Origin of the sequence: Rhizobium hidalgonense (genome assembly GCF_005862185.2) — a bacterium.
Classification (GTDB): domain Bacteria; phylum Pseudomonadota; class Alphaproteobacteria; order Rhizobiales; family Rhizobiaceae; genus Rhizobium; species Rhizobium hidalgonense.
The window spans coordinates 2,921,340-3,034,621 of the sequence record NZ_CP054027.1 but is presented as its reverse complement, the minus strand read 5'-3'; the positions used below and the strand labels follow the sequence as shown (position 1 = coordinate 3,034,621).

Sequence of the window (113,282 nt, the reverse complement as noted above, 5' to 3'; positions counted from 1 at the left end):
GTGAAAACGCCCTACTGGCGGCCGGACGAGGATGGCTGCTGCTGGCTCGGGCGCGGCCTGGTGCAACTCACCCACAAGCGGAACTACGAGGCGATGAGCGTGCTGACCGGCATCGACCTTGTCGCCGCTCCCGACCGGGCCATGGAGATGGATACGGCGGTGACGATCCTGATCGAAGGTATGCTGCAGGGAAGTTTTACTGGCCACAAACTTGCCGATCACCTGAGCGAGACGAACGAGGACTGGGTGAATGCGCGCCGCATCGTCAACGGCACCGACCGGGCGGAAAAGCTCGCAGCCTATGCCGTGGTCTTCGATGCGGCGTTACGTCCCGTCACGGCGTATGGCATGCTCGTGCGGTTGAAGCTATGGGTCTTGCGTGTTATCGCCCGGCTGACCGCTGGAGCGCCGCATCTCCGATAGGACGCGCCAAGGTCGCTCTGGCATCTAGATAAAATCCGACAGGAGATTCCGCGTGATCCGCCATATCGTCTTCTTCACCGTGCAGGAGGAACATCTGCAAGAGGTGAGGGCCGGGCTTTCGATCCTCACCGGCATTCCTTATGCGAGGCTCTTGGAAATCGGCACCAATGTGAAGACCGATCAACTGGGCACCGAGATCGATCTCGTGGTCTACGGCGAATTCGACGACGAGGCGGCCCTTGCCGCCTACAAGGCCCATCCCGATTATCAGCTGTCGATCGAGCGTGTCCGGCCGCTCCGGGAAAAGCGCATCGCCGCCGATTACGACAGCCGCACGGCGGTGACGCGGCCGCTTTGAATTCGCAAACATTCGGCGGCCATGCCAAGCTGACTCAACTTCTGAGCCGCCGGACTCAACTTTCGAAAAAGCGGTGGCAAGCGATTCAAGAGATTCGCCAAAAGCGGTTGCGCGTTGGTTGTGAGTTGGCGGCAACAGCCGCGATGCCTGGACGGAAAGCCGCTCTCGTCCCAATGTCGATGATAATCAAGACATATTAAGAATGGCTGACGTGACGGGCCGGGCTCTCACGATGCGACGGGGCTCGGCTGTGACGCGTGGGCGCCGCGCACCAGCGCCATCAGCATCAGCACGAAGGCCAGTGCCAAAGCCGCAAAAGCGGCGCAGGCGACGAGCGCCGGCCCGGTGCCGGCGCGGTCGAGAATGGCGGTGAAGAGGACCGGGGCGATGGCGTTGGCGAGGTTTTGCGGCAGCGACAGCCGGGCCGATTGCAGGCCGTATTCGGCAGGCGAAAACAGCGCCAGCGGCAGAAGCGCGCGGGCGACGGTCATGACGCCGGCGCCGAAACCGTAAAGCAGGATGAAGGTGACAAGCAGCGGTGCGGATTGACTGGCGACCAGCATGATCAGGAAACTGATCATCATCAGGCCGATGCCCATGGCCGCGCTGAGCATGGAGTTGCCGCGGCGGCCGAGCAGCATGTCGAGGAAACGTGCCGAGATGCCGAGCACGCCGCGCGCCGAGCCAAGCTGCAATGCAAAGGCTGGCGAGGCGCCGGACTGGCGGAAGATTTCGAGCAGCGATGGCGAAATACCGAAGGTGATAAAGGTCGAGATCGTCGTCGCCGCGGCAATCAGCAGGAAGGCTTTGCGCCGCGCCGCCGCGGTGAGCGGCACCGGGGCAATGTCTGCCGCGCCGCCTGCGATCTGCGTGACGATCGGTTTCGGCAAGGCGAAAAGATGCAGCGGCAGGCAGACGAAGAATTGCAGCGCCGCGCAGACGAGAAAGGTCAGGCGCCAGCCGAGCGTCTCGTTGAGCAGGCTGAGGATCGGCCAGAAGATGGCGCTCGAAAGCCCGGTGAACAGCATAAGAATGGCGATGACGCGTTTGCCGTTTTCCCCTTCGCGCTCGACGACGGCGGTATAGGCCGGTGCCGAAAGGCCAAATGCGCCCCCGATGCCGATGACCACCCAGGCGCTGGCATAGAGCACGATGCCGTTTGCGGCGGCAAGCAGGAGCAAGCCAAGCGCAAAGGTCAGCGAGGCGGCCGAAAGCACCCGGGCGGCACCGTAGCGGCCGAGCCAGCGGCCGGTCGCCGGACCAACGATGGCGCTGACCATCATCATGATTGTCAGCCCGGCAAACACCACCTCATTCGCCAAGCCGAGAGCGGGCGCTACGACGCGGCCCATGACGCCGAGCATGTCGAAGGTCGTGCCCCAGCCGATCAGCTGGGTGACGGCAAGCACTGTGACCGTCTGCGCCGAGCGAAAGCGAAAGGAATTTAGCATGGGTGCTGAAATGGCCTGAATGCGGGAGCCACAAGGACATAACAGTTTCAATCGGCCGGTCAAAGCCGCGATCGCAATTCGCCCCCCCGCGGCCTGCATTTTTCCCGCTAAGGGCGAAAAGATAGAGTGGTAATTTCAAGTCGGGCGCAGGAAAGTCGGGCCGATACCGGCAGCTGAAACGTGGCAAACAAAACGGTGCTGCCGATTCGAAGACGACCGTCATGGGGTCGGCTGGATGGGGTCGGCTCGGCCTGCGCCTGCCTTCGTGGGAAGAGGATGAAGAACCTCGTTAATCCAAAGGCGGAACGCCATTTTCCGATGAACGGAAAGGCAACCGAAGCGTGCCGCGGCAGCGGTTTTCAGCCGCTGACGCCGGCTGCCGCCAACAGTCGAGAATGGTTCTAAATGTCCTGCATTACAGTGCATTCATTTGCCATTCAGGTCGTGTGAGTACATATTCGCAGCACGTTGGCATTACCCTTGAAAGCATAGCACATGGCCTTTTCTCTGAGCGTCGCAGCACTGGCCGCCGCACTGGTGGTATCGGCGCCCTCGCCAGACGGCGCGGGCACCCTCGTCCTGCGCGTGGCAGCCGATTGCAGCGCCGCCGCAGCTCAGGTCGTCGAGCAGACAGGCGGCCAGCTCCTATCCGTGCAACCGGTGGGCGATACCTGCATCATCACCGTTCTGGTGTCGGGCAACGGCCAGCGTCCACGCAAAGTAACGGTAAAGGTTCCGATGTAGTCGGAATCGGTCTATTCAGAACATGATCGATTTGAAGCGGACGAAGGCGGACCGATGCGCATCCTGGTAGTCGAAGACGACGTCAATCTAAACCGGCAGCTGGCCGACACGCTGAAGGAGGCGGGTTATGTCGTCGACCAGGCCTTCGACGGCGAGGAGGGTCACTTCCTCGGCGATACCGAACCCTATGACGCCATCATCCTCGATATCGGCCTGCCGGAACTGGATGGGGTGACAGTTCTCGAAAAATGGCGCGGCGCCGGCCGCGGCGTGCCGGTGCTGATCTTGACGGCGCGCGACCGCTGGAGCGACAAGGTCGCCGGCATCGACGCAGGCGCCGACGACTACGTCACCAAGCCTTTCCATGTCGAGGAAGTGCTGGCTCGCATCCGGGCGCTGATCCGGCGTGCGGCGGGACACTCCTCATCCGAGATCATCTGCGGGCCGGTGCGGCTCGATACCAAATCCTCGAAGGCGACGGTCAATGGTACGACGCTGAAGCTGACCTCGCACGAATACCGGCTGCTTGCCTATCTCATGCATCACATGGGCGAGGTCGTCTCGCGCACCGAACTGGTCGAGCACATGTACGACCAGGATTTCGACCGCGATTCCAACACGATCGAGGTCTTTGTCGGCCGCCTGCGCAAGAAAATGGGCGTCGATCTGATCGAAACGGTGCGCGGTCTCGGTTACCGCATCCAAGCGCCGAAACATGCGAATTAAGTCGCTCACCGCACGTGTCTTGCTGCTGACCACGGTCTGGTCGACGGTGGCGCTTGTGGTGATCGGCCTGTTGATTTCCACTCTCTACCGCAAGAGCGCCGAACGTGGTTTTCAGGATCTATTGCGCGCGCAGCTTTATAACGTCATCAACTCGGTGACGATCGGCGATCAGGGGGCGTTGAGCGGAAGCCCGCAGCTCGGCGACCTGCGGTTTGCTCAGCCGAAGACCGGCTGGTATTGGGTGGTAGAACCGCTCGGTACCTATACGACGGCGCCGCTGGTCTCGCCCTCGCTCGGCTCGGCGCTCATTCCGGTTCCCTCCGTCGTCGAAGCGCCCTTCGACAAAAATTACGAACGCTATTACCAAGTGACGGATGCCTCTGGTAACCGCGTCCAGGTAGCCGAGACCGAAGTGGTGCTCGATACCGATGGGCGCGCGGCGCGCGTGCGGGTCACCGGCAATGTCGATGTCGTCGAAGACGACGTGCGCACCTTTTCCCATAGCCTCTATCTGGCGCTCGCCGGTTTCGGCGTCGGCAGTCTGATCGTCAATGCGCTGGCGATTCTGTACGGCCTGAAGCCGCTCGACAAGGCGCGTGCCGCGTTGGAGCGCATCCGCGCCGGCGAGAGCGAGCAATTGAAAGGTGATTTCCCGCGCGAAATCCTGCCGCTCGCCAACGAGGTCAACGCACTGATCGACAGCAACCGCCGCATCGTCGAGCGGGCGCGCATGCAGGTCGGCAATCTCGCCCATTCTCTGAAGACGCCGATTGCCGTTCTGCTCAACGAGGCGCGTGTTCTCGAAAAATCCCATGGCGAACTGGTGCGCAGCCAGGCGGAATCGATGCAGGGGCAGGTGCAATCCTATCTCAACCGAGCGCGCATCGCCGCGCAGCGCGAATCCGTGCTCGCCCGCACCGATGCCGAACCGGCGCTCGAGCGGCTAGTGCGCGTCATGCGCCGGCTGAACGTCGATACCGAATTCGATCTCGTCGTCTCGCCGCCGCATCTGGCCGTCGCCATGGAGCAGCAGGATCTCGAGGAAACCGTCGGCAATCTCCTGGAGAATGCGGCGCGTTTTGCCAAAAGCAAGGTACGGCTTTCGGCCGTCGAGGCCGGCGACGACGTCAAGGGAGCGGAGGCAAGCGCGCGGCGCCACTGGGTGGAGCTTGCCGTCGAGGATGACGGGCCCGGCCTGGAGCCCGATCAGATCCGCGAGGCGCTGAAGCGCGGCCGCCGGCTCGACGAAAGCAAGCCCGGCACCGGCCTCGGCCTCTCGATCGTCACCGAGATTTCCGGTGAGTATCAGGGACGGCTCGAGCTTTCTCGCGGCGAATGGGGGGGGCTGAAGGCGAAGCTTATCCTGCCCGGCATCACAAAGGATGTTGCATGAGCAACTGCTTGATGTCACAAAGATACTGGCAAATGTATAGCATGCTTTGCCTTAATGCTGACACGGGGACGCTGCACTTCGATCGGCTGAAATTGACCCCTGATCGTGGTTCGACGCAATGATTTTACGCTCGCAAGGCATGATCGCTTCCGCTCTTCTCGTCGCCGTCGCGCTCACCGGCTGCACGACGACGAAGGGTGCCGCTTCGCGCGGCATTTTTTCGAGCAAGCCCTCGGCCTCAGCCGCCTTCCTCACTGCGCTGCAGGGCGGCCTTGTCGGCCGCAGCGGCGTAAACTTGAGCGACAGCGACAAGCAGCGGGCGCTCGAGGCGGAATATCGGGCGCTGGAAGGTGCCGCCGTCGGCCAGCCGATGCTGTGGACCGGCAAGGACGTCACTGGCAAGGTTGTCGCCGCAGCACCCTATCAGGTCGGTTCGCAGAACTGCCGGCAATACACCCATACGCTGACCGTCGACGGCAAGGACACCGTGGTGCGGGGCGCTGCCTGCCGCAACGAGGACGGCAGCTGGTCGCCACTCGGTTGAGACGATTTCCGTTCCGAATTGCGGCCAAAAGCCTCAAATCTTCGTCATTCCGGCTTTGGCAGTTGGAATGACGGCGCGCTTCGCGTATTTGGGCCGATATGCTGTTCTGGATTCTCGTTGCCGCTTTGACGGCAGCCGTTGCCGCCATCCTGCTCTACCCCCTTCTGCGCGGAGCGAAGGCGGCGGAGAATAGCCGTGCCGGCGAGGCGGCGGTCTATCGCGACCAGCTGCGTGAACTCGACCGCGATCTGAATGGCGGACTGATTACGCCGGAAGAAGCTGATTATGCTCGGGCGGAAATCGGCCGGCGGCTGATCGCCGTCTCTGCCGACGAGCCGGAAGAGGCGCCGAAACCCGCCCGGCACCACCGTTTCACCGAAGCCTTCGTCCTTCTGCTTCTGCCCCTTCTCGGGCTCTGTCTTTATTTGACGACCGGCAGGCCGGACCTGCCCTCGCAGCCGCTGCAAGCGCGGCTGGAAAATCCCGGCAACGACGTGGCGGTGCTGATCGCCAAGGCGGAACGGCACCTGGCGCAAAGTCCCGATGACGGCAAGGGCTGGGACGTGCTGGCGCCGATCTATTTCCGCACGATGCGCGTGAACGACGCGCAGGTCGCCTATCGCAATGCTATCCGCCTTCTTGGCCCAAGCCCGGTCCGGCTCGATGGCCTGGCCGAGACGCTGATGGCGGTCTCCGACGGCGTAGTGACGGAGGAAGCGCGTCGGGTGCTTGAACAATCGCTGACGCTGGAACCGAATAATCCGCGCGCCCGCTTCTATGTCGCCCTTAGCATGGAGCAGGCGGGACGGCCCGATGAAGCGCGCCGGGCCTTCGAGGCGCTGGCAAAACAATCACCAGCAGAAGCGCCCTGGCTGCCGCTGGTCAACGAACATATCGCCATGAATGGCGGCGAGCCGGCTGCCCCGGACGCCGAACCGGCTGCCCCTGGCAATCCGAGTGCCCCTGGCAATCCCACGCAGCAAGATGTGGCGGCGGCGGAGAATATGAGCACCGGCGATCGGCAGCAGATGATCCGCGGCATGGTCGAGAGCCTCGACGCCAAGCTCAGCGTCGATCCGAACAATTTTGAAGGCTGGATGCGGCTCGTCCGCTCTTACGCGGTCTTGAACGATAAGGATCGCGCCGCCGGCGCCCTGAAACGCGGGCTTGCCGCTTTTCCGGCGGGCAGCGAGCAGGGCAGGCAATTGCTGGCGCTTGCCAATGAGCTCGGCATCGCCACGGAAGGAGTGACGGAATGACGCGCAAGCAGAAGCGCCTGGCGGTGATCACAGGCGGCATGGGCTTCATTGCCGCCGCCGTGCTGCTTGTCATGTTCGCCTTCAGTCAGTCGGTCGCCTATTTCTACATGCCGGCCGATCTGGCAAAGACGCCGGTGGCGCCGGAAACCCGTATCCGGCTCGGCGGCCTGGTGGGAGAGGGCAGCGTCGTGCGCGGCGCTGGCTCGACCGTGGAATTTGCCGTCACCGATAGCAGCACCAATGCCGTGAAGGTTCAATATACCGGCATCCTGCCCGATCTCTTCCGCGAAGGGCAGGGCGTCGTCACCGAAGGCATGTTTAGCGCCGGGACCAACGTCTTCGTTGCCGACACCGTGCTTGCCAAACATGACGAGACCTATATGCCGAAAGATGTAGCCGACAGGCTGAAGCAGCAGGGGCTGTGGAAAGAAGGCCAAGGGCAGGAAAGCCCGGGGAAAGAAAAAAAAGCCCAGGAAGCGAAAGCCACGCAATGATCATCGAGATCGGCCATTACGCTCTGGTATTGGCGCTCGCAACGGCGCTCATCCTCTCGATCGTGCCGGCGTTGGGCGCCCGCCGCCATGACCGGGCGATGATGGATGTGGCGACGATTGGTTCGCTGGCGATGTTTTCGCTCGTCGCCTTCGCCTTCGGCGTCTTGACCTATGCCCATGTCGTCTCGGATTTTTCCGTCGAGAACGTCTGGGAGAATTCGCATTCGCTGGTGCCGCTGATCTACAAATATTCCGGCGTCTGGGGCAATCACGAGGGATCGATGATGCTCTGGCTATTGATCCTGACGCTGTTCAGCGCGCTCGTCGCCGTCTTCGGTCGCAACCTGCCGGAGACGCTGAAGGCCAATGTACTTTCCGTGCAGGCCTGGATTTCGGTCGCCTTCACGCTGTTCATTCTGCTCACTTCCAATCCCTTCCTGCGACTCGATCCGGCCCCGGCCGAGGGCCGCGATCTCAATCCCGTCCTGCAGGATGTCGGTCTGGCGATCCACCCGCCGCTGCTCTATCTCGGTTATGTCGGCTTCTCCGTCTGCTTCTCCTTTGCGGTTGCTGCCCTGATCGAAGGGCGCATCGACGCCGCCTGGGCTCGCTGGGTGCGGCCCTGGACGCTGGCCGCCTGGACCTTCCTGACACTTGGCATCGCCATGGGCTCCTACTGGGCCTACTACGAACTCGGCTGGGGCGGCTGGTGGTTCTGGGACCCGGTGGAAAACGCCTCTTTCATGCCCTGGCTCGCCGGCACCGCATTGCTGCATTCAGCGCTCGTTATGGAAAAGCGCGAGGCGCTGAAGATCTGGACGGTGCTGCTCGCCATCCTCACCTTCTCGCTGTCGCTGATGGGCACCTTCCTGGTCCGCTCCGGCGTGCTGACCTCGGTGCATGCCTTTGCCAGCGACCCGAGCCGCGGCGTCTTCATTCTCTGTATCCTGCTGATCTTTATCGGCGGGGCGCTGTCGCTGTTTGCCTTCCGCGCGCCGAAGCTGTCGGCCGGCGGGCTGTTTGCGCCGATTTCGCGCGAGGGCGCGCTTGTTGTCAACAATCTGATCCTGACGGTTGCCTGCGGCACGGTGCTGACAGGCACGCTCTATCCGCTGCTGCTGGAGACGATCACCGGCGACAAGATTTCCGTCGGGCCGCCCTTCTTCAACCTGACCTTCGGCCTCTTGATGGCGCCGCTGATCGTCATCGTGCCCTTCGGGCCCCTGCTCGCCTGGAAGCGCGGCGATCTGCTCGGCGCCTTTCAGCGGCTCTACGTCGTTGCGGGTCTCGCCTTTACGGCGGCACTGATCTTCTTTTATCTCGAAGAGGGCGGGCCGGTGCTGTCGGTGCTCGGACTGGCGGCCGGGCTGTTCCTGGTCCTCGGCGCGGCTGCCGATCTCTGGTATCGCGCCGGCATCGGCAAGGTGGCGGGCAATGTCGCCTGGCACCGCTTTGCCGGCCTGCCACGTTCGGCCTTCGGTTCTGCGCTCGCCCATGCCGGGCTCGGCGTCACCGTACTCGGCATCGTCGCGGTCACGACCTTTCAGACCGAGCACGTCGTCGAGATGAAGCCCGGCGCGACGACCGATGCCGGCGGCTACAGCCTGCATTTCGACGGCATGCAGCCGGCGACCGGGCCGAACTATACCGAGGAGCGCGGCCACTTCACCGTCCGGCGCGCCGGTGTTGCGGTTGCCGACACCTGGTCGGCCAAGCGCCTTTACACCGCCCGCCAGATGCCGACGACCGAGGCAGGCATCCTGACCTTCGGGCTCAGCCAGCTCTACGTCTCGCTCGGCGACGCCACCAAGGACGGCGGCATCGTCGTGCGCATCTGGTGGAAGCCGTTCATCCTGTGCATCTGGGGCGGCGCTGTGCTCATGGCCTTCGGCGGCCTCGTCTCGCTCAGCGACCGCCGCCTGCGCGTCGGCGCGCCGCGCCGCAAGGCAAAGCAGACGCGACCGGCGCTGGAGCCAGCCGAATGATCCGGTGCCTCTTCCTGGTTTTGGCAATGATGCTGCTGGCCGCACCCGCCTTCGCCGTCAATCCCGACGAAGTGCTGGCCGACCCGGCGCTAGAGGCGCGCGCCCGCGCCCTTTCGGCGGAACTGCGTTGCATGGTCTGCCAGAACCAGTCGATCGATGATTCCAACGCCGATCTGGCCAAGGATCTGCGCCTGCTGGTGCGCGAGCGCATCACCGATGGCGACAGCGACGAGGCGGTGCTGAATTATATCGTCTCGCGCTACGGTGAGTTCGTGCTGCTGAAACCGCGTTTCAGCATGAAGACGGGCCTGCTCTGGGGCGCCCCCGCTTTGCTGGTGCTCGCCGGCGGCCTGTCGCTGCTCTTCCTTGCCCGCAGGAGGGCCGGAAGGCCGACGGGCAGCAAGCTGACGGCGGAGGAGCAGGCGCAACTGACCGAGCTGTTGAAGAAATAATCGGCCGCCAGCAATTCCGGCCGCGCCCCTCCGGCAGGAAAGCAGCACGCGGAGCGCAGAATTTCGGAGCCCCAGGCCGGCGCGGCTGAGGCCATCTGCACTCAGCCCTTTGCCAAACATTGCAAACATTACCAACTTTTCATCGGCCGGACAGTTCGCAGTAAGGTGCGGCATCCTATATCTTCATTCATCGACTGATCCGGCGTCGCCGGTCTGAGAACTAAGAACAAGAGAAGGTGCTCCAATGCTCAAGAATTTCAACGGACGTCCGTCCCTCGCCACCGTGCTCAAGGCTTCTACCGTTGCCGGTATTGCAGCCGCTGTGCTCGCAACCGGCGTTCCGCTCGAAATCACCCGGTCTTACGCTGAAGCCGTCAAGGTTCAGGCGCCTGCCGTGCCGAGCTTCGCGAATGTCGTCGATGCCGTTTCCCCGGCCGTTGTTTCGGTTCGCGTCGAAAACCGCGTCAATCCCGTCTCCGACAACAATGACGGCTTCTCCTTCGATTTCAACGGCCGCGGCTTCGACGATCTTCCCGACGATCATCCGCTGAAGCGCTTCTTCAAGCAGTTCGGCCAGGAGCCGAATGACCAGCAGGGCCATCAGCGGCGCTTCGGCCAGAACGGCCCCGGTGGTCCGGGCGGCCCGAATGGCCCCGGCGGCAAGGGCCGTCTGCGTCCGGTCGCTCAGGGCTCAGGCTTCTTCATCTCCGAGGACGGCTATATCGTCACCAACAACCACGTCGTTTCCGATGGCCAGGCCTTCGTCGCCGTCATGAATGATGGCACCGAGCTCGATGCCAAGCTGATCGGCAAGGATCCGCGCACCGACCTCGCTGTCTTGAAGGTCGACGGCAAGGGCAAGAAGTTCACCTATGTCAACTGGGCCGATGACAACAATGTCCGCGTCGGCGACTGGGTCGTCGCTGTCGGCAATCCCTTCGGCCTCGGCGGCACCGTCACCGCGGGCATCGTTTCGGCCCGCGGCCGCGATATCGGCTCCGGCCCCTATGACGATTACCTGCAGGTGGATGCCGCCGTGAACCGCGGCAACTCCGGCGGTCCGACCTTCAACCTCAGCGGTGAAGTCGTCGGCATCAACACGGCGATCTTCTCGCCGTCCGGCGGCAGCGTCGGCATCGCCTTCGCCATTCCCGCTTCGACCGCCAGGGATGTCGTCGCCGATCTGATGAAGGACGGCCAAGTTTCGCGTGGCTGGCTGGGTGTCCAGATCCAGCCAGTGACCAAGGACATCGCCGAATCCATCGGCCTTTCCGAGCCGAGCGGCGCCCTCGTCGTCGCCCCGCAGGCGGGATCGCCGGGTGACAAGGCCGGTATGAAGGCCGGCGACGTCGTCACCGCGCTGAACGGTGAAACGATCAAGGATGCACGTGATCTCAGCCGCCGCATCGGTGCGATGCAGCCGGGCAGCAAGGCCGAGCTATCGGTCTGGCGCGCCGGCAAGGCCCAGTCCCTGACCGTCGAACTCGGCACCCTGCCGGCCGACCAGAAGGATGCTTCTGCCGATGAAAACAGCCAGCCGCAGCAGCCTGAGGCACCGGCGTCCGAAAAGGCGCTTGCCGATCTCGGCCTGACGGTTGGTCCTTCCGATGACGGCAAAGGCCTGGCGATCACCGGCATCGACCCGGACTCCGACGCTGCCGACAAGGGCATTAAGGAAGGCGAGAAGATCACATCGGTCAACAACCAGGAAGTCTCCAGCGCCGCCGATATCGTCAAGGTGCTGAACCAGGCGAAGAAGGACGGCCGCACAAGGGCGCTGTTCCAGATCCAGTCCAGCGAAGGAAGCCGCTTCGTTGCGCTTCCGATCAACGGCCAGGGCTGAATTTTTAAGAAAACCGGAGCCGTGCGGGCGAAAACCCGCGCGGCTCGATTGTTCTGATTTTCAAGGATGATCGCGATGAGCGCCGCCCCGCAGGAAGATGCTTTGAGCCTTGCCGAAACGCAGCCGGTGGGTAATGTCGGCCGCATGAAGATTCTCATCATCGAAGATGATCTCGAAGCCGCCGTCTACCTCACGAAAGCCTTTCGCGAGGCGGGCATCGTCGCCGATCACGCCAGCGACGGCGAGGCCGGCCTGTTCATGGGGTCGGAAAATACCTACGACGTCATCGTCATCGACCGCATGCTGCCGCGCCGCGATGGGCTCTCCGTCATCAGCGAGCTGCGCCGCAAGGCGATCCATACACCTGTTCTCATTCTTTCGGCCCTCGGCCAGGTCGATGACCGCGTCACTGGCCTTCGCGCCGGCGGCGACGACTATCTGCCGAAGCCCTATGCCTTCAGCGAGTTGCTGGCCCGCGTCGAGGTGCTCGGCCGGCGCAAGGGCACGCCGGATCAGGACGTCGTCTATCGCGTCGCCGATCTCGAACTCGACCGGCTCTCCCACGAGGTGCGTCGCGGCGGCAAGGAAATCCCCCTGCAGCCGCGCGAATTCCGCCTGCTCGAATATCTGATGAAGAATGCCGGCCAGGTGGTGACCCGCACCATGCTGCTCGAAAACGTCTGGGACTATCACTTCGACCCGCAGACCAACGTCATCGACGTCCACGTCTCGCGCCTGCGCTCGAAGATCGAGAAGGACTACAGCCAGCCGCTCCTGAAGACCATCAGGGGCGCGGGGTACATGATCAAGGACGAGGGATGAGCCGCTTCAGGGTTCTATTCAAGTCCACCGCAGTCCGCCTTTCGGCACTCTATATCCTGCTTTTCGCCATCTGCGCCGCGACGCTCGTCTTCTATGTGACGGCGATGTCGGAACGGCTGCTGACCGGCCAGATCCGCGACGCCGTCAAGCAGGAGGTGGAGCAGGTGCAGCGCGCCTATGATAGCGGCGGCATGAACCTTCTGCTGCGCACGATGGAGCGGCGCGCCCGCCAGCCGGGCGCCAATCTCTATGTCATCGCCGGCCCCTCGGGCGATATTCTCGCCGGCAACGTCGCCTCGGTGCAGCCTGGCGTTTTCGAGGAAATCGGCTGGGCCTCGGCACCCTTCAGCTACCAGCGTTATACCGACAGCGGCGTCGAGCGCCGCCATAAGGCGATCGCCAATATCTTCGTGCTCGACAACGGCTTGCGGATCCTGATCGGCCGCGACCTCGGCGATCCCGAGCGTTTCCGTCTCTTGGTGCGCCAGGCGCTGATGGTGGCCTTGGCGATCATGGGACTTGGCGCCATCATCATCTGGTTCGCCATCGGCCGAAATGCGCTGAAACGCATCGACCGCATGTCGGATGCCAGCAAGAAAATCATGGCCGGCGATCTCTCTCAGCGCCTGCCGGTCGGCGGCTCTGGCGATGAATTCGACCGCCTGTCCATGTCTTTGAATACCATGCTGGAGCGCATCGAGAAACTGAACGAGGGTCTGCGGCAGGTCTCCGACAATATCGCCCATGATCTCAAGACGCCGCTGACGCGGCTGCGCAACAAGGCTGCCGATGCGCTCGATCTCGGCGATGGCGAGACGCGGCGCACTGCGCTCGAAGGCATTATTTCCGAATCCGACCAGTTGATCCGTACCTTCAACGCGCTGCTGATGATCTCCCGCGTCGAGGCCGGGTCGGTCGCCGCCGAGATGTCGCCTGTCGAACTTTCGGCGATCGTCTCCGACAGCGCCGAGCTTTACGAACCGGCGGCCGAGGAAGCCGGGCTTGGCCTCAGCGCCAGCGTCGAACCGGGCGTCGAGGTGCAGGGTAACCGCGAGTTGATCGGCCAGGCAATCTTCAACTTGCTCGACAATGCCATCAAATATTCCTCCGATACCGAAGGGGCGGGCACGGTGTCGCTGAAGCTTGCCCGCCATCCGGATGGGATCTGCCTTTCGGTCGCCGACCATGGGCCGGGTGTTCCGGCCGACAGGCGCGACGATGTGGTTAAGCGCTTCGTTCGCCTCGATGAAAGCCGTTCGAAGCCGGGGACCGGGCTCGGGCTTTCGCTTGTCGAAGCGGTCATGGAGCTGCACAATGGTCGGCTGGAGCTCTCCGATACCGATCCCGACAGGCCCGGACAGCGCGGCTTGACTGTCAGCATGATCTTCCCGGCCAAGGCTGCCTGAACTCTGCTGCCGAATTGCGATCCGCTGAATCGCGTATTGGCGGTTTGCCGCCGAGACCCTAGTTTAATGCCGATCGAAGCAGGCGGTTCGCGATTCCATGCGGCCGTTTTCTTCCGCTCAAAAGCCAGGGAGAGCGCATGCTGACGAAATCGACGCATGGTCTGACGGATGTGGCCGAAGGACTGCTGCGCCCCTTGAACCAGACCGAATTGAAGCTGGCGCTCGCCGACCTTCAGGAAGCCGGCAAAAGCGAGCCGTCGGTGGCTGCGATGCTGAACACGGAAGGCCCGCTGCGCGATTTTATCGCGGCGGCGCTGACGCTGTCGCCCTATTTGCGCGAAATCGCCAATCTCGATCCCGCCGTTCTCGCCGGGGCTATCACTGAGCCGCTGGAGCCGCAGATCGAGGCGCTGGTTGCCGAGGCGCGCGGCAGCTGGCGGCCGGACGGCGAGGGGGCCGCGCCGGCGGAATCGGCGGTGATGACCAGGCTGCGCATCATCAAGCGCAAGGTCGCTTTCCTCGTCGCGCTCGCCGATCTCGCGCGCATCTTTGACGGGCGGGCGACGACAGCCTGGCTGAGCGAGCTTGCCGAGGCTTCGGTTGCCGCGGCGATCGACCATCTGCTGCTTGCGGCGCATGAGAGCGGAAAGCTCAAGCTGCGCAATCCGGCGGCTCCCAGCGACGGTTCCGGGCTGATCGTGCTCGGCATGGGCAAACTCGGCGCCTGCGAGCTCAACTATTCCTCCGATATCGATCTCGTCGTCTTCTTCGACGAAGAAGCCGGCATCGTGCCCGACCCCGATGACGCGATCGAGATCTTTCCCCGGATGATGCGCCGGCTGGTGCGCATCCTGCAGGAGCGCACCGCCGACGGCTACGTCTTCCGCACCGATCTGAGATTGCGCCCGGATCCCGGTTCGACGCCGCTGGCGATCCCGGTCGAAGCGGCAATGATCTATTACGAGGGCAGGGGCCAGAACTGGGAACGGGCGGCCTTCATCAAGGCGCGCGCCGTTGCCGGCGACCTTGCGGCGGGCGGCGAATTCCTGCGCGGCCTTTCCCCTTTCGTCTTCCGCAAATATCTCGATTACGCGGCGATATCCGATATTCATTCGATCAAGCGGCAGATCCACGCGCATAAGGGCCACGGCGCAATCGCCGTCAAAGGCCATAACGTCAAGCTCGGCCGCGGCGGCATCCGCGAGATCGAATTCTTCGTCCAGACGCAGCAGCTGATCGCCGGCGGCCGCATGCCGGCCCTGCGCGGCCGGGCGACGGAAGAAACGCTTGGTGAACTCACCAAGGCGAAATGGATCGACGCGGCGACCCGTGACGAACTGACCGAGGCTTATTGGTTCCTGCGCGATGTCGAGCATCGCATCCAGATGGTGCGCGACGAACAGACCCACCTGCTGCCGGAGACCGATGCCGACCTGAAGCGCATCGCCTTCATGATGGGCTTTACCGATACGCCGAGCTTCGCCGAACGGCTGGTCGGCGTGCTGAAGACGGTCGAGCGCCGTTATGCCCACCTATTCGAACAGGAAAGCAAGCTTTCCACCGGCACCGGCAACCTCGTCTTCACCGGCCAGGGTGACGATCCCGATACGCTGGAGACGCTGAAGAAGCTCGGTTTCACCAGGCCCTCCGATATTTCCCGCATCATCCGCACCTGGCATTATGGCCGCTACCGGGCAACGCAATCGGTCGAGGCGCGCGAAAGGCTGACGGAGTTGGCGCCGGAACTCCTGCGCGTTTTCGGCGAAAGCAAGCGCGCCGACGAGGCGCTGCTGCGTTTTGACAGCTTCATCTCGGGCCTGCCCGCCGGCATCCAGCTCTTTTCGCTGCTCGGCAGCAATCCGGCCCTCTTATCGCTGATCGTCAACATCATGTCTTCGGCACCTCGCCTTGCCGAGGTGATCGCCGCGAGGCCGCATGTCTTCGACGGCATGCTCGATCCCGGCCTGATGGCCGAATTGCCGACGCGCGATTATCTCGGCGAACGGCTGAAAGCCTCGCTTGCCCAGGCGCGTCACTATGAGGAGGTCCTCGACCGTCTGCGCATCTTCGCCGCCGAGCAGCGCTTCCTGATCGGTATCCGCTTGCTGACCGGCGCAATCAATGGGGATATGGCTGCACGCGCCTTTACCCATCTCGCCGACCTCATCATCGCGGCGGCACTCCAGGCGGTGGTGAGCGAAATGCGGGCCGCGCATGGCGATTATCCGGGCGGGCGCATCGCCGTTGCTGGCATGGGAAAACTTGGCAGCTTCGAGTTGACGGCCGGTTCCGACATCGATCTGATCCTGCTCTATGATTATGACGACGCGGCCTCCGAATCCGATGGCCCGAAACCGCTCGACGCGACGCGTTATTTCACCCGCATTACCCAGCGCCTGATCGCCGCCCTGTCGGCGCCGACCGCCGAAGGCGTGCTCTATGAGGTCGATATGCGGCTGCGTCCCTCCGGCAACAAGGGGCCGGTCGCCACCCGCATCAATGCCTTCGGCAAATACCAGCGCCAGGAAGCATGGACCTGGGAGCATATGGCGCTCAGCCGCGCCCGGCTGATTTCAGGCGATGACAGTCTGATTGCAGAGGCCGAACACATCATCCGTGAGGTGCTGTCGGCCGATCGCGACATCGCCAAGGTGGCACATGACGTCACCGAAATGCGCGAACTGATCGACAAGGAAAAGCCGTCCTCCGGCCCATGGGATTTAAAACTGATCCCCGGCGGCGTCATCGACCTCGAATTCATCGCCCAGTATCTGGCGCTGATCGCCCCGACCAAGGGCGTCGGCATGGCCGTGAACGGAAAAAGCACCGGCGAGGCGCTGAAGGTGCTTGGCGACCGGCTGATGGCGACCGCCGATCTCGACATCTGCCTCGAAGCCTTCGCCCTTTATACCGGCCTGTCGCAATTGATCCGCCTCTCTATCGACGGCCTCTTCGATCCGGACGACGCCCCGGCCGGCCTCATCGAACTCGTCTGCCGTGCCGGCGACTACCCTGACATCAGGACGTTGGAGGGGGAGCTGAAGCGGCTTTCGAAAGCAGTGCGCAAAATATTTTTGAATGTCGTGAAGGCTTAGACATCATCGGGGATGCGCAGCGAGATCACCGTGCCCACACTTTCGCGGGAACGGATCTTCATGCGGCCGCCATGTAGCGCGGTCAGCGAGCGGGAGATGGCCAGCCCGAGGCCGGAGCCTCCCTTGCTCTTGGCATATTGGCTCTGCACCTGTTCGAAGGGCTGGCCGATCTTCGACAGCGCCGAGCGCGGAATGCCGATGCCGGTATCGGCGATGGTGACGAGGACGGCGCCATTGATGCGGCGGGTGCGCACCGCGATGCGGCCGCCATTGTCGGTGAACTTCACCGCATTGGAGAGCAGGTTGAGAAGCACCTGTTTCATCGCCCGGCGGTCGGCCGTCAGTGTCAGGCCGGACGAGATGCGCTGGTCGATGACGATGTTCTTCTCGGCCGCCGGAATGGCGGTGAAGCGCAGGCTTTCCTCGATCAGCGGCACCAGATCGATGCGCTCGCAGTGCAGCCTGAGATGGCCGGCCTCGATCTTCGACATGTCGAGAATGTCGCTGATGACGTTGAGCAGATGTTTGCCACTGTCATGGATATCGCGGGCATATTCGTCGTATTTCAGCGAGCCGAGCGGGCCGAACATCTGGTTCTGCAGGATTTCCGAGAAGCCGAGGATGGCGTTGAGCGGCGTGCGCAGCTCGTGCGACATATTGGCGAGGAATTCCGATTTCGCTTTGTTGGCGGCCTCGGCGCGTTCCTTCTCGGCCTGGTAGTTGGCGTTGGCGGTCGAAAGTTCGGATTTCTGGATTTCCAGCGTCTGGCGCGAGGCGGAGAGATCGCCGATCGTCGCCATCAGCCGGCGCTCGGATTCGCGCAGCCGTTCCTGATGGCGTTTCATCAGGGTGATGTCGGTCCCCACCGAGACCCTGCCGCCGTCGCGGGTGCGCCGCTCGTTGATCTGCAGCCAGCGCTCGTCGGCAAGCTGCACCTCCGTCGTGCGTGAATAGCCGGGGCCGTCGGCATCGGCGATCCGCCGCTCGATGACTGGGCGGGCGGCGGCGGCATTGACGATCGAGCGCTCGGTGCCAGGCACGAGCACACTGTCCGGCAGGCCGTAAGCCTGCTGGAAATGCGTGTTGCACATCACCAGCCGATCGTTCTTGTCCCAGAGCACGAAGGCTTCCGAGGTGCATTCGATGGCGTCGGCAAGGCGCTGGTCGGCTTCCGCGTAGCGCTGGGCGAGCCGATGCTGCTCGGTCACATCCATGGCGATGCCGATCAGGTGCACGCGGCCGGAATTGCTGCGGATCACCTGGGCGCGGGCGCGCATCCAGACATAGTGGCCGCCGGCGTGGCGCATGCGGAAGATCTGATCGACCTGGCCGGAATGGCCCTTGGCGATGGCGCGCGCAATCTCGTAGAGCCCGCCGTCATCGGGATGCATTAGGCGGGCGGCTTCGCCGAAGCCCATCGTCTTGTCGGAACCCGGCAGGCCGAGCATGTCGTACATCGAGCGCGACCAGAAGAATTCGCGGTTCTCGAAATCGAAGTCCCAAAGGCCGCAGCGGCCGCGCGACAGCGCCGTCTCGACGCGCAGGTTCGATTCCAGGAAGATGTCGTCGGCGTCGCGGGCGCGCTTCACCTGCGTGTAATAGGCGTAAAGGATGACCAGCAGGATGGAGGAAATGCCGGCAAACAGCGTGACGTTGAGAGCCAGCTGCTCGCGCCAGAGCCGGCTGATCTCGTCGAGCGAGGTGGCGGCGACGATATAGCCGCCGGCATTGCCCATCAGCGTGATCTCGGCATAGTGCGGCACGCCGCCGATCGTCGTTTCGATGACGCCGGCGCGATCGCCGAAACGCCGGATCGCCGAGACCTCCGGGAAGAAATCGCCGACATTGCTGCCGACATGCGAAAGTCCGGCGGTCGTTGCGGCAAAGACCTTGCCGCTTGCCTGGACGAGCAGCACGAAAGCGCCAGTGTCGAGCCGGTCCTGCGGCAGGAACTTGGCGAGTCGGGCTTGCGCTTCTGCGATATCGCCGCTGTCGAAGATGTCGGAGGCATCGGCAAACACCGCGGAGGCGGTCGCTGCCGAAAGCGCGGTGGCATGGCGGGCCGAGGCTTCGAGGCGGGAATATTCGCTGACCATGCCGAAGAAATGCGAGGCGGCGACGACGAAGAGGAAGGCGACGATCAGCGCCGGAATGGCGCGCTTCAGGAGCAGTTCGGCCTTCGGCAGATGACGCAGAAGCGGTTCCGATGTCGCATGACCGGAGAGGCTGTCTCGCCAGGCTTTCAGCCCGTCAAAATCGACACGCAGCCGTCCACCGGCCACGGTTGCCCGTCGCACGTCCATCATCTCTTCGCCTTGTCCTCGTGTGATTCGCGCGCCGCTCGCTCGAACCTGATCTAGAGAATCATGGGTGATTCGCCTTGTCCAGAGGCAAAGGTAAAAATCCGTTAACTATTTATAATTTCGCGTTTTTCAGGCGATTCGAATCGCCGCGGAAATGAGCCGCCGCGTCTTTCGCAGCGGCCCGCCGAAGCAAATCACCCCTTGAGCGTGCGCTCGACGATGTCGCGCACGTCGGTCGAAAGAGCAGCAGCCTGTTCGATCTCAGTCAGCGCCGCGCGGGCGAGCTCGGCGCGCGCCGGTTCGAGTGAGCGCCAGGAGCGCATCGAAGTCAGAATGCGGGCGGCAAGCTGCGGGTTGCGCTCGTCGATATCGAGGATCTGACGGGCGAGGAAACGATAGCCTTCGCCGTCGGCGCGGCCGAAGCCGGTCGGATTGGCAAAGGCGAAGGTGCCGACCAGCGACCGCATCCGGTTCGGATTGGTCCGCTTGAACAGCGGATCGTCCATCAGGGTGCGGACCCGTTCCAGGGTTTTTGCACCGGGAATGCCGGCCTGGATTGCAAACCATTTGTCGATGACGAGGGCATTTTCCGCGAAACGGTCGCGGAAGCCTGCCAACGCCTCGCTGGTCTCGGCGCTGTCGGGGAAACGATGAGCGAGGATCGTCAGCGCATGGCTAAGATCGGTCATGTTGTTGGCCGCGTCGAAGGCCGCCTTGGCGCGGGCCGGCGTCTGTTCGGCATGCGAGAGATAGGTCAGCGCCGTATTGCGCAGCGCTCTGAGACCGGCGCTTTTCGCATCCGGGCTGAAATCGCCCGACGTCGTCATCGCTGCGTAAAGGCCGGCAAAAACATCCTTTCCGGCATCGGCGATCTGCTTCAAGATCGCCTGCCGGCCGGCATGAATGGCATCCGGATCGTTATTGCCGCCGAGTTCGCGGGCAATATCGGATTCGCTCGGCAGCGCTAGGGCCTGGGCGCGGAAGGCCGGCTCGAGGCTGTCGTCGGCGGCGGCCGCAATCAGCGTCTCGACGAAGGTCGCCTCGCAGACGACGGGCTTGCCCTCGCGGGCGTCGCGGGCGGCTTTCAGCAGGTTCGGCAGCGCCAGATCGGTGAGCGCCTGCCAGCGGGCGAAGTGATCGGTCTCATGGCGGGCGAGGTGGGCGAGATCGGCCGGGCTCTGATCGAAATGCAGGTTGATCGGCGCCGAGAAGCTGCGGTTGATCGAAACGACCGGACGCGAGCCAATGCCGTGGAACACCACCGTCTGCGTGCGGCCGGTCAGATGCAGCACCTCGCCGGCATATTCGGCGCCATCGACCGAGCTTGGCTCGAGCTTGCCGCCGTTTTCGCCGAAGAGCGCCAGGCTGAGCGGAATATGCATCGGCTCCTTGCTCGGCTGGCCGGGCGTGGCAGGCGTCATCTGCTCGAGCGACAGGGTGAAGCTGCCGGCGGCCGCATCATAGCTACCCGATGCGGTGACGAGCGGCGTGCCGGCCTGATGGTACCACAGCGAAAATTGCGTGAGGTCGCGGCCGCTCGTATCCTCGAAGCATTTGACGAAATCCTCGATCGTTACGGCCTGGCCGTCATGGCGATCGAAATAGAGGTCCATGCCCTTCTTGAAGCCGTCCTTGCCGAGCAGCGTCGCGATCATGCGCGTGACTTCGCTGCCCTTTTCGTAGACCGTCGTCGTGTAGAAATTGTTGATCTCGCGATAGGTCGTCGGTCGCACCGGATGCGCGAGCGGGCCGCCATCTTCCGGGAACTGCTCCGATTTCAGGTGACGCACCTCGGCGATGCGTTTGACCGGGCGCGAGCGCTGGTCGGACGAGAATTCGTGGTCGCGATAGACCGTCAGGCCTTCTTTGAGGCAGAGCTGGAACCAGTCGCGGCAAGTGATGCGGTTGCCGGTCCAGTTGTGGAAATATTCATGCGCGATGATCGTTTCGATATTGGCATAGTCGGCATCGGTCGCGAGTTCCGGATCGGCAAGGACGTATTTGTCGTTGAAGACGTTGAGGCCCTTGTTCTCCATCGCTCCCATGTTGAAGTCGGAGACGGCGACGATCATGAAGATGTCGAGATCGTATTCGCGTCCGAACCTCTCTTCATCCCATTTCATCGAGCGTTTCAGCGCGTCCATCGCATAGGCCGCGCGCGGCTCCTTGCCGTGCTCGACATAGATCTTCAGTACCACTTCGCGGCCCGACATGGTGGTGAATGTGTCTTCGACGACGCCGAGATCGCCGGCAACGAGCGCGAAGAGATAGCTCGGCTTCGGATGCGGGTCGAACCAGGCGGCGAAATGTTTGCCGGGGCCGTAGCCGGCGCCGCCGAGGAAATTGCCGTTCGACAAGAGCAGCGGGTTGGCGTCCTTGTCGGCGATGATGTTGACCGTGAACGGCGCAAGCACGTCGGGACGATCGGGGAAATAGGTGATTCGGCGGAAGCCTTCCGCCTCGCATTGCGTGCAATAAATGCCGCCGGTGCGGTACAGCCCCATCAGCTGGGTGTTGGCTTCGGGGTTGATGACCGTGGTGATCGTCAGCTCGAAAGGCGCGCTTTCCGGCAGGTCGCGCACCGTCAGGCTTTCCGCTGTTGCGTCATAGCGCGAAGGGTCGAGCTCCACCTGGTCCAAGAGCAGCCCCGACAACGTCAACTCGTCGCCGTCGAGCACGATTGGCGCTGCCGGATCGGCGCCCGGGCGGCGATGAAAGATCAGCCGTGCCTCGACCTTTGTCTCCGTCGGGTCGAGTTCGAAGGTCAGGTCCACGCGTTCCAGCACGAAGTCGGTGGGACGGTAATCTGCCAGATGAATGACCTGGCCGGTATCTGTTCGCATGGTGTTTCCTGAAGACCGTTATTTGACAACCGCGGAATACAGAGGCGGGCGCACTCTGCCATAAATTTGCCGGGCATGATTACATTAAAGTCTGAACTAAACTTAAAGCAAATTGCCCGCGAACACCAAGTTCGCGGGCAAAATATCCTGTTTGGCGCGGATGAGCGCCGCTGCCCGCCGGACAGCACTATTTCAGATTGAGCGCCGCTTTGATCGTCGCGTCATTTTCCGTCCGCTGGACGACGACGCCGTACCAGCCGAGCCCGTCGTAATCCTCGTAGCCGAGGGTGCGCGCGAAGGCGACGATCGAGCCGCTATTGTCGTAATAGCTGCCCTTGGCCCGGCCGGACGGGTTGGCGAGGGCGAAATGGGAAAACAGCAGGGCGGGATTGGTGGTGGCGATGACCCGGCTCTTGCCGTCGAGCAGCATGACCGTCGTTTTCTCCGCCAGTTGCGGCGGCAGGTTCGCCTCTTTCTCGACGATCGCCTGGCCCTGGTTCTGCCAGTCGAAATAGACGCCGAGCGTGCCGATCAGCCGTCCGTCGATCTTGCCGCCTTCGCGGATGCCTGTGGCATAGACGAGCGCATGCCTGTTGTCGTGGAGCGCGCTCGCCTTGACCTCGTCGACACTGTAGGCGTCACCGGAGGAGCACGCCGACGCCACGCGGAACCACGGATCGCCGGCAAGGCTTGTCCCCATGATCTTGCGCTGGAACTTGGGATTGGCCGACGCGATCACCTTGCCCGAAAGATCGGTCATGACGAGATCGAGATAGACCGTGTAGAAGCGATTGATGGCGCCGAGACGCTCCGCCGCATAGGCGATGGTTTCCCGATCCGGATTCTCAAGCGCCTGCCAGAGTGCCGGGTCGGTCGCCCACCAGCGCACATCGGCGGTCCGCTCGAAGAGGTTGCGGACAATAAGCTGCACCAGCGTCTGCGCCAGATCGGTGAGGCGAACGCCTTCCATCTCCTCGACCAGCGAATCCGCCATGGCGCGGCTGAGGCCGATGCGGCCGAGCACGTTGCTCTCGAACCTGCCGGTGATGTCGGTTGCGATCTGCGCCAGCCGCTGCACCTCATTGGCAACGACCGCAAAGCCCTTGCCGGTCTCGCCGGCGCGTGCCGCCTCGATCAGCGCATTGATGGCGAGCAGCTTGATCTGCTTGACGATATGGGTGTTGTCGGCGCTGAAGCGCTCGAGATCGGTGCTGATGCCGTCGGTGACGACGCGCATCGAGCGCGGGGTCGCATTCTGCGACTGGGCAATGGTTTCTGCGCTGAGCGGCTTCATCAAATGGTCCTGGAAGGGGCGGGCAATCGTCTGCTGACGAACGAAATTTCGGAATTAGTCATACAAAACGATGCGTGCCTATGGTTTTCAATTGGTTAACGCCGGGCGGTCCCAGGCGAACATTTTAGGGGAATTGGTTCGAAACAGGAAAAATTCGACGCTGGCGCAAGCACGCCGCATCCTCGGCCTGCGGTGGGAAGCAATTTCCCGATTTTTCCGCGCTGCTTGCGATTTTTTGCCACTCGGGATTTTCTTTCGCTACGATGGAGGACGTCATCCCTGCGTTCCCGAGTCGAACGCGTCTTCCCGTACCTGTAAGTCAGTATCAAGAGCCAGGATCATGCACGCGGTTCTCAAAAACCCGATGAGAGGCATTGCGCTGAAAGTCTCGTCGGTCGTGGTCTTCCTGGCCATGCAGACCTTCATCAAGCTGGCGGGCTCGGACATCCCGCCGGGTCAGGTCACTTTCTGCCGATCCTTCTTCGCGCTCTTCCCGATCATCGCCTATCTCGCCTATATCGGGCAGTTGCGCGCCGCTTTCTACACCGCCAATCCGGTCGGTCACCTCAAGCGCGGCACGATCGGCATTCTCTCGATGGCTTTCGGTTTCTACGGCCTCCTGCATCTGCCGCTGCCGGAGGCGATCGCTCTCGGCTATGCGCTGCCGCTCGTCGCCGTTATCTTCGCCGCCGTCTTTCTCGGTGAGACCGTGCGCATCTATCGCTGGAGCGCCGTCCTGGTCGGCATGGTCGGCGTCGCCATCGTCTCCTGGCCGAAGCTCACCCTGTTTCGCGACGGCGGCATGGAGGCAGAACAGGCCGTCGGCGCGCTCTGCGTGTTGTTCTCTGCCGTTCTCGGCGGCATGGCGATGATCCAGGTGCGCCGGCTCGTCGAGGAGGAGAAGACGGCGACGATCGTGCTCTATTTCTCGCTCACCGCTTCGGTCTTCTCGCTGGCCTCCCTGCCGTTCGGCTGGCTCGTCCTGCCATGGTTATCGGCACTCTATCTGATCGCGGCCGGTTTTTGCGGCGGCGTCGCGCAGATCCTGCTGACGGAAAGTTATCGTCATGCCGACGTCTCCACCATCGCGCCGTTCGAATATACCTCGATCCTGCTTGGCGGCATCGTCGCCTATTTCGTCTTCGGCGATGTGCCGAGCGTGACCATGCTGATCGGCACGCTCATCGTCGTCTCCGCCGGCATCTTCATCATCTACCGCGAACATCAGCTGGGTATCGAGCAGAGAGAGGCGCGAAAGGCCACGACGCCGCCAGCCTGACACCGGCAAGCTGATGACAGGAAAGGATTTAATAGAAGCATTGCCGCGGCTCGAATATTGCTCGCAGTGGGTGAAAAGAGGGGTGAATTCTTGGGATATCGCTGCTTCCCGGAATATGTTTGTTGAAGATGAGAGACTATCATTTTTCGAAGCTGTGCATGTCTGAATGGCCCTGATGCCGGAAGGGAGCGCTCGGTGTCGTTGCTTCCATCGTCGGCCGGCGAGGGGAGGTGGAGAGAAGCGCAATGGCATTCACGGCGGAGCAATTGGTGGGGAACTGCTCCTTTCTGCTGAGCATCCGCTTTTTGGCTGGGCAGATGCGCGGCATGTTCGATGCCGGCCCGCGCCTGGCGCGATTGCTGGCCTCGCATCAGCGCTGGCTTCTGACCCAGACTGCCTATGCCCTCAATCTGGAATATGACGCGCGCGACCCGACCTCGGGTTTTACCGCCGTTCGGCTGACCGGACGTATCACCGCGCATAAAGTGGCGAGCCGCAACACCGTGCTCGCCTTCATCGAAGAACTTTTTACCTACCGCTTCATTGTGCACACACCCGGCGACGAGCGGCGGCGGCCGCGGCATTTCGAGCCGGCCGATGTCAGCCATCAGGCGATGTTTGCCTGGATTCTCGGCAATCTCGGCGCACTCGATCTGCTTGATGGTGGTCAAAGGGCAGCGTTTTTCCAGGCGAACCCATTGTTGATGCGGCTGGTTCAGCCGCGGATTGCCCGCAATTGCCTGGAAGATGCCGCCTGGCGCGAGCCGCCGGAACAGGTGGCGTTGTTCCTCTGGACGGAAGCCGGCGGCCTCGTGGTCGACAACTTCATTGCCCGCATGGATATAGAAAACACCGATGCGGAGAGGTATTCCGTCGGCCGCGTCGACACCCGTGCGCTGGCGGCAGACTTCATGATGTCGCGCACCCATCTGCAGCGGCTTTTGGCAAAGGCGGCGCAGCGCGGCTCCGTCGGCTGGGATGACGAACCGCGCAAGACGCATTTTTGGATTTCGCGGGATTTCGTCGAGCAATATTGCGCCTGGCAGGCGGTCAAGTTCGCCTATGTCGACGAAGCCTTCGAATGGGCGAAAGCCCAGTTCGAGGAAATGACCGTATGATCAGAGAGCAATTGCCGCAACGCCGGCATCCGCCGGAGCGAGTCTTTCGCGCTCATACTCCCGCGCGGCGCAGATTGCGGAGCGGATATGCTCGAACGTGTCGACATTGCGCAGAAGCGATATCAGAATTGTAGTCATTTCATGGGTACTCTTGACGCGGAACAGCAGGCGAAGCGCCTGCCGCTCAATATTGCTGGAAGTCCGAGAAAATGGCGTCGGGGCGCGCCGTGCGGCCGTTGATGCCGGTGCCGCGGGCGGTCATCTGTTCGTTGGCGGCAAAGCCGAAACGGCTGTAGCCGTGGGTGGAACGAACCTGGTCGCCGGCGAGGCGAAGGGTTTCAAACCCGCTGTGGATAGGACGAAAATGCTTGTTCATGGCCTTGGTTCCTGTGGTTCCTCCCAAGACACCACCTTATATTGCGGTGCAGCATTGATTCCGCAATGCGTCACGACGGGATGCAGTCATGCGCAAAACGCATGGGTCGATTCATAAATTATTCAACTTTGGCTAATTTCTAAGCAAAGAGAGGGACTTAAGCTTCGCTTGAAAGGCGAGCAGGTCGTTCCAGGCCAGCCGCTTGTTGACGGGCGCGGTCAACAGATCCTGCGGATGCAGGCTGGCTATGGCAGGAATGACACAGTCAGCAGCGGCAATCTCCCGCCAACGGCCGCGCAGGCCGTGAATCGTGTCGTTTTCGCCGAAGAAGAAACGGGCGGCAAAATTGCCGAGCAGCAGGATCGCCTTCGGTTCGGCCAGCGCAATCTGCCGTTCGATGAAGGGCCGGCAGATGTCCATTTCCGCGGCCGAAGGCGGACGATTGCCGGGTGGCCGCCAGGGGATGACCTGCGTCAGCAGCACGCTCGAGCGCGTCAGCCCGATCGCCGCCAGCATCTTGTCGAACAGCTGCCCGGATTTCCCCGAGAAGGGCACACCTTCGCGATCGTCTTCGGCGCCCGGCGCCGAGCCGATCACCATGATACCGCTTTCGGCATCGCCGCTGGCAAAGATGGTCGAGCGGGCGCTGTGCTTGAGGTTGCAGCCGTTGAAGGCTTCGATCGCGGTTTTGAGTTCCGCCAGGGATCGCGCAGTTTCGGCGACGAAGCGCGCCTGCTGCACCGCCTCGCCATCCGGGATTGCTGGTTGCGGACCGGAAGCCGCGATCGCTGCCGGGACAGGGCGCGCCGCCGTAGTCGGGCGCGGCGGTGTCCGGCTTTCGCTGGACGCGGGACGTTCCCCGGCGGCGCCAGGTTGAGGCTGCGCTTGTGGCGCCGGGCGCCGGGCCTTCATCGCCTCGAATTCGGCGAAGCGGTCGACCGCCTCTTCCTCCAGCAGCCATTCCACGCCGGCATCCGCATGGAAATGCAGAAGCGCTGCAAGCTCGGCAGGGGAAAGGTCGTTGGCGGAAATCATGCGGCAAGTTTAACGGAGAGAAATGCGCATTGAAAGGGCAGGCCGCACATTGGCCGCCCTTGCAAGCTCTATTGCACAGTCCATTGCGCGATGTCGTCGCGTTCGCCGATCAGCGCCAGGCCGTGGGCGATCGACAGCAGTTCGCCGCCGCTCTCGATCTTGTTGCTGTCGAAGCGTTCGGTGAAAATGCGCCGCACCGCCGGCACGAAGGAGGTGCCGCCGGTCAAAAATACCTTGTCGATGCCGGATGCATCGGTGTTGGTCTTTTCCAGTACATCGTCCAGCGCCCCTTCGATACGGGCGAGGTCATCGACGATCCAGCCTTCGAAATCGCTGCGCTTGATCATGCGATGGCCGCCACGGCCGAGCGGGGCGAAATCGAACGGCGCCTCTTCGGCGGAGGAGAGCGCCATCTTCGTAGCAGAGACCGCCTGATAAAGCGGATAGCCTTCGTCGTGGTCGATCAGGTCGACGAAGATTTCCAGCTTCTCCGGTTCCAGCGCCGTGCGCACCAGCTTCTTGAGATCCTCGAATTCCCGCGAGGTCTTGAAGATCGACAGCTGGTTCCAGCGGCTGAAGCTCGCATAGTAGTTTGACGGCACCTCAAGGATCTTGTCGAAGCTCTTGAAATGGCTGCCCTTGCCGATCTGCGGCGCGACGATGTTGTCGATCATGCGCGCGTCGAAATGGTCGCCGGCCACACCGACACCCGAATGGCCGATCGGCGTTGCCGTCAGTTTGCCGGCCCGGGTCTCGAAGCGGATCAGCGAATAGTCCGTCGTACCGCCGCCGAAGTCGGCGACAAGCACGGTCGCATCGGACTTCAAATTCTGCGCGAAGTAGAAGGCGGCGGCAACCGGCTCGTAGACATAATGAATTTCCGGAAAGCCGAACCGCGTCAGCGCCTCATTATAGCGCTGCACCGCAAGCGCCGGGTCCGGACTGGCGCCGGCGAAATGCACCGGCCGGCCGGCGATGATGCGGTTGCTGCCATCGGGCCAGCTTTCGCCGGCGTAATGGCGAAGGCGCCGGATGAAGATTTCCATCAGGTCTTCGAAGCTCTGCCGCTTGCCGAAGATGATCGTGCCCTGGAAGAGCGCGCTTGCCGCAAAGGTCTTGATCGATTGCAGGAAACGGCAGTCGCCGGGATTGTCGATGAACTGGCGGATCGCCGCATGGCCCGCCTCTACCTTCAGCGCCGAAGCGCCGAGTTGCGCATCCTTCATGAAGGAAAGCGCCGTTCGCATGCTGTCGGCCGTACCTGCCGTGCTCGTGAATGCCATCGAACGCGTCGCCCCGCCATCCGCCGTGGCGAGAACCGTATTCGTCGTGCCGAAGTCCAAACCCAGCGCCTGAGCCATGCCCGCACCTCTTTCATGCCGATTGTTATTGGAGACGGAGCATGGCTCCGCGAAGGGCGTGCGAACGCCCGGATCAAGGAGGGCGGGTGATGCCACAGCGGCGTGACACATTCAAGAGGAGCGAAAGTTGATGTGATCGAGGCGCACTTCTTCTCCCGCTGGGATGAAGAAGTGCGCCGCAAGAAGGGCATTCAGCACTGCCGAACTCAGAGGGCCATCATCATTCGGCGGCCATTGCCCTTGCCTCCTGCACCTGCACCGGCTTCTCGACCTTCTTTCCACCGATCAGGCGGCCGAGGAAGTTTCCGAAGCGGTCCATCTCGACGAAGATGACGGGGGTGATGAAAAGCGTCAGCATCTGCGAGACGATGAGGCCGCCGACGACGGCGATGCCGAGCGGCTGGCGCAGTTCCGAGCTTGCGCCGGTGCCGAGCGCGATCGGCAGGGCGCCGAGCAGGGCGCAGAAGGTCGTCATCATGATCGGCCGGAAGCGTCGCACGCAGGCCTCGTGGATCGCGGCTGTCGCCTTTTCGCCGGTCGTGCGCATGGTCTCCACCGCCACGTCGATCATCATGATCGCGTTCTTCTTGACGATGCCGATCAGCATCAGCAGGCCGATCAGCGCGATGATCGACAGATCGAAGCCCATGATCTTCAATGCCAGCAGCGCGCCGAAGGCCGCGGCCGGCAGGCCGGAGAGAATGGTCAGCGGATGGATGAAGCTTTCATAGAGCACACCGAGCACGACATAGATGGTCAAAACGGCCGCCAGGATCAGATAGGGCGTATTGCCCTGCGACTGCTGGAAAATCTCCGCCGTACCGCCATATGAAGTGAAGACGTCGGCCGGCACGCTGATATCCTTCTTGATCTGTTCGACCGCCGCCGTCGCGTCGCTGAGCGAGACGCCGTCCGGCAGGTTGAAGGACACCGTGGTCGAGACCAGCTGACCGGTCTGATTGATGGTCACCGGGCCGGTGGTGCGCTGCACATGGGCGAAGTTCGACAGCGGCACCAAGCTGCCATTGGAGGAGGCGATACGGATTTCCGACAGCTTCTGGTCGTCCCAGGGCTTGCTGGTGTCGTATTCGACGATGACGTCATAGCTATCGCCCGTCGACTGGATTTCCGCGGCCGCATAGCCGCTGAAGGATTCCTGCAGCGTCGTGCGCAGCGTATCGTTGTCGATGCCGTAGGCCGCTGCCCGCTCGGTATCGATGACGATATTGGCCTGCAGGGCGTTGTTCTGGGCATCCGAGGTGACATCCGTGAACAGGCCTCGGTCACCACGCATCGCCGCCTGGATCTTGCCGGCCCAGAGGTTGGTCTGGTCGGCGCTGAGTGCCTGAACCACCAGCTGATACTGGCTGGCGGTCTGGCGGCCGCCGAAGCGCAGGCTCTGGTTCGGCGTCACGAAGGCCTGCAATCCGGGGATCCTGTTGATCGCCGTGCGCAATTCGCGCAGCGTCTGGTCAAGCGGCGGGCGCTCCTTCTTGTCCTTGAGTTCGACGAACATCGAGCCATTGTTCTGCGGTTTGTTCGGGTTGCCGCCGATCGTCGACATCACGTGGTTGACCGCCGGGTTCGCCTTGACGGCGGCTGCCGCCTGCTGTTGCAGCGCCTCCATGGCGGTATAGGAAATGTCCTGTCTCGCCTGGGTGCTGATCGTCAGCCGGCCGATGTCTTCCTGCGGGAAGAAACTCGTCGGCAGCGTCATGAAGAAATAGACCGTCAGCGCCACGGAAGCGAGGAAAACCCCGAGGATGGTGACGCGGTGGCGCAGGCACCAGCCGACCGCCCGGTCGTAGCCGTTGAGTGTCCGCTCGAAGCCGGCATCGAAGAGGCGGATGAGGAGCGGCGGACGGCTGTGGTTGTTGGAGAGGCGCGAGCCGAGCATCGGCGTTACGGTCAGCGAGACGATCGCCGACGAGATGATGGCAATGGCGACCACCATGCCGAATTCGTTGAACACGCGGCCGACGACGCCGCCCATCAACAGGATCGGGATGAAGACCGCGATCAGCGAGACCGACATGGAGATGATGGTGTAACTGACTTCGCCGGCCCCCTTGATCGCCGCCTCCCGCACCGGCATGCCTTCCTCGACATGGCGCAGGATATTTTCCAGCATCACGATCGCGTCGTCGACCACCAGCCCCACCGCGAGCGTCAGTCCCAAGAGCGAGATGTTGTCGATGCTGTAGCCGAGCACATACATCATGCCGAAGGTCGAGATCAGCGACAGCGGAACGGCAAGGCCCGGAATGATCGTTGCTGTGGCGTGGCCGGTGAAGAGGTAGATGACGAGAACGACGAGGCCGATCGTCAGGAACAGCGTGAACTTCACGTCGGCAATGGCGGCGCGAATCGGTTTCGCCGCGTCGTTCATGACGACCGTGTTGACCGAAGGCGGGATTTCGGCGTGAAGCTGCGGCAGCTTGGCGTTGATCGCATCGACGACATCGACCGTATTGGCGTCGGGCTGGCGCTGAATGGCGAGGATGATGCCGCGCTGGCCGTCATACCAGCTGCCGGTATATTGGTTCTCGACACTGTCCTGCACATCGGCGATGTCGCCGAGATGGATCGGCGCCCCGTTCGGATTGGCAATGACCAGCGAGCGGAATTGTTCGGCATTGGTGCGCTGCGTGTTCGCCGTGATGGTCATGCTCTGCGAACTGTTCTGCAGCGTTCCCACCGGCTGCTGGCTGTTGGCGGCAGAAAGCGCCTTGTTGACGGTATCGATGCCGATGCCGCGGGTGAGCAGCTTGTTGGGATCGACCTCGACGCGCACGGCATAGGTCTGCGCACCGTAAACGCTGACCTGGGCAACGCCGGGAAGAGTCGACAGCGACGGCGAGATGATGTCCTCGGCGATCTCATCAAGCTTGCTGCGCGGCATGGTGTTGCTCTGCACGGAGAGCAGCATGACCGGCGCATCGGCCGGGTTGGTCTTGCGGTAGCTCGGCGGCGTCGTCAGATTGTCGGGCAGCTGGCGGGTGGCATGCGAGATCGCCGCCTGCACGTCCGCTGCAGCGGCGTCGATATCACGGTTGAGGTCGAACTGCAGCACGATGCTGCTGCTGCCGAGCGAACTGGAGGCGCTGATTTCGCTGATCCCGGGAATGGTCTCGAACTGCTTGATCAGCGGTGTGGCAACCGAGGTCGCCATTGTCTGCGGCGAGGCGCCGCTCAACTGCGCCGAAACGTTGATAGTGGGAAAATCGACCTGGGGGAGTGCCGCAACCGGCACGAGCCGGTAACCGGCAAGGCCGGCCAGAATGACGCCGATGGCAAGCAGCGTCGTCGCGACGGGGCGCTGGATACAGAAATTCGGGATCATTGCTGAGCTCCCACGGCGATCGTCTCGGATTGCTGGGGTTGCCGAGGCTCATCGGCGGAGGCGACATCAAGCGCCTTTTCGTCGAACTGCTCTTTGATCGCTTGCTGGTCGCTGAGCTGGCCCTGGCCCTCGACGACCACATGGTCACCTTCTGAAAGACCCGACTCGATGGCGGTGAAGCCGCCATTGGCGCGGGCAACCGTGACTGGCGTCAGATGCGATTTGCCGTCCTTGGCGACGAAGGCGAAGAACCCTTCCGGGCCGGGGCTGACGGCGACCGTCGGCACCACCACCTGCTGTTCGTTACTGTTGAAATGCACCATGATGTTGACCGACTGGCCGGGCCAGAGGGCGCCGGAGGCATTCTCGAATTTCGCCTTGGCGAGGATCGTGCCCGAAGCGGTATCGACGGTGTTGTCGTAGAAGCTGATCTCGCCCTTGCGGACTTGCCCCTTGGTGGATGCGGGAACCGTGCTGACCTCGACCGGGCCGGCGGCGAGCGCGGTCTTCAATTGCCTGAGATAGCGTTCCTGCAGATGGAATTTCACATAGATCGGATCGTATTTGGCGATGGTGACGATCGCCGAGCCGGCATTGAGGAAAGCGCCCTTGCTGATGGCGATATCGCCGAGTCTTCCGTCGAAGGGTGCGCGGATATCGGTATTTTCGAGGATTATCTGATCCGAGGCGAGTGTCGCCTTATCGGCATCGACGGTGGCGGCGGCGGTATCGCGGGCGGCTCTCGCCTGATCGAGGCTCTGCTGGGTGCCGGCCTTCTGGTCGAAGAGGTCCTGCGCGCGCACCAGTGCGGTTTCGGATTCCGAAAGCGTCGCCGTGTCCCGCACGATCATCGCATTGTCCTTGTCGACGGCGGCCTTGGCTGTCCGGTCGTCGAGCTTGGCAATCAGATCGCCGGCTTTGACGGTCGCCCCATCCTGGCCACTGATGCTGACGATCAGGCCCTGTTCCTGCGCGGCGATGGTGGTGTTGTCGTCGGCATCGGCCCAGCCGGAAGCCGTCACATCCGTCGGTAGCGTCGTTTTCACGGCTGCCACGGTCTTCACGACTGTCGGGCCACCGCCGCCGCGTCGGCGCCCGCCGCCCTGGTGTTGCCCACCGTTCTGCGCTTGATCGGCCTGCGCCTGATCGCCCTGTGCCGGCCGCCCGTCATCGCCGCTGACCGGCTGCTTGATGAACTGCGAGAGGTAGGGCATGCGGGAGGCATAAGGAACAAGATTCCCGAATTGCCAGACGCCGACGGCGGCAACTGCGATAACGCTGACAGTGATCCAAAATTTCTTCATGGGCGAGACCGGGGGTTGAACGGGGTTTGCGATTTTTATGCTCTGATTGAGCCGCCTATATTGCGGCGCAAAAAAGACATAATTCCCGGGTCGCAATCACTAAGTGGTTATAATGGCTTAAATTTTTGTAATGAATATTCCGTAATATTCAAACTATACTAATATAGGCCAGTGTAACCCCGGTGCCGTTTGACGGCGGAGGGCGGGCGGCTCGCGACAAGACGAGATCGGTCCGCGTGCCGTTCGTCGCCCGGCGAAAAAACACGGAAAAAGAGAAGGCAGGTCGTCATGACCGAATTGAACGCAAGCGAATTTCGCTCTCTCATCATAAGCGTGTTTCCTGAACTCACGGCCTCCGTCTTCAAGCTGGCAGCGAAGGGCTGGGATTCGCTTGCCGTAGACGTCGACGACACGCTGATCTTCAAGTTCCCCCGCCATCCAGGCGCAGAAAGAGCGCTTGTGAAGGAAGCCGCCTTGCTCGACATCGTTCGGCCGTCGTTGTCGATGGCGGTTCCCGACATGCACATTCACGACGGGCCGCCGATCTTCTCCAGCCATGCCAAGCTCGACGGCGAGCATCTCATCACCGAAGATTACGATGCGCTGGGGCAGGGCGTTCGCCGGCACCTCGCCGATGACCTCGCACGGTTTTACGCCGAGTTGCACGATGTTGATGCCGATCGTCTGCGTCAAGCCGGGGTCGGAGCCATCCAGCCATGGCAATCGCCCGAGGCGGTGCGAACGAAGGCCTTGCCGCTGTTGCCGCCCGACATCAGGGGTTTTGCCGAGCCCGTCATCGCCGATTTCGAAGCCTTGCCGCCTGATCCCCACGGCACGGTCTTCGGCTTCTTCGACGGCCATGGCTGGAACATGGCCTTCGACCATGCGCAAGGGAGGCTCAACGGTATTTACGATTTCGCCGATTCAGGTTTTGGCCCGCTGCACCAGGAATTCATCTACTCGAATTTCATCTCGCCGGATCTGACCGCACGCATCGTATCGGCCTATGAGATGCTGACCGGACGCCGGCTCGACCGGCGGCGCATTGCGATCCTGACGGGCTTCCATCGTCTTTCCGAGCTCGCCGAACTCGCAGACGATCCGGCCCATGTCGGCTTGATGGTCCAAAATGTTGCGACATGGGCTGCCGCCGCCCATGTCGGCTAATGCATGTCGCCCGGAAGTGTGGAGCGGTTCCGGGATAACGACACGCATAAAACCAAGAGCTCAAGCGCGTCGCATGAAGCAAGTTTGCTGCGACGCGCTTTAAAGCAGCCGTCAGACGGATCGCGCCGCGCCGCCGTCGCAGCGGATCAGCGAGCCGGTGATGTAGCTTGCCGGCTGGCTGCACAGGAAGGCAGCCGTTGCGGCAAATTCCTCCACCCGGCCGTAGCGGCCGACCGGAATGCGCGCTTCCTTGTCGGTGCGGATCTCTTCGAGGCTCTTGCCGGTCCGCTTTGCCGCCGCGCCGTCGAGATCGTCGAGACGGCCCGTCAGGATGCTGCCCGGCAAGAGCAGGTTTGTGGTGATGCCGAAGCCCGCCACTTCGGAGGAAAGTGTCTTGCTCCAGCCGGCAAGGGCGGGGCGCAGCGTATTCGACAGCGCTAGATTGGCGATCGGTTCGATCACGCCTGAGGAGGCGACCGTCAGGATGCGGCCCCAGCCCTGTGCCTTCATGCCGGGCAGCAGCGCATTGGTCAGCGTGATCACGCGGGCGACCATGGAGAGGAAATAGCTCTCGAGCTTTTCACCCGTCATGTCCTCGGTCGTGCCGGGCGTCGGCCCGCCGGTATTGTTGACGAGGATATCGAGCCCGCCGAACTTTTCCTTCACCGCGCTCGTTACCGTCTCGACGAAGCGTTCGTCGCCGAGGTCGGCCCAGATCCAGTCGGCCCGGCCTTTGCCTTCGCTGTTGATCGCCTTGCAATTGGCCTCCAGCTGCTCGCCGCTGCGTCCGCAGAGCAGCACATTTGCGCCTTCGCGCGCCAGTGCTGCGGCGATGCCGAGGCCGAGCCCACGCGAGGAGGCGAGGATGAGCGCCCGTTTGCCTTCGATGCCGAGATCCATGATTGTCCTCCAATATCTGTGAGGGATGTATAAGGCGCAAGCGGCGGAAAAGGAAAGGGAGAGTGACCGGTTCGATGGTGCTCCCAAATTGACGTTAACGTAAACGTTATAAAATTTGAGCCCACAGGGCACATCATTGTGCGAATTGAAGATTGCTTGTCGTATCCCGGCTCGACAATGCTTTCTCGTTTTGACAAGAAAGTGCCCATGGGATGACGGCCGCACGCCGCCAAGCGGAGACGAGTGAATGACCGAGACGATTGAGTTGCCCGAACGCGAGAGCATGGAATTCGACGTGGTGATCGTGGGCGCAGGTCCGGCCGGTCTTTCTGCGGCGATCCGGCTGAAGCAGGTCAATCCCGAGCTTTCGGTCGTCGTGCTGGAAAAGGGTTCGGAAGTCGGCGCGCATATCCTCTCCGGTGCCGTCGTCGATCCGATTGGGATCGACCGGCTGCTGCCCGGCTGGCGCGAGGATGCCGACCACCCCTTCAAGACCGAGGTCAATGCCGACCACTTCCTGCTGCTTGGTCCGGCCGGTTCGATCCGCCTGCCGAATTTCATGATGCCGCCCTTGATGAACAATCACGGCAACTACATCGTCTCGCTCGGAAACGTCTGTCGCTGGCTGGCAACCAAGGCCGAGGAACTCGGCGTCGAGATCTATCCGGGTTTCGCCGCAACCGAAGTGCTCTACAATGACGACGGTGCGGTGATCGGCGTTGCCACCGGCGATATGGGCATCGAGAAGAATGGTGAACCCGGCCCGAACTATACCCGCGGCATGGAACTGCTCGGCAAATATACCCTGATCGGCGAGGGCGTGCGCGGCTCGCTCGCCAAGCAGCTGATCGCCAAGTTCGATCTGCAGAAGGATCGTGAACCGCAAAAGTTCGGCATCGGCATCAAGGAACTCTGGCAGGTCAAGCCCGAGAACCACAAGCCGGGCCTGGTGCAGCACTCCTTCGGCTGGCCGCTGGGAATGAAGACCGGTGGCGGTTCCTTCCTCTATCACCTCGAAGACAATCTGGTGGCTGTCGGCTTCGTCGTCCACCTCAACTACAAGAACCCCTACCTCTATCCCTTCGAGGAGTTCCAGCGCTTCAAGACCCATCCGGCGATCCGCGGAACCTTCGAGGGCGGCAAGCGGCTCTCCTATGGCGCGCGCGCCATCACCGAGGGCGGTTATCAGTCGGTGCCGAAGCTTTCCTTCCCCGGCGGGGCGCTGATCGGCTGTTCGGCCGGTCTGGTCAACGTGCCGCGCATCAAGGGCAGCCACAATGCGGTGCTGTCGGGCATGCTGGCGGCCGAGAAGATCGCCGCGGCGATGACAGCCGGCCGCAGCCATGACGAGGTCACCGAGATCGAAAACGAATGGCGCGCCACCGACATCGGCAAGGATCTGAAGCGGGTGAGGAACGTCAAGCCGCTGTGGTCGAAGTTCGGCACGGCGATCGGCGTGGCGCTCGGCGGTCTCGACATGTGGACCAATACGCTGCTCGGCTTCTCCTTCTTCGGCACGCTGAAGCATGGCAAGACCGATGCGCAAAGCCTGGAGCCGGCCTCCCAGCACAAGCCGATCGCCTATCCGAAGCCGGACGGCGTCTTGACCTTCGACCGTCTGTCCTCGGTGTTCCTGTCGAACACCAATCACGAGGAGGACCAGCCGGTGCATCTGCAGGTCAAGGACATGGCCCTACAGAAGCGGTCGGAGCACGACATCTATGCCGGCCCGTCGACACGTTACTGTCCGGCCGGGGTCTATGAATGGGTGGAGAAGGACGGCAAGGATACCTTCGTCATCAACGCCCAGAACTGCGTGCACTGCAAGACCTGCGACATCAAGGATCCCAACCAGAACATTAACTGGGTGCCGCCGCAGGGCGGCGAGGGGCCGGTCTATCCGAATATGTGAGGCGGATTATCCCCACCGCCGACAATTTTTACGTGCTGACGCCTTGTTGATCACTTGTTGCGGGCCGCCGTTAGTCGTTCGTTAACCATAATTTCCTTAGCTTGCGACATCATGTTGACGCACTAAGGACACATTTCATGACGATCTCCCGCCGGGGCTTCCTGATCGCTCTGCCGCTTTTTGTCGCCGGCTGCTCGTCGACTGGCCTGAACAGCCAGACGAATTATGCCGCACTTCCGGATGAAAAATTCCCGTTGAAGCAGGTGCCGATCGACAAGATCAAGCCGGAGCTCCGCCGACAGGAAGTAGCTTACGAAACCACACATGCAGCCGGCACGATCGTCGTCGATACGCCGGCACGCCGCGCCTACTATGTCCTCGGCGACGGCAGGGCGGTGCGCTATGGGGTGGGTGTCGGCCGCGAGGGGCTGGCCTTTGCCGGCAACGCCTATATCGGCCGCAAGGCCGAATGGCCGAGCTGGACGCCGACGGAAAACATGCAGCGCCGCGAGGAACGTTATCGCAAGCTCGCCGGCGGCATGCCGGGCGGCCCGAATAACCCGCTCGGCGCCCGCGCCATGTATCTCTATCGCGGCGACGGCGACACGCATTTCCGCATTCACGGCACCAACCAGCCGCAATCGATCGGTCTTGCCATGTCGAGCGGCTGTATCCGCATGATGAACCACGACGTGATCGACCTCTATAGCCGTGTCGAAGTCGGCGCCAGGGTTGTCGTCATCCAGGCCTGATCCTGGGCAGCAGACGTGCAAAAGCCGCCGCAGCAATCGCTGTCGGCGGCTTTTGCTTTTGGTGAGTGTTTCAACGGCGCCGCGCCGCAATCCCCGTCGACAGCGCCACGCCGATGCCGGTGATCACGGCGGCGCTGATTTCGGCAATACCGACCGGTTCGCCGAGCAGGAGCCCGCCGCCGACGGTCGCGAGAACAGGCGTCAGCGCGGTGAAGGCGGCGGCCTGTGTGCCGCCGAGGGTGCGGACGGCCGTGCCATAGGCGACCATCGCGACGAGGCCGGAAAGAATGCCCTGGCTCAGCACCTGCAGGCCGATTTCCGGAAGCGGGGCCTGCGGCAGCGAGATGCCGAAGACGAGAGCGAGCGCTGCCATGATCAGGAAAGACCAGACGGCAATCAACGCGCTGGCCTGAACGGCCGTCAGACCGGAGCGGCGGAAGGCATGCGTATAGCTTGCCCAGAGCACGGCACCCGCCGGCAGCATTACAAAGCTTGTCCAGGGCAAGGAGGCATCGGCAAGGCTGCGGGCGAGCAGGATCAGGACGCCGCCGACGATTGCCACCAGCCCGGCGATGCGCGTGGCATCCGGCCGCTCCCGAAACAGCAGAATGCCGATCAGTGCGGTGGCAAGCGGCATGGAGCCGCCGAGCAGGATGCCCGACGAGGCTGCCGGTGTGGAGTGGATGGCAAGTGTCGTCACCAGGAAGAAAATCGCGCCGCAGCCGGCGACCATGATCGCCAGCAGATGCAGCGGCAGACCCTTCGGCAGCAGGCCGATGCGGAGCCAGACCGGCGACAGCGCCACGGCCGGAATGCCGAAGCGGATGAGACCGATATCGATCGAGCCGAGCGACGTCGTCGCGCTGTGGCGGGTTGCCAGAAACCAGGAAGCCCAGATCAGCACGGTAATGGTGCCGGCGGCATAACCGAGGGTTTGCGAAGGCGATTTGTCGTTTGAAAATGCGATCGTGCTCATCGTCCTAATCCTTTCCTCCATCCGGATCCTGTCCGGTTGAAGAGAAGATTAGCTTGAGGTGCCGGGGCATGTCCTTGCTATCTCTAGCTCAAAAATCATGCTATGCGCAATCTTCTGCCAATCCATGCCAACAAGGATCGAGAAAATGCCAAATCTCGATAAATTCGATATTGCCATCCTGAAATGCCTGCAGGAGGATGCGCGGGCGACCAATGTCGAGATCGCCGAGAAGGTGAATTTGTCGCCGTCGCCCTGCCTGCGCCGCATCCGCAATCTCGAACGCTCCGGCATCATCCGCGGCTACACGGCCGATATCGACCGCAAGGAGGTCGGGCTCGGCCTGACCGTCTTCGTCGAATTCAAGGTCGCCCATCACAGCCGCGAGAATTCCGAGGCGCAGCACAAGGCGCTGCTCGAAATCCCCGAGATCGTCTCCTGCTTCCTGATCTCGGGCACCGCCGATTTTCTCGCCGAAGTGGTGGTGGAGGATCTCGCCGCCTATGATCGACTGCTGACCGAAACGCTGTTGACCTTGCCGAATGTCAGCGACATCCGCTCCAACTTCGCCATCCGCAGCATCAAGACGCATGGACCGCTGAAACTGCCCGAGGGAAGATAAATTCCCTCGGGTCTGCCGTTTGCGTGTTCTACAGCAGCGTCCCGCTGAGGATGAGCAGCGCCACCGAGAAGTAGATGACAAGCCCGGTGACGTCGACCAGCGTCGCGACGAAGGGGGCCGAGGCGCTGGCCGGATCGAGCCGGAGCTTCTGCAGCAGGAAGGGCAGCATCGAGCCGCAGATCGAGCCGAAGGTGACGATGCCGATCAAGGCGGCAAACACCGTGATGGCGACCATCTGCCAGTGCGGGCCGTAATCGTAGAGCCCGGCGGACTGCCAGAAGACGATGCGGATGAAGCCGACGAGGCCGAGGATCGCGCCGAGCACGATGCCGGTCGGAAGCTCGCGCAACAGCACCTTCCACCAGTCCGAAAGCTTCAGCTCGCCGAGCGCCAGCGCCCGGATGATCAGCGAGGTCGCCTGCGAACCGGAGTTGCCGCCCGAGCTCATGATCAGCGGGATGAACAGCGTCAGCACCACGGCCTTTTCCAGCTCGCCTTCGAAATGCTGCATGGCGCTTGCCGTCAGCATCTCGCCGAGGAACAGGGCTGCGAGCCAGCCGGCGCGCTTGCGGATCATGCCGGTAAAGCCGATCTTCATATAGGGCTGGCCGAGCGCCTCCATGCCGCCGAACCTCTGGGCCGCTTCCGTGGTGTCCGAGATCATCGTGTCGATGACGTCGTCGACCGTGACGATGCCGAGCACCTGCCCATGATCGTCGGTGACCGGCAAGGCGAGCAGGTCGTGTTTGCGGATCAGCCGGGCGACATCCTCCTGCTTCATCAGCGGATCGGCCGAAACCGGCGCGCCCTTCTGTGCCGCCGACAGAATGGAAGCGTCCGGCTCGCCGGTGATCAGGCGGCGCAGCGTCACCACATGCTGCAGCGCATGGCTGATCTCGTCGAGCACATAGATTGCGTAGACGGTCTCGCGCGAGCGCTCGACCTGGCGGACATGGTCGAGTGTCTGGGCAACCGTCCAGCTATCAGGCACGCTGACGAATTCCGTCGTCATGATGCCGCCGGCCGTGCGCGGCGGATAGCCCATCAGGTGCTGGATGGCGATGCGCACCGGCTCGTCGAGGCTGGAGAACAGCCGCGCGCGGGTCTCACCGTCGAGTTCGAGCAGCACGTCGGCGACACGGTCATTCGACATGCCGTGCAGCAGGCGGGCGGCATCGTCGGCACTGATCAGCGCCAGGATCTGCGCGGCGTTGCGAAGCTCCGGCCGGTCGAGAATATTGACGGCATAGTCGAGCGGCATGCCTGTCAGCACGCGGCCAGCATCCTGGACGGTGAGTGCGTTCAACGCATCGACGCGTTCGGCGATCGTTGCGCCGCGGCTGTTGTTGATGAAGGCACGGGCGGCATGGCCTGCCCGAAGAGGGAAGCGATTGATATTCATTTGAGGCTCGCCTTTCCGTCGATCCGCCGTAGCGTCCCGAACGGGCGAGCCGACAGGAGTCGGTCAGCGCACGAGGGCCGCGTACGGCAAAGGCAATCGACTGCGACTGTCGCTTGGCATCGTTAAGATGGCTCCGTTGAAATCCGCGGAAGGCAGGTGCCTTCCGCGTGAGATGGTAGGTGGTCCCGAACGCGAAAAAAGTCAAGCTGGGTAAATGCTTAACGCCAGAATGTCGCACCCCCGCATGGCAGATGAAGGGGCTCAGGCGGCCTGCGCGCTTCGGCTGCGGCGCTCCAGACGCACCGAGGCTGCAAAGACGAAGAGACCGAGGAAGGAGAGGGCCGCGCCGACATAACCGGTTGCCGCAAAACCATAACCCCAGGCGATGACGAGGCCGCCGAGCCAGGCGCCGATCGCATTGGCGATGTTGAAGGCGGAATGGTTGGAGGCGGCCGCCAGCGTCTGCGCATCGGCGGCGACATCCATCAACCGCGTCTGCAGCGCCGGACCGGCGGCAAAACCGCAGCCGACGAGGAAGACGGAGAGGCCGAGCATATAGGGATTGGCGGCGGTCAGCGAGAAGGTGGTGAGCACGACGATATTATAGACGAGCGAGCCGCCGATCGTGCCGAGCAGCGATTTGTCGGCAAGCCACGAACCGATGAAATTACCGGCATTCATGCCGACGCCGAAAAGCACCAGCATGATCGGAACAGCTGTTTCCGGCAGCATCGCCACCTCGGTTGTGGTCGAAGCGATATAGCTGAACATCGCAAACATGCCGCCGTAACCGACGGCGGCGATGCCGAGCGTCAGCCACACCTGCGGCCGGCGGAAGGCGCCGAGTTCGCGTGAGAAACTTGCCTCTTCGGAAACCCTGTCCTTCGGAACGTAGAACCAGATCAATGCCACCGTCAGCAGGCCGAGCACGCCGACGGAGAAAAATGCGATCTGCCAGTCGAGCGACTGGCCGAAGAATGTCGTCAAGGGCGTGCCGAGAAGGGTTGCGACCGTCAGGCCGAGCATGACGCGGCCGACGGCTCGCGCCCGGCGATGCACCGGCACCATCGAGGCGGCGACAAGCGCAGCGACGCCGAAATAGGCCCCATGCGGCAGGCCGCTGATGAAGCGCAGCAGCGCGAAACTTTCGAAGGTCGGCGCCATGGCGCTGAAGATGTTGCCGGCGGCAAAGATCAGCATCAGTGTCAGCAGCAGCGTCCGGCGCGCCATTTTCGCGGCGAGCACGGCGATGACAGGCGCGCCGATGACCACACCGAGCGCATAGGCGCTGATGACGTAGCCGGCCTGCGGCGTCGTCACCGAGAAGGTGGCGGCGACATTGGGCAGCAGACCCATGATCGCGAATTCGCCGGTGCCGATACCGAAGCCGCCACAGGCGAGCGCCAGCTGGACCAGCGCCACTGTCGTTGCCGAGGGCAGCCCTTCATCCTGGCTATCGATAGAATCGTTGACGGTGATCTCACTCATGAGAGCTCCTCGGGACGGTTTTCTGCTTGGCAATGGCCCCCGGCGCAAGCGAGGCCGCGAGGCGATCGTGGGTATCTGGCGGGAAGTGGAGACGATCTCTCCGATATGTGATCTATCCGTGATGTACCGGCAGGCGTCGAGTGCATTTTTCGCAGTGCAGCGTCCTGCTATGTGCATATATCAGTTGCAGTATTTGCATTTCGGATACTCTTCCGGAAAGGCGGATGCGCTTGAAATCGCCAATGCCGCAACCATCTGAGGTGCAAGGCAGGACCATTTCCGCGCCAGGGACGGGAGCCCTTATGAAGCTTGTAGGCTTTTTCAATCGCGACGGCGGCACCTTCAGGACCACCGATATGCTGGCCTACGAAAAGAGGGCGGAGGAAGCATTCCGCGAAGCGGGGCACGATTTCGACGCGATCGTCTTCTCCGGAAAGGAGATCATTCCCGCCATGGAGCGGGCGGCCAAGCGCGACGATATCGACGGGATCGTCGCCGGCGGCGGCGACGGCACGATTTCGGCCGCGGCATCGATCGCCTGGAAAAACGGCATTGCGCTCGGCGTCGTGCCCGCCGGTACGATGAACCTCTTTGCCCGCTCGCTGCGCGTGCCGCTCGATATCTGGCAGGCGCTCGATGTGCTTGCCTCCGGCGAGATCGACAATGTCGATATTGCCAGCGCCAACGGCCGCCCCTTCATCCACCAGTTTTCCGCCGGCCTGCATGCCCGCATGGTCCGTTACCGCAACGCCTACAGCTATCGTTCGCGGCTCGGCAAGATCCGGGCGAGCACAAAGGCGGCCTTGGGTGTCGTGTTCAATCCGCCGGAATTCGAGGTCGAGTTCGAGGCGGCCGGCATGCGCGAACGCCGCTGGGTGTCGGCAATCTCGGTTTCCAACAATCCGTTCGGCGAGAATGCGCTGCTTTACGCCGATAATCTGACAAGCGGCGAACTCGGTTTCTATGCGGCAAATCCACTGAAGCCGCTCGGCGTCGCCCGTCTCGCCATCGATATGCTGCGCGGCAAGGTGCGCGAGAATGCCGATGTCATGGTGATGCACCCGGCCGAAGTGCGTCTGCATTTCCCGAAGCTGCGTTCCAAGGCCAATTGTGTCATCGACGGCGAGTTGCTGCCGCTCGAACGCGATGTTTCGATTAGGCTGCATCCGGGCGAATTGAAGGTGCTTGTCAAGCAGGGTCTCGCCGCCCAGGTGGATGCGGATGAGCGCCGAGAACCGGCTGCCTAGGTTAGCCGCTGACAGTTTCAGAGCCGCGGCAGATAGGTGCGATAGTCGAAATCCGAGACGGTGCGCAGATGCGCGAGCGCTTCCTTGCGCTTGGTGTCGCCATAAAGCGCCTGATAGCGCGCGCCAAAGATATCGGCGATGAAGGGCGAGGCGCGGAAGGTCTCGACGGCGCTGAGGAAATCATGCGTCAGCTGTGTGGTGTTCGCCGGCGTGTGCGAGGGCGTCGTCTCCTCGCCGGGGTCGAGTTCATGGTCGAGACCGGTGAGCATGCCGCCGAGGATTGCCGCCAGCAGCAGATAGGGATTGGCGTCGGCGCCGGCGACACGATGCTCGATGCGGGCCGCCGGTCCATCCTTGTCGGGTATGCGGATCGCCGTGCCGCGATGGCCGCTGCCCCAGGTGAGGTCGACGGGCGCGAACGAGCCCGGCTGGAAACGGCGGTAGGAATTGGCGAAGGGGGCGAAGATCAGCTGCGCCTCGCGCATGCTATTGAGCAGCCCGGCAGCAACCGATTTGAGCCGCTTCGGCTCGCCGCCCTTGGCGTCGAGGATGTTGCGGCCTTGCCTGTCGATGACGCTCGCATGCACATGCAGGCCGGAGCCGGCGTGCTCGGAATAGGGCTTGGCCATGCAGGTCGATTTCAGCCCGTGGCGGCGCGCCGCCTGCTCGGCGATGCGCTTGAGGTAGAGGCAGTCGTCGGCGGCCGCCAGCGCATCGGGGCGGTGCAGCAGGTTGACCTCGAACTGGCCGGGACCGAACTCCGCCGTCGTCGCTTCCGCCGGCAGCCCCTGCGCCTTCGCATAGGCCCTCAACGTCCCGAGATAGTCGTCGAGCGCGTCGACGGCGCTCATGTCGTAAAGCTGGAAACCGTTCGGTTCGCCGCGATAGGTAAGGCTTTCGGGCGGGGAGGGGCGTCCGGTCTCGCGCCAGTCTCCCGACATCACGTAGAATTCCAGCTCGGTTGCCACCACAGGCGTCAGGCCGCGCGAGGCATAACGTTCCAGTGTCGAGGCGAGGATGGCGCGCGGGTCCATGAAGCTCGGGCTGCCGTCAAATTCGTGCATACTGGCGAGCACCTGCATCGAGCCCTCCGGCGCCCAGGGCATCGGCGCAAGGCTGCGCCGGTCTGCAACGACCCTGCCATCGGGATCGCCGATCGTCAGCGACAGGCCGGTAATGTCGTCATTGTCGTCGCCCCAGATGTCGAGTGATTGCGTCGAGGTCGGCAGGCGGATTTCGCCGGCCCAGACCTTGTCTGCGGCGCCTGATGGAAGCTGCTTGCCGCGCAGATCGCCGTTCATGCCGACGATCAGGATCTCGAAACGCGGGTCGCCGCCCTCGGCCTTGCCGCCCGTCCTATCGCTCGCCATGACCTTGAAAATCCTCCGGGATAAGGCCAAGCTCCTATCTGATCGACAGCAACCTTTCAATCCGCGAGGGTCTTTACCTCATGCCCGATACTTATCCGCCCTCGAACCTCGCGGCGATCGACGCGGCCCATCACCTGCATCCCTTCGCCGACATGAAGAAGCTGAATGGCGAAGGCACGCGCATCATCCAGCGCGGCGAGGGCTGCCACATCTTCGACAACCATGGCCGGAAATATCTCGACGGCTTCGCCGGACTCTGGTGCGTCAATATCGGCTATGGCCGCCGGGAGATCACCGAGGTGGTCGCAAGACAGATGAACGAGCTGCCCTATTACAACACTTTCTTCGGCACGAGTTCGACGCCGGCGACGCTGCTGGCCCAGAAGGTCACTTCACATGCCGGCGAGCGTTTCAACCACATCTTCTTCACCGGCTCCGGTTCGGAGGCGAACGATACCTGGTTCCGCATGGCCCGCGTCTATTGGAGCGCCGTCGGCAAACCGTCGAAGAAGATCGTCATATCGAGAAAAAACGGCTATCACGGTTCGACCGTTGCCGGCGCCAGCCTCGGCGGCATGAAATACATGCATGAGCAGGGTGACCTGCCGATCCCTGGTATCGTCCATATCGGCCAGCCCTATTGGTACGGCGAGGGCGGCGATCTCTCGCCCGCCGAATTCGGCCTCAAGGTCGCTCGCGAGCTCGAAGCGAAGATCGATGAACTGGGCGAGGAAAATGTCGCAGCCTTCGTTGCCGAACCGGTGCAGGGCGCCGCTGGCGTCATCATCCCGCCCGAAACCTACTGGCCGGAAATCGACCGCATCTGCAAGGCGCGCAATATCCTGCTGGTGACCGACGAGGTGATCTGCGGTTTCGGCCGGCTTGGCGCCTGGTTCGGCCACCAGCATTTCGGCGTCGAGCCCGATCTGGCACCGATCGCCAAGGGGCTGTCCTCCGGCTACCTGCCGATCGGCGGCGTGCTCGTCAGCGACCGCATCGCCGATGTGCTGATCAACGAGGTCGGCGACTTCAATCACGGCTTCACCTATTCCGGCCATCCGGTTTGTGCCGCCGCCGCACTCGAAAACCTGCGCATCATCGAGGAGGAAAGACTGGTCGAACGGGTACGCGACGACATCGGTCCCTATTTCGGCAAGGCCTGGGCGGCGCTCGCCGAGCATGATCTGGTCGGCGAGGCCGTCAGCATCGGTCTGATGGGCGCCCTGCAGCTTGCTGCCGACAAGCGCACGCGCACCCGTTTTGACAAGCCCGATCGGATCGGGGCGCTGGTGCGCAACCACGCGCTGGCGAACGGCCTCGTGCTGCGCGCCACCGGCGACCGCATGCTCGCGTCGCCACCGCTCGTTATCACCCACGCGGAGGTGGACGAGATGGTCGCGATGACCAGACTGGCGCTGGATGCGGCCTGGAAGGAATTGAAGTCGTAACTCCGCTCAGCGATGCCGGGTCACCGTAGGAAGCCGTAACGGTAATCATCATCATCGGCTCCGGAACTCATCCAGCTTGAGGTTTAAACCAACCATGCAAGCGAAACTTGAGCTTGCCGTTCTTCGCTTGTTCGTAAATCTTGAGACGCCTTCTCCTTTTTGTTTGTAATTTCCGACATACATTAAATACTATGTACGTTCCGCAGATTGTCACGCGCGGATTAAGGTGTTGGCGATGGCAACCGCCAATCTTCACTTTGTTGTTTTTGCTGCTCTCAGCTTTTGGCTTCGCCGCACCGTCGGCGTCGGAGTCCAACCGAGCCGCTGTCGTCCTCAAGGTGAACGGCGCGATTGGGCCCGCGATCTCTGACTACGTGATACGAGGCATCCAGCGTGCCGGCGAACGTGGAGCGGCCTTGATCATTCTGCAGATGGACACACCCGGTGGCCTTGACACCTCCATGCGGGAAATCATCCGCGCAATTCTTGCCTCACCAGTGCCTGTCGCGGGCTTCGTCGCACCGAGCGGGGCACGAGCTGCCAGCGCCGGCACCTATATTCTCTACGCAAGCCACATTGCGGCAATGGCGCCTGGGACCAATCTAGGTGCGGCGACACCAATCGCGCTCAGCATAAAGCCTTTCGGCGGTGATGCGGAACCCGAAAAGAAGCCGAGCGAACCTGGTGACAAACAGGCAGAATCTCCAGGCAATGCCAGCGAAGCCAAAGCTGTTAACGACGCAGTCGCTTACATTCGCGGGCTTGCGGAATTGCGCAATCGCAACGCCGACTGGGCAGAGCGTGCTGTCCGCGAAGCTGCGAGCCTTTCATCCAATGCGGCAGTGCGCGAACATGCCATCGATTTCACGGCAGTCGATGTCAACGATCTTCTTGCAAAGGCACAAGGGTACATGGTGCGGGTCGGTCAAACGGACGCCCAGCTCGACACCGCCGGTTTAGTCGTGCAGGAATTCGAGCCTGACTGGCGCACGCGCCTGCTTTCCGTAATTACCGATCCGAACATCGCAATCATCCTGATCATGGTCGGTATCTATGGCCTGATCTTCGAATTTCTCGCACCTGGGACAATGCTTCCGGGCACGATCGGCGGCATCTGCCTCCTCCTTGGTCTCTATGCCCTCGCATTGCTGCCGGTGAGTTTTGCCGGCCTGGGGCTTATTTTCCTCGGTGTGGGATTGACTGTGGCTGAGGCGCATTCGCCAAGCTTCGGCGCTTTCGGCATTGGCGGCGGGGTAGCCGTGATCCTGGGAGCAACGATTTTGTTTAATACCGATGTACCCGGCCTGGAAGTGTCGCGCCTCCTACTGGGCGCGATTGCCTTTGCGACTCTTGCCTTTAGCCTTGTCGTTGCTCGCCTGGCATTCACCTCACGTTTGCGCCAGGTTGCCACCGGTGCAGAACAGATGATCGGCATTTCCGGCAAAGTTGAGAGTTGGACGGGGCTCACGGGGTACGTCATTGCGCATGGCGAACGCTGGAAGGCGGTTTCCGCCGAACCGCTTGTTGCGGGTGACCCTGTCAGCGTGACTGGCCGCAATGGGCTGGCGCTCGAGGTCGCCAGCCGTCCTAAGGACACTTAACGGTCACCCAGGAAGCAGGAGGAGAAGTCATGGATATGTTTGCAGATCTTGCCTTCTATGTGGTGGCCATTGTCATTTTGGTCGCCATCCTCGCATCCGCGGTTAAGATTCTGAGGGAATATGAACGCGGCGTCGTGTTCACACTTGGCCGCTTTACCGGAGTCAAGGGCCCCGGCTTGATTCTGCTGATCCCCTATGTCCAGCAGATGATGCGGGTCGATTTGCGCACGCGCGTACTCGATGTCCCCAGCCAGGACGTCATCTCACATGACAATGTCTCGGTTCGTGTCAGCGCGGTGATCTATTTCAGGGTTATTGACCCCGAGAAGTCGACAATACAGGTCGAGGATTTCATGATGGCAACAAGCCAGCTTGCCCAGACGACGTTACGCTCCGTGCTCGGCAAACACGACCTCGATGAGATGCTGGCGGAACGTGACAGGCTCAACTCGGATATTCAGGAAATCCTTGACACTCAGACCGATGCTTGGGGAATTAAAGTAGCCACTGTCGAGATCAAACATGTGGATATCAACGAGTCGATGATTCGTGCAATTGCTCGCCAAGCGGAAGCCGAACGCGAACGCCGCGCAAAAGTCATCAACGCCGAGGGCGAACAGCAAGCTGCAGCGAAGCTGCTGGAAGCGGCCGAAATTCTGGCCAAGCAGCCGGAGGCGATGCAACTTCGTTATTTAAGCACTTTGAACGTCATCGCCAGCGAGAAGACTTCGACGATTTTATTCCCCTTCCCGATGGAGTTCGGCAATCTGATGACCATTAAGCCGAAGTGATCGACCGGCACTGGCGTTGATGACGGATCCAGGCTTACCTGCGCTTTACTTCGGGTCAGATGAACAATTACTCTTTGCGGCCCTCAAGGCACGCTTGAAGAGCGTCTCCTCGCTGCCGACTTCGCTTGCGGCTATCTGGAAGCGGGCATCCTGCTGAACTCCGAAGGCGGCCGTCAAGGTCAAACAACCCAATTCCCCACAATGCCATTGCCCCTGACATCCGCCACCACCAAAGTTGAACGCTTTGGCAAAGGTGCTCTTGCGAGGAAGCATGTCGATGCCGGGTCACCGTAGCTGCAGCTGCTATCGGATCATGGGCAAGGCCAAGGTGAGGAGCACGGCGAAAACCATGAGGACGCCATAAGGTATCTTCCGGCTTGCCCGGATTTCTTCGATGCGCATGAAAAAGGCGAGGTGTGCGACGGGCAATGGCACCGGCAGCCGCAGGACCAGCAGCGTCACGATGCCGAGGACGAGGAGGAAGAACGAAAACGGCAGCATTCCGTGCCATCCGACAAAAAGGCCGATCGGCAGGAAAAGCTTGGCGTCGCCTGCGCCGAACAGCCGGAGAGCCCAGAGCGCCACCCCGAGCGCAAACATCAGCAGACCGGCTCCGACGTCGCCGGCAATTCCGCTGGAAGCAAACAGCGCAGCGCCGACATCCTCGGAGCTGAGCATCACGGCCGCCGCGCGCAATGCATAAAGTGTCACGAGCGCAAGAGCGAGCGTGTTGGGGATCTTCCATGTGCGGAAATCTGTCCATGCCGCGTAGAGAAAAAGTAATACTGAAAGTGAATTAATAACGAAGAGCATTTTCAGCATGGAACGCAACCTTCTTTGGCTATTTAACCTACTTGTACGTTAGTTTAATTCAGAATCTGCGACGCTGGCTGGTATTTACTCCAGGTTATTCGGACTTTGGTCTTAACCATAAAAGTATAGATGTATATCGTCCATGTATAAAACGATTGACTAATTTAGACTTAACAGATTATTAATACAACCAGTCGAAGGGGCGGTCTCGACGACAGGGCGGCCGGGGGAAATTACGGCGCACAACTTACCTGGGAGGTAATTCTCGATGAAAGCATTTGTAAACTGCGTACGCGCTTTCGCGCGGGAAGAAGACGGCGTCGCACTTACGGAATACCTCATTCTGCTTGCCTTGCTGGTCGGCGGCGTGATCACGGCGGTGACATTGGCCGGCACCAATCTGGCTACCGTTTGGAACGGCTGGGCAGGCTGGTTTACGGCCAACCTCACCGCTCCAGCAGCCTGATATCGGCGTTCGAAGAAGCGAGGGGTTTTGTTAACCCCTCTCTTCTAATTTAGAAGCAATGAATGGATGCGTTCCGTCCAGTGTAGCGAGTAACTGCGATGCGTTCTTCAACGATTTTAAGTCTCGTTATTGCGTTTGTCCTCGCAGCAGCAGCAGTTTTCGGCATGCGCGAGTATCTCTCCGATCAGAAGGCCAGGTTGCTGGCGATGAACGGCGTGAAGGCCGAGGAGCGGACACTCGTTGTCGCCGCCAAACCGATGCGCTTCGGCGACCGGATCCGGCCCGAAAATCTCAGAGCCATCCCATGGCCCTCCAATGAAACACCCGCAGGCTCGTTCGTCAGCATCGAGACGGTCGTCGGCAGCGATGCCCAGCCGCGTTATGCCATGGCGGCGATCGATCCCGGCGAGCCGGTGCTTTCCTCGAAAATCACGGGCGCCGGCGAACGCGCCACGCTGTCGGCGGCGCTCGACCAGGGCATGAAGGCGGTCTCCATCCGTGTCAACGACGTGCTCGGCGTTGCCGGCTTCGTCAGGCCTTCCGATCGCGTCGACGTGCTTCTGACGCGGGTCGTGCGCGGGCCGGCCGGCAATGATCAGACCTTCGTCGACGTGCTGCTGCAAGGCGTCAAGGTGCTGGCGGTGGACCAGACCGCGGACGAGCGCAAGGACGAGCCCTCCGTCGTCAAAACCGTGACCTTCGAGGTCACGACCGATGAGGCGCAGCGCCTTACCCTCGGCTCCAGCATCGGCACGCTCTCGTTGGCCCTTCGCAATATTGCCTCTGCCTCCGTCGAGCAGACCCGGCCGATCACCGTCGCCGACCTCGGTGGCGGGGCGATGGCGACAGAGCTCGGCAATGATCTGGAAAAGAATAAGTTGCCAGAAGCTGAAAAACAAGTGCAGATTGTGGAACAAAAAGTCGAACCGGTATTGCCGGTCGAGCCGAAGTGGGTGACGGTGGGGGTCTGGAACACGACGAAGCGCGAGGAGCACCGAGTCGGCCTGATCCAGTGATGTTTAGCCGGCATGCCGCAGATGCGGCCAGCCGAATGAGGGGGCTAAAAGCAGGCATGGCGAATGGCAAGAGAAGAATCGCAAGGACAAAAAGCCTTGCGGCACTGGCGGCAGCGTTTTCGGCCTGTGTGTGTTTAGGGCCCGGATTTGCCGGCTGCGCCTACGCACAGGAAAAATCGGTCACCTTAGGCAGATCGGTCCAGCGCGTGACCCTGCCTCCGAACGCGACCCTGACGCTCAATACCGGCCAGGCCTTCGGCGATCTCGTCATCGGCAGCGCTGATATGATCGACGTGGTGCCGCTTTCCGACAAGTCGCTTTTCATCCGCGGCAAGAAGATCGGCGCCACCAATATCTCTGTCTATGGCGACGACAAGTCGCTTCTCGGCGTCATCGATGTCCGCGTTGCCAGCGATTTCAGCGAAGTCGCCGCCGCCATTCGCTCTGCCGCGCCCTCTGCCCGGGTTATCGTGGCCAACTCCAGTGACCGCATTCGCCTGACAGGCATGGTTCGTGACGGCGTCGAATTGCAGCGGGTGATCGAAATCGCCCAGTCCTATTCCGACCAGCCGGTGCTGAACCAGTTGCGTGTCAGCGACAGCCAGCAGGTAATGCTGGAAGTCCGTGTCATCGAAGCCTCGCGTCAGACGGGTCGTGACCTCGGGATCGGTTGGTCCGGGCGTGGCAACAATGGCATCGGCAAGGCAACGACCAGCCAGGGTATCGGCGTGGACGATAACGGGAGCCTCGTCCGTACTCTTGTTGACCCCAAGGGGGCGGCAACCGGCATGCTGCCCTTCGGCCAGTTGATCGCCAAGGTGCTGGAAATCTCGGGCGGCCGCATCGACGTGGTCATCAACGCGCTCGAGCAGAAGGGATTGGTGCGTCGTCTGGCTCAGCCGAACCTCATCGCCATGAGCGGCTCGACCGCCAGCTTCCATGCCGGCGGTGAAGTGCCGATCCTGAAGACGACGAACAACGGCACGACTGTTGCCACCGAGACGGACTATCGCCCCTTCGGTGTGCGGCTGACCTTCAAGCCGGTGGTGCTTGACGACGGCGTCATCAATCTGGAAATCGAGCCTGAGGTTTCCGAGCTTGATCCGTCGATCAACGTCAACGGCAATCCGGGTTTCATCTCACGCGCCGCCAGCACCACGGTCGCGCTTCGCGACGGCCAAAGCTTTGCCATGGCGGGTCTGCTGCAGTCGATCAATGCCAAGGACATCCAGCAATTGCCGGGCCTCGGGAAGATACCGATCCTCGGCGCGCTGTTCCGCTCGACGAGTTTCCAGAAGAAGGAATCCGACCTGGTTATCGTCGTCACCCCGCACATCGTGCGGCCGGCCCGCCCGGGTGAGGACCTCTACAGTCCACTCGATCAGACGCGGTCGTCCAACGACGTCGAACTTTTCGCGCTCGGTGTCCTGGAAGTCGACAAGGACATGCTCCGGCGCTTTCGCAACGGCGAAGGTGTGACCGGGCCTTATGGCCATCGTCTCGACCTGAACCAGGGAGGCCAGGTTGTTGCTACAAAACGCTAAGCGCGCCCTTCTCGTCCTTGCGGCCGCCGGCCTGGTTTCCGGCTGCGCCGACTACATGAACCATCGCGACACGATCACCTTCGGGGCCGGGAACGCCATGGAAGCAAACAAGGCCATCCATACCGAGGACCCGTTCCCGCCGGAAGCGCAGCGAACCCGTATCGCAAGCGACGGCAAGGTGGTCCGCAGGGTGATGACTGAGTATCAGAACGGCGGGGTGGGGGTCATTCAGCCGTCGCCGGCCATGGAGGCCAACGGTGCCTCCAGTGGGGCCACGGTTAGCCAGTAGCTGTTCGAAAGGCATGACCGGCGGCAGCGCGCCGGGGGGGGAAATGCACGAAACAGGGTCGTCACGGCAGAAGCCGTGATGGGGGGTAGGCCAATGCTGGGCAGGGTTGTCAGACGGTTCTGGAACGATCATCGTGGCTATGTCATCGCCTTGACGCTCATTGCCATGCCGATGCTTCTCGGCTTTTCGCTGCTGGTCATCGATGTCGGCCGCAGCAGCAACCTGCACACCGATCTCCAGAACGCAGTCGATGCGATGGCGCTGGCCGGAGCCCGCGAACTCGATGGCCGCGATGATGCCATTTCGAGGGCGCAGACGGCGATCGAGAAAATCGCCAATAGCGCGGCTTTTTCCGGGGGCGGGACCGGCATGTCGCTTGGCTCGCACATCAGCGTGACCTATAACGCCGCAAATGATGCCGGCAGCACGGTCACCGTGTCTTTTCTGAAGAGCATCCCGGCCAACGACGATACATCAATCCCGGCTTCCATGAAAACGACAGTGGCCAGCGAGGCGTCCTATGCCTGGGTCATCGCCAAGCCGCAGGCGATGCAGACGATCTTTCCGGTCCCGGTTGGCTTCACCCGCAGTACGATCAACATCGCTGCCGATGCCGTGGCGGTGTACCACGCCAGTGCCTGTGATATCACGCCGATCTTCATCTGCAATCCCTATGAGCCGGCTGGCAATACGAGCCCGGCCGCCAGCCAACAGGCGGCGGCGGATCTCCACACCAACTTCGCGGCCGGCAATCTCTACGGCCGGCAGATCGAAATGCACAGCACGTCCTCCGCCAATCCCGGGCCTGGCAATTTCGGATTCCTGCGGACAGCGCTGGGCAATGGCGCGAACGTGATGGCAGAGGCTCTGGCCACCGGCAATCCGGGGGCCTGTTATACCCAGGACAGCCTCGATACCAAGACGGGTGCCATGGCCGGACCCGTTGAAGCTGGCGTCAATACGCGCTTCGGCATTTATGAGGGGTCGTTCAAGGGCTCGCGCGGGGACAGCCGCTATCGCCCGGCCCAGAACGTCCGCTCCGCGCAAAAGCAAACAGGGCAGAACGGCTGCAAAGACTACGACCCGGCAATGGTCGGCAGCACGGTCGGCGATGTCACCAAGGCGGTGCCTTTGGGTTACGGCGCAACCATGAGCCCCCTCGGCGGCGGCAAGATCAGCACCGGCAACAATTGGAACTACGCAAACTACTGGAGTGTCGCCCAGGGAGGCACGGCGCCGTCGGTCAGCGCGATCCTCGGCAACTATTCCAGCTATCCCCCGGGGGCCACCGGAACGCCGAGCCGGCCCTCTGCCTATGATGTCTATCGTTACGAGCTCAATACCGCGGCGCTGCTCAACCATGCCTCTGCGAACGGCGAGGTCGGTACGCCGACGACGGGCGGCGGTCAGTGCTATTCGGGACCTGATCTCTCGAACTACACGGGGAGCGAGTACGGCGATCGCCGAGAGATTTTCGCCGCAATCGTCAATTGCGGCTACGAGGCATCGGTCGGCCATCTGAATGGTCAGAAGCAAACGCAGGCGGTTGCCTTTGCGCGCATGTTCATGACCAAACCGGCGATCAAGGCCGGTAGCGAGCGCTATCTTTCGCTCGAGGTGATCGACATCAGCGGCAAGGGTGGCCGCGGTACGCTGGACGAATTCCTGCGGGAAGAAGCGGAACTGGTCAGATGATGGCGCTCCGCAATTTTATCCGGCATCGGCTTTGCCTCGGCTTCTGGCGGCGGGAGGAAGGCGCGGTGCTTGTCGAAGCGCTGCTCGCAATCCCCTTTGTGACGATCTTCGCGGCGGGGATACTCGAGTTTGGCAGCATCTTCTGGCAGCGCATGCAGATCGACGCGGGCTTGCGCGATGCCGGGCGCTACCTCTCGCGGTGCCGGCCGGTGTCGGGAACCTATGTGCCGACATGCAATCAGGCGACGGCGAAGACGATCGCCTTTTACGGAACGCAAACACCTGCGGCAAACGCTAAACCCCGCGTGCCCGGTTGGAACAACGCTGCCGACATCACCATCACTGCGCCGGATGCGGACGGGGACATCACCATTTCCACTGCTCATCTCTACCAGACCTCGCCGGTGTTCGGCTTTCTGGGCATTGGTGCCATCACTATCAGTTCCTTCCATGAAGAGAGATACATCGGATGGTGACCTCTAGGGCAATCAAGGCGTTCTGGCAGGATAGCGGTGGTGTCAGCCTTGTCGAAGCACTGCTGACCTTTCCGATCGTCATGCTGGTATTCGCCGCCTTCATCGAGTTCGGTTATGCGATGTCGCAGTGGAATCAGACGGTCAAGGCACTGCAATATGGAGCCCGTTTGGCGGCGGTATCCGATCCGCTGACGACGAATTTCAATGCCGTTTTCCCAACAGATGCCGCCGATCCACTCAACAACGGCAAAGCGGCGCCGAACAATGCGACGATATCCTCGACCTGTGGACCGGCTCTTGCAAACTGCACGGCGTCATTGAACCGGATTGTCCGGGGAAGCGACGGCGTTTGCAACGCGGGAACCGATCCTCACCCCGGCATTTGCGACCTCAATTGGCGCATCACCCCGGACAAGCTGATGGTCACCTATCAGCGATCGGGGCTCGGCTACTGGGGCCGGCCGGAGGGGCCTGTGCTGACGATGCGGCTGGAGGTGCGCAACATCACTTTCGATCTGCCTGTCCTCGGCGGGTTGTTGGGGCTGAACGACGTAACCATCCCGGCCCATCCCGTGACGATCACGACGGAAGATTTGAAGACCTGCTCCACCTGCTGAATCCTTGAATTACGCGTAGGAAAGCGAAAATGACAGCGCACATGAACATTGCCGCATCTACCAAGATCCTGGTCCTCTCCGACGACGCGGCTGCAGCGAGCTTCATGCTCGATACGTTCGGGTCGCTTTCGCGTTACGATGTTCGCCATCTCGCGCTGAAGGCGCTCGGAGAAAAAGGCCGGTTCGATGCGACGCAGTTCGACCTGATCGTTCTCGACGTCGACAACGGGACATTGCTGCAGCAGCCGGAACTCTTTACCTTTCGCACCAGCTTTCGCGACATTCCGCTCGTCGTCGTTTCCGAAGACCTGCCGGACGACATGCTGCGGCTGCTCTTCCGCCTGAACGGCAAAGACTGGCTGAAAAAGCCGCTCGAGCGCCGCGCACTGATCGACATGATTTCGACCCATGCGCCGGGCACCGGGGCGAGCGACAGCCGGGTGCATGCCGTGGTCTCGGCCGTCGGCGGCGCGGGCGCCAGCGTGATCGCCTCGTCGCTTGCGCATGTGCTGGCCCAGCCGACCAAGAATTCCACGCCGCGGATCGACTTGTTCGACACGGATTTCTGCTCCGGGGCACTTGGCTATTATCTCAATCTCGTCAACGACTACGACTTGAAACCGGTCATCGCCAATCCTTCCCGCGTTGATCTGGAATTCATCGATCTGGTGCGAAAGCGGCATTCGGGGGGCTTTTCGCTGCTGTCCTTCAAGCAGCCATCAGTGCTTCTGGCGCCGAAGGGCCGTGAACTCGTGCTGCGTATGCTCGACGTCGCCGCCTTCGAGAGCGATCACACGATCATCGACGTTCCCTATTATGACACGCCGTGGAAATACGAGGTGCTCACTTCGGTCAACAGCGTCTGCATCGTCACCGAAATGACCGTGCCTGCGCTTTCGCAAGCCAAGGATCTGTTTGCCAATCTGGTACGGCTGCGGGGCAGTGCGGACCAGATATTCATCGTCATCAACAAATACCGCGCCAAGCTTTTCGGCCTCGGCCTGCGCCGGCAACAGACGGAAAAGATATTCAAAGAGATCCCGACGCATGTCATTGCGGATGACTGGGACACTGTGAGCGAGGCGGTCAACCGCGGCGTGCTGCCATTTCAAGTGAATTCCCGGGCGCGCTTCTGCGGCGCGGTCGGCAAGCTTGGAGCACTGGTGCGATGAAGGCGATCATAAGGTCCTGCGCAGCCGGTGCCGGCCTTGCCGTTTTGGCAATTCTGGCCGCTGTCGGAGATGCAGCGGCAAGCGGGCTTGTGCCACGCAGCCTCGGGCCGACGACAAGCGCCGTGGTGCCGATCGAAAAAAGCTACGCGGCCGGGACAATCGTCATCGTCAGCGGCAACCGTACGCTGGATCTCGTCATCTCCGAAGGGCGCGCGATCCGCTACAAAATCGGCGTCGGGCGAGACGGGTTTCGCTGGAGCGGTACCGTCAAGGTTGGACGCAAGGCAGAATGGCCCGACTGGCGCCCGCCTGCCGAGATGAAGGCACGCGCAGCCGGGCTTCCGGACCTGGTGCCTGCCGGGCCGCTCAATCCTTTGGGTGCTCGCGGGATCTATCTCTACAAGGGTGGGGCCGACACGCTCTACCGCATTCATGGAACGAACGAGCAGTCGACGGTCGGCGGTTTTGCGTCATCGGGCTGTTTTCGCATGAGCAATGCCGACGTCATCGATCTCTATGAGAGGGTGAAGGTCGGTTCCACGGTCATTGTAAAATAAGAGTTCAGGAGTGGGGCGCATGGCGAGCGGTATCATGGGGCGTTTCTACAGGCAGGAGCCGGAAAAGCGGGAACATCCGGAGACTGCCGAACTGTCTTTGCTTGGCGCGGTTCAGGCCATGCCTGCCCAACCGGCCTCCGACAGCGCCGCGGCGAGTGACGAAGAGGCTTCGCTCGGGCCGGACATGGTTTCCGAGCGGGTCAATCTCCACCGCCACCTGCTCGATCGCATCAATCTCGGGATCCTCGACACACTCGACAACGAGGAGATCGCCACCGAGATCCGGCCATTGGTCAAGGACTATATCCGGACCAACAATTTTCCGCTGAATGCCAAGGAAATCAATGATCTGATCCGCGATATCACCGACGAGATGCTGGGGCTCGGACCGATCGAGCCGCTGCTGGCCGACGACACGATCGCAGATATTCTCATCAACGGTTACAATAGCGTCTATGTCGAGCGGAGCGGCAAGCTCGAGAGCACCGCCGTGCGGTTCAAAGACGAGGATCATCTCCTTCGGGTGATTAACAAGATCGTCTCGGCGGTTGGCCGCCGTGTCGACGAGTCGACGCCGATGGTCGACGCTCGCCTCAAGGATGGCTCGCGCGTCAACGTCGCCATCAGGCCGATCTCGGTCGATGGACCGCTCGTTTCCATTCGCAAATTCACGCGCAAGCCGCTGACAATGGAGCGCCTCGTGCAATATGGCGCTATGGCCGATGCGATGCGCATCCTTCTCAGCGCCGCGGTCAAGGGCAAGGTGTCCATGGTCATTTCAGGCGGCACCGGTTCTGGCAAGACCACCTTGCTCAACGCTCTCTCGTCGCAGATTTCTCCAAGGGAGCGCCTGATCACCATCGAGGATGCAGCCGAACTTCAACTGCAGCAGCCGCATGTCGGGCGTTTGGAAACCCGACCGCCGACGCTCGACGGACGCAACGAGATCCGTCAACGCGAACTTTTGAAAAACGCCCTGCGCATGCGTCCCGATCGTATCATCGTCGGCGAAGTTCGCGGCGATGAAGCGTTCGACATGCTGCAGGCGATGAATACCGGTCACGAGGGATCGATGACGACCATTCACGCCAATACGCCGCGCGATGCCGTCGGTCGGCTTGAGCAGATGGTCGGCATGGCCGGGATGCCGATGTCGCAGATGAGCATTCGCTCGCAGATCTCCTCCGCCATCACCATGATCGTGCAGGTCCAGCGCCTGAGCGACGGTACCCGCAAAGTCGTCTCGATTTCCGAGATCACCGGCATGGAGGGCGAAGTTGTGCAGATGCAGGAGATTATGAAATTTAAGAAACTCGGCACCGATGAAGGCGGACGAATCCATGGAGAATTCCGCGCCACCGGCATTCGGCCGCGGTTCGTCGAGGAATTTGCCGAACTCGGGATCGAGATCCCCGTGACGATTTTTGATCCCGGTAAACCGCTGCAGACGGGACCTGTCCAATGATCCTGCTTCTCCTTTACGCGGCCGTTTTCACCGCCGCCCTTGTTGCTGTCGAAGCGGTCATGCGCGGCTACTTCAAGACATCCGAACGCCACCGCGCGGTGAACCATCGGCTGAGCTTGCTCGAGGTCAGCGATGATCATCGTAAGACCTATAGCGATATGCTCAAGGAGCGCGGGGCCGGTGGCAGGTGGCGGCAAACCCCAATGATTCAGCGGTTGCGGCTGTTTTACGCCCAGTCGGGAATCAAGTTCGATGCCAGACGATTTGCTCTCTACGCGATCGCGGGCGCTCTTTCGATATGGCTGGTCGTCCAGATCCTCCTGCCGAGCACTCTGTTTAGAGTCCCCGTCTTTCTGCTGATTTGCCTCCTCATCCCCGCGCTCGTCGTCTGGCGCGCCCGGGCGCGCCGCATGAGGAAATTCGAACTGAAGCTTCCTGAAGCGCTCGATGTCGCCAATCGCAGCCTGGCCGCCGGCCATCCGCTGCCGGCGGCGATTTCTTTGGTGGCGCGCGAAATGCCCGATCCGATCGGCACCGAGTTCGGCCTGCTCTCGGATGAACTCACTTACGGCGTGACACTGGACGACGCCCTGGTGAACTTGACGGACCGGGTCGGCGTCGAGGATCTGAACCTGCTTGCGATATCGCTGAGCGTACAGGCGGGAACCGGCGGAAACCTCGTGGAGATCTTGCAGAACCTTTCGAAGACGCTGCGAGACCGCATGCTACTGAAGGCAAAGGTCAGGGCTATTTCCTCGGAAGGACGCATTACGGCGATCGTCATGTCAATGTATCCGTTTCTGCTCTACGCGATGATCAAGGCGTTGTCGCCGACCTACTTCGATCCCGTCTGGGAGAGCGGCCACGGAGCCATCGTCGTGACCGTGCTGCTGGCCGTCATGGCGATCGGGAATGTCATTCTCTACAAGATGGTCAACTTCGAGTACTGAGGCGGTCATGTCGAGTGAGTATGGAATTTACCTCATCGTCTTCTTTGCAGTGCTGATATTCTCTGCAACAGCGTCGGAATTGTATTTTCGACGGCGCGAGGTCTCGGTTCGGGTCTCAAAGAGCTCGGCGGCAACAGGCGAGGAGTTCCACCTTGGCGATACGACGATTGCCGATCTCGGTGAGGCGGAAAACCGCCTGATCCGTCGCTATTTCGAGATTACGCGGCGTGACACCAATGTGAATTCTACCCAGAACCGGCTGATTCGGGCGGGCTATTTCGCCGCCGGCGCCGTGACCACCTTCCAGGTGGTTCGTGCGCTGGTCTGTATCAGCGTGCTGGTCGCGGCGGTCTGGGCTCTCAATTGGGCCGTGCCGGACATGTCACGGGTGGTTACGCTGGTTGTTGCCATGTTTGCTGCGGGCGTAACCTTCATTCTGGTCAACATCTATATCGACCGGCGTGGCGCCGCCAAAGAGAGGGAGTACCGCCGCCTTTTTCCCGATTTTATGGATATGCTGATCGTCTGCCTCGATGCGGGCATGAGCATCGAGGCAGCGGCGAACCGAGTTGCCCGGGAATTCGTCGACAAGCGGCAGGACTTCGGCCTGCACCTCTCGATCATGATGCTGGAAGTGCGAGGTGGCCGGCGTTTGCGCGAGGCGCTCGCGAACCTTGCCGTCCGCCTGAGGATTGACGAAGCCCGGGCCCTATCCGTTCTGTTCCGCCAATCGGAGGAGCTTGGGACCAGTGTAACGCAGACGTTGCGGGTCTACTGCAAGGAAATGCGCGATCTCCGCATTATTCGCGCCGAGGAAAAGGCAAATGCCCTGCCGGTCAAGATGCTGCTGCCGCTCGGCGCGTTCCTTTTTCCGGTAAGCCTCATCATTGTTCTCGTTCCCGTTGTTATCCGTGTCATCAGTCTTCTTCTCAGCATGAACCCCGGCGGTTGAGCCAAGCGAGGTCGTATGCAGTATTCGCTCGAACAGGATCGTAACGATGCCATCATTCCTCTCGATCCGCGCATGCCGATGGCACCGGCAAGCCTGGAACAAGCCGGACTGGATCCGTCGTTCCTGCTTCGGCTGGCGTCAAAATGTGCGGCCGAGCAGGATACGACCACGGCATCTCATCTGGCTGACCGCATGAAACTGCCGAAAGTGATCGTCAATATCCTGATCAAGGAACTCGTGAAACTCGCTTACCTCGAGGCTCGCGGCCTGGCTGGTGAGGATGTGAGATCCGATATTCGGTATGCACTTTCAATGAAGGGGCTCGAATATGCCCACGCCGCGTCGCGTCAAAGCCAATATGTCGGCCCGGCGCCGGTGTCGCTGGACGCGTTCTGCCGGCAAATCGGTTTGCAGTCCATCCACGACGAACGCGTGACCCCGGAGCGGCTGACCGACAGCCTTGCCGGGCTGGTGCTCTCGCACACCTTGGTCGAAAAGCTCGGCCCGGCCATTAACTCCGGTCGCTCTATCCTGCTTTACGGACCACCCGGAAACGGAAAGACGAGCATCGCCGAGCGGACGTCGCAGCTGTTTCGTCAAACAATCTGGGTGCCCTATGCCATCGAGGTCGGCGGTCATGTCATCAGTTTCTATGACGAAGCCGTGCATCATCCCGTATCGGAGGGCGAGACAGAATCCCATCCGAAAGCGGATCGACGATGGATCGAATGCCGCCGTCCGGTGATCAAGACGGGCGGCGAATTGACCCTCGATCAACTCGATCTCACCTTCAACGGAGGACCAAATGTCTATGAAGCGCCCATCCACTTGAAGGCATCAGGCGGCGTTTTCATCATCGACGACTTTGGGCGCCAACAGGTGGCGCCGCAGGCGCTGATCAATCGCTGGATTGTGCCGCTCGAGCGCGGATATGACTTCCTGACGCTGCACACCGGCAAGAAGTTCAAGGTTCCCTTTGACGAGCTTGTGGTATTTTCGACCAATATCGCCCCGAAGGACCTTTCCGACGAGGCGGGCTTGCGGCGCCTCAAATACAAGATCTTTGTGAACACGCCGTCGCGCGACGAATATATCAGGATCTTCAAATCCTATGCCAGCGGCAACGGATTGGTTGTCTGCGATCCAGACCTGAACCTGTTCTACGATCGCAAGTATGACGGCGATATGCCGGCCTCTTGCTATCATCCGAAATATCTTTTGGATTTCGTCGGTTCTTACTGCGATTTCAACGGCATAGCTAGAAACGCATCGCTCGACATGCTCGAGCGGGCATGGGAAGGTGTATTTACAACCGAATGATTGCGGGCTTGGCGCCGATCACGGCCCACGCAGATTTGATGACTCACGAGGGAGTAAACGAATGACCAGCATTCCGAGCATCGAGGTCGAAGCAGAACGCCCAAAACCGAGCAATTTGCGAACAGTAGAGCAGAGGGGCTCAAAAAGCCCGCTGCTCGTCGGTTTGCTCCTGATGCTCCTGCCTGTGAATGCCGGCGTTCTCATCTATACCGCTAAAAACTCGGCGGATGTTCGCGAGAGCCGCGAGACCATCGCCGCGATGAAAAGGTCCATCGATGGCCTGAAAGGACAGATCGAAAAGCAGTCGGGCAAGATGGACGACAATGCCAAGGCCGACGACGTCGCAGTGATTCGCCAGCAGATGGATGAGCTGCAAAAGGCTGTGGTGAGCGAACGGCGCGACGACACGAGCGGTCTACGCATGGGTTCGGCTCTGGTCCTGAGCGCCCCCGGCAAGGAACCGGCACAATTTTTCGCACCCCGTGCCGCGCCGGCGGAAACTCTAACTCCGGATAGCAGTCTTGCGTCGATGGCCGCCGGGGGCATTGCGGTCAATGACCTGCCGCGTTACGAACGAACACTCTCGCCGGAAGGCCAACTCATCCTTCGGAAGGCACGGTAACAACGACGTCACCTCCAAAGAACGTCGCATCAAACGTGCTTCATGTGAGGTGCTTTAGATCTTATGTTTTTCCGTATGTCCTGTCGCGAAACTGCTGCACAATTTTGCGCGACATGTTTTAAAGCAGTTGCTGGACGCAGCCAAGGGCGCCGCGCCGATGCTCGCAACGCCGCAAGGGCACTCTCATCTCGACGCAGATCGCTGAAGGCCTATCACCGCTGAGCGTATTTCACGCTGTTCTTCATCAATTCGAGATTACGGGCTGTGACTTCATTTCCGGGATCAAGCTCATAGGCTTTCAGGAAATACCGTCTGGCAGTGCGCAAATCACCGCGCAACAGGTGAGAATATCCAATATTGTTGTAGTAAACAGGGGTGTTGCCGATCATTCGCGAGAGTTGCTGGTAGGCGCGGTCGGATGTATCGAAGCGGGCAACCATGTCGGCGGAGGCTGCTAAGCCTAGCCAAGCGGCCGGATCTTCCGGAAAAACGTCAACCGCTCGCTTGTAAATGGCGTAGGATTTTCCGTAGTTCTTTTCCTGAAACTGCAGTTTGCCGGTGGTTATCAACTCGTCGTTCTTATAGAAGGCGACCGCTGAGTCATCCTCGAGGGTCTTTGCACTATCGCCATAAGCAGCCAGACCATCACTGGCTGACTGGCAACCAGCTAAAATCGCCCCGGTCGCTATCAAAAACGCGATGCATGTCGTTCCAGCTCTGATCTGCAACATTGGCAATATGATCCCCCATCAGACATTCTTGCCCAAGACTCGGATGTGTCCGCCGGCAATCATCGTGAAAAAAAGCTAACAACTCAAGAATTTAAGAATATACTCACAAAAAAGCGACAGAAGCGGTCTTCGTCGGAATGCGATAGCGTGAAAAAAGCCTACTATCCAAGGTAGGCATCATCTGCCCCGTGACTCCCTGAGTGATCAATCAACGTCGCCTATCCCCCGTCAGGTCAAAGGATGGAACGCTGCATGTGGATTGCCATTTTCACAATGATGCGACTTGGGCCATCGCTGGCTTACGCGTTAGCATCGATCTTCGTTCTCAGCATGCCGCTCCTGGAAAGCCACCCCTCAAGTGCCTTCGCCTGGTGGCTGTATATGACGATACTTCCGATCATGCGCGAACCCATCTATCTGCTTTTGGCCGTACCCGGCGTTGGAATTTGGAGCGCAACGGTCCTTTTGATGATTGCATCGATTTTCGGGATTCGAGTGGCCATGCAGCCGCAAAGACATCGCCGGTCAGGATTCATCCATGCCCATATCGCGCTGATCGGGACCGGTCTGACCATGGTGCGGGGAGCCGTTGCGCAAGCCGGCCTTTCCGAGTTTGCGCTGCCTCAATTTCCACGGGGCGACTGGTCGTTCCTGCCGCTATCCCAACCGCTTGGGACCATCCTTTTCATATCCGTGTTTTCGGCGTGCATTTGCAGCCATTTAACAGTCATCAAGCGTGCAATATCGGCGTGATAGTCCCCGCCGGGGCGCGGCAAGACGAGACCTTGAGTTGCGGCAGCGCACAAGTTGCGCTCAGGGATGCTGGTTGACCCAGGCATAGCCGAAACGATAGCGGTCGTCGCCGCGTCGATAGAAATATGGCGCGTCAATCACCAATGCCTCAGGCGCGGATGCGCCGAGATTGGCCTGCAGCCACTCCGCCATATCAGGCGGCAGCGCTTCGCTTCCGCCCTTGGGGAGAAGCCACACCAGGAGAAGTGGGCGCCGGCCGGTAAGATCCGGGTGGAAGCCGGGATAATCCACCGAGAGGACCGGCACGCCGGGAATATCCTGCCTGAGATTGCCGGCAAGTAGGCTGTCGCCGGCAAGGATTGCCGCCGGCTCGGCCTGTTTGCGCAAGCTCTCCAGCATCGTGGCATAGGGCCTGTTCAATCGCTCGTAATGACCGGTGAAGCGTGCGGCCGCGACGCTGCCGTAAAGGGCGGCCGGCACGCCGATCATGATGATGGCGACGATGGCCAGGAAACGCCGAAATGGCCGATCTGTCGCGACGCCCGCTGCCTCGATCTTCAGGCAGAAATAGAGCGGCAGGAGGAAGAGCATCGGCACCAGCCAGCGATCCTTGATGCCGGCAGCACCGCCGAAGACGATCAAAAACAGAATGCCGACCAGGAAGACAAGCATCATCCGTTCCAGCAACCGCGTCCATTGCGAACCCACCGTCAGCGCCGGGCGAAGGCTCCTGCCGAAGACGATGGCGAAGACCGCCACTGTCAACCCGGCAAAGCTGAGGGTGGCGAGCGCGAGCGAACTGACACCCATCGCCACCTGCGCGGGATAGCTGGCATGGCCGCTCGCGGTCATCTTCTCCAGCGTGCGCGCGGTGGCGAAATCGAGATTGTCCTTCAGCCAGAAGAGATGCGGCAGGGTGATGACGAATGCCACCGCCGCCGTCAGCACCAGCCGCCAATCGAAGATCCGCGGCCGCAGGCGTGCATCCGAAAGCGCGGCAATCAGCGCTGCCGCCGGCAGGATCGCGAAATTATATTTGGCTAGCAGGCCGAAGCCAATGCCGATGCCGGCGATCAGATAGGAGGCAAGGCTCGGCTGCTTCAGGCTGCGGATGAAGCCGTAGAAGAAGATGCTGGCCGAGAAGAACACGGCGACCGTATGCGTCAGGTCGCGCTGCATTTCGAAAGCCATCTGCGGGATCGTCAGCAGCCCAAGTGTGGCGACCGCCACCAGCGCCTTGTCGCGCAGGATGAGCCGTGCGGTCAGGCCGTAGAGCAGGTAGGCGATGAACAGCAGAAGGTTCTTCACCACCGAGAGGGCGGCAAGCGAGACGCCGGCAAACTGAAAGACAGCATATTGCAGCCAGTTGTAAAAGGGCGGCTGCGGGCCATAGCCGGCCGCCAACCATTGCGAGCGGAAGGCCTGTTCGGCTTCGTCGAGGTCGAGCGAATGCGAGGTTGCGAGCCGCACGCCGACCTGAAGCGTGAAATAGGCGGCCAGCAGGACGAAAATCCAGCGGATGTCGCGATTGTTGGTCCCGCTCATCTATCGCATCCCCGGCCGGACCCAGGCGTAACCGAGCGCGAAATTGTCGCCCTGGCGGCCGAAATAATAGGGAAGCGACAGCGAGCCGATCTCCCGCGGCGCGATACCGGCGGCCGTCAGCGCCGATGTGAACCGATCCGGCATGACCGCATCCGCAGCCGTCGCCGTCTTCTTGCCGCGCCAGACGATCAGCACCGGCCCCTTGGCCTCGTCATAGGCCGGAATGCCCGGTACCGGAAAATCCGGGATCACCACGGGCACATCGGGAAATTGCAGCCGCATGTTGCCGCCGACATAGGTGTCGGAAGCGATCACCAGCGCCGGCTGCCCCTGTCTCGTCATCTCGCGCGAAAAACCCGCCATCGGCACATTCGGCCTGGCATAGGTACCGATCAGCCCGGCGCCGACGACACGCAGGCCGAGTGCGATCAGAACGCAGGCCATCAGCACCGGCAGCAACGGCCGGAGGCGACGCAGACCGGCGGAAAGGTCGATGCCGGCAGCCTGCATTTTCGCCAGGAGATAGATCGGCAGCACCAGCAGGAACGGGTCGAGCCAGCGCTCACGCACCGTGGTCGAGCCGGTGAAGAGCACGATGAGAGCGATGCCGGCCAGACTTGCGAGCATCATCCGCTCCATCATCCCGGTCCAGCGGTTTCCGGCCGAAAGCGCACGGATGAAATCCCGGCGGAAGGTGCCGGCGAAGATTGCGACCGGCAGCGCTGCAAAGGCGATGATGGCGACGAGAAAAGCGAGAAGTCCTTTGCCGGCTCGCACCATGCCGGCGGGTTCGTTGCCGGCGGCCATCTTGACCAGAGTATCGGAGGAGGCGAAGGCGAGATTGTTGCGCAGCCAGATCGCATGCGGCAGGACGATGACGAGCGCGACGGCGATCGCCGCCAACAAGCGCCAGTCGAGCGCTCGGCGCCGCCATTCGCTATCGGGCAAGATGGCAATCAAGGCGGCGACAGGCATCAGCGCGAAATTATACTTCGAGATCAGCCCGATGCCGGTTGCAAGCCCGAGCAGCAGGTAACTGCCCATCTCGGGCCGGTCGAGCGTGCGGAAGAAGGCGTAGAGAAACAGTGCGCTGGCAAAGAGCAGCGCCGTCGTGTGGGTCAGATCCTGCTGGGCCATATAGGAGACCTGGGGCAGGGTGATCAGCGCCAGCATGGCGATGGCGGCCAGCGTCTGGTCCTTCAGGACGCGCCGTCCGGCAAGGCCATAGAAGAGATAGGATAGGAACAGCAGGATGTTCTTCGGAACGATCAACGCGCCGATCGACATGCCCGTCAGCGAAACGACGGCATATTGCATCCAGTTGTAGAACGGCGGCTGCGGGCCGTAGCCGGCCAGCAGATATTGCGAGAAGAAGGATTGCTCGGCCTCGTCGAGCTCCAGCGAATGCGGCAGCGCGATACGCAGCACGATGTTGAGCGCGAAATAGGCCGCAAGCAGCAGGCCTGCGGTCTTGATCGTCCTCGTCGCGCGCTCCAGCATCATGCTGCCGGCTTAGGCTTGGCTGCGATCGTCGAAGATCTGCCGCACGATATAATTCGGCGAGGCGTCGTCGCGGTAATAGGTGCGCGCGATCATCTCCGCCAGGATGCCGGTCGTGATCATCTGCACGGACGAAAGCAACAGCACGACGCCGACCATCAGCATCGGGCGCGTGCCGATGTCATTGCCCATGATGAACTTGTCGAAGCCGAGATAAAGCAGGATCAGCATGGCGACCGCGCCGAGGCCAAGACCGAGCGAGCCGAAGAAATGGCCGGGCCGTGCCTTGTAGCGCATGAAGAACATCACCGACAGCAGATCGAGGATGACGCGGAAGGTGCGCGAAATACCGTATTTCGAAACGCCGTGCTCGCGGGCATGGTGGGTGACCGCCATCTCGCCGATGCGCGAGCTCGGGACGACACCGGCCACCCAGGCCGGGATGAAACGGTGCATTTCGCCCATCAGCTTCACCTGCTTGATGATCGAGGCACGGTAGATCTTGAGGCTGCAGCCGTAATCATGCAGCTTGACGCCGGTGATGCGGCCGATCAGGTAGTTGGCGCACCAGGAAGGAATCTTGCGCAGGAACAGACCGTCCTTGCGGTTCTTGCGCCAGCCGACCAGGAGGTCGAGTTCACGCCGTTCCAGTTCGGCGACCATCGAAGGAATGTCCTTCGGATCGTTCTGCAGGTCGCCGTCCATCGTCGCGATCAGCCGGCCCTGGGCGGTGTCGATCCCGGCCTGCATGGCGGCGGTCTGTCCGAAGTTGCGCTGCAACTCGACGATCCTGAGCGTCAGCCCCTCGCGCCCGACAAATTTGCGGGCGTTGACGAGCGTCGCATCCGTGCTGCCGTCGTCGACGAGGATCAGCTCCCAGGGATTGGGATAGGCGGCCATTGCAGCCGCGACACGCTCGACGAGCGGGCCGACGCTTTCCTCTTCGTTGAAAATGGGCACGACCAGCGACAGCTCGAGCGATTGTACCGGATCATTCGTACCGCGAATGGGCTCTACCGTTGTCTGCAACTTTCATCTCCAAAAGGCCGGACGGCCGAGCAATCTTATCGCTGCTGCCGCGCTTGCGGAAGGCTAGTACATGAAGTGTCCGTCCGTTGCCAGCGGGCAATGCCGGTTTCCCCGCAATCGGCTGACTTGCCGGAACGCTATTTCGCGCCGCCTTCAACCCAGGAATAACCAATGGAGAAGCTCTTTTTGCCGTTGCTGAAAAGATAGGGCAGCGTCAGCGTCTTCAACTCCTGCAGATGAATGCCCGATCTCACAAGATCATTCGCAAAGCCGGGGGAAATCGTCGGGTCATCTGCGGTCTCGCCGCGCCAGATAACGAGCACCGGCCCCTTCGCAGTCGCATATTCGGGAACGCCGGAACCCGGGAAGAACGGGATCACCACGGGCACATCCGGGAATTCCAGCTTCATGTTGCCGGCCACGAACTTGGTTCCGGCCACGATCAGAACCGGCTTGCGGGTCGCGGTCAGTTCGGCCACGTAACCGGAGAAGGGCACGTTCGTTCTGGTATAAGTGCCGATATATTGAATGGCGACGATCCGCAGCAGAAGGATCGCCAGGATGACGACCATGAACACCGGCACGACGGGGCGGAAGCGCGCAAGGCCGGCGGAAAGATCGAAGCCTGCGGCTTGCAGCTTCAGGAACAGATAGATCAGCAGCACCAGCAGGCAGGGGTCGAGCCAGCGTTCGTGGATATCGCTCGCGCCGGCGAAGACAACGACTCCGGCGAAGGCGATCAGGCTGACGATCATCATCCGCTCGATCACCCGGATCATCGGATTGGTCGAAGCAAGCGCACGAAAGAAATCCCGTCGGAAGGCTGCTGCGATCAGAACGATCGGCAATGCGACGAAGCCGATCACCGCGATGACCAGCGACAGCAGCCCCTGCCCGATGCGGGGAAGGCCGGCGGCGGCCTCGTGCTCGGCGGTCATCCGCTCCAGTGTCGGGCCCGAAGCGCTGGCGAGATTATCGGGCAGCCAGAGCGCGTGCGGCAGAATGATCAGAATGGCGATCGCGATCGCCGGCAGCAGACGCCAGTCGAACAGACGGTTGCGCCACTCTCGGTCCGGCAGGACGGCGATGAAGGCGGCAAATGGCAGGATGGCGAAATTGTATTTGGAGATCAGCCCGATGCCGGTAGCGATGCCGATGACGAGATAGCTCCCGACTGTCGGCCGGCGAAGTGTGCGGAAAAAACCGAAGAGGAAGAGCGAGGTTGCAAACAGCAGAGCGACGGTATGGGTCAATTCGCGCTGCGCCATCAACCCCACCTGCGGCAGCGTAATCAGGCTCAGCATGGCGACGGCTGCAAGCGAACGGTTCTTCAGCGCCTCGCGGGCAGCAAGCCCGTAGAAGAGATCGCAGCCGAAGAGAATAATGTTCTTCGGCACCGACAGCACCCACATCGATATGCCGGTCACCGACACGATGGCATATTGGATCCAGTTGTAGAAGGGCGGCTGCGGGCCGTAGCCGGCAAGCAGATATTGCGAATAGAAAGCTTGCTCCGCCTCGTCGAGATCGAGCGTATGCGGCAAGGAGATGCGCAGCACGATATTGAGCAGGAAATAGACTGCCAGAAAAAGGCTTGCGGTCGTAATGTTTCTGGTAATCCGCTCCAACATCGATCTCCACGTCAAGCCGGCAAGGCGCCGTCGCCACTGGTCTGCCGCCCGCGTGCCGGTGTGGAAGAGGCGTTGCCGCCGTCGCCCATCAACTCCGCCGTTGTGCGCAGGCTTCATTTCTCCTAAAAGGCCTGGCGCCGGAACCGATGCCTAAGCCGGCGCCCAGCGAGGAATGCCTACTACATGAAGAGTTCGATCGTTGAAAGCCGGCAATCCTGGTTTATGCGCAATCGCATGACGGTGCTGACGGTCGTTATCGTCGCAGCCTATGCGCTCTTCATCCAATGGTTCTGGGGTTGGCCCGTCATCATCAGGCAATGGGCCGATGTCGGCGCCGGCCCGGTGATCGCGGCGCTGGTGCTCCTGACGAGCACCTATTTCCTGCGCACCTGGCGCATCTACGATTATTTTCCGAAGGAAACGGCGGGTCGGTTCGCGGTCCTCTTCCGCGTCACCCAGATCCACAATCTGCTGAACATCATGCTGCCCTTCCGCACCGGCGAGACCAGCTTTCCGCTGTTGATGCGCTCGGAGTTCGGCATTCCGCTGACGCGCGCGACCTCGGCGCTGTTTGTCATGCGGCTGCTCGACCTGCACGCGCTTGTGGCCGCCGCCGGCATCGGTTTTGCCGTCGGCGCCGCCAATCAGACGGTTGCCTGGCTGCTCTGGACCGGCTTTCTGCTGCTGCCGGTCGCAGCTTTCGCCGCCCGCAAGCCGCTGCTGCGCCTCGCCGCCAGGCTGCTGCCGGGGAAGGCGCAGAAATTTGTCACAGAGATCGAAAACGGCTTGCCGCTGGATGCCACCGCTTTTGCCCGTGCCTGGGCGATGACCATCGTCAACTGGCTGGTCAAGGTATTGGTGCTGGCCTGGGCGCTCGGCCTGATGGGCGTGCTGCCGATGGCGGCAAGCTTCGGCGGTGCGCTCGGCGGCGAGCTCTCCTCCGTACTCCCAATGCATGCGCCGGGCGGCGTCGGCACCTATCCCGCCGGCATCACCGCCGGCGCTATTGCTCTGGGCGCTTCGAGCGAGAGGCTCGCCCTGGAAGCACTGGCCCAGGCGAGCGTCAACGCCCACCTGCTGATCATCGTCTCGGCGCTGACCGGAACGGCGATCTCACTGCCGCTCGGGCGTCGCGGCAAGCTCTGAAATCCGCTTTCTGAGAAATGCCTGTTCCGGCTCCTGCCGGCAGAGCGACAGCGCCCTCGCATAGGCTGCGATCGCCTCTTCGCGCCGCCCGAGGCGGCGCAGGAAATCGGCGCGCGCCGAATGGGCGAGATGATAGGCCGGCAGCTCTCCGCGCCCCAGAATGGCATCGACCAGATCCAACCCCTTTGCCGGCCCTTCCGCCATAGCGACCGCCACGGCGCGATTGAGCTCGACGATCGGCGAGGGTTGGGCTGAAAGCAGCAGGTCGTAATAAAAGGCGATCCGCCGCCAGTCGGTCTCTTCGGCGACCGGCGCCCTGGCATGCTCGGCGGCAATCGCTGCCTGCAGCGTATAGGCACCGATCTCCCCCGGGCGCATTGCCTGGGAAAGCAGCGCCAGGCCTTCCGCAATCTTCGCATGATCCCAGAGCGAGCGATCCTGATCGGCAAGCAGCACCAGCGATCCCTGCTCGCTGCTGCGGGCGGAACGGCGGGAATCTTGCAGCAGCATCAACGCCAGCAGGCCACAGACGTCGGGATGCGGCAGTAGCGCCAGAAGAAGCCGTGCGAGCCGTATCGCCTCTGCGGTCAGGTCGGCGCGGACCACATCTTCACCCGAAGAGGCGGAATAACCTTCGTTGAAGACGAGATAGATAACGTGCAGCACCTGGTCGAGCCGTTGAGGCAGCACCTCGCGGGCTGGCACCTCGTAAGGGACCTTCGCCGCCCGGATCCTGCCCTTGGCGCGCACGATCCGCTGCGCCACTGTCGGTGCCGGAATGAGGAAGGCATGGGCGATCTCTTCGGTAGTCAAACCGCAGATTTCCCGCAGCGCCATCGCCATCTGTGCATCGGCGGGAATGACCGGATGGCAGCAGGTGAAGATCAGCCGCAGCATGTCGTCCTCGATCGGTTCCATCTCGCCGATCTCCGTTTCGTCGACGCTGTAGAGGCTGTCCTCGATGTGATGCTGCGAAGCATCGAAGCGCGCCCGCCGCCTGATCGTGTCGATCGCCTTGAAACGCCCTGTGGAAACAAGCCAGGCGAAGGGATTGCCGGGAATGCCGTCCGCCGGCCATGTCCGGGCGGCGGCGGCAAAGGCATCGTGGAGCGCCTCTTCCGCCCGGTCGAAATCGCCAAGCAGGCGGATCAGCGTCGCCAGCACCCGGCGCGACTGCGTTCGGTAAATCTCCTCGATCAGTCTTTCCAAGGCGCACCTCAATCCGGCAGGGTCAGCGTTCGCACGGGCCGGAGTTCTACCGCACCGAAACGCGCGGAAGGGATTCGCCCGGCAACCTCCTTTGCCTTCGCAATGTCAGGTGCCTCTATGACGTAAAAGCCGGCCAGATGCTCTTTCGTCTCGACATAGGGACCATCGGTGGCCGACAGCGCGCTGTTTCGAACGCGCAGGACGGTCGCTTTGTCAGGCATTTCCAATGCATCGGAATGAATCAGGATGCCTTCGCGGCGCAGCTCCTCGTCGAAGGCGAAATGCGCTTTGATAAGGTCGTCGGTTTCGTCAGGCGTCAGCGTCCCGTCCGTGTCGGCGCTGTTATAAATCAGGCAGATGTAGCGCATGACTATCTCCCGTCCTGGATCGAATAAGCGGGGCGCACTTCGATCGAGCAATATTTGAGGATCGGAAAACTGGATACGATCGTCTGCGCCTCCTGGATGGTTTCGGCTTCGATCAGCACGAAACCGCCGAGATGTTCCTTGATTTCGGCGAACGGGCCGTCGGTCCCCGAGGCTTCGCCGTCGCGCAGGCGGACCGTGATCGCGCTCGACGGCTCACGCAAGGCAAGCGCCACCAGCAGATGACCGCTGTCGCGCCAGCAATTGTCGCTGGCGATGCACTCCTGCGTGACGGCTTCCCATTCGGCTTGGCTTACCAACTTGCTCTTTTCGGTGTCGAACCAGATCTGGCATAAAAACTTCATTGGTCTCTCCTCATTGAGCTCGGAATTCATGGATCGGCCGCACCTCGATCGCGCCGAGTCTGGCGAGCGGGATGCCGGCGGCGATGCGGATCGCCTCGTTAAGGTCTTTCGCCTCGATGAGGATAAAGCCACCGAGGGCCTCTTTCGTCTCGGCGAAAGGACCGTCCGTCACCGACGTCTCACCGCTTCGCACCCGGACGGTCACCGCCGATGTCGGCGGCTGCAACGCATGGGCGACGATCAGATGCCCGCTTTCGGCAAGCGCCTTGTCATAGTTGAGTGAGTTCGTGCCGAGTTCGGCCTTTTCCTCTTTCGTCCTGGCGCCGAGCACTGCGCCATCGAACCAGACCTGACAGAGATATTTCATCGCGGACAGCCTCCTTGTGCGTGTTCAACAACCCTGGACGACCGAGCCGCAAGCATTTCGACAGCGGCGGAAAAAATCTTTTGTGCCGGTCCGGCGTCGAAATCGCAAGGCAGCACTCGACAAGGCTTCGTCGAAACACTGTCGAGGAGAATGGCAATGAGTATTCTTGAAATCGCGCTGGCGAGCCAGATCTGGGCACGCCGAGGTGAGAAACGTCCGCTGGATTTCGACGAAAGCGATGGGCTGAAGGCCCTTCTGCGCGTCGCTTTCGTCTTCTTGGCCTTTACCCTGTTGATTGCAGGGCTGAACATTGCGGCCGGCAGGCCACAGATGCTCGCGCAGCGCTCGGCGCCTGTTGTGACCGGCAGGTGAGGAAACGGCCTATTGAAAGGCCGTTTCGAAGAAGCTGCGCAGCTTGCGCGAATGCAGTGCTTCCTTCGGCATGGCGGCCAGCTTCTGCACGGCGCGGATGCCGATCTGCAGATGCTGGTTGACCTGCGTGCGGTAGAAGGCGGTCGCCATGCCCGGCAGCTTCAATTCGCCGTGCAGCGGCTTGTCGGAGACGCACAGCAGCGTGCCGTAGGGCACGCGGAAGCGGAAGCCGTTGGCGGCGATCGTTGCCGATTCCATGTCGAGCGCGATCGCACGCGCCTGGGACAGCCGCTTCACCGGCCCGCGCTGGTCGCGCAGTTCCCAGTTGCGGTTGTCGATCGTGCCGACGGTTCCGGTGCGCATGATGCGTTTCAGCTCGAAACCCTCGTAGCCGGTGATTTCGGCAACGGCTGCCTCCAGCGCCACCTGTACTTCGGCGAGCGCCGGGATCGGCACCCAGACCGGCAGGTCGTCGTCGAGCACATGGTCCTCGCGCATATAGGCATGGGCAAGCACATAGTCGCCGAGCCGCTGGCTGTTACGAAGGCCGGCGCAGTGGCCGAGCATCAGCCAGGCATGCGGGCGCAACACGGCGACGTGGTCCGTGATCGTCTTGGCGTTGGAGGGGCCGACGCCGATATTGATCATGGTGATCCCGGCATGGCCCTTCTTCTTCAGGTGATAGGCGGGCATCTGCGGCAGGCGGGTCAGCGCCGCATCCGTTTCCGGAGCGTTTGAGCCTGGCAGGGTGACGATGTTGCCGGGCTCGACGAAGGCGGTATGGCCGTCGCCGCCCTCCGCCATCAGCTTGCGGGCCCAGCTGCAGAACTCGTCGATATAGAACTGGTAGTTCGTAAACAGCACGAAATTCTGGAAGTGCTCGGCATGTGTCGCCGTATAATGCGACAGGCGGGCGAGCGAATAGTCGATCCGCTGTGCGGTGAACGGCGCAAGCGGCGAGGGCTCTCCCGGCGGCGGGATATATTCGCCATTGGCGATCTCGTCGTCGGTGGTGTTGAGATCGGGAGTGTCGAAAATATCGCGCATCGGAATGTCGATGAAGGCGTTGGTTGACGCCTCGACATGGGCACCCTCGCCGAAGGCGAAATGCAAGGGGATCGGCGTCGTCGATTCCGAGACAATGACCGGAACATTGTGGCTCTTCACCAGGAGCGCGAGCTGCTCCTTCAAGTAATGCTTGAAGAGCTTCGGCCGGGTGACTGTCGTCGTATAGATGCCTGGTGCCGTGACATGGCCGTAGGAAAGGCGCGAATCGACGTGGCCGAAGCTTGTCGTCTCGATGCTGACCTGCGGATAGAAAGCACGGTAGCGCGAGGAGATCGGCGCGCCCTGCGCAAGCTCGGTGAAGCTCTTGATCAGGAACGCCGTATTGCGCTCATAAAGCGCTGTCAGCGCTTCCACCGCCTTGGCGGGATCATCGAAGCTCTGCGGCTGGAAAGGGGGTGGTGAGGATATGTCGAGCGGCGGCAAAGGGGAGATTCGTTTGTTCATGACGCATTATAGAGAGTTGTTTTTGACAAGCAAACGACGCGCGCCGGCGGAATCCGATTAATTTATCGTCTTCCGCGTCTGTTGCCAGTCACTGCACCGACGGTGCGCAGAAGGTGCCGTTCCGCTCCAGGCAGGTATAGCTCGCCCCGAAATGCGATTGCGTGCCGCCGCCGCCATTATGCACCACGACAGCTGAAAAGGTGATCGCGAAGATCGCCGCAAACAATGTGATGATGCTGAAGCGTCTTGCCAGAATATACATGTCCATCGCCTTACCCCCGATACGCAACTCTATCGTGAGAAGAGTTTTGCCATGGGCCGGCTGAATGAGTGCTGAGATGCTGGTTCATCCACCGTTCATAGAAGTCAGCCGGCTAACGGCTCTGGAATGGGCGCAAAGAGCTTCGAAGCATGCCCAGGCGTCGGCATGCTTCGCGCTTCTATGATGGTTGCGCAGGCGTATTTAAAACCTCAGAGCCGCGTCCAGGTCTGTGACTTGCAGAGGATCTTCATCACGCAGCCCTGCATCCTCAGCGAATTGCCGGAGATCTTGCCCGAGCCGCTATAGGTCTTGTCGGCGGCCGGGTCGGTGATCTCGCCGGCATAGATGTCGCCGGTTCCGGCAAGCGTGCCGATCTTCCGGCCGGCATATTTGCCGGTCTTCAGCGTCACGCAATAACTGCCGCCGCAGGAGGCGATTACCGCCGTATCCCCGGCCGCCGTCTTCCAACTGCCGACGATCGGCTCCTCGGCGTGGGCTGAGCCTGCGATCATTGCGATGGAAATGGCCAGAACGAAGCTGCGGATCATCTTTTCCTCCATGATGTCCTTGATCGGGCGTGAAATTAACTGACGCGAACGTAAAGGTAAACATGCATGGTCATTTTCCATGGCGGCGTTGGAAAAGTGCTGAGGAAACGGCCTGCGGCGCGCTTTCGAAATATCCGCGTCTGATTTCATGATGAATGATCCCTTTATTTTCAGATCTGAATCTTTCGTAAAATTCGAGCGAAAGTCCTTAAGTCGCAAGGCCTCTGATGTTTAACAAAAACCCAAATTTACCAAGCATTTGCACTTTGTTTGTCTCAAATTAATCATGCATTTTAGGCGTTTTTTGAAGGCCGTGCGGCATAGTGAACCCATCAAACGAGCGGGGCAAACCCGCCGAACCGCAAGGGCCGCAAGCCGCGATAGACGGCAAGGCCCCGAGGTAAAACAGGGTAAGTCATAAACAGGCTAACAGGGATAAAACCGATGGCACGCTTTGAAATGCACAATGCTGAAACGGCCACCATGGGTGGCGACAACAGCGCCGATGTCTTCTGTGAAATGGGTCTGATGTATGCGACCGGCCGCGGCTGCGAAGTCGATCTGGTCGCAGCCCACAAATGGCTGAACATCGCCGCAATCAAGGGCAACGACCGCGCCGCAGAGCTTCGTGCGGATGTGGCCGCCGCCATGGACAAGATGCAAATCGTGGCGGCGCTGCGCGCCGCCCGTGAGTGGATGACGGTCCACTGAACCTGTCCTACCGATACGGGTAGGAAGATATAAGAACCTCGGAAAGAGGGAGCTGGCAGGGCGCTTTCAACAGGCCCGACGCCAGGAGAACGGAACCGCGGCCGGATCCTCCACCGGCCGCGGTTCTTGCTGTTTTACATCACTGAGTGTAAGCATGATGTTGCCCGAAAACCGCTAAGACGTTTCGGCGTCATTCTATCAGCCGATTTGTTTCAGCACCTGTGGCAGCGCCTCTTCGAACAGCGCCATATCCGCCTCCGGCCCGACGCTGACACGAATGCAGCGATTGAGTGGCGCCACGCCGGGCATGCGGATGAAGACGCCGCGTTCCATCAGCCCGTCGACGATCGCCCGCGCATAGGCGCCATCGCGGCCGGCGTCGATCGCCACGAAATTCGTTGCCGAGGGCAGGGGCTCAAGACCGTTTGCCCGGGCGATGCCGCCGATCCGGTCGCGCGCCACCTGGATTTTTCCGACCACCTCGGCGAGATAGGCCTGGTCCTTGAGGGCGGCGAGTGCCGCCGCCGTCGCCAGCCGGTTCATGCCGAAATGATTGCGGATCTTGTCGAAGGCCTGCGCCGTGCCTGCCGTCGAGATCACGTAGCCGGTGCGCGAGCCGGCAAGACCGTAGGCCTTGGAAAAGGTTCGGGTGCGAACGACGTTCGGCAGCTCGATCATCGAGGCGATCGAGGGCAGCGCCCCTGCCGGCCCGGTCTCGCTATAGGCCTCGTCTAGCACCATCAGCGTCGTCTCGGGCAGCGCCTGGGCGAAAGCGACGATCCTGTCGGCATCCCACCAGCTTCCCATCGGATTATCGGGATTGGCGAAATAAACGAGCGGCGCATTCTCCCGCTTGACGGCATCGAGTAGGCCGTCGAGATCCTCGCGGTCGTTGGCGTAGGGAACGGTCACCAGCCGGCCGCCGAAGCCGGCGACGTGAAAATTGAAGGTCGGATAGGCACCGAGCGAGGTGACGACGGGCGCGCCGGGTTCGATCACCAGCCGGACGATCTGGCCGAGCAGCTCGTCGATCCCGCTGCCGATGGCGATGTTGGCGGCCGAGACGCCGAGATGGTCTCCAAGCGCTTGCCGGAGCGCGAGATTCTCCGGGTCATTGTATTTCCATATATTGCCGGCCTCCTCGCGCATCGCAGCAAACACCGATGGGGCGGGGCCGAAGCCGTTCTCATTGGCGCCGATGCGTGCCGAAACGACAAGTCCGCGCTGGCGCTCGATGGCCTCGGGACCGACGAAGGGAACTGTGGAGGGCAGGGCGCCGGCGAGCGGCGTGAAGCGCGAAAAGGCGGACATGCGAAGGCGGTTTCCCGGATATATTGACGATCGGCGCAACAATAGGCCCGGGCACCGCCGACGCAAGCAAGATTATTTCTGCAGCCAACTGGCTGTTGGGCTCTTTACGCCCGGAAGATCGGCGCCCGCCGGGCGGCGATGGCTTCCATATTGCCGACAAGGAAATCGGTGCGGACGACGCGGCGCAGAACCTCGGGGTCCATGATGTTGATGAACCGCACCCCGATGCGCTCCTTGTGGCGGTAGACCTCGGCACAGCCGATCCGGTAGGCGAGGCCGAGAATGTTGAGATAATAATGTTTCGGCAGGCCGGCGGTGGTCGACACGATGAAGGTGGCGCCGCCCTGGGAGATATCGATGATCTCGGCGCTGCGCATCGAGACGCCGGTGAGGCACGGCCGGACGGCGACGATGCGGGCGGGCCGCTTGACGCTAAATTCTTCCCAGCGCAGGTCGTAGACAGCGGACTTGACCGTCGCAAGGTGTGTGGCGCGGAGCATAGACATTCACATTCTCCGTCAGTCAGGGCACATTTGGGGTTCTTGCTCCAGCCAACGTCACATGAATGTTTTGCACATTCGTCAAAGATAAAATGACAATTTTAACGAGTTTAAATTTTGTTCCCAAGCGGGACGCCCGATGTGCATTATCGGGACGCGGGCTTACCTTCCAGCCCCAAGGCAAATGGTGCAGGCATAGGCGAACAGCGCTGTTTTCCTCGTCAATCTCTCGAACCTGCATTTCGACGCAGAACAGGCCGCCCCGACCGCCGCCGTGCGATTTCGGCGCAATTTTTCCCGAACTCTTTCAATTGCCGGGCGTTCTGCCTTGATCGATGAAGCACGGCGCGCTTCGAATGACGACGCGAGGAGTTGAAAATGACCAACGTCAAAATCCCTTGGGAATCATGGGTCGTGGTTTGCGACGGAGCCAAGGCTCTGATCATGCAGAATGCCGGCGATGCCCAGCTGATGAACCTGAAGGTGCTGGAAACCCTGACGCAGCCGAGCACGCCGGATCGCGAGATTGGCGCCGATAAGCCAGGCCGCACCCACGCAGCAGACGGCTTCAGCCGCAGCGCTGTCGAGGAGACCAGCTGGCAGGACCAGGCCGAAGCCGAATTTCTGAAACAGGTGGCTGAAAAGCTCGACGCGCTGGTGCAGGAAAAGAGTGCACGTCGCATCGTCATCGTTGCACCGCCGAAGGCGCTCGGCACGTTACGGCCGGCGCTTCGCGCCGATACGCAGGCCGCGATCACAGCCGAGGTGGCCAAGGATTATACCAACATGCCGGTCGACGAAATCCAGCGGCATCTCGCTGCCTGAGGCGGCAAGTCGATCTCTCAGAAAACAAAGGGATAGGGGAAACGCGGGTCTTACGGCCCGCGTTTTCGTGTTATATCGACGGCCTCTGCCCGGCAAACAGCTCCTGATGATCGGCAAACAACGCCGCCAGGCGGTCGATGACGATCCTGACCTCCGGCCGCTGTCGCTCGTCATCATGCGCAACGATCCACATGTCATGGGTCAGTTCGTCGATGAGAGGCCCGGCGCGAACGAGCTTGCGGTCCCGATCGCCGACGAAACAGGGAAGCACGCCGCGGCCGGCGCCCCCGCGGATCAGGTAAAACAGCATATGCGGCGTGTTCGTCCAGCTGGTGATCCAGTAATCCGGCTGTTCGAACGTCCATTTGTCCGCCGGCGAGACGGCCGTATCGGTGCCGAGCGAGATCCAGTTGCAGTTGGCCTCGTCATAATCTGCGGCCTGATAGACCGCATGCGCCACCTTGACCGAACGGCGGATCGCGACATTACCGCTGTCCGGCCTGTTGTGGCCAACGGCGATATGCGCCTCGCGGTAGGTGAAATCGACGTCCGCGTCGCGGGTCTTGTAGCACATGCGAAAGCTGTCCTTCGGCGTCCAGACGCTGGCGAGATGATCGGCGATGAAGCGCGAGGTCCAGCTGTCGGCGGCCGTCGAGACGATCGGCAGTGTTAACACCTCGCCGCGCCAGTCGGAGATCGCACGCGCTGCATCCTGCATCAGCCGGACGCGGTCGAGTAGCTCCTGCCCGTCCCTCGCCAGCAGATAACCGGTGGGGCCGCGGTTAAACAGCGATCGGCCCGTCACCCGTTCAAGCGCCAGCATACGCCGGCCGATGGTCGGCGCGCTGAGACCGGTGCGCGCGGCCGCGGCCGAAAGCCCGCCGCCGGTCGCGACATGGAAGAAAAGCTGCAGGTCGTCCCAGCTCGCATCTTTCATGGATGAAAACCCCCTTTCCCCAGCGCCTCTACATCGGAAGGGCGCGAAGGCTTAGTTCCAGTGCTCGAGCCAATAGATGGAGGATGAAGCAATGCTTCTCAACTGGGTTGTTCTCTTCAACGAATTGCAAATCTATAACAGGCGGGTGCGCCGCGATCCTTTCGCCGACCCGCTCGAGGGGCCGGAATGGCGCGGATTGCTCTGGGCCGCTTCCGCCATCGCGCGTCTCTCGGCAAGACGGGGCGGGGAGAAAAAGGCGCTACGTCCCGGTAAATCGCGGGCGGAAAAAAGTCTCAGCTTTCGAAGCTCAGCCGCAGCACGTGGTGCAGGAATTCCGGATTGAGCAGCATGTTGAAGCTGACCGTGACCCATTCGCCTTCGCGCTTGACCATCGTCGAGCCGATCTCGTCATGGATGCCGAGGATTTCGAGGAAGAAATGGCTCGGCATTTCCAGGTTCGGGCTCACTTCGAGCAATGCGCCGGCGAGCGTGATCGTGCGGATCAGGCAGCGCACCTGCGTTCCGGTGCTGAGGTGATGGCCGACGAAGATGATGTTGCCCGGCCTATCGAGATTGAATTCTCTGTAAGCACGTTCCGGCTTGGGGTGTTCTGTGTCGAGGTGCATCTGAAAGGCCCTTTAGCCTCCGCTCATTGTACGACAGGAGAATAACGCAAGAGTGCTGACGATTGCTGAAGAGCATCGTTAAGATTGAAGCCGTCGGCAAAAGCTGCGGGAAAATCGCACCGATTTCGTGCAGATTTGCTCCAAATCTGCTCACTCCTCAGCGCACATGCGCCATTCTTGACATGTCGGCGACGTTCGCGCATACAAGGGCCGGTTCGAGGCACCGGCCGCTCGCGGATGAAAATCCATGGTGAAGTCCTCGCGATCATGGTCACGGCCCTTGTGCATGCTGACTGGCGGCAATGCGAGCTCCCATCCACAGTCGAAGAGCATGCCTTGCGAAGGCTCACTCCATGACGACGACCTATCCTGCCATTGACGAATTGAAGGTCCAAGCCAAGCGCTTGCGCCAGGCGATGAACGATCGCGGCACCGCGCTGACCCACAGTGCGGCCCTGGAAATGATTGCTCGCCAGCACGGCGCGCGTGATTGGAACACGCTGGCGGCGCTGGCTGCAAAACCCAATGCGGCTGCGAAGACGCCGCTCTTCGTCGGCGCGCATATTCGTGGCCGCTATCTCAATCAGCCATTCACCGGTGAAATCCTGGCGCTCTCGGCCTTGCCGGGAGGCGAACTCCACAGGATCACCATCCATTTCGACGAGCCGGTGGATGTCGTGACCTTCGAGAGCTTTTCGGCCTTTCGCCGGCGTGTGAACGCCCAGATCGACGCCGACGGCGTCTCGCCAAGGAAGACTTCGAACGGCGTGCCGCATCTGGTGCTCGATCTCTAATTTTTCCTTTTTTTCGAGACCATCCGTATCCGCATGATTTCAAGCCGGATCGGACCGCGCTCGATATCACACGGATTCTCCATGACCAATCTTTCCAAAGGCAACGCCTTTCTTACCGGCTGGCTGCCGGGCGTCTTCATCAAAACGGCGGCGCCGATCGTCGCGATCACCACCGTCAACGGTCTCTTCACCGTGGTCGACGCCTATTTCCTCGGCGCCTATGTCGGCCCCGATGCGCTTTCGGCTGTCAGCCTGATTTTCCCGGGGCTGATGCTGTTGGTCGCCCTGCAATCGCTCGTTTCGAACGGCATGGCGAGCATCCTCGCCCGCCGGCTTGGCGCGGGCGATCGCCAGGGCACGGCCAGACTATTTGCCGGCGCCCAAATGCTGGCGCTGGCCGTCACCCTGATCCTGAACATGCTCTACTGGGCCGCCGGCCGGCAGATCATCGATGCCGGTGCTGCCGGCAACGCCGCGGTGGCCGATGGCGCGAAGTTGTTCATGGGCGCGATGATCGCCTTTGCACCCGTCAGCTTCTTCCTGTCGCTGCATCTCGACGGGTTGCGCTGCGAAGGCAAGATCGGTTTCATGACGCTGGTGACGCTGTCGGCCTCGCTGCTGAACATCTTCGCCAACTGGCTGTTCATGGCGGTGATGCATTGGGGCGTGCTCGGTTCGGCTGCCGGCTCCATCGCATCGCAATTCGTCTGTCTCGCAGCGGTACTTATCTATCGCTGGCGCCGCCCGGCGGCGCTCAGGCCTTTACGAGGATTGGCTTTTGCCGAATGGCGCGGCATCGTCGCCTTCGGCGCGCCCATGAGCCTCGGCTTCATCGGCATATCGCTGGCATCCGCCGCCATTCTGATCAACGTTTCGCTCTGGAGTATGTCTGATTATGCGGCGACGGTTGCCGCCTACGGCATCATCACCCGGATCATGACCTTCACCTATCTGCCGCTGCTTGGACTCAGCATCGCCCTGCAGACGATCGCCGGCAACAATCACGGCGCCGGCCTCGGCCTCCGCGTCGGCCGCAGCCTTCAGATCGCCATGCTCGCAGCACTCGTCTATTGCACCCTGGTGGAGATCGCCGTCGAGCTCATGTCCGGCCGCCTCGGCGCCGTCTTCGTCGCCGACCCCGCCATTGCAGCCGAGGTCACGCGCATTCTGCCCTGGACGATCGGCGCCTATTTCCTCTTCGGGCAGATGCTGATCCTGTCGTCTTATTTCCAGGCGATCGGCGACGCGCCGCGCGCGGCGATCTTCGGCCTGTCACGGCCTTATCTGCTCACCCTGCCGCTCACCTTCCTGCTGCCCTTCGTCTTCGGCGAGCAGGGGATCTGGATGGTACCGGTCTTTGCCGAGGCAGGCATGGTCCTCCTTGCCTTGCTGGTGCTGTCGCAGAACGCCAAACGCCGCGGTTGGCGCTACGGGCTTCTGCCCGTTTGAAAAGCCGTGCTCTCCAGCGCGGCTTTTGCCTGATATGCCCTATTCCTTGCCAGTTGCAGCAGCCGCTGTTGCGGCTTCTGCCTCGTCCAGCGCCTCGGCGCATTCCTGGCAGCAGACCTCGACGGTCTTGCCGCCGAGCTTGACGGTGATGGTTTCCGCGCCGAGTTCGCAGTCGCAGGCAGCGCACGTCGTCTTCTTCATCAGATGATCCTCCGATTGATCGTCCCCGGATCGGGACAGGCTGATAAGATCATCGAAGACCGCATTGCCGCTGTCGAAATCTTTAGCGATCGATCTTCATCTTCGCCGCAGCTGCGCCGCGCGCTGAAATTCGCCCGGGCTTTGCCCGAAGGCCTGCTTGAAGGAGGCGCTGAAATGGCTGTGGCTGGAAAAGCCGAGATCGAGGCCGAGCGCCGTCAGATCCTCGTACTGGCCGAGCAGGTCGAGGGCGCGGGCAAGTCGTAGCCTGAGCTGGTAGCGGTAAAGCGGTGTGGCCTCGACCTGTTGGAAAACCTGGGTGAGATAGACGGGTGAGACGCCGACCTCGGAGGCGATTTCCGCAAGTGTCCAGCGCCGGGCAAGATCGGAGGACAGCACCAGCTTTGCCCGGTCGACGAGTTTCTGCCGGCCGGCGCTGGCGCCGGCCGCATGTGACGTGCGCTCGCCGAGCGAGCGGCGCACCAGCGTCAGCGCCAGTGTTTCTACCTCCAGCGTCTCGGCGATGTTGCGGCTGAGACCGTGACGCAGCAAAGCGACCAGGGCCTGTGCCCGCGGATCGATCCGCCGGCGCTGGCGGCGGAAGGAAAAAGCCGGGCCGGCCTGCACCTGCTCCTTCGGTGCGAGCTCTTCGAGCATGGCCTCGTCGATCGCCAGGTCGATGCAGGCATCGCCGCCCTCAATCGGATGGCTGATGCGATAGCTCTGGCCGGCATTGAAAAACAGCACCTGATTGGCTTCGGCCACCGTGTCGTTGCGGCCGACATGCCGCATGAAGACACCGCGATAGGGATAGACGAGGCTCGTCTTGTGGGCGCATTCCTCGTCGCTCTTATGGCGGCACGCGCCGTTGCAGACGATATCACGAATGGTGACCATCTTCGTTTTCAGGAGCGGTGCTGTTGAAAACTGCGACATCTCATGTCCCGGTCACACAGGCCGCCACAAGGCGGCCTGGGCACAATATCACAACTGATGCCTGTATTTCAGTAGCGACTATAGACGTGAACGTCGCTTTCTGTCTGCCCCCTGGAAAGGCCGATATCCTTCAATTGCTCGTCGGAGAGTTCCATCAGCGCATTGCAGTTGCGCCGTTCGTCGATCTTGCGCGCCAGCCAGCGGACTGCCGTGACTGTTGCATGAAGCAGGCCGGGCCGCATAGGACGCGAAGAGCGGGTGTTGCGGGCCGGTATCGTGAAGTTCGAGCTATGCATGATGAGCCTCCATCCTTGTTTGGATGGAGGCAGTGAACCATCAGCGGCGGCTGGGCGCTGTCAGATTATTTAGCGATCTGCGGTATCCCTCACGCCTTAATCAGCCACTCGTGCTCAACGGCATTGTGGAATTTCCAGATCCGCTTCGGCCCGGCCATGACGTTGAGATAATAGAGATCGTAGCCGTGAGTTGCGGCGCAGGGGTGATAGCCCTTCGGCACCAGCGTCACGTCGCCGTCCTCGACCGCCATCGCTTCGTCGAGCGATCGATCGTCGGTGTAGACGCGCTGGAAACCGAAGCCCTGCGGCGGGTTGAGGCGATGGTAATAGGTCTCTTCCAGGAAGCTCTCGTTCGGCAGGTCGTCCTGGTCGTGTTTGTGCGGCGGATAGGAGGAGGTATGGCCACCCGGCGTGATCACCTCGACGACAAGCAGCGAATGCGCCGAGCTGTCGTCCTCCGGCATGATATTATTGACGTAGCGCACATTTGTGCCCTTGCCGCGCGTGACCTGCGGATGCGTGCCGGGCGGAATTTCCTTGGCCTGGTAGGTGCCGCCGCCGGGCGCCGAGCAGACGGCGAGTTCCAGATCGGTTTCCGCCGTCACCGACCACGTCGATTCCATCGGGATGTAGAGCGAATGCGGCGCGCCCTCGAACGGGCTCATGCGGCCGCCGAGCGTGCCGAAATCCTTTGTGCCGGCCGAGGCCTTGCCCTTGCCGGTCACCCAAACGAGGCAGACTTCCCGATCGCCGGTCTCTCCCGAAACCGTCTCGCCCGGTTTCATCCGATGCAGATCGAAACCGACATAGGTCCAGCCGGCATTCTCAGGGGTGACATGGGTGACACGGCCATGCGTGCCGGATGGTTTCACCTTGAGGTTTGGCATTGGTGATTCTCCTCGTAAGTTAGTGGGCGCGGCCCCCTCGTCCGGCTGCCGCCACCTTCTCCCCGAGGGGAGAAGGGATATGCCGCGCCGTCTCTTTTCCCCTTCTCCCCTGGGGGAGAAGGTGCCCGGAGGGCGGATGAGGGGACAACTTGCTCCAGCAGTCCCGCAAGGCCTCTCCCTTATCCCTTCGGAAAGCCTTCGGTTTCCACGCTATATCCCGCCGCCGTCATCACGCGCATCAATTCCGCATGGCCGATCTCGGCCATTTTCTGCGGCGGCGCCTTGCGTGGATCCTGTTCGGCTTCGACGACGAACCAGCCTTCATAGCCGTGATCGGCGAGCCGTTGGACGATGGCGCCGAAATCAAGCGAGCCGTCGCCTGGCACGGTGAAGGCGCCGAGCGCCACCGCGTCGAGGAAGGACTGCCGGCTGCGGTCAAGCCCGTCAACGACAGCCTTGCGGATGTCCTTGACGTGAACATGGTTGATGCGGGCGTGGTGATTGTCGATGGCTCGCAGCACGTCGCCGCGGGCAAAGGCGAGATGGCCGGCATCGAGCAGCAGCGGAATGCCTTCGCCCGAAGCGCGCATGAAGGCGTCGAGTTCCGGCTCGGTTTCGACCACGGCGGCCATGTGATGGTGATAGGAGAGCGGCATGCCCTGTTCGGCGCACCATTCGCCGAACTCGGTGACGCGGCGCCCATAGGCCTTCATCTCGTCGTCGGAAAGGCGCGGCTTGGTGGCGAGCGGCTTGGAGCGGTCGCCCTGGATGGAACGGCCGACTTCGCCATAGACGATGCACGGCGCATTGACCGCCTTGAATAGCTCGATCATCGGCGCGATGCGGTCCTTGTTGGCCGCAAGCTCCTCGTTGACCAGCGTGCCCGAGAACCAGCCGCCGCACAGCGTCACGTCGGCGGCGCGCAGGATAGGCAGCATCTCCTCGGGATTGCTGGGGAAACGGCGGCCTTGCTCCATGCCGGTGAAACCGGCGCCGCGCGATTGCCGCAGGCATTCCTCCAGCGATACATCGTCGCTAAGTTCCGGAAGGTCGTCGTTCCACCACGCGATGGGCGACATGCCGAGTTTGGCCTTCATCAGTAATCTCCTTGAAAATAGTGCGGAGGAGCGCTTCCGCTCCCCCGGAAATCATAGCAATCGATCAACCGACGCGCTGAGCAGCGCGCGCTTTGACATAGGCCTCATGGGCTCTGTTGACCTCGCCGCGCGGGCTGACCTCAGGCACTGCGACGTCCCACCAGTGGCCGCCGGCATCCGTCGTGATCAGCGGATCGGTGTCGATGACGAAGACCGAGGTGCGGTCGTTTTTCTTCGAATCAGTGATCGCCTGCTCCAGTTCGGCGATCGATCCGACCTTGACGGCGATCGCCCCCATGCTCTCGGCATGGGCGCGGAAATCGATCTCCGGCATCACCTCGTGATAGGAGTCCTTGAGCAGATTGTTGAAGTTGGCGCCGCCGGTTCCCATCTGCAGCCGGTTGATGCAGCCATAGCCGCGATTGTCGAGTACGACGATGTTGAGCTTGAGGCCGAGCATAACCGAAGTCGCGATCTCGGAATTCATCATCATGTAGGAACCGTCGCCGACCATGACGACGACATCTCGTTCCGGACGCGCCATCTTGGCGCCGAGCCCGCCGGCGATCTCGTAGCCCATGCAGGAAAAGCCGTACTCCATGTGATAGGTGCCGGGCGTCGTTGCCGGCCAGAGCTTGTGCAATTCGCCGGGAAGGCCGCCCGCAGCGCAAAGCAGCGTCGTGTTGTCGCCGCCGATCGAACGCACCACCGCACCAATCACCTGCGCATCGGAGGGCAGGGCGGCATTGGTCGTTGCCATCGCCCTGACAGTGGCCTCCATCCACACCTTCTTCTCCGCCGCGGCCTTTTCGGCCAATGCAGCCGGCGCCTTCCAGCCGGAAAGCCCTGCCGAAAGTGCCTTCAGCCCTTCGCGGGCGTCAGTCACCAGCGGATGGCTGTCGTGTTTCACCGCGTCATAGGCGGCGATATTGAGGCCGATCATATTAAGGTTGTCGTTCTTGAACAGCGACCAGGAGCCGGTGGTGAAATCCTGGCAGCGCGTGCCGACGGCAATGACCAGGTCCGTCTCTTCGGCGATTGCATTCGCCGCCGATGTGCCGGTGACGCCAACCGAGCCGAGCGCCAGCGGGAGTGTCTCGTCGATCGACGACTTGCCAGCCTGGGTGACGACGACGGGAATGGCGTGGGCCTCGGCAAAGGCGGCAAGTTCCTTCGTCGCCTGCGAATAGAGCACACCGCCGCCGGCAACGATCACCGGCTTTTGCGAAGCCTTGATCAGCGCGATGGCATTGGCCAGCTCGTCCGCATCCGGCTGCGGCCTGCGGGTCGTCCAGACTTTTTCATCGAACAGGCTTACCGGATAATCGAAGGCTTCAGCCTGAACGTCCTGGCAGAGCGACAAGGTCACCGGGCCGCAATCGAGCGGATCGGTCAGGACCTGCATGGCGCGCTTCAGCGCCGAAATGATCTGCTCGGGGCGGGTGATGCGGTCGAAATAACGCGAAACCGGACGGAAGGCGTCATTGGCCGAAACCGTGCCGTCGCCGAAATCCTCGATCTGCTGCAGCACCGGATCCGGTGCGCGGTTGGCGAAGACGTCGCCCGGCAGGAAGAGAACGGGAATACGATTGACGTGTGCCACGCCCGCGGCCGTTACCATGTTCAGCGCGCCGGGGCCGATCGAGGTCGTGCACGCCATGAAGCGCGTGCGGAAATTCGCCTTGGCATAGGCGATCGCGGCATGCGCCATGCCCTGTTCATTGTGGGCGCGATAGGTGGTCAGTTCGCCGCGCACCTGATAGAGCGCCTCGCCGATGCCGGCGACGTTGCCGTGACCGAAGATCGCCCAGACGCCGCCGAAGATCGGCACCTTCTTGCCGTCCACGACGGTCATCTGTTTTTTGAGGAAATGCGCGACGGCCTGCGCCATCGTTAACCGTGTCGTCTTGCCCATCGGGGCCTCCCGAACTTTTAGCTTTCGTCTATCTTCCCCGCCCCAACCCCTCCCCACAAGGGGGAGGGGCTAACCTGCCGTGCTGTTCACGCATATTGCAGCGTCTCTTCCAGCAGGACGGTTGCCGCCTAGTACGAGGCGGCGCCTCAAGTTAAGTCCCTTCCCCTTGTGGGGAGGGGTTGGGGAGGGGTTCTTCCTGTTAATGCGCGCGGGTCTTCAACCACGCCTCTGTCAGCTGCCGGAAGCGGCCCGCCATGTCGGCGATGGCCTCCTCATCGTTCATCCCACCCGAGAGCCAGGCCCGCGCCGCATCGGCAAAGATCGTCCGGCCGACGGCAAAGCCCTTCACGGAGGGAGCCGCCAGCGTCGCCTCGAAGCAGGAGATCAGCTCGTCGGCGGGCGCCTCGAGGCCCAAGAGCACGATACCGCGGCACCATGGATCATTTTTGGCGATCACCGCATTGATCTTTTTCCAGGCTTCGCTCGAGGCCTGAGGCTCCAGCTTCCACCAGTCCGGCTTGATGCCGAGTGCATAGAGCTCTTCCAGCGCGGTCGCGATCGTGTCGTCGGTGAGAGGCCCGTTCTTGCCGGCGATGATCTCCACCAGCAGCTCGCGCCCGACCTTGCGGGATGCCTCGAACAGTGTGCGTAGCTTCTCCTGCTGCTCGCTCTTCAATTCGGCCGGATCGTCGGGATGATAGAAGCATAGGCACTTGATGCAATGGCCGAGCGGCCATTCGACAAGCTGGGAGCCGATATCCTGGCTGAATTCGAAGCGCAGCGGCTTCGAGCCCGGCAATTCCACCGGCCGGCCGATCCAGGAGAAATTCTTCGTCGCCGCATCGAAAAAGGCGTCGCGGCCGAAGCGTTCGTCGAGCAGCATGCCGTAGCCGTCGCGGCCGTTCGAAACGCGTGCCGCTGCCGAGACTGCCAGTCGCTTGAAGGCGACGATCTTGTCGTGGCCGACGCCGAGTTCGTCGGCGACGCTGACGAGCTGTGAACGATGGTCGATCGCCAGCGCCATCAGCAGCGGGATGTCGCCGCGCCGGGTCGATGCCCAATGGATATGGTTGATCTCTTCGTCCTTGCGCAGCGCCCGATGTTTGCTGCCGGTCTTCAGGAAGAAGTCGAGTTCCGCCCAGGTCGGATATTCCGGCGAGCAGAGCAGGCGGGAGACGGCGAAGGCGCCGCAGGCATTGGCCCAGGTGGCGCAGGTCTTCAGCGGTTCATCGCGCAGGAAGCCGCGCAGGAAACCGGACATGAATGCATCGCCGGCGCCAAGCACGTTGAAGACTTCGATCGGAAAGCCCTCGCCGACGATGCCGGCTTCGAGGTCGTCGGCGATTGGCCCGTCATAAACGATGCATCCCATGGCGCCGCGCTTGAGCACGATCGTTGCCGGCGACAGGCGGCGGATCTCCTTCAGCGCGCCGAGCACGTCGTCGGCGCCGGAAGCGATCAGGATTTCCTCTTCGGTGCCGACGATGAGATCGCAATCCGGCAGCGTTTCTTTCATCTTCGAGGAAACCCGATCGGACTTCACGTAGCGCTCGAAGCCTTCCGCATGGCCGGCAAGGCCCCAGAGGTTCGGCCGGTAGTCGATGTCGAAGATCACCTTGCGGCCGTTCGCCTTGGCGATGCGGATCGCCTTGCGTTGCGCGGCCTCGGTATTCGGTCGGGAGAAATGCGTGCCGGAAACGAGAACGGCGCGCGACGACTTGATGAAATCTTCGTCGATATCGCCTTCATCGAGCCCCATGTCGGCGCAATCCGACCGATAGAAGATCATCGGCGACACGCCCTCGGCCTCGACCGCAAGCAGCACCAGCGCCGTCAGCCGCTCCTTGTCGGTGACGATGCCGTCTGTCGCGACCCCTTCGCGCGCCGACTGCTCGCGGATGAAGCGCCCCATCTGCTCGTCGCCGACGCGGGTGATGAGGCCGGATTTGAGGCCGAGCCGCGCCGTGCCGATGGCGATGTTGGCCGGGCAGCCGCCGACGGATTTGGCGAAGGAGCCGATATCCTCCAGCCGCGAACCGATCTGCTGACCGTAAAGATCGACCGAGGAACGGCCGATGGTGATTACATCAAGCGCCGGCTCCGGCTGTGAGCCCGGATTCGATTGTACCATGATGTCCTCCCACTAGATTTTGCGCGGCTTCCAGTGCCTGCGAATTTGTCAATAATGAAACATCGGTTCCGATATTTTGTCAATTCGGAATGTTTATTCCATTTTCGCTTTTCCAGCTTTTGAATGCTGACGCTTGCGCCGCCGCTCGGCGATGGCCACCGGCAGCGCCATGGTCAGCGCCATCGAGGCTGACAGCGAGCGGAAGCCGGCGAAATCGGCCTCAGCCACCTCGAACCAGTGCGTGGCGCAGGCGGCAAGTGGCGAGAAGGCCGAATCGGTGATGGCGATGACGGGGACGCCGCGGTCGGCAAGCTCCTGGCTCTGGCTGAGGCTGTCGGCCGCATAGGGCGAGAAACTCGCCGCGATCGCCGCATCTTTCGGCGTTGCGAACTGCACCATCTCAGGGTCGACGCCGTTCGGCGAGGCGACGATCTGGTGGCGGATGTTGAGCTTGGAAAAAGCGTAGGTCATGTGCGCCGTCAACGGGTAAGAGCGCCGTTTGGCGATCAGATAGATCGTCTCGGCGGCGGCAAGGATATCCACTGCTTTCGTAAACGTATCGCTCTGCACCGTCGCCGCCAGCCGGTTGACCGACTGGCTGGCCGCGGCAATGAAGCCGGAGAGCAGATTCGCGTCCTCGTCGTCGCCGCTCGCCTGCTCCAGCGTGACGAGCCGCTCCTCATAACTCAGCGTGCGGTCGCGCAGCCTTTCACGAAAGATGCTCTGCAGGTCGGAGAAACCTCCGTAACCCAGATGATGCGCCAGCCGCACCAGCGTTGAAGGCTGGACGTCGGAGGCAGCCGCAATGCTTGCCGTCGTGCCGAAGGCGATTTCATCGGGATTGCCGAGCGCGAAGGCGGCGACCTGCGCCAGCCGCTTCGGCATGTTCGCCTTGCGCTCGATGATGGTGCTGCGCAGGCTTTCGAAATCGCGCGGCACACGCGCCTGCCTCTGAGGGTCGTTATCCATGCTCGCGGCTCACGATATGAAACAAATATTCCATATTGCCGAACATAGACGATTTCAAACGGTACGCCTAATTGTTTTTAATCACCTGTAATTCAACACTTTTAAACAATAAATCCGGAGAGAGCCTGCAAACGCCGGCGGAGGGTCCCTTGTCAAAATGATCCAAATATTCCAAAAATCGCCGCGCAGTTCCTGGAGGAGACGGAAATGAAGCCACTCGGCATCGGTTTGATCGGCACCGGCTATATGGGCAAGTGCCATGCGCTGGCGTGGAATGCGGTGAAGACGGTGTTCGGCGATGTCGAGCGCCCGCGTCTCGTGCATCTTGCCGAAGCCAATGCCGGGCTGGCTGAGGCGCGTGCCGGCGAATTCGGCTTCGAGAAGGCGACGGCCGATTGGCGGGACCTGATTGCCGATCCCGAGGTCGACGTCGTCTCCGTCACGACGCCCAACCAGTTCCATCCCGAGATGGCGATTGCAGCCCTTCAAGCCGGCAAACACGTCTGGTGCGAAAAGCCGATGGCACCGGCCTATGCCGATGCCGAGCGCATGCTGGAAACGGCGAGGGGTTCCGGCAAGGTTGCAGCGCTTGGCTATAATTACATTCAGAATCCCGTCATGCGGCACATCAAGACGCTTATTGGTGAGGGCGCCATCGGCACGGTCAACCATATCCGCGTGGAGATGGACGAGGATTTCATGGCCGATCCCGATGTCTTCTTTTACTGGAAGAGCGAGCTTGCCGCCGGCTATGGCGCGCTCGATGATTTCGCGGTACACCCGCTGTCGATGCTCTGGTATCTGTTCGGCCATGTCGAGGCGGTCATTACAGACATGGTGAGGCCCTATGCCGACCGCCCGCTGAGCGAGGGTGGCCGCCGCCCCGTCGAAAATCACGATGGCGCCAACGTGCTGATGCGGCTTGGCGGCGGCATCTCCGCCGTGTTGATGGCCAACCGCGCCGCCTGGGGCCGCAAGGGCCGCATTGCCCTCCAGATCTATGGTTCGAATGGCTCGATCGTCTATGACCAGGAGCGGATGAACGAATTCGACCTCTACCAGGCGGATGGTCGCGGTTCCGAACAGGGTTTCCGCAAGATACTGGCGGCGCCCGCCCATCGGCCTTATGATCGCTTCATCCCGGCGCCCGGCCACGGTCTCGGCTTCAACGATCTGAAGATCATCGAATGCCGCGAGCTGATCCGGGCAATATCGGGGGAGCCGTCGTCGATCGTGACATTTAAAGACGGTCTCAGGATAGAGAAGTCGGTGCATGCCATGGCACAGTCGTTCCACGAGCGTCGCTGGATCGAGATCGGCTGAAGGTAAGAAGCCGCTTTCCGTTGACGGCGCGCAGAGCAGGGAATAGGCCTTGGCGTTGTTGTCGGGCGCAGTTTCAGGAGTGGGATCGTGACGGATAGACTGGTGATCATCGGCGCGGGGCAGGCCGGTTTCGCATTGGCGGCCAAGCTGCGTGGCTTGAAGGACATGCGCCCGATCACCCTTATCGGCGTCGAAGACGTCGCTCCGTACCAGCGACCGCCGCTTTCGAAGAAATATCTGCTCGGCGAAATGAGCTTCGACCGCCTGCTGTTCCGCGCCGAGAATTGGTATGCGGAGAATGATGTCGATCTTCGCCTTTCCACATGGGTCGAGCAGATCAAGCCCGACAACAAGCAGGTTCTGCTGCAGGATGGCTCCGTTCTCGATTACGACACGCTGGCGCTGGCCACCGGCGCGACACCGCGCCGGCTGCCCGCGGCAATCGGCGGCGATCTGGAAGGTGTCTATGTCGCTCGCGACAAGCGCGACGCCGATCTGCTCGCCGAGGAGATGCGCCCCGGTCGCCGCGTCCTTATCATAGGCGGCGGTTATATCGGTCTGGAGGCGGCAGCCGTTGCCCGCCACCTCGGCCTTGAGGTCACGGTCATCGAGATGGCCGACCGCATCCTGCAACGCGTCGCGGCGAAGGAAACCGCCGACATCATGCGCGGGATCCATGAGACCCACGACGTAGTGATCCGCGAGAAAACCGGGCTCAAGCATCTGGTCGGCAAGGATGGCCGCGTCACCGGCGCGGCACTTTCCGACGGATCGGTCATCGACATCGACTTTGCCATCGTCGGCATCGGCGTCGTACCGAATGACCAGCTCGCCAACGAAGCCGGCCTCGAAGTCGCCAACGGCGTTGTCGTCGACGAATTCGCCCGCACCTCCGATCCGGCGATCTTTGCCGCCGGCGATTGCGCGGCCCTTCCTTGGCAGGGTGGCCGCATCAGGCTCGAATCGGTGCAGAACGCCGTCGACCAGGCCGAAGCGGCGGCAGCCGTCATCGCCGGCGGCAGCGAGCCATATGATCCGAAGCCGTGGTTCTGGTCCGACCAGTATGACGTCAAGCTGCAGATCGCCGGCTTCAATCTCGGCTACGACGAAACGCTGCTGCGCCCCGGCGCCCGCGAAGGTGCCCATTCTATCTGGTACTTTAAAAAAGGTCTGCTGATTGCCGTCGATGCCATCAATGACGCCAAAGCCTATGTGACCGGCAAAAAGCTGCTGGAATCCGGGATCAACCCCGACAGAGCGATTCTCGCCGACCCCTCAGCCGATCTCAAGCGTCTGCTCGGCTGAGCCGGAAACCGATTCCGCAAGGGATCACCCCGGCGGGACGCCATGCTGGGGTCACCAATCCTATCGAACGCGGGACGGCGAAGCTCAGCTTCGCCGTCGAAGCGACGCGCGGTCAAATTCGGCTGATCACCGGTATGGAGTAATGTCCCTTTGCCCAGCCCAGCCGAAATGCCAGCCGCTGTATTTCTTCTGGTGAAAGTTCAAAAAACCCTTGCATTCACAGACCGGTCACCATAGTTAGGCCGCACCGGAGAGGTGGCCGAGTGGTCGAAGGCGCTCCCCTGCTAAGGGAGTATACGTCAAAAGCGTATCGTGGGTTCGAATCCCATCTTCTCCGCCATTTTTATTTTCCCAGTTCAGATCGATCCTTAATTTTCAGGCAGAGAATTCGCCTTCGCTTTCGGCGATCGCTCGTGACCGCTGGACGGCAAGGCTTGATGGCTCCTTGGTGAGAAAATCCCTCCGCGTCCAGCGAGAGAATCGCCATTGGGAATCACCGCCCGCTCGCATGTCCCGGCAAGCACTGTAATGGGATCGGTGCATCTTCGGTTACGCTTGCAGCGGTGGAGATATCTCCTCCAGCATCCGGATTTCGTCAAAAAAACGTCGCAAATGTGTTGCGAAGCCCATGTCCAGTTCCCGGTTCATCTTACCTAAGTCGCCGCAAAATCAGCGTTTTCTTAACAAAGCATAAAGGAAATCGCGGCCGCTTGCCCAACTTGTGTCCTTTCAGCAACAGAATGTCGGGAAGGCTCCCCCAAACCCCCCATCCGAGCAAGTTGGTGATTGCGTGACGGCCGCCGTCTTGTATTTTCACCCTCGGAAGCAAGGGCGACTGATCGTCCACTTCTTGAAACACGGGAATGGGGCAGGGAACGCTGCTCAGCGAAAGATCCCAAACCCGATCGAAACTTTGAATTGGAGGTCATTTATGAACATCAAGAGCCTTCTTCTCGGCTCCGCTGCTGCTCTCGCAGTAGTTTCCGGTGCTCAGGCTGCTGACGCTATCGTTGCTGCCGAGCCGGAACCGGTTGAATATGTTCGCGTCTGCGACGCTTACGGCACCGGCTACTTCTACATCCCGGGCACCGAAACCTGCCTGAAGATCAACGGTTACATCCGTTTCCAGGTCAATGTTGGCGACCGTCCGGGCAATTCGCTGACGCGCCCTAACGACTCCGACTGGGATGCTGTTACTCGCGGCCAGGTTCAGTTCACCGCCAAGAGCGACACCGAATACGGTCCGCTGACCGGCGTCATCGTCATGCAGTTCAATGCTGACAACGCCACCGATCAGAGCGCCAAGCTCGACTCCGCTTACCTCGACATCGCTGGCTTCCGCGCCGGTCTGTTCTACAGCTGGTGGGACGACGGCCTCTCCGGCGAAACCGACGATATCGGTTCTCCGGTCACGCTGCATAACTCCATCCGTTACCAGTATGAAACCGACGCCTTCTACGCTGGCATCAGCGTTGACGAGCTGGAAGACGGTCCGTTCTATGACGGCGAAACCCCGAACAACGTCGGCGTTGCCGTCGGTCTCGGCGGCAAGGCTGGTGCGTTCAGCTACCAGATCACTGCCGGCTACGACGTCGACAATGAAGAAGGTGCCGTTCGCGCAATGGGTACGGTTGACATCGGCCCCGGCACCCTCGGTCTCGCTGCTGTTTACTCCACCAACCCGAACGCCTACTACAACGCGGCTGAATGGGCTGTCGCTGCCGAATACGCTATCAAGGCAACCGACAAGCTGAAGATCACCCCTGGTGTTCAGTACTACGGCGACTACGGTGTCACCGCTGGCGATTTCAACGACGGCGATGCCTGGAAGGTCGGTCTGACGGTTGATTACCAGATCGTCGACAACTTCTACGCCAAGGCTTCGGTTCAGTACCTCGATCCGGAAGATGCTGACGACTCCACTTCGGGCTACTTCCGTCTGCAGCGTTCGTTCTAATCTGATCTGACTTCGGTCAATCAGGAAAGCCCGGCTCTCTGAGCCGGGCTTTTTTGCATTGAGCGGACCGCATGTCAGCCCGCTGCCCGGCTCCGATGAGGCCAATTCATGTCGCCCGGAAGTGCGGCGCTTCCCGGATGACGACATGCATCAAAACAACGAGCGAAAGCGCGTCGCTGATTCAAATTAGTGCTGTAGGCTTTATCGGCGGGAGGCGAGAAAAGCTCGAATGGCTGTGGGGATGCCGCCGTGATGCAGAAGCGGCGCGTGTCCCTGTCCTTCGGCGGTATGCAGGACCAGACCCGGATGCCGGCAGGCCATTTCATCGGCCGTCTCATTTGAAAGCAGAGGCGTATTTTCGCCGCGGATCACCATCAGCGGAAATTGACTCAGGCTTTCGAATTGCCCCCAGAGATCGGGCAGCGGCTGGCTGAGATCGACCGATTTCAGCGCTTCGGCAATCGCCGGGTCAAAATCGGCGACCGGCCTTCCGCCGATGTCGCGATAAAGGGCAAGCGCCATCTCGCGCCAATCATGCTCTGCAAGTGCGGTGAACGAGGCGCCATGATTACCCCTCACTATATCGACCGCCTCGCCCCAGTCTGTCGGCCTTCTGCCGCAGTTGAGGTAGTCTCGAATGCGCGCCAGCCCTTCGGCCTCGACCACAGGCCCGATATCGTTGAGGATGACGGCCTCGAGAAGATCCGGCCGTGTCGCCGCGAGCAGATGCAGGATCAGCCCGCCCCGCGACGTGCCGATGAAGATCGCCCGCTCGATGTCGAACGCCGCGCAGGCGGTAACGACGTCGCGGGCTTCCGTAGTGAGATTGTAGTTCGCCTTTTTCTCGTCCCAGGCCGAGTTTCCCCGTCCGCGCGAATCGAGCGCGATGACCCGCCGTGGTGCCGTCGTGTCCTGGGAGAGAAGCAGCGCCAGCCGATGAAAATCCCGCGTATTGCGGGTCAGGCCTGGCAGACAGATGACCGGCAGCCGTCCTGTAGTTACCGTCTCGTCCGGCCGGTAGTCGCGGGCATAAAGCGTCAGACCATCGGGAGAGGTGTAAAATCGTTCCTGGAAACCGCTTGCATAAGTATCCGGCATCGCATCCCTCGAAATCTGTTGATCCGGAAGATGTAGCCTGCTTTTCCAGCCGCGCAAACAGCGTCAGGAGGCGCTACGCCCGCCGATCAGGTCACGCTCGATATCTGTGGGCTGGCCGAGACGGGCCTTGTAGACCTCGTAATTCTCCATCACCCGCTGGACATAGTTCCGCGTTTCGGGGAAGGGGATGCGCTCGATCCAATCGACGATCTCGTCGATCGATTTGCCGCGTGGATCGCCGTAGCGGCTGATCCATTCCGGTACCCGCTTCGGCCCGGCATTATAGGCGATGAAGGTGAGGATATAGGAGCCGCCGAAGGCGTCAATCTGCTCGCCGAGATAATGCGCGCCGAGCGTGGCGTTGTAGCCGGCATCGGCGGTCAGCTTGTCTTTCGAATAGGCGATGTTGTGGCGCTTGGCCACCGCCTGGGCAGTCCCCGGCAGAAGCTGCAGCAGGCCGCGTGCGTTCGCCGCCGAAACGGCCGCCGGGTTGAAGGCGCTTTCCTGCCGGGCGATGGCATAGGCAAGCGCCTTACCGGAGCCTGATATATTGGCATTCGACGGGATGACGCCGACCGGAAAGGCGAGCGCTGCGACACCGATGCCGCGTCCATAGGCGATCTTGCCGATCTGTAGCGACAGATGATGGTCGCCGGATTGTTCGGCCTGGGCCGCAAGCACTGCCAGTTCACCGGGGCTCTGCAATTGCTCGGCAAGCGCGAGATAGAGAATGGCGGCCCGCCATCCATGGCCCGCCGATTCCAGCCGGGCGATCGCCTGCACGGCTTCGCGTGCCTGGAGGCGTTGCCGGTCGGCCGTGCTCGGCGAGGGATACGTCACGTTCAGCGTCTTTTGCCCCAGCCGTTCTGCCGCGAGTTGGCCATAGAAGGTGCCGGGGAAGGTCGCAGCCTTCCCATAAAATTCGCTGGACTTTCCAGGACCTCCGGCTTCCGCCGCGCGTCCCAGCCAATACCAGGCGCGTGAAACCGAGATCGGCCCGTTTGATGTCTGCAGGATTTTGCGGAAGTGTTTTTCCGCCGTTGCCGGATCCTGCAGGCCGCGAAGCGCGTACCAGCCGGCATGAAACTCAGCCTCGACGATATCCGTTGGGCTCGTTGCGGCGTAGTCGGCGACGATGCGATAAGCAGGTTTGAACTGTCCCTGGTCGACGAGGCCACGACTGACGATGCGCTGCTCGTTCCACCACTCGCCGGAATTGACAAGCTCGCTGCGCTCGGGCGGCATCCGGTCGAGCAGTGCCGCAGCCTCGGCATATTTGTCCTGTTTGCGCAGATATTCGATCCGCGCAAACAGCAAGCCGGCATCGCTGCGCCATCTCGCATCGACGGCGTCGAGCAGCGTGCCGGCATTGCCGGCCTTGGCGTCGACGGCGGCCCATGCCTTGTAGAGCGACTGCGCCTGGCCCATGTCGCCGAAACGCTTGGCCTGCGCCACCCGGCCGCGATACATCAGATAGTCCATCCGCGCCTTATGGTCGGCCGGCGTCAACAGCGCGGAAAATTCGATGAGGATCTTGTCCTCGGTCGCCTTGTCGAGAGCCTCTCCACGCCAGACCTTGCGGACATATTTTGCTGCCTGCGCCTGTTTGCCTGTTGCAACCAGCGCCCGGCCGAGAATGACGGCGCCCTGCATCGTCTCAGGCGCGGTATCGCCGAAGGCGGCAAGCACGGCGGATGGGGCGGGGTTTTCGTCATAGAGCGCGCGTTCGGAATAGGCACGCAGCCGCGAAAGGCCCGGCCAGCTCTTGAGCTCCTGCGCAGCACTGGCGATCTCATAGGAGGGAACGCCCTTCAATCCAGAAACGGCAATCGCCCAGGTGAGGATATGGCGGTCGAGCGTACCGTCTCGCATATTGTCTCGGATCGACAGCGCCAGCCGCGGATCCTTGTCGGAAAGTGCGTCGAGGCCGGCTTTCAGGTCGCCATTGACGGGTGCGACTGCCGGATTATGCGGAATGGCGCCTGTTGTGATCGATTCAGGCAGTGAAGTTTCAGGGATGAAGCCGAGCGGCTTCACACCGGGAATGGCGGTGCTCTCGCCGGGAAGCGGCGACGCTACGCTGCTCCACGCAGCGGCAAGAAAGCCGAAGGCGGACAGAATCAGGACAGCTTTCTTCATCCGGGATCTCGCAACGAAAACACGCCCTGCCATTTGGCTAGAGGCATCTTAACGAAACCTTACCGTACCAGGTAAAATTCATTCACATCTGCTATCGGAATTTGCCCTAAACCGAACTCTCCGCGCTTGTCGCGATGATTTCGGCGCTCTATGGTGCGCAAAATATTCATGGAATGCGGCCGAAGCAAGGATTTGGTCGTGAGGAGCTTTGCATGTTCAATGGGTCCATTCCCGCCCTCGTCACCCCCTTCACCGATGCCGGACTGATCGACGAAGACAGCTTCGCCGCGCATGTCGACTGGCAGATCAAGGAGGGCAGCAATGGTCTCGTTCCTGTCGGCACGACGGGCGAATCCCCGACGTTGTCGCATGCCGAGCACAAACGGGTCGTGGAGCTCTGCATCGAGGTTGCCGCAAAACGCGTTCCCGTCATGGCCGGCGCCGGTTCAAACAATACAGGTGAGGCGATCGAGCTTGCCCAGCACGCCGAAAAGGTCGGCGCGGATGCTGTTCTGGTCGTCACTCCTTATTACAACAAGCCGACGCAAAAGGGCTTGATCGCGCATTTTTCGGCGATTGCCGAGGCCGTCGATCTGCCCATCTATATCTACAACATCCCCGGCCGCTCGGTCGTCGACATGACGCCGGAAACGATGGGTGTGCTCGCCAAGGCGCATGGCAATATCGTCGGCGTCAAGGATGCGACGGGCAAGATCGAGCGTGTCTCCGAACAGCGCATGACCTGCGGCAAGGATTTCCGGCAATTGTCCGGCGAGGACGCGACGGCGCTCGGCTTCAACGCCCATGGCGGCGTCGGCTGTATCTCGGTCACGGCCAATGTGGCTCCGCGCCTCTGCGCCGATTTCCAGGCGGCGACGCTGAAAGGCGACTATGGCAGCGCGCTGGAATATCAGGATCGACTAATGCCGCTGCACAAGGCGATCTTCCTGGAACCCGGTCTTTGCGGCGCCAAATACGGGCTCTCCCGGCTTGGTCGCATGAGCCGCAACGTCCGCTCGCCGCTGCTGTCGACGCTGGAGCCGGCAACCGAAGCGGCGATCGACGCCGCCCTTCGCCATGCCGGGCTGCTGAACTGAGGAGACCGGCCGTCTTCACAAGGCCGGGTCGTTCCCTTACATAAAGGGTAAGCAATGAGGGCGCGGTCTTTCGCGCGCCCTGAAGGGAATATTGTCATGGCCCCCAAAGGCAGCCAGCGCGTGGTGAACAAGGTCGTGGCCGAAAACCGCAAGGCCCGCTTCAACTACGAGATCATCGATACCTACGAGGCCGGCCTCGTGCTGATGGGCACAGAGGTCAAGTCGCTGCGCGAAGGCAAGGCCAATATCGCCGAATCCTATGCGTCGGACGAGGGCGGCGAAATCTGGCTGATCAACTCCTACCTGCCGGAATATCTGCAGGCGAACCGCTTCAATCACGAACCGCGCCGGCGCCGCAAGCTGCTTTTGTCTGGCCGTGAAATCCATCGCCTGCGCTCTGCCGTCAACCGCGAGGGCATGACGCTGATCCCGTTGAAGATCTATTTCAACGACCGCGGTCGGGCGAAGATGGAACTGGCGCTCGCCAAGGGTAAGAAACTGCACGATAAGCGCGAGTCCGAGAAGGAACGCGATTGGAACCGGCAGAAGAGCCGTCTGCTGAAGGATAATGGCTAACTAGGCCGCTTGGGGGACGATTGCCGTTTCGCACGGCAATGCTGCCGGATCAGTCCTCGATATCGCTGGCCGGAGCTACGACTTCCACCGGGCGTGGAGCCCGCTCCGCAGGGTCGCGACCGATTTCAGCCTTCAAAGACAAGAGATCGATGAAGTGGTCGGCCTGACGGCGCAGGTCGTCGGCGATCATCGGCGGCTGCGTCGCCATGGTCGAAATCACCGAAACCTTGCGGCCCCTGCGCTGTAGAGCCTCCACAAGATTGGTGAAGTCGCCGTCGCCCGAGAAGATGACGAGATGATCGACCGTCTCGGACTGTTCCATGGCATCGATCGCAAGCTCGATGTCCATGTTGCCCTTGATCTTTCTGCGACCCATGGAATCTGTGAATTCCTTGGCGGGCTTGGTCACGACCTTGTAGCCATTATAGTCGAGCCAGTCGATCAACGGCCGGATCGAGGAATATTCCTGATCCTCGATCAGAGCGGTATAATAGTAGGCGCGCAGGAGATAGCCGCGTTTCTGGAATGCTTTCAATAGTTTGCGATAATCTATGTCGAAACCGAGGCTCTTGGATGCAGCGTAGAGGTTGGCGCCGTCAATGAAGAGTGCAATTTTTTCGCGTGGGTCAAACATCGCTTACCAATCCAATGAGAGCAATCGAAATCCGCAGGACCAAAATTCAATAAAATCAATGAGTTGTGTTTTGATTTTGCTCTGATCCATATTTTAACAATTATTCATATATGAAAGATTTAGGGCACGATTCGGCATATTCCAAGCAACCCCAGGTGGAATTGTGACATTCTCCATGGAAATTTAGATCAGCCGCTTATAAAGACGAGGGGAGCCGGAATGAAAAACTTGTATTTGCCCGGTTTTAATTGTATCGGGCGTGCTAATCCCGAAATGACGACCGTAAAGGACAGGCAATGGCCCGTGTCACAGTTGAAGATTGCATCGACAAGGTGGAGAACCGCTTCGAGCTGGTTCTGCTCGCCAGCCACCGCGCCCGGCTGATTTCCCAGGGCGCCTCGATCACCATCGATCGCGACAACGATAAGAATCCGGTCGTGGCGCTCCGCGAAATCGCCGACGAAACGCTTTCGCCCGATGACCTCAAGGAAGATCTGATCCATTCGCTGCAGAAGCATGTCGAAGTCGACGAGCCCGAACCCGATCCGGCCAGCATGATCGCCGCCGGCGGTGTCGCTGCGGCCGACAGCGAGGAGCAGGACGACCTGCCCGAAACGATCACGTTCGACCAGATGTCGGAAGAAGAGCTGCTTGCCGGCATCGAAGGCCTGGTGCCGCCTGAGAAGAGCGACGACTACTAAGCGCAGGCCGATCCCCGGTCTTATGATCCGGTCGCAGACGAACCGGAAATCATTCGATGCGAAAGTGCGATGATTACCAATCGTCAATCTTGCGCCTTTATTGCTTAGGCATATTATTGCCCATGTGTGCGCCAATCGTTGATTGGCGCGCTTTTATTTTTACCGGAGTGGCTTTGGAATGATGCGGCAGTACGAGCTCGTGGAGCGGGTTCAGCAATACAAGCCCGATGCCAATGAAGCACTGCTGAACAAAGCCTATGTCTACGCCATGCAGAAGCATGGCCAGCAAAAGCGTGCGAGCGGCGATCCCTATATTTCCCATCCGCTCGAAGTCGCCGCCATCCTCACCGACATGCACCTCGATGAATCGACGATTGCAGTGGCCCTGCTGCACGATACGATCGAGGATACGACGGCGACGCGCGCCGAGATCGACGAACTCTTCGGCGAGGATATCGGCCGCCTTGTCGAGGGGTTGACCAAGATCAAGAAGCTCGATCTCGTCACCAAGAAGGCCAAGCAGGCGGAAAACCTGCGCAAGCTGCTGTTGGCCATATCCGACGACGTGCGCGTTCTGCTCGTCAAGCTTGCCGATCGCCTGCACAACATGCGCACCCTCGATCATATGTCGGCCGATAAGCGTGCCCGTATCTCCGAGGAGACGATGGAAATCTATGCGCCGCTCGCCGGCCGCATGGGTATGCAGGATATGCGCGAGGAGCTGGAGGAGCTCTCCTTCCGCCATATGAACCCGGAAGCCTACGACACCGTCACCAAAAGGCTGGAAGAGCTTTCCAAGCGCAACGAGGGCATCGTCAAGAAGATCGAGGCAGAACTGCGTGATCTGCTGGTCGCAAGCGGCCTGACCAGCGCCTATGTCAAGGGTCGGCAGAAGAAGCCCTATTCGGTCTTCCGCAAGATGCAATCGAAGTCGCTTTCCTTCGAGCAGCTTTCCGATGTCTACGGTTTCCGGTTGATCGTCGAAGACATCCCGTCCTGTTACCGGGCGCTCGGCATCGTCCACACCCGCTGGCGCGTCGTGCCCGGCCGATTCAAGGACTATATCTCGACGCCGAAGCAGAATGATTACCGCTCGCTGCACACCACCATCGTCGGTCCCTCCAGCCAGCGCATCGAACTGCAGATCCGCACCAAGCGCATGCACGAAATCGCCGAATTCGGCATCGCCGCCCACACGCTCTATAAGGACGGCGCCACCAATGCCGACGGCGACATTCTTTCGCGCGAATCCAACGCCTATTCCTGGCTGCGCCATACGATCGAGGCGCTAGCCGAGGGCGACAGCCCGGAAGAATTCCTCGAACACACCAAGCTCGAGCTCTTCCAGGACCAGGTCTTCTGCTTCACGCCGAAGGGCAAGCTGATTGCCCTGCCGCGCGGCGCCACCCCGATCGATTTTGCCTATGCGGTGCACACCAATATCGGCGATACCACGGTCGGCGCCAAGATCAACGGCCGCATCATGCCGCTGGTGACGCGGCTTGCCAATGGCGATGAGGTCGAGATCATCCGCTCCGGCGTCCAGGTCCCGCCCGCCGCCTGGGAGGAGATTGTCGTCACCGGCAAGGCGCGTGCCGCCATCCGCCGCGCCACCCGCATGGCGATCCGCAAGCAATATGCCGGCCTCGGCCACCGCATTCTCGAGCGCACCTTCGACAGGGCCGGCAAGATTTTCTCCCGTGAGGCGATGAAGCCGGCGCTGCATCGTCTCGGCCAGAAGGATGTCGAGGATGCGATCGCCGCCGTCGGCCGCGGCGAGATGTCCTCGCTCGATGTGCTGCGCGCCGTCTATCCCGACCATCAGGATGAGCGCGTCACGGTAAAACCCTCCGGCGATGACGGCTGGTTCAATGTCCGCAGCGCGGCCGGCATGATCTTCAAGATCCCCGGAAAGGCCAAGCCCGGTCTCGACGGCCGCCATCCGGAAGTCGACACCGACGTTGATATCGGCCCGATCCGCGGCCTGTCCGGCAATGTCGACGTCAAGTTCGCGTCGACAGGCGCGGTGCCCGGCGATCGCATCGTCGGCATCATGGACCAGGGCAAGGGCATCACGATTTATCCGATCCAGTCGCCGAGCCTCCAGCGCTTTGACGATCAGCCCGACCGTTGGATCGATGTCCGCTGGGATCTCGACGAGGCCAACAAGTCGCGTTTCATGGCGCGCATCATGGTCAACGGGTTGAATGAGCCCGGCACGCTTGCCAAGGTCGCCCAGACGGTTGCAGGCCTCGACGTCAATATCCGGTTATTGAATACGGTGCGGGTCGCTGCCGATTTCACCGAAATGATGCTCGAGGTTGAGGTCTGGGACCTGCGTCAGCTCAATCAGCTGCTCGCCCAGATGAAGGAACTGGATTGCATCGCCACGGTCCGGCGGCTCTACGAGTAGGCTTTTGTTAATCCTGACCACCGGCAGGTCGATAAATTGCACATTTTGTGATCGTTATATGGTCGGAATGGCGCATCGAAAAGGCAAGCAATGCGCCTGATGCATGGCTGACTCCATGTTGCGGCGGTGGTAATTAACCTTTGCCGCGACTATCTTCTGGTCATCGAAACGCAAACAGAAGATGAGACAAGGTAATGTTTGAACCTATCAGGAAAATCGCTCGCGCCCTGCGCGCTCCGACCGCCCAGGAACGTGAAATGGCCTATTTGAACGGCTCGTTCGATCGTATCGATCTCGAGTTTCGTCAGCGCCAGGTCGACCGCGGTCTGTTCCGCAATCGCTGATACTGAGCTTTATACTTGAGACGAGTGAGGGACGTTATGCATAACGGACGCCCCTCGGCATGAAAAAGCTCTTCTCTGCTGAGAGGGCTGAGCTGTTTTTTCGGCGCTATCATTTGCCGCTCTTGTCATGGTCATGTGCGCTGCACTAAATACCGGCCATGTTGTTTCGCCGTCGCAAGCCCGCGGGATTCAAGGAAAAGATGCGAGAGCTTCTATGGCCCCGCAAAGGTTTCCTTCGCCCGATCCGTTACCTCTCAATGCGCATCCTGCGCCTGAGCGCTTCGCCGCACGCGGTTGCGGCCGGCGTTGCTGCCGGTGTCTTCGTCTCGTGGACGCCTTTCATCGGCGTGCATTTTGTCATGGCTTTCGTCATCACCTATTTCCTTTCCGGCAGTATGGTGGCCGCCGCCCTCGGTTGCGCCGCCTTCGGCAATCCGCTGACCTATCCCTTTATCTGGGGCATCACCTGGGAGATCGGGCATCTGCTGCTCAGCCGTGAGGATCAACTGGCCGGTCAGGCGATTGATCTCGCCGCCCTGTTTCACAAGCTGAACTTCACTGAATTGTGGAGGCCGGTGCTGGAGCCGATGCTCGTCGGCGCCATTCCGCCGGCGATCGTCACCTCCGTTGCGCTCTATGCACTGACATTCTACACCGTGAAGGGTTTTCAGACGCGCCGCCACACCCGGCTGCTGGAGCGGGCGCGTCTGCGTCTGGCGAGCCCTGCCGGCGACATGCCGAGCGTATGAACCTGGTCAATAAATCTAAGCGACGGAAGGTTCCGGCATGATCATCGGCATTGGCAGCGATCTGATCGACATTCGCCGCGTTGAGAAGTCCATCGAGCGCTTCGGCGACCGCTTCACCCATCGCTGCTTCACCGAGGTCGAGCGCGCGCGGTCCGACCGCCGGGCGAATCGAGGCGCCTCCTATGCCAAGCGTTTTGCCGCCAAGGAGGCTTGTTCCAAGGCGCTCGGCACCGGTATCGCCCAGGGCGTCTTCTGGAAGGACATGGGCGTCGTCAACCTGCCGAGCGGCAAGCCCACGATGGTTTTATCGGGCGCCGCCGCCCTGATCCTCGAATCGATGCTGCCCGCGGGCCACAGGCCCGCCATTCATTTGACAATAACGGATGATTATCCCTTGGCGCAGGCCTTCGTAATTATTGAGGCGTTGCCCGAGAACCTTTGATCGCGACCTCGGGAGCGATTGAGCGCGACCCCGGAAGCGATTGATGCGACCCCGGAAGCGTTTCGACGCGACCCCGGAAGCGTTTCGACGCGACCTCTCGTCGCTTTTGATGCTGTCGCCATTGCCGCAACCGGCCGAAGCCGCTAGAGAGAACGACAGAAAGAATTGCGCCGTCGCGGCGTCTTGAAGGAATAAGACTGCGTGTCCGAAAAAGTCGATACCAAGCCGAACGCCCTGTGGGAAAATATCAAAGTCATCATCCAGGCGCTGATTTTGGCGATGGTGATCCGAACCGTGCTGTTCCAGCCCTTTACGATTCCGTCCGGTTCGATGATGCCGACGCTGCTCGTCGGCGACTACATCTTCGTCAATAAGTTCGCTTACGGCTATTCGAAATATTCGTTGCCCTTCTCGCCCGACATCTTCAGCGGCCGCCTGTTCGGCGCCGATCCGAAGCGCGGTGACATCGTTGTCTTCCGCTTCCCGCCGAATCCCGAGGTCGATTACATCAAGCGCTGCATCGGCCTGCCGGGCGATCATATCCAGGTGACCGACGGCGTGCTCTACGTCAATGGAAAGCCGGTTCCGAAGGTGGCCGATGGTACCTTTACGTCGGACTACAAGCTTGATCCGGGCGCCGATGTGCCGGTCTTCCGCGAAACGCTCGATAGTGGCAAGACCTACGACACGCTCGATCAGTCTCCTGTGTCGCGCGGCGATAACACCCGTGAATTCATCGTGCCGGAAGGCCATTATTTCATGATGGGCGACAATCGCGACAACTCGCTCGACAGCCGCTTCGACGTGGGCTTCGTGCCCGCGGAAAATCTTGTCGGCCGCGCCAGCGTCATCTTCTTCTCGCTCGGCAACGACACCTCCTTCCGCGAAATTTGGAAGTGGCCGACGAACATGCGCTGGGACCGCCTCTTCAAGGTTGTTGAATGAGCAAGGCTCAGACGCTTTCTGCGGCGGACCGCGCAAAGCTTGAAGGCCTGATCGGTCACGACTTCGCCGAAAAGGAACGCCTCGACCGGGCGCTGACCCATGCCAGCGCCCGCACTGAGAAGGTCGGCAATTACGAACGGCTGGAATTCCTCGGCGACAGGGTTCTCGGCCTCTGCATCGCCGAACTCCTGTTCAGTACCTTCGGCACGGCGGGGGAAGGCGAGCTCTCGGTTCGCCTCAACCAGTTGGTCAGCGCTGAAACCTGCGCTGCGGTCGCCGACGAACTCAACCTTCACCTCTATATCCGCACCGGCGCCGATGTGAAGAAATTGACCGGCAAGCGGATGATGAACGTGCGCGCCGATGTCGTCGAAAGCCTGATCGCCGCGATCTATCTCGATGGCGGCCTCGAAGTTGCCCGCCGCTTTATCCTGCGCTACTGGCAGGGCAGGGCGGTCAGGGCCGATGGTGCCAAGCGCGACGCCAAGACCGAGCTGCAGGAATGGTCGCACGCGAAATTCGGCGTCACGCCCAATTACCGGGTTGATGAACGCAGCGGACCGGATCATGATCCGCGTTTCAAGGTGACGGTGGAAGTTGCTGGCATAAAGCCGGAAACCGGCGTAGAGCGGTCGAAGCGCGCCGCCGAACAGGTTGCGGCGACGAAGATGCTTGAGCGCGAAGGCATTTGGCAGCAATCGCCTGCCGGAAACTGACGGGACAATGACACAAGAAGAAGATATCGCGGCCGAAGCTGCCGTAGAAACCAGTGGTCCGACGCATTCGGGCTTCGTCGCGCTGATCGGGCCGACCAATGCCGGCAAATCGACGCTGGTCAACCGCCTCGTCGGCGCCAAGGTTTCGATCGTCAGCCATAAGGTCCAGACGACACGCGCGATCGTCCGCGGCATTGCCATCCACGACAACGCCCAGATCGTCTTCATGGATACGCCTGGTATCTTCAAGCCGCGCCGCCGGCTCGACCGCGCCATGGTGACCTCGGCCTGGGGCGGCGCGCGGGATGCCGACCTGATCGTGCTGCTGATCGACAGCGAACGCGGCCTGCGCGGCGATGCCGAAGCCATCCTTGAGGGCCTGAAGGAAGTCCGGCAGCCGAAGATCCTGCTGCTCAACAAGATCGACCGTGTCAACCGCGAGGATCTGCTGGCCCTGGCGGCCGCGGCCAATGAGAAGATCGCCTTCGAACGCACGTTCATGATCTCGGCCGAAAATGGCTCGGGCTGCGATGACCTCATGGACTATCTGGCGAAAACGCTTCCCGAGGGGCCGTGGTACTATCCGGAAGACCAGATCTCCGATCTGCCGATGCGCCAGCTCGCCGCCGAGATCACGCGCGAGAAACTGTTTCTGCGCCTGCATCAGGAGCTTCCCTACGCCTCGCATGTCGAAACGGAGAAGTGGGAGGAACGCAAGGACGGCTCGGTGCGGATCGAGCAGGTGATCTATCTCGAGCGCGACAGCCAGAAGAAGATTGCGCTCGGCAAGGGTGGTGAGACCATCAAGGCGATCTCGACTGCGTCACGTAAGGAATTGTCAGAAATTCTCGAGCAGCCGGTCCATCTCTTCCTATTCGTCAAGGTTCGCGAGAATTGGGGTGACGATCCCGAGCGGTTCCGCGAAATGGGCCTCGATTTTCCGAAATAAGCATGGCAAGGATTTCGTCGGCCGGCCGTCAGCTCCTTGTTTCCGCATAAAAAATCCGCTTCGAACACGGAACAATTCGGTGGCTTGTGCATTCCTGGGTGAACGGCGCGCCATGGACGGCGCGCCGGTTTTGCGACGGCAAGGGCGGGTATGGTGACGTCGAGATCGATCAATTCTTTCAAGACCCCTTGCCAGCAATGTCCTTTGCGGCCCCTGCCGCATTTCAGGGAATTCAGCCGCGACGAGCTGGAATTCGTCTCGACCTTCAAGAGGGGTGAGCTTGCCGTCGATGCCGGTTCCACCATCCTCGTCGAGGGCGCCCATAGCGCTCATCTTTTCACGGTACTTTCCGGTTGGGGCTTTCGCTACAAGATGCTGGAGGATGGCCGCCGCCAGATTCTGAATTATATTATGCCGGGCGACCTGATCGGCCTGCAGGGAACGATCGCCGGCGAGATGCAGCATTCCGTCGAAGCGCTGTCAGCGGTTTCCCTCTGCGTCTTCGAGCGCGACAGGCTGATGACGCTTTATAACAAACACCCGTCGCTCGCCTTCGACATCACATGGATCGCTGCGCGCGAGGAGCGCATTCTGGATGAGCATCTCTTGAGCATCGGCCGGCGCACGGCGCTGGAGAGAGCGGCCTACCTGCTGGCTTTCCTCTTCGAGCGCGGCAGGCAGCTTGGTCTCTTCAACGGCCGAAAATTCATCCCGATCACCCAGCAGCACATTGCCGACACGCTCGGCCTTTCCATCGTCCATACCAACAAGACGTTAAAAAAGCTCGGGGAACGTGGATTGATCCGCTGGCAGGAGCGCGGCTGTGAGGTGCTGAACGGCGAGGAATTGCTGGCCATATCAGGCTGGGAAGGGCTCGGAGAGGGCAAACGCCCGTTCATCTAGCTGGGTCCTATGTCTTTTTTAAATGCGCATTAGCATTTGGGAAAATAAGCTCGGCCGTTATCTTTCCTCGATTTGATTCTTATCGGCCGGGCAAAATGGTTTATTCAGAAATGGTGGCGGAATTCACCGGTAGCGTGCCATACGGGGCACCGGAGGGCATTGATGTTGGCGAAAAGGCCGGGGCGCCGCGGCAGCCGCCCGACGGAGTGCCTGGAATCATGAGCGCAATTCGTGTTCTGGTTCTTGAAGACAGTCTGATCATCGCGATGGAGGCGGAGGATATGCTGCGCTCGGCCGGCGTCGAGAATATCGATATCGTCGGGGGTGTGGAGCAGGCGAGGGCTGCCATCGCTGCGGAGACATATGATTTCGCCCTTCTCGACGTCAATCTTGGCGAAGGCATGAGCTTCGGATTTGCTCGTCATCTTCTCGATCTCGGTATTTCCTTCGGTTTCGTCAGCGGCTATTCCGATACCGGCGATTTCCCGCCCGATCTGCAGCATATTCCGCTCCTGGTGAAGCCTTTCGACGAGACGGCGATGCGTGAGTTCCTGCTGAGGCTTTTCCCGGCCGTCGCCTGATGCGGTCCATGACGGCAGACCTTTCCGATTTTCGGGGATATACGCTAGAATGGATTCGTCAGCCGTAAGGACTTCTTTCGATGCAGTGGCAGGACCATGCGATCATCCTGGGCGTCAAGCGCCACGGTGAGACGAGTGTCATCGCTGAGGTGATGACGCGTGATCGCGGCCGCCATCTCGGCCTGGTGCGCTCTGGCCGTTCGCGCGCCATGCAGCCGGTGCTGCAGGCCGGCAATGCCGTGGAGGTCCTCTGGCGTGCCAGGTTGGACGAACATCTCGGCGAATTTCGCGTCGAACCGGTGACGCTACGCGCCGCCCGCCTGATGGAAACGGCGACCGCCGTTTACGGCGTCCAGGCGATGGGCGCTTTGCTGCGGCTGCTGCCGGAGCGAGATCCGCACCCCCACCTCTTCGATGCGCTGGAGGTCATCCTTGATCACCTGCACAACCCGGCCGATGCCGGCGAACTCTTCGTGCGTTTCGAACTTGCGGTGCTGAATGATCTCGGCTTCGGCCTCGATCTGGCCGAATGCGCCGCGACCGGCGGCCGTTCCGATCTCGTCTATGTCTCGCCGAAATCCGGCCGCGCCGTCAGCCGCAGCGCCGGCGCCCCCTGGGCGAACAAGCTGCTGCTCCTGCCGCCGTTTCTCGGTGCCGAAGGCAACCATGCGGCCGACTTCGATAGTCTCGCGGCGGCTTTCCGTTTGACGGGTTTTTTTCTGCATCGCCACGTCTATGAACCGCGCGGAATCGAAGCCGTGGCAGCCCGCGACGGTTTCGTCCAGGCGGCGCTTAAGGCGCTCAATCCGGCCTTGCCGGCGCTTTCGGGTCCGAATGGTATTTCCGCCTGAACACAGGTTTTTTACCAGTGCAAAACATCCTCCGAATTTGGCGGTTTACCCGTATGGAGGCCCTTCCTATGTCTTGGAGGACTGCCAGCCAAGGAGGATCTCATGCTGACCAAGACCGCCACCCCGACGACGATCACGCTCTGGAACGGCCGCGAAATTCCGCGTCTCGGCATGGGATGCTGGGCGATCGGCGGACCCTTCTTTGCGGGCGAGACGCCGCTCGGCTGGGGCGAAGTCGATGACGATGAATCCGTCGAAGCGATCGGCCGCGCCATCGAACTCGGCATCCGCTTCTTCGATACGGCCTCGAATTACGGCGCCGGCCATTCCGAGGAGGTACTTGGGCGGGCGATCGGCAATCGCGACGATATCATCGTCGCCACCAAATTCGGCTTCGCCACCGACCCGGACACCAAGCAGGCAACTGGCGCCTTCGCCGATGAAGCCTTCGTCCGCCGTTCGGTCGAGACCTCGCTGCGCCGACTAAAGCGTGACCGTCTCGATCTCCTGCAGTTCCACATCAATGATTTTCCGTTGGAACAGTCGGATACCGTCTTCGATGTACTGGAGGCGCTGCGCGCCGAAGGAAAGATCGATGCGTTCGGCTGGAGCACCGATTCTCCCGATCGCGCCGCCCGCCATACCGGCCGCCAGGGCTATGTCTCCGTTCAGCATACGATGAACGTCTTCGAGCCGGTGCCGGAAATGATTGCGGTGATCGAAAGACAGGGGCTGATCTCCATCAATCGCGGTCCGCTGGCCATGGGGCTTCTGACCGGCAAGTTCACCGCCGACAAGGCGGTGGGCGCCAAGGATGTACGCGGTGCTGCCCTCGATTGGATGGTCTATTTTAAGGACGGGCGCATGGCCCCGGAATTCGCCGCAAGGCTCGACGCCGTCCGCGATCTCCTGACCTCGGGCGGCCGCACGCTGACGCAAGGCGCACTTGCCTGGCTCTGGGCAAAGTCGCCGCGCACCTTGCCCATTCCGGGCTTCCGCACCGTCGCCCAGGTGGAGGAAAATGCAGGCGCGCTGGAAAAGGGACCGCTGCCAACCGATGTCATGGCCGGGATCGACGCCGCACTCGCGCGCGCGTGAAGATCGGTGACACTCGCCCACGCTCCCTTATTCCTGTGCTCGTCACAGGAATAAGGGAGAACGTTGCAGCGCGTGCGGAAGAAAGCAGCCTGCGCATTTCGACTCGACCTATCGCCGTGCACGAACCTTCAACGCCCAGCCCTCTGGCCTCTCTTCGACGACGCGGACGGTGTCGCCGATCGTAATCCTGCCGTTGCCGCGTGGTGTGACGTTCCAGCCGAAAAGCGGGCCGGGCACGCGCCGGTCGGCCGACATGCGGATGCGGCCCATGGCCGGCATCGGGTTCGGCACCTCACGTGAACCGGTCAGCTGGTCCTGCGTCGTCATGATGCAGCGCGAGCAGGGTTTGACGAGATCGAAGCGGATGCCGGATATTTCGATCGCCGCCCAGCGGTCCTCCGGCCAGGCCTCATCGATATCGATGACGATATTCGGCCGGAATCGTTCCATGCCGACGCTGCCTTCGCCATGGGCGGCAAGATCAACGTTCAGCGCCTTCAGCGAGCCGGTCGTCGTTACCAGGATCTGGTAGCCGTCGGTAAAGGTGACCGGCGTGCCTTCGCCGGCCCATTCGGCATTCGCCGTCCGCTGCGCCTGCCCATCGAAGAAGACCAGGCGCACCTCGCGGCCGAGCCATTCGGAAAGCTGCCGGTTGCTCTCGGGATC

At 61.4% G+C, this 113,282-nt stretch carries 106 protein-coding genes, 1 tRNA gene and 1 pseudogene (2 of these 108 cut by a window edge); 64 read left to right on the top strand and 44 right to left on the bottom strand.

What is annotated here, in order from left to right; genetic code table 11:
* Together FFM81_RS14630 and FFM81_RS14625 are read left to right on the top strand one after the other, a co-directional pair.
* Positions 1–423, top strand: a pseudogene (locus tag FFM81_RS14630) (hypothetical protein) (it extends 281 nt beyond the left edge of the window).
* A gap of 52 nt (positions 424–475) precedes the next feature.
* A complete protein-coding gene (locus FFM81_RS14625) occupies positions 476–781 on the top strand; it encodes a Dabb family protein (protein WP_003569361.1) in 306 nt (101 codons plus the stop codon).
* A 227-nt stretch (positions 782–1,008) separates the two neighbouring features.
* Here FFM81_RS14625 and FFM81_RS14620 read toward each other — a convergent pair whose 3' ends face one another.
* A complete protein-coding gene (locus FFM81_RS14620) occupies positions 1,009–2,232 on the bottom strand; it encodes an MFS transporter (protein ID WP_003569359.1) in 1,224 nt (407 codons plus the stop codon).
* A gap of 495 nt (positions 2,233–2,727) precedes the next feature.
* Between FFM81_RS14620 and FFM81_RS14615 the strand changes: the two genes are divergently transcribed.
* From FFM81_RS14615 to FFM81_RS14560, 12 genes are all read left to right on the top strand, one after another.
* Positions 2,728–2,976, top strand: coding sequence for a hypothetical protein (locus FFM81_RS14615; protein WP_003569357.1), 249 nt, complete (start codon positions 2,728–2,730; stop codon positions 2,974–2,976).
* A 54-nt stretch (positions 2,977–3,030) separates the two neighbouring features.
* Positions 3,031–3,702 carry a response regulator transcription factor gene (locus FFM81_RS14610; RefSeq protein WP_003569356.1) on the top strand — a complete coding sequence of 224 codons (672 nt, stop codon included), beginning with the start codon at positions 3,031–3,033 and terminating at the stop codon, positions 3,700–3,702.
* On the top strand, positions 3,692–5,095 hold the full coding sequence (locus FFM81_RS14605) for a sensor histidine kinase (protein ID WP_003569355.1): 1,404 nt from the start codon (positions 3,692–3,694) through the stop codon (positions 5,093–5,095). The genes FFM81_RS14610 and FFM81_RS14605 overlap by 11 nt, the downstream gene beginning before the upstream one ends.
* A 118-nt stretch (positions 5,096–5,213) precedes the next feature.
* Positions 5,214–5,639 (top strand): hypothetical protein, encoded by a 426-nt coding sequence (locus tag FFM81_RS14600; RefSeq protein ID WP_003569353.1) that lies wholly within the window; start codon positions 5,214–5,216, stop codon positions 5,637–5,639.
* Positions 5,640–5,737: 98 nt separating this feature from the next.
* On the top strand, positions 5,738–6,898 hold the full coding sequence (gene ccmI, locus FFM81_RS14595) for a c-type cytochrome biogenesis protein CcmI (RefSeq protein ID WP_003569351.1): 1,161 nt from the start codon (positions 5,738–5,740) through the stop codon (positions 6,896–6,898).
* Complete coding sequence (gene ccmE / locus FFM81_RS14590) at positions 6,895–7,392, top strand: cytochrome c maturation protein CcmE (RefSeq protein ID WP_138384782.1); 498 nt, start codon at positions 6,895–6,897, stop codon at positions 7,390–7,392. Before ccmI ends, ccmE begins: the two co-directional genes overlap by 4 nt.
* Positions 7,389–9,377 (top strand): heme lyase CcmF/NrfE family subunit, encoded by a 1,989-nt coding sequence (locus FFM81_RS14585; RefSeq protein WP_138384783.1) that lies wholly within the window; start codon positions 7,389–7,391, stop codon positions 9,375–9,377. The genes ccmE and FFM81_RS14585 overlap by 4 nt, the downstream gene beginning before the upstream one ends.
* Complete coding sequence (locus tag FFM81_RS14580; protein WP_138384784.1) at positions 9,374–9,829, top strand: cytochrome c-type biogenesis protein; 456 nt, start codon at positions 9,374–9,376, stop codon at positions 9,827–9,829. Before FFM81_RS14585 ends, FFM81_RS14580 begins: the two co-directional genes overlap by 4 nt.
* A 244-nt stretch (positions 9,830–10,073) precedes the next feature.
* Positions 10,074–11,672 carry a Do family serine endopeptidase gene (locus tag FFM81_RS14575; protein ID WP_003569345.1) on the top strand — a complete coding sequence of 533 codons (1,599 nt, stop codon included), beginning with the start codon at positions 10,074–10,076 and terminating at the stop codon, positions 11,670–11,672.
* A 66-nt stretch (positions 11,673–11,738) separates the two neighbouring features.
* Positions 11,739–12,494 (top strand): response regulator transcription factor, encoded by a 756-nt coding sequence (locus tag FFM81_RS14570; protein ID WP_375164600.1) that lies wholly within the window; start codon positions 11,739–11,741, stop codon positions 12,492–12,494.
* A complete protein-coding gene (locus tag FFM81_RS14565; RefSeq protein ID WP_003569341.1) occupies positions 12,491–13,900 on the top strand; it encodes a sensor histidine kinase in 1,410 nt (469 codons plus the stop codon). The genes FFM81_RS14570 and FFM81_RS14565 overlap by 4 nt, the downstream gene beginning before the upstream one ends.
* 137 nt (positions 13,901–14,037) lie before the next feature.
* Positions 14,038–16,995 (top strand): bifunctional [glutamine synthetase] adenylyltransferase/[glutamine synthetase]-adenylyl-L-tyrosine phosphorylase, encoded by a 2,958-nt coding sequence (locus FFM81_RS14560; protein WP_003569339.1) that lies wholly within the window; start codon positions 14,038–14,040, stop codon positions 16,993–16,995.
* Here the strand turns inward: FFM81_RS14560 and FFM81_RS14555 are convergent.
* The 3 genes from FFM81_RS14555 to FFM81_RS33140 form a co-directional block, all read right to left on the bottom strand.
* Positions 16,992–19,301: a PAS domain-containing sensor histidine kinase gene (locus FFM81_RS14555; RefSeq protein ID WP_097536471.1), complete on the bottom strand. Its 2,310-nt coding sequence runs from the start codon at positions 19,299–19,301 to the stop codon at positions 16,992–16,994. The two genes, FFM81_RS14560 and FFM81_RS14555, sit on opposite strands and share 4 nt — an antisense overlap.
* Positions 19,302–19,492: 191 nt before the next feature.
* Positions 19,493–22,141: an aminopeptidase N gene (gene pepN, locus FFM81_RS14550; RefSeq protein ID WP_097536469.1), complete on the bottom strand. Its 2,649-nt coding sequence runs from the start codon at positions 22,139–22,141 to the stop codon at positions 19,493–19,495.
* 187 nt (positions 22,142–22,328) lie between these two features.
* Entirely contained in the window at positions 22,329–23,435 is a 1,107-nt protein-coding gene (locus FFM81_RS33140; RefSeq protein WP_003569335.1) for a methyl-accepting chemotaxis protein, read from the bottom strand.
* Positions 23,436–23,775: 340 nt separating this feature from the next.
* Between FFM81_RS33140 and FFM81_RS14540 the strand changes: the two genes are divergently transcribed.
* Positions 23,776–24,714 (top strand): DMT family transporter, encoded by a 939-nt coding sequence (locus FFM81_RS14540; RefSeq protein WP_138384785.1) that lies wholly within the window; start codon positions 23,776–23,778, stop codon positions 24,712–24,714.
* Positions 24,715–24,959: 245 nt separating this feature from the next.
* Positions 24,960–25,832 (top strand): hypothetical protein, encoded by an 873-nt coding sequence (locus FFM81_RS14535; protein WP_025415730.1) that lies wholly within the window; start codon positions 24,960–24,962, stop codon positions 25,830–25,832.
* On the opposite strand, the gene FFM81_RS14530 is transcribed toward FFM81_RS14535, so the two are convergent.
* The 6 genes from FFM81_RS14530 to FFM81_RS14505 all read right to left on the bottom strand — a co-directional run bounded on the left by FFM81_RS14530 (position 25,833) and on the right by FFM81_RS14505 (position 33,251).
* A complete protein-coding gene (locus FFM81_RS14530; RefSeq protein ID WP_003569329.1) occupies positions 25,833–25,970 on the bottom strand; it encodes a hypothetical protein in 138 nt (45 codons plus the stop codon).
* 46 nt (positions 25,971–26,016) lie between these two features.
* Entirely contained in the window at positions 26,017–26,208 is a 192-nt protein-coding gene (locus FFM81_RS14525; RefSeq protein ID WP_003569328.1) for a hypothetical protein, read from the bottom strand.
* A 132-nt stretch (positions 26,209–26,340) separates the two neighbouring features.
* The gene (locus FFM81_RS14520) at positions 26,341–27,243 is read right to left on the bottom strand and encodes a uracil-DNA glycosylase (protein ID WP_097536463.1); all 903 of its coding nucleotides are present in this window, start codon (positions 27,241–27,243) and stop codon (positions 26,341–26,343) included.
* Positions 27,244–27,311: 68 nt separating this feature from the next.
* A complete protein-coding gene (locus FFM81_RS14515; RefSeq protein WP_128399874.1) occupies positions 27,312–28,604 on the bottom strand; it encodes an Hsp70 family protein in 1,293 nt (430 codons plus the stop codon).
* Between the two features lie 220 nt (positions 28,605–28,824).
* Positions 28,825–31,947, bottom strand: coding sequence for an efflux RND transporter permease subunit (locus tag FFM81_RS14510; RefSeq protein WP_097536461.1), 3,123 nt, complete (start codon positions 31,945–31,947; stop codon positions 28,825–28,827).
* Entirely contained in the window at positions 31,944–33,251 is a 1,308-nt protein-coding gene (locus tag FFM81_RS14505; protein ID WP_097536459.1) for an efflux RND transporter periplasmic adaptor subunit, read from the bottom strand. The genes FFM81_RS14510 and FFM81_RS14505 overlap by 4 nt, the downstream gene beginning before the upstream one ends.
* Positions 33,252–33,539: 288 nt before the next feature.
* Between FFM81_RS14505 and FFM81_RS14500 the strand changes: the two genes are divergently transcribed.
* Positions 33,540–34,418: an aminoglycoside phosphotransferase family protein gene (locus FFM81_RS14500; protein WP_003569319.1), complete on the top strand. Its 879-nt coding sequence runs from the start codon at positions 33,540–33,542 to the stop codon at positions 34,416–34,418.
* A gap of 111 nt (positions 34,419–34,529) precedes the next feature.
* Here FFM81_RS14500 and FFM81_RS14495 read toward each other — a convergent pair whose 3' ends face one another.
* Entirely contained in the window at positions 34,530–35,318 is a 789-nt protein-coding gene (locus tag FFM81_RS14495; RefSeq protein ID WP_138384786.1) for an SDR family oxidoreductase, read from the bottom strand.
* Between the two features lie 247 nt (positions 35,319–35,565).
* On the opposite strand from FFM81_RS14495, the gene FFM81_RS14490 reads away from it, so the two are divergent.
* Together FFM81_RS14490 and FFM81_RS14485 are read left to right on the top strand one after the other, a co-directional pair.
* Positions 35,566–37,230 (top strand): electron transfer flavoprotein-ubiquinone oxidoreductase, encoded by a 1,665-nt coding sequence (locus FFM81_RS14490; protein WP_138384787.1) that lies wholly within the window; start codon positions 35,566–35,568, stop codon positions 37,228–37,230.
* A gap of 137 nt (positions 37,231–37,367) precedes the next feature.
* Positions 37,368–37,982: a L,D-transpeptidase gene (locus FFM81_RS14485; protein ID WP_138384788.1), complete on the top strand. Its 615-nt coding sequence runs from the start codon at positions 37,368–37,370 to the stop codon at positions 37,980–37,982.
* A gap of 70 nt (positions 37,983–38,052) precedes the next feature.
* Here FFM81_RS14485 and FFM81_RS14480 read toward each other — a convergent pair whose 3' ends face one another.
* Positions 38,053–38,958 (bottom strand): DMT family transporter, encoded by a 906-nt coding sequence (locus tag FFM81_RS14480; RefSeq protein ID WP_138384789.1) that lies wholly within the window; start codon positions 38,956–38,958, stop codon positions 38,053–38,055.
* Positions 38,959–39,055: 97 nt separating this feature from the next.
* On the opposite strand from FFM81_RS14480, the gene FFM81_RS14475 reads away from it, so the two are divergent.
* Positions 39,056–39,577 carry an Lrp/AsnC family transcriptional regulator gene (locus tag FFM81_RS14475; RefSeq protein ID WP_025415741.1) on the top strand — a complete coding sequence of 174 codons (522 nt, stop codon included), beginning with the start codon at positions 39,056–39,058 and terminating at the stop codon, positions 39,575–39,577.
* A 28-nt stretch (positions 39,578–39,605) separates the two neighbouring features.
* Here the strand turns inward: FFM81_RS14475 and mgtE are convergent, their stop codons facing one another.
* On the bottom strand, positions 39,606–40,979 hold the full coding sequence (gene mgtE, locus FFM81_RS14470; protein ID WP_138384790.1) for a magnesium transporter: 1,374 nt from the start codon (positions 40,977–40,979) through the stop codon (positions 39,606–39,608).
* Between the two features lie 261 nt (positions 40,980–41,240).
* Positions 41,241–42,467, bottom strand: coding sequence for an MFS transporter (locus FFM81_RS14465; protein ID WP_097536449.1), 1,227 nt, complete (start codon positions 42,465–42,467; stop codon positions 41,241–41,243).
* Between the two features lie 302 nt (positions 42,468–42,769).
* Here FFM81_RS14465 and FFM81_RS14460 point away from each other — a divergent pair, with 302 nt between their 5' ends.
* Positions 42,770–43,714: a diacylglycerol/lipid kinase family protein gene (locus FFM81_RS14460; RefSeq protein WP_003569303.1), complete on the top strand. Its 945-nt coding sequence runs from the start codon at positions 42,770–42,772 to the stop codon at positions 43,712–43,714.
* Positions 43,715–43,731: 17 nt separating this feature from the next.
* Here the strand turns inward: FFM81_RS14460 and FFM81_RS14455 are convergent, their stop codons facing one another.
* Entirely contained in the window at positions 43,732–45,084 is a 1,353-nt protein-coding gene (locus FFM81_RS14455) for a glutamine synthetase family protein (protein WP_138384791.1), read from the bottom strand.
* An 80-nt stretch (positions 45,085–45,164) separates the two neighbouring features.
* Between FFM81_RS14455 and FFM81_RS14450 the strand changes: the two genes are divergently transcribed.
* The 3 genes from FFM81_RS14450 (at position 45,165) to FFM81_RS14440 (ending at position 48,924) form a co-directional block, all read left to right on the top strand.
* Complete coding sequence (locus FFM81_RS14450) at positions 45,165–46,532, top strand: aspartate aminotransferase family protein (RefSeq protein WP_025415746.1); 1,368 nt, start codon at positions 45,165–45,167, stop codon at positions 46,530–46,532.
* Between the two features lie 191 nt (positions 46,533–46,723).
* Entirely contained in the window at positions 46,724–48,133 is a 1,410-nt protein-coding gene (locus tag FFM81_RS14445) for an NfeD family protein (RefSeq protein ID WP_138384792.1), read from the top strand.
* A 29-nt stretch (positions 48,134–48,162) separates the two neighbouring features.
* On the top strand, positions 48,163–48,924 hold the full coding sequence (locus tag FFM81_RS14440; protein ID WP_003569292.1) for a slipin family protein: 762 nt from the start codon (positions 48,163–48,165) through the stop codon (positions 48,922–48,924).
* Between the two features lie 303 nt (positions 48,925–49,227).
* Here FFM81_RS14440 and FFM81_RS14435 read toward each other — a convergent pair whose 3' ends face one another.
* Positions 49,228–49,746 carry a prepilin peptidase gene (locus tag FFM81_RS14435; RefSeq protein ID WP_138384793.1) on the bottom strand — a complete coding sequence of 173 codons (519 nt, stop codon included), beginning with the start codon at positions 49,744–49,746 and terminating at the stop codon, positions 49,228–49,230.
* A 259-nt stretch (positions 49,747–50,005) separates the two neighbouring features.
* On the opposite strand from FFM81_RS14435, the gene FFM81_RS14430 reads away from it, so the two are divergent.
* The 14 genes from FFM81_RS14430 to FFM81_RS14365 all read left to right on the top strand — a co-directional run bounded on the left by FFM81_RS14430 (position 50,006) and on the right by FFM81_RS14365 (position 62,878).
* Positions 50,006–50,203, top strand: a complete 198-nt coding sequence (locus FFM81_RS14430) for a Flp family type IVb pilin (protein ID WP_003569289.1) — start codon at positions 50,006–50,008, stop codon at positions 50,201–50,203.
* 98 nt (positions 50,204–50,301) lie between these two features.
* The gene (gene cpaB / locus FFM81_RS14425; protein WP_097536428.1) at positions 50,302–51,219 is read left to right on the top strand and encodes a Flp pilus assembly protein CpaB; all 918 of its coding nucleotides are present in this window, start codon (positions 50,302–50,304) and stop codon (positions 51,217–51,219) included.
* A gap of 56 nt (positions 51,220–51,275) precedes the next feature.
* Positions 51,276–52,763 (top strand): type II and III secretion system protein family protein, encoded by a 1,488-nt coding sequence (locus tag FFM81_RS14420; RefSeq protein ID WP_138384794.1) that lies wholly within the window; start codon positions 51,276–51,278, stop codon positions 52,761–52,763.
* The gene (locus FFM81_RS14415) at positions 52,747–53,052 is read left to right on the top strand and encodes a hypothetical protein (protein WP_138384795.1); all 306 of its coding nucleotides are present in this window, start codon (positions 52,747–52,749) and stop codon (positions 53,050–53,052) included. Before FFM81_RS14420 ends, FFM81_RS14415 begins: the two co-directional genes overlap by 17 nt.
* Before the next feature lie 93 nt (positions 53,053–53,145).
* On the top strand, positions 53,146–54,747 hold the full coding sequence (locus FFM81_RS14410) for a TadE/TadG family type IV pilus assembly protein (RefSeq protein WP_138384796.1): 1,602 nt from the start codon (positions 53,146–53,148) through the stop codon (positions 54,745–54,747).
* Positions 54,744–55,223 (top strand): TadE/TadG family type IV pilus assembly protein, encoded by a 480-nt coding sequence (locus FFM81_RS14405; RefSeq protein WP_128399886.1) that lies wholly within the window; start codon positions 54,744–54,746, stop codon positions 55,221–55,223. Before FFM81_RS14410 ends, FFM81_RS14405 begins: the two co-directional genes overlap by 4 nt.
* Positions 55,217–55,840, top strand: a complete 624-nt coding sequence (locus tag FFM81_RS14400) for a TadE/TadG family type IV pilus assembly protein (RefSeq protein WP_003569279.1) — start codon at positions 55,217–55,219, stop codon at positions 55,838–55,840. Before FFM81_RS14405 ends, FFM81_RS14400 begins: the two co-directional genes overlap by 7 nt.
* A gap of 29 nt (positions 55,841–55,869) precedes the next feature.
* Positions 55,870–57,012, top strand: a complete 1,143-nt coding sequence (locus FFM81_RS14395; protein ID WP_128399887.1) for a response regulator/pilus assembly protein — start codon at positions 55,870–55,872, stop codon at positions 57,010–57,012.
* On the top strand, positions 57,009–57,569 hold the full coding sequence (locus FFM81_RS14390; protein WP_097536420.1) for a L,D-transpeptidase: 561 nt from the start codon (positions 57,009–57,011) through the stop codon (positions 57,567–57,569). Before FFM81_RS14395 ends, FFM81_RS14390 begins: the two co-directional genes overlap by 4 nt.
* Positions 57,570–57,588: 19 nt before the next feature.
* The gene (locus FFM81_RS14385; RefSeq protein WP_138384797.1) at positions 57,589–59,034 is read left to right on the top strand and encodes a TadA family conjugal transfer-associated ATPase; all 1,446 of its coding nucleotides are present in this window, start codon (positions 57,589–57,591) and stop codon (positions 59,032–59,034) included.
* Positions 59,031–59,984, top strand: a complete 954-nt coding sequence (locus FFM81_RS14380; protein ID WP_138384798.1) for a type II secretion system F family protein — start codon at positions 59,031–59,033, stop codon at positions 59,982–59,984. The genes FFM81_RS14385 and FFM81_RS14380 overlap by 4 nt, the downstream gene beginning before the upstream one ends.
* A gap of 7 nt (positions 59,985–59,991) precedes the next feature.
* Positions 59,992–60,936, top strand: a complete 945-nt coding sequence (locus FFM81_RS14375; RefSeq protein ID WP_003569269.1) for a type II secretion system F family protein — start codon at positions 59,992–59,994, stop codon at positions 60,934–60,936.
* A gap of 15 nt (positions 60,937–60,951) precedes the next feature.
* Entirely contained in the window at positions 60,952–62,256 is a 1,305-nt protein-coding gene (locus FFM81_RS14370) for an ATP-binding protein (protein WP_003569267.1), read from the top strand.
* 61 nt (positions 62,257–62,317) lie between these two features.
* Positions 62,318–62,878, top strand: coding sequence for a hypothetical protein (locus FFM81_RS14365; protein WP_003569266.1), 561 nt, complete (start codon positions 62,318–62,320; stop codon positions 62,876–62,878).
* A 212-nt stretch (positions 62,879–63,090) separates the two neighbouring features.
* Here the strand turns inward: FFM81_RS14365 and FFM81_RS14360 are convergent, their stop codons facing one another.
* Complete coding sequence (locus FFM81_RS14360) at positions 63,091–63,609, bottom strand: tetratricopeptide repeat protein (protein WP_003569264.1); 519 nt, start codon at positions 63,607–63,609, stop codon at positions 63,091–63,093.
* A gap of 252 nt (positions 63,610–63,861) precedes the next feature.
* Between FFM81_RS14360 and FFM81_RS14355 the strand changes: the two genes are divergently transcribed.
* Complete coding sequence (locus FFM81_RS14355) at positions 63,862–64,362, top strand: hypothetical protein (protein ID WP_097536414.1); 501 nt, start codon at positions 63,862–63,864, stop codon at positions 64,360–64,362.
* 60 nt (positions 64,363–64,422) lie between these two features.
* Here FFM81_RS14355 and FFM81_RS14350 read toward each other — a convergent pair whose 3' ends face one another.
* The 4 genes from FFM81_RS14350 to FFM81_RS14335 form a co-directional block, all read right to left on the bottom strand.
* Positions 64,423–65,907 carry an ArnT family glycosyltransferase gene (locus tag FFM81_RS14350; RefSeq protein WP_138384799.1) on the bottom strand — a complete coding sequence of 495 codons (1,485 nt, stop codon included), beginning with the start codon at positions 65,905–65,907 and terminating at the stop codon, positions 64,423–64,425.
* A complete protein-coding gene (locus FFM81_RS14345; protein ID WP_037092434.1) occupies positions 65,908–67,407 on the bottom strand; it encodes a glycosyltransferase family 39 protein in 1,500 nt (499 codons plus the stop codon). It abuts the gene before it with no gap.
* Between the two features lie 12 nt (positions 67,408–67,419).
* On the bottom strand, positions 67,420–68,436 hold the full coding sequence (locus FFM81_RS14340) for a glycosyltransferase family 2 protein (protein WP_003569256.1): 1,017 nt from the start codon (positions 68,434–68,436) through the stop codon (positions 67,420–67,422).
* Between the two features lie 137 nt (positions 68,437–68,573).
* Positions 68,574–70,067, bottom strand: coding sequence for an ArnT family glycosyltransferase (locus tag FFM81_RS14335; protein ID WP_138384880.1), 1,494 nt, complete (start codon positions 70,065–70,067; stop codon positions 68,574–68,576).
* Between the two features lie 183 nt (positions 70,068–70,250).
* Between FFM81_RS14335 and FFM81_RS14330 the strand changes: the two genes are divergently transcribed.
* A complete protein-coding gene (locus FFM81_RS14330; RefSeq protein WP_025415751.1) occupies positions 70,251–71,213 on the top strand; it encodes a lysylphosphatidylglycerol synthase domain-containing protein in 963 nt (320 codons plus the stop codon).
* On the opposite strand, the gene FFM81_RS14325 is transcribed toward FFM81_RS14330, so the two are convergent.
* The 4 genes from FFM81_RS14325 to FFM81_RS14310 are packed head-to-tail and all read right to left on the bottom strand — an operon-like array spanning position 71,181 to position 73,519.
* Positions 71,181–72,422 (bottom strand): RNA polymerase sigma factor, encoded by a 1,242-nt coding sequence (locus FFM81_RS14325; RefSeq protein WP_097536405.1) that lies wholly within the window; start codon positions 72,420–72,422, stop codon positions 71,181–71,183. The genes FFM81_RS14330 and FFM81_RS14325 overlap by 33 nt on opposite strands.
* Before the next feature lie 8 nt (positions 72,423–72,430).
* Entirely contained in the window at positions 72,431–72,790 is a 360-nt protein-coding gene (locus FFM81_RS14320; protein WP_138384800.1) for a YciI family protein, read from the bottom strand.
* Positions 72,791–72,792: 2 nt separating this feature from the next.
* Positions 72,793–73,152 carry a YciI family protein gene (locus FFM81_RS14315; RefSeq protein ID WP_138384801.1) on the bottom strand — a complete coding sequence of 120 codons (360 nt, stop codon included), beginning with the start codon at positions 73,150–73,152 and terminating at the stop codon, positions 72,793–72,795.
* Between the two features lie 10 nt (positions 73,153–73,162).
* Positions 73,163–73,519 (bottom strand): YciI family protein, encoded by a 357-nt coding sequence (locus tag FFM81_RS14310; protein WP_003569246.1) that lies wholly within the window; start codon positions 73,517–73,519, stop codon positions 73,163–73,165.
* A gap of 156 nt (positions 73,520–73,675) precedes the next feature.
* On the opposite strand from FFM81_RS14310, the gene FFM81_RS14305 reads away from it, so the two are divergent.
* Positions 73,676–73,891 (top strand): hypothetical protein, encoded by a 216-nt coding sequence (locus FFM81_RS14305; RefSeq protein ID WP_003569244.1) that lies wholly within the window; start codon positions 73,676–73,678, stop codon positions 73,889–73,891.
* Positions 73,892–73,900: 9 nt separating this feature from the next.
* Here the strand turns inward: FFM81_RS14305 and FFM81_RS14300 are convergent, their stop codons facing one another.
* The 3 genes from FFM81_RS14300 to FFM81_RS14290 form a co-directional block, all read right to left on the bottom strand.
* On the bottom strand, positions 73,901–75,403 hold the full coding sequence (locus FFM81_RS14300) for an AMP nucleosidase (protein ID WP_025415754.1): 1,503 nt from the start codon (positions 75,401–75,403) through the stop codon (positions 73,901–73,903).
* A gap of 88 nt (positions 75,404–75,491) precedes the next feature.
* Positions 75,492–75,671, bottom strand: a complete 180-nt coding sequence (locus FFM81_RS14295; protein WP_025415755.1) for a hypothetical protein — start codon at positions 75,669–75,671, stop codon at positions 75,492–75,494.
* A 203-nt stretch (positions 75,672–75,874) separates the two neighbouring features.
* A complete protein-coding gene (locus tag FFM81_RS14290) occupies positions 75,875–76,213 on the bottom strand; it encodes a DUF2147 domain-containing protein (RefSeq protein WP_138384802.1) in 339 nt (112 codons plus the stop codon).
* A gap of 444 nt (positions 76,214–76,657) precedes the next feature.
* On the opposite strand from FFM81_RS14290, the gene FFM81_RS14285 reads away from it, so the two are divergent.
* Positions 76,658–76,924, top strand: a complete 267-nt coding sequence (locus FFM81_RS14285; RefSeq protein WP_003569238.1) for an SEL1-like repeat protein — start codon at positions 76,658–76,660, stop codon at positions 76,922–76,924.
* Positions 76,925–77,122: 198 nt separating this feature from the next.
* Here FFM81_RS14285 and FFM81_RS14280 read toward each other — a convergent pair whose 3' ends face one another.
* The gene (locus tag FFM81_RS14280) at positions 77,123–78,235 is read right to left on the bottom strand and encodes a pyridoxal phosphate-dependent aminotransferase (protein ID WP_025415757.1); all 1,113 of its coding nucleotides are present in this window, start codon (positions 78,233–78,235) and stop codon (positions 77,123–77,125) included.
* 104 nt (positions 78,236–78,339) lie between these two features.
* Positions 78,340–78,741, bottom strand: a complete 402-nt coding sequence (locus FFM81_RS14275; RefSeq protein WP_003569234.1) for a pilus protein PilZ — start codon at positions 78,739–78,741, stop codon at positions 78,340–78,342.
* A gap of 372 nt (positions 78,742–79,113) precedes the next feature.
* Between FFM81_RS14275 and FFM81_RS14270 the strand changes: the two genes are divergently transcribed.
* Positions 79,114–79,560, top strand: coding sequence for a baeRF12 domain-containing protein (locus FFM81_RS14270; RefSeq protein ID WP_138384803.1), 447 nt, complete (start codon positions 79,114–79,116; stop codon positions 79,558–79,560).
* Positions 79,561–79,630: 70 nt separating this feature from the next.
* Here FFM81_RS14270 and FFM81_RS14265 read toward each other — a convergent pair whose 3' ends face one another.
* Positions 79,631–80,497: a LysR family transcriptional regulator gene (locus tag FFM81_RS14265; RefSeq protein WP_097536399.1), complete on the bottom strand. Its 867-nt coding sequence runs from the start codon at positions 80,495–80,497 to the stop codon at positions 79,631–79,633.
* Positions 80,498–80,588: 91 nt separating this feature from the next.
* Here FFM81_RS14265 and FFM81_RS32725 point away from each other — a divergent pair, with 91 nt between their 5' ends.
* Positions 80,589–80,840: a hypothetical protein gene (locus FFM81_RS32725; protein WP_080687558.1), complete on the top strand. Its 252-nt coding sequence runs from the start codon at positions 80,589–80,591 to the stop codon at positions 80,838–80,840.
* Here FFM81_RS32725 and FFM81_RS14260 read toward each other — a convergent pair.
* A complete protein-coding gene (locus FFM81_RS14260) occupies positions 80,791–81,123 on the bottom strand; it encodes a hypothetical protein (protein WP_003569227.1) in 333 nt (110 codons plus the stop codon). The two genes, FFM81_RS32725 and FFM81_RS14260, sit on opposite strands and share 50 nt — an antisense overlap.
* Positions 81,124–81,476: 353 nt before the next feature.
* On the opposite strand from FFM81_RS14260, the gene FFM81_RS14255 reads away from it, so the two are divergent.
* Both FFM81_RS14255 and FFM81_RS14250 read left to right on the top strand, forming a co-directional pair.
* Positions 81,477–81,917 (top strand): glyoxalase superfamily protein, encoded by a 441-nt coding sequence (locus FFM81_RS14255; RefSeq protein WP_138384804.1) that lies wholly within the window; start codon positions 81,477–81,479, stop codon positions 81,915–81,917.
* 81 nt (positions 81,918–81,998) lie between these two features.
* Positions 81,999–83,366, top strand: coding sequence for an MATE family efflux transporter (locus FFM81_RS14250; protein ID WP_138384805.1), 1,368 nt, complete (start codon positions 81,999–82,001; stop codon positions 83,364–83,366).
* 39 nt (positions 83,367–83,405) lie between these two features.
* Here FFM81_RS14250 and FFM81_RS14245 read toward each other — a convergent pair whose 3' ends face one another.
* The 8 genes from FFM81_RS14245 to FFM81_RS14210 all read right to left on the bottom strand — a co-directional run bounded on the left by FFM81_RS14245 (position 83,406) and on the right by FFM81_RS14210 (position 91,795).
* Complete coding sequence (locus FFM81_RS14245) at positions 83,406–83,567, bottom strand: hypothetical protein (RefSeq protein WP_003569217.1); 162 nt, start codon at positions 83,565–83,567, stop codon at positions 83,406–83,408.
* 96 nt (positions 83,568–83,663) lie between these two features.
* A complete protein-coding gene (locus FFM81_RS14240) occupies positions 83,664–84,500 on the bottom strand; it encodes a helix-turn-helix transcriptional regulator (RefSeq protein WP_138384806.1) in 837 nt (278 codons plus the stop codon).
* 68 nt (positions 84,501–84,568) lie between these two features.
* Positions 84,569–84,796, bottom strand: a complete 228-nt coding sequence (locus FFM81_RS14235; RefSeq protein ID WP_003569214.1) for a DUF1127 domain-containing protein — start codon at positions 84,794–84,796, stop codon at positions 84,569–84,571.
* Between the two features lie 89 nt (positions 84,797–84,885).
* Entirely contained in the window at positions 84,886–85,683 is a 798-nt protein-coding gene (gene iolB / locus FFM81_RS14230) for a 5-deoxy-glucuronate isomerase (protein ID WP_003569212.1), read from the bottom strand.
* 179 nt (positions 85,684–85,862) lie between these two features.
* The gene (gene iolE / locus FFM81_RS14225; protein WP_025415764.1) at positions 85,863–86,780 is read right to left on the bottom strand and encodes a myo-inosose-2 dehydratase; all 918 of its coding nucleotides are present in this window, start codon (positions 86,778–86,780) and stop codon (positions 85,863–85,865) included.
* 64 nt (positions 86,781–86,844) lie between these two features.
* Complete coding sequence (iolD, locus tag FFM81_RS14220; protein ID WP_138384807.1) at positions 86,845–88,695, bottom strand: 3D-(3,5/4)-trihydroxycyclohexane-1,2-dione acylhydrolase (decyclizing); 1,851 nt, start codon at positions 88,693–88,695, stop codon at positions 86,845–86,847.
* A 199-nt stretch (positions 88,696–88,894) separates the two neighbouring features.
* Positions 88,895–90,826: a bifunctional 5-dehydro-2-deoxygluconokinase/5-dehydro-2-deoxyphosphogluconate aldolase gene (locus FFM81_RS14215; RefSeq protein ID WP_025415766.1), complete on the bottom strand. Its 1,932-nt coding sequence runs from the start codon at positions 90,824–90,826 to the stop codon at positions 88,895–88,897.
* A gap of 93 nt (positions 90,827–90,919) precedes the next feature.
* Entirely contained in the window at positions 90,920–91,795 is an 876-nt protein-coding gene (locus FFM81_RS14210; protein ID WP_003569199.1) for a MurR/RpiR family transcriptional regulator, read from the bottom strand.
* Positions 91,796–92,002: 207 nt separating this feature from the next.
* Between FFM81_RS14210 and FFM81_RS14205 the strand changes: the two genes are divergently transcribed.
* The 4 genes from FFM81_RS14205 (at position 92,003) to FFM81_RS14190 (ending at position 96,380) form a co-directional block, all read left to right on the top strand.
* Positions 92,003–93,118, top strand: a complete 1,116-nt coding sequence (locus tag FFM81_RS14205) for a Gfo/Idh/MocA family protein (RefSeq protein ID WP_025415767.1) — start codon at positions 92,003–92,005, stop codon at positions 93,116–93,118.
* 87 nt (positions 93,119–93,205) lie between these two features.
* Positions 93,206–94,423, top strand: a complete 1,218-nt coding sequence (locus FFM81_RS14200) for an NAD(P)/FAD-dependent oxidoreductase (protein ID WP_025415768.1) — start codon at positions 93,206–93,208, stop codon at positions 94,421–94,423.
* Between the two features lie 249 nt (positions 94,424–94,672).
* Positions 94,673–94,763: transfer RNA gene (locus tag FFM81_RS14195), tRNA-Ser, on the top strand.
* Positions 94,764–95,354: 591 nt separating this feature from the next.
* The gene (locus tag FFM81_RS14190; protein ID WP_025415769.1) at positions 95,355–96,380 is read left to right on the top strand and encodes a porin; all 1,026 of its coding nucleotides are present in this window, start codon (positions 95,355–95,357) and stop codon (positions 96,378–96,380) included.
* A 201-nt stretch (positions 96,381–96,581) separates the two neighbouring features.
* On the opposite strand, the gene FFM81_RS14185 is transcribed toward FFM81_RS14190, so the two are convergent.
* Together FFM81_RS14185 and FFM81_RS14180 are read right to left on the bottom strand one after the other, a co-directional pair.
* Entirely contained in the window at positions 96,582–97,478 is an 897-nt protein-coding gene (locus tag FFM81_RS14185) for an alpha/beta fold hydrolase (protein WP_138384808.1), read from the bottom strand.
* 63 nt (positions 97,479–97,541) lie between these two features.
* A complete protein-coding gene (locus FFM81_RS14180) occupies positions 97,542–99,617 on the bottom strand; it encodes a lytic transglycosylase domain-containing protein (RefSeq protein WP_138384809.1) in 2,076 nt (691 codons plus the stop codon).
* Positions 99,618–99,829: 212 nt separating this feature from the next.
* Between FFM81_RS14180 and dapA the strand changes: the two genes are divergently transcribed.
* Positions 99,830–100,714 (top strand): 4-hydroxy-tetrahydrodipicolinate synthase, encoded by an 885-nt coding sequence (gene dapA / locus FFM81_RS14175; RefSeq protein WP_025415772.1) that lies wholly within the window; start codon positions 99,830–99,832, stop codon positions 100,712–100,714.
* A gap of 96 nt (positions 100,715–100,810) precedes the next feature.
* Positions 100,811–101,290 carry an SsrA-binding protein SmpB gene (gene smpB / locus FFM81_RS14170; RefSeq protein WP_012557117.1) on the top strand — a complete coding sequence of 160 codons (480 nt, stop codon included), beginning with the start codon at positions 100,811–100,813 and terminating at the stop codon, positions 101,288–101,290.
* Between the two features lie 49 nt (positions 101,291–101,339).
* Here the strand turns inward: smpB and FFM81_RS14165 are convergent, their stop codons facing one another.
* The gene (locus FFM81_RS14165; RefSeq protein ID WP_003574262.1) at positions 101,340–101,924 is read right to left on the bottom strand and encodes a LabA-like NYN domain-containing protein; all 585 of its coding nucleotides are present in this window, start codon (positions 101,922–101,924) and stop codon (positions 101,340–101,342) included.
* A 296-nt stretch (positions 101,925–102,220) separates the two neighbouring features.
* On the opposite strand from FFM81_RS14165, the gene rpoZ reads away from it, so the two are divergent.
* The 12 genes from rpoZ (at position 102,221) to FFM81_RS14105 (ending at position 112,616) form a co-directional block, all read left to right on the top strand.
* Positions 102,221–102,625, top strand: coding sequence for a DNA-directed RNA polymerase subunit omega (gene rpoZ, locus FFM81_RS14160; protein ID WP_003574261.1), 405 nt, complete (start codon positions 102,221–102,223; stop codon positions 102,623–102,625).
* Between the two features lie 178 nt (positions 102,626–102,803).
* Positions 102,804–105,038, top strand: a complete 2,235-nt coding sequence (locus FFM81_RS14155; RefSeq protein ID WP_003574259.1) for a RelA/SpoT family protein — start codon at positions 102,804–102,806, stop codon at positions 105,036–105,038.
* Between the two features lie 194 nt (positions 105,039–105,232).
* A complete protein-coding gene (locus FFM81_RS14150) occupies positions 105,233–105,382 on the top strand; it encodes a DUF3563 family protein (RefSeq protein ID WP_003574257.1) in 150 nt (49 codons plus the stop codon).
* A 158-nt stretch (positions 105,383–105,540) separates the two neighbouring features.
* Positions 105,541–106,131: a DUF2062 domain-containing protein gene (locus FFM81_RS14145; protein WP_138384810.1), complete on the top strand. Its 591-nt coding sequence runs from the start codon at positions 105,541–105,543 to the stop codon at positions 106,129–106,131.
* Between the two features lie 37 nt (positions 106,132–106,168).
* Positions 106,169–106,573, top strand: a complete 405-nt coding sequence (gene acpS / locus FFM81_RS14140; protein ID WP_003574253.1) for a holo-ACP synthase — start codon at positions 106,169–106,171, stop codon at positions 106,571–106,573.
* A 201-nt stretch (positions 106,574–106,774) separates the two neighbouring features.
* On the top strand, positions 106,775–107,518 hold the full coding sequence (gene lepB, locus FFM81_RS14135; protein ID WP_003574251.1) for a signal peptidase I: 744 nt from the start codon (positions 106,775–106,777) through the stop codon (positions 107,516–107,518).
* Positions 107,515–108,234 carry a ribonuclease III gene (rnc, locus tag FFM81_RS14130; protein WP_003574249.1) on the top strand — a complete coding sequence of 240 codons (720 nt, stop codon included), beginning with the start codon at positions 107,515–107,517 and terminating at the stop codon, positions 108,232–108,234. The genes lepB and rnc overlap by 4 nt, the downstream gene beginning before the upstream one ends.
* Positions 108,235–108,241: 7 nt before the next feature.
* Complete coding sequence (gene era, locus FFM81_RS14125) at positions 108,242–109,183, top strand: GTPase Era (RefSeq protein ID WP_003574248.1); 942 nt, start codon at positions 108,242–108,244, stop codon at positions 109,181–109,183.
* A 150-nt stretch (positions 109,184–109,333) separates the two neighbouring features.
* Entirely contained in the window at positions 109,334–110,086 is a 753-nt protein-coding gene (locus tag FFM81_RS14120; RefSeq protein ID WP_003574247.1) for a Crp/Fnr family transcriptional regulator, read from the top strand.
* Positions 110,087–110,181: 95 nt separating this feature from the next.
* A complete protein-coding gene (locus tag FFM81_RS14115) occupies positions 110,182–110,667 on the top strand; it encodes a response regulator (protein ID WP_138384811.1) in 486 nt (161 codons plus the stop codon).
* Between the two features lie 80 nt (positions 110,668–110,747).
* A complete protein-coding gene (recO, locus tag FFM81_RS14110) occupies positions 110,748–111,518 on the top strand; it encodes a DNA repair protein RecO (RefSeq protein WP_003574244.1) in 771 nt (256 codons plus the stop codon).
* A gap of 102 nt (positions 111,519–111,620) precedes the next feature.
* Entirely contained in the window at positions 111,621–112,616 is a 996-nt protein-coding gene (locus FFM81_RS14105) for an aldo/keto reductase (RefSeq protein ID WP_025415775.1), read from the top strand.
* A gap of 108 nt (positions 112,617–112,724) precedes the next feature.
* Here the strand turns inward: FFM81_RS14105 and FFM81_RS14100 are convergent, their stop codons facing one another.
* Positions 112,725–113,282, bottom strand: the 3' portion of a protein-coding gene (locus FFM81_RS14100) for an MOSC domain-containing protein (protein ID WP_128397850.1). It continues 300 nt past the right edge of the window; 558 of the gene's 858 nt are visible here — the last part of the coding sequence; the start codon falls outside the window, past its right edge — the gene reads right to left on this strand; the stop codon is at positions 112,725–112,727.

Excerpts from the sequence above, each read along its gene's own strand:
- FFM81_RS14620 (WP_003569359.1), bottom strand. The coding sequence starts at position 2,232 with ATGCTAAATTCCTTTCGCTTTCGCTCGGCGCAGACGGTCACAGTGCTT.
- FFM81_RS14615 (WP_003569357.1), top strand. The coding sequence starts at position 2,728 with ATGGCCTTTTCTCTGAGCGTCGCAGCACTGGCCGCCGCACTGGTGGTA.
- FFM81_RS14610 (WP_003569356.1), top strand. The coding sequence starts at position 3,031 with ATGCGCATCCTGGTAGTCGAAGACGACGTCAATCTAAACCGGCAGCTG.
- FFM81_RS14605 (WP_003569355.1), top strand. The coding sequence starts at position 3,692 with ATGCGAATTAAGTCGCTCACCGCACGTGTCTTGCTGCTGACCACGGTC.
- FFM81_RS14600 (WP_003569353.1), top strand. The coding sequence starts at position 5,214 with ATGATTTTACGCTCGCAAGGCATGATCGCTTCCGCTCTTCTCGTCGCC.
- ccmI (WP_003569351.1), top strand. The coding sequence starts at position 5,738 with ATGCTGTTCTGGATTCTCGTTGCCGCTTTGACGGCAGCCGTTGCCGCC.
- ccmE (WP_138384782.1), top strand. The coding sequence starts at position 6,895 with ATGACGCGCAAGCAGAAGCGCCTGGCGGTGATCACAGGCGGCATGGGC.
- FFM81_RS14585 (WP_138384783.1), top strand. The coding sequence starts at position 7,389 with ATGATCATCGAGATCGGCCATTACGCTCTGGTATTGGCGCTCGCAACG.
- FFM81_RS14580 (WP_138384784.1), top strand. The coding sequence starts at position 9,374 with ATGATCCGGTGCCTCTTCCTGGTTTTGGCAATGATGCTGCTGGCCGCA.
- FFM81_RS14575 (WP_003569345.1), top strand. The coding sequence starts at position 10,074 with ATGCTCAAGAATTTCAACGGACGTCCGTCCCTCGCCACCGTGCTCAAG.
- FFM81_RS14570 (WP_375164600.1), top strand. The coding sequence starts at position 11,739 with ATGATCGCGATGAGCGCCGCCCCGCAGGAAGATGCTTTGAGCCTTGCC.
- FFM81_RS14565 (WP_003569341.1), top strand. The coding sequence starts at position 12,491 with ATGAGCCGCTTCAGGGTTCTATTCAAGTCCACCGCAGTCCGCCTTTCG.
- FFM81_RS14560 (WP_003569339.1), top strand. The coding sequence starts at position 14,038 with ATGCTGACGAAATCGACGCATGGTCTGACGGATGTGGCCGAAGGACTG.
- FFM81_RS14555 (WP_097536471.1), bottom strand. The coding sequence starts at position 19,301 with ATGATGGACGTGCGACGGGCAACCGTGGCCGGTGGACGGCTGCGTGTC.
- pepN (WP_097536469.1), bottom strand. The coding sequence starts at position 22,141 with ATGCGAACAGATACCGGCCAGGTCATTCATCTGGCAGATTACCGTCCC.
- FFM81_RS33140 (WP_003569335.1), bottom strand. The coding sequence starts at position 23,435 with ATGAAGCCGCTCAGCGCAGAAACCATTGCCCAGTCGCAGAATGCGACC.
- FFM81_RS14540 (WP_138384785.1), top strand. The coding sequence starts at position 23,776 with ATGCACGCGGTTCTCAAAAACCCGATGAGAGGCATTGCGCTGAAAGTC.
- FFM81_RS14535 (WP_025415730.1), top strand. The coding sequence starts at position 24,960 with ATGGCATTCACGGCGGAGCAATTGGTGGGGAACTGCTCCTTTCTGCTG.
- FFM81_RS14530 (WP_003569329.1), bottom strand. The coding sequence starts at position 25,970 with ATGACTACAATTCTGATATCGCTTCTGCGCAATGTCGACACGTTCGAG.
- FFM81_RS14525 (WP_003569328.1), bottom strand. The coding sequence starts at position 26,208 with ATGAACAAGCATTTTCGTCCTATCCACAGCGGGTTTGAAACCCTTCGC.
- FFM81_RS14520 (WP_097536463.1), bottom strand. The coding sequence starts at position 27,243 with ATGATTTCCGCCAACGACCTTTCCCCTGCCGAGCTTGCAGCGCTTCTG.
- FFM81_RS14515 (WP_128399874.1), bottom strand. The coding sequence starts at position 28,604 with ATGGCTCAGGCGCTGGGTTTGGACTTCGGCACGACGAATACGGTTCTC.
- FFM81_RS14510 (WP_097536461.1), bottom strand. The coding sequence starts at position 31,947 with ATGATCCCGAATTTCTGTATCCAGCGCCCCGTCGCGACGACGCTGCTT.
- FFM81_RS14505 (WP_097536459.1), bottom strand. The coding sequence starts at position 33,251 with ATGAAGAAATTTTGGATCACTGTCAGCGTTATCGCAGTTGCCGCCGTC.
- FFM81_RS14500 (WP_003569319.1), top strand. The coding sequence starts at position 33,540 with ATGACCGAATTGAACGCAAGCGAATTTCGCTCTCTCATCATAAGCGTG.
- FFM81_RS14495 (WP_138384786.1), bottom strand. The coding sequence starts at position 35,318 with ATGGATCTCGGCATCGAAGGCAAACGGGCGCTCATCCTCGCCTCCTCG.
- FFM81_RS14490 (WP_138384787.1), top strand. The coding sequence starts at position 35,566 with ATGACCGAGACGATTGAGTTGCCCGAACGCGAGAGCATGGAATTCGAC.
- FFM81_RS14485 (WP_138384788.1), top strand. The coding sequence starts at position 37,368 with ATGACGATCTCCCGCCGGGGCTTCCTGATCGCTCTGCCGCTTTTTGTC.
- FFM81_RS14480 (WP_138384789.1), bottom strand. The coding sequence starts at position 38,958 with ATGAGCACGATCGCATTTTCAAACGACAAATCGCCTTCGCAAACCCTC.
- FFM81_RS14475 (WP_025415741.1), top strand. The coding sequence starts at position 39,056 with ATGCTATGCGCAATCTTCTGCCAATCCATGCCAACAAGGATCGAGAAA.
- mgtE (WP_138384790.1), bottom strand. The coding sequence starts at position 40,979 with ATGAATATCAATCGCTTCCCTCTTCGGGCAGGCCATGCCGCCCGTGCC.
- FFM81_RS14465 (WP_097536449.1), bottom strand. The coding sequence starts at position 42,467 with ATGAGTGAGATCACCGTCAACGATTCTATCGATAGCCAGGATGAAGGG.
- FFM81_RS14460 (WP_003569303.1), top strand. The coding sequence starts at position 42,770 with ATGAAGCTTGTAGGCTTTTTCAATCGCGACGGCGGCACCTTCAGGACC.
- FFM81_RS14455 (WP_138384791.1), bottom strand. The coding sequence starts at position 45,084 with ATGGCGAGCGATAGGACGGGCGGCAAGGCCGAGGGCGGCGACCCGCGT.
- FFM81_RS14450 (WP_025415746.1), top strand. The coding sequence starts at position 45,165 with ATGCCCGATACTTATCCGCCCTCGAACCTCGCGGCGATCGACGCGGCC.
- FFM81_RS14445 (WP_138384792.1), top strand. The coding sequence starts at position 46,724 with ATGTACGTTCCGCAGATTGTCACGCGCGGATTAAGGTGTTGGCGATGG.
- FFM81_RS14440 (WP_003569292.1), top strand. The coding sequence starts at position 48,163 with ATGGATATGTTTGCAGATCTTGCCTTCTATGTGGTGGCCATTGTCATT.
- FFM81_RS14435 (WP_138384793.1), bottom strand. The coding sequence starts at position 49,746 with ATGCTGAAAATGCTCTTCGTTATTAATTCACTTTCAGTATTACTTTTT.
- FFM81_RS14430 (WP_003569289.1), top strand. The coding sequence starts at position 50,006 with ATGAAAGCATTTGTAAACTGCGTACGCGCTTTCGCGCGGGAAGAAGAC.
- cpaB (WP_097536428.1), top strand. The coding sequence starts at position 50,302 with ATGCGTTCTTCAACGATTTTAAGTCTCGTTATTGCGTTTGTCCTCGCA.
- FFM81_RS14420 (WP_138384794.1), top strand. The coding sequence starts at position 51,276 with ATGGCGAATGGCAAGAGAAGAATCGCAAGGACAAAAAGCCTTGCGGCA.
- FFM81_RS14410 (WP_138384796.1), top strand. The coding sequence starts at position 53,146 with ATGCTGGGCAGGGTTGTCAGACGGTTCTGGAACGATCATCGTGGCTAT.
- FFM81_RS14405 (WP_128399886.1), top strand. The coding sequence starts at position 54,744 with ATGATGGCGCTCCGCAATTTTATCCGGCATCGGCTTTGCCTCGGCTTC.
- FFM81_RS14400 (WP_003569279.1), top strand. The coding sequence starts at position 55,217 with ATGGTGACCTCTAGGGCAATCAAGGCGTTCTGGCAGGATAGCGGTGGT.
- FFM81_RS14395 (WP_128399887.1), top strand. The coding sequence starts at position 55,870 with ATGACAGCGCACATGAACATTGCCGCATCTACCAAGATCCTGGTCCTC.
- FFM81_RS14390 (WP_097536420.1), top strand. The coding sequence starts at position 57,009 with ATGAAGGCGATCATAAGGTCCTGCGCAGCCGGTGCCGGCCTTGCCGTT.
- FFM81_RS14385 (WP_138384797.1), top strand. The coding sequence starts at position 57,589 with ATGGCGAGCGGTATCATGGGGCGTTTCTACAGGCAGGAGCCGGAAAAG.
- FFM81_RS14380 (WP_138384798.1), top strand. The coding sequence starts at position 59,031 with ATGATCCTGCTTCTCCTTTACGCGGCCGTTTTCACCGCCGCCCTTGTT.
- FFM81_RS14375 (WP_003569269.1), top strand. The coding sequence starts at position 59,992 with ATGTCGAGTGAGTATGGAATTTACCTCATCGTCTTCTTTGCAGTGCTG.
- FFM81_RS14370 (WP_003569267.1), top strand. The coding sequence starts at position 60,952 with ATGCAGTATTCGCTCGAACAGGATCGTAACGATGCCATCATTCCTCTC.
- FFM81_RS14365 (WP_003569266.1), top strand. The coding sequence starts at position 62,318 with ATGACCAGCATTCCGAGCATCGAGGTCGAAGCAGAACGCCCAAAACCG.
- FFM81_RS14360 (WP_003569264.1), bottom strand. The coding sequence starts at position 63,609 with ATGTTGCAGATCAGAGCTGGAACGACATGCATCGCGTTTTTGATAGCG.
- FFM81_RS14355 (WP_097536414.1), top strand. The coding sequence starts at position 63,862 with ATGTGGATTGCCATTTTCACAATGATGCGACTTGGGCCATCGCTGGCT.
- FFM81_RS14350 (WP_138384799.1), bottom strand. The coding sequence starts at position 65,907 with ATGAGCGGGACCAACAATCGCGACATCCGCTGGATTTTCGTCCTGCTG.
- FFM81_RS14345 (WP_037092434.1), bottom strand. The coding sequence starts at position 67,407 with ATGCTGGAGCGCGCGACGAGGACGATCAAGACCGCAGGCCTGCTGCTT.
- FFM81_RS14335 (WP_138384880.1), bottom strand. The coding sequence starts at position 70,067 with ATGTTGGAGCGGATTACCAGAAACATTACGACCGCAAGCCTTTTTCTG.
- FFM81_RS14330 (WP_025415751.1), top strand. The coding sequence starts at position 70,251 with ATGAAGAGTTCGATCGTTGAAAGCCGGCAATCCTGGTTTATGCGCAAT.
- FFM81_RS14320 (WP_138384800.1), bottom strand. The coding sequence starts at position 72,790 with ATGCGCTACATCTGCCTGATTTATAACAGCGCCGACACGGACGGGACG.
- FFM81_RS14315 (WP_138384801.1), bottom strand. The coding sequence starts at position 73,152 with ATGAAGTTTTTATGCCAGATCTGGTTCGACACCGAAAAGAGCAAGTTG.
- FFM81_RS14310 (WP_003569246.1), bottom strand. The coding sequence starts at position 73,519 with ATGAAATATCTCTGTCAGGTCTGGTTCGATGGCGCAGTGCTCGGCGCC.
- FFM81_RS14305 (WP_003569244.1), top strand. The coding sequence starts at position 73,676 with ATGAGTATTCTTGAAATCGCGCTGGCGAGCCAGATCTGGGCACGCCGA.
- FFM81_RS14300 (WP_025415754.1), bottom strand. The coding sequence starts at position 75,403 with ATGAACAAACGAATCTCCCCTTTGCCGCCGCTCGACATATCCTCACCA.
- FFM81_RS14295 (WP_025415755.1), bottom strand. The coding sequence starts at position 75,671 with ATGGACATGTATATTCTGGCAAGACGCTTCAGCATCATCACATTGTTT.
- FFM81_RS14290 (WP_138384802.1), bottom strand. The coding sequence starts at position 76,213 with ATGATCCGCAGCTTCGTTCTGGCCATTTCCATCGCAATGATCGCAGGC.
- FFM81_RS14285 (WP_003569238.1), top strand. The coding sequence starts at position 76,658 with ATGGCACGCTTTGAAATGCACAATGCTGAAACGGCCACCATGGGTGGC.
- FFM81_RS14280 (WP_025415757.1), bottom strand. The coding sequence starts at position 78,235 with ATGTCCGCCTTTTCGCGCTTCACGCCGCTCGCCGGCGCCCTGCCCTCC.
- FFM81_RS14275 (WP_003569234.1), bottom strand. The coding sequence starts at position 78,741 with ATGTCTATGCTCCGCGCCACACACCTTGCGACGGTCAAGTCCGCTGTC.
- FFM81_RS14270 (WP_138384803.1), top strand. The coding sequence starts at position 79,114 with ATGACCAACGTCAAAATCCCTTGGGAATCATGGGTCGTGGTTTGCGAC.
- FFM81_RS14265 (WP_097536399.1), bottom strand. The coding sequence starts at position 80,497 with ATGAAAGATGCGAGCTGGGACGACCTGCAGCTTTTCTTCCATGTCGCG.
- FFM81_RS32725 (WP_080687558.1), top strand. The coding sequence starts at position 80,589 with ATGCTTCTCAACTGGGTTGTTCTCTTCAACGAATTGCAAATCTATAAC.
- FFM81_RS14260 (WP_003569227.1), bottom strand. The coding sequence starts at position 81,123 with ATGCACCTCGACACAGAACACCCCAAGCCGGAACGTGCTTACAGAGAA.
- FFM81_RS14255 (WP_138384804.1), top strand. The coding sequence starts at position 81,477 with ATGACGACGACCTATCCTGCCATTGACGAATTGAAGGTCCAAGCCAAG.
- FFM81_RS14250 (WP_138384805.1), top strand. The coding sequence starts at position 81,999 with ATGACCAATCTTTCCAAAGGCAACGCCTTTCTTACCGGCTGGCTGCCG.
- FFM81_RS14245 (WP_003569217.1), bottom strand. The coding sequence starts at position 83,567 with ATGAAGAAGACGACGTGCGCTGCCTGCGACTGCGAACTCGGCGCGGAA.
- FFM81_RS14240 (WP_138384806.1), bottom strand. The coding sequence starts at position 84,500 with ATGTCGCAGTTTTCAACAGCACCGCTCCTGAAAACGAAGATGGTCACC.
- FFM81_RS14235 (WP_003569214.1), bottom strand. The coding sequence starts at position 84,796 with ATGCATAGCTCGAACTTCACGATACCGGCCCGCAACACCCGCTCTTCG.
- iolB (WP_003569212.1), bottom strand. The coding sequence starts at position 85,683 with ATGCCAAACCTCAAGGTGAAACCATCCGGCACGCATGGCCGTGTCACC.
- iolE (WP_025415764.1), bottom strand. The coding sequence starts at position 86,780 with ATGAAGGCCAAACTCGGCATGTCGCCCATCGCGTGGTGGAACGACGAC.
- iolD (WP_138384807.1), bottom strand. The coding sequence starts at position 88,695 with ATGGGCAAGACGACACGGTTAACGATGGCGCAGGCCGTCGCGCATTTC.
- FFM81_RS14215 (WP_025415766.1), bottom strand. The coding sequence starts at position 90,826 with ATGGTACAATCGAATCCGGGCTCACAGCCGGAGCCGGCGCTTGATGTA.
- FFM81_RS14210 (WP_003569199.1), bottom strand. The coding sequence starts at position 91,795 with ATGGATAACGACCCTCAGAGGCAGGCGCGTGTGCCGCGCGATTTCGAA.
- FFM81_RS14205 (WP_025415767.1), top strand. The coding sequence starts at position 92,003 with ATGAAGCCACTCGGCATCGGTTTGATCGGCACCGGCTATATGGGCAAG.
- FFM81_RS14190 (WP_025415769.1), top strand. The coding sequence starts at position 95,355 with ATGAACATCAAGAGCCTTCTTCTCGGCTCCGCTGCTGCTCTCGCAGTA.
- FFM81_RS14185 (WP_138384808.1), bottom strand. The coding sequence starts at position 97,478 with ATGCCGGATACTTATGCAAGCGGTTTCCAGGAACGATTTTACACCTCT.
- FFM81_RS14180 (WP_138384809.1), bottom strand. The coding sequence starts at position 99,617 with ATGAAGAAAGCTGTCCTGATTCTGTCCGCCTTCGGCTTTCTTGCCGCT.
- dapA (WP_025415772.1), top strand. The coding sequence starts at position 99,830 with ATGTTCAATGGGTCCATTCCCGCCCTCGTCACCCCCTTCACCGATGCC.
- smpB (WP_012557117.1), top strand. The coding sequence starts at position 100,811 with ATGGCCCCCAAAGGCAGCCAGCGCGTGGTGAACAAGGTCGTGGCCGAA.
- FFM81_RS14165 (WP_003574262.1), bottom strand. The coding sequence starts at position 101,924 with ATGTTTGACCCACGCGAAAAAATTGCACTCTTCATTGACGGCGCCAAC.
- rpoZ (WP_003574261.1), top strand. The coding sequence starts at position 102,221 with ATGGCCCGTGTCACAGTTGAAGATTGCATCGACAAGGTGGAGAACCGC.
- FFM81_RS14155 (WP_003574259.1), top strand. The coding sequence starts at position 102,804 with ATGATGCGGCAGTACGAGCTCGTGGAGCGGGTTCAGCAATACAAGCCC.
- FFM81_RS14150 (WP_003574257.1), top strand. The coding sequence starts at position 105,233 with ATGTTTGAACCTATCAGGAAAATCGCTCGCGCCCTGCGCGCTCCGACC.
- FFM81_RS14145 (WP_138384810.1), top strand. The coding sequence starts at position 105,541 with ATGTTGTTTCGCCGTCGCAAGCCCGCGGGATTCAAGGAAAAGATGCGA.
- acpS (WP_003574253.1), top strand. The coding sequence starts at position 106,169 with ATGATCATCGGCATTGGCAGCGATCTGATCGACATTCGCCGCGTTGAG.
- rnc (WP_003574249.1), top strand. The coding sequence starts at position 107,515 with ATGAGCAAGGCTCAGACGCTTTCTGCGGCGGACCGCGCAAAGCTTGAA.
- era (WP_003574248.1), top strand. The coding sequence starts at position 108,242 with ATGACACAAGAAGAAGATATCGCGGCCGAAGCTGCCGTAGAAACCAGT.
- FFM81_RS14120 (WP_003574247.1), top strand. The coding sequence starts at position 109,334 with ATGGTGACGTCGAGATCGATCAATTCTTTCAAGACCCCTTGCCAGCAA.
- FFM81_RS14115 (WP_138384811.1), top strand. The coding sequence starts at position 110,182 with ATGGTTTATTCAGAAATGGTGGCGGAATTCACCGGTAGCGTGCCATAC.
- recO (WP_003574244.1), top strand. The coding sequence starts at position 110,748 with ATGCAGTGGCAGGACCATGCGATCATCCTGGGCGTCAAGCGCCACGGT.
- FFM81_RS14105 (WP_025415775.1), top strand. The coding sequence starts at position 111,621 with ATGCTGACCAAGACCGCCACCCCGACGACGATCACGCTCTGGAACGGC.